This window comes from Variovorax sp. 01N425 (genome assembly GCF_056399465.1).
On the sequence record NZ_JBFTRJ010000019.1, the window covers coordinates 1 to 113,845 of the forward strand.

General features: G+C 68.3%; 100 protein-coding genes (1 of these 100 cut by a window edge). 42 read left to right on the forward strand and 58 right to left on the reverse strand.

Annotated features, from left to right (window positions below):
- The 6 genes from AC1DSC_RS27545 to fahA form a co-directional block, all read left to right on the forward strand.
- Positions 1-636, forward strand: a 636-nt coding sequence (locus AC1DSC_RS27545) for an MBL fold metallo-hydrolase (protein WP_478131984.1), incomplete at its 5' end; no start/stop codon positions are given.
- A 133-nt stretch (positions 637-769) separates the two neighbouring features.
- Positions 770-2,407: an FAD-dependent oxidoreductase gene (locus tag AC1DSC_RS27550; protein ID WP_436287152.1), complete on the forward strand. Its 1,638-nt coding sequence runs from the start codon at positions 770-772 to the stop codon at positions 2,405-2,407.
- 8 nt (positions 2,408-2,415) lie between these two features.
- Entirely contained in the window at positions 2,416-2,610 is a 195-nt protein-coding gene (locus AC1DSC_RS27555; RefSeq protein WP_012745453.1) for a DUF2783 domain-containing protein, read from the forward strand.
- A gap of 41 nt (positions 2,611-2,651) precedes the next feature.
- Positions 2,652-3,965 (forward strand): homogentisate 1,2-dioxygenase, encoded by a 1,314-nt coding sequence (gene hmgA / locus AC1DSC_RS27560; protein WP_436287151.1) that lies wholly within the window; start codon positions 2,652-2,654, stop codon positions 3,963-3,965.
- Entirely contained in the window at positions 3,962-4,939 is a 978-nt protein-coding gene (locus tag AC1DSC_RS27565; protein WP_436287150.1) for a Bug family tripartite tricarboxylate transporter substrate binding protein, read from the forward strand. Before hmgA ends, AC1DSC_RS27565 begins: the two co-directional genes overlap by 4 nt.
- A 25-nt stretch (positions 4,940-4,964) precedes the next feature.
- The gene (fahA, locus tag AC1DSC_RS27570) at positions 4,965-6,239 is read left to right on the forward strand and encodes a fumarylacetoacetase (RefSeq protein WP_436287149.1); all 1,275 of its coding nucleotides are present in this window, start codon (positions 4,965-4,967) and stop codon (positions 6,237-6,239) included.
- Positions 6,240-6,369: 130 nt separating this feature from the next.
- Here the strand turns inward: fahA and mrdA are convergent, their stop codons facing one another.
- The 4 genes from mrdA to AC1DSC_RS27590 all read right to left on the reverse strand — a co-directional run bounded on the left by mrdA (position 6,370) and on the right by AC1DSC_RS27590 (position 11,021).
- The gene (gene mrdA, locus AC1DSC_RS27575) at positions 6,370-8,337 is read right to left on the reverse strand and encodes a penicillin-binding protein 2 (protein ID WP_369664005.1); all 1,968 of its coding nucleotides are present in this window, start codon (positions 8,335-8,337) and stop codon (positions 6,370-6,372) included.
- A gap of 56 nt (positions 8,338-8,393) precedes the next feature.
- Complete coding sequence (gene mreD / locus AC1DSC_RS27580; RefSeq protein ID WP_012745448.1) at positions 8,394-8,915, reverse strand: rod shape-determining protein MreD; 522 nt, start codon at positions 8,913-8,915, stop codon at positions 8,394-8,396.
- Positions 8,912-9,892 (reverse strand): rod shape-determining protein MreC, encoded by a 981-nt coding sequence (gene mreC, locus AC1DSC_RS27585; RefSeq protein WP_278874873.1) that lies wholly within the window; start codon positions 9,890-9,892, stop codon positions 8,912-8,914. Before mreC ends, mreD begins: the two co-directional genes overlap by 4 nt.
- 85 nt (positions 9,893-9,977) lie before the next feature.
- Positions 9,978-11,021, reverse strand: coding sequence for a rod shape-determining protein (locus tag AC1DSC_RS27590; RefSeq protein ID WP_007833435.1), 1,044 nt, complete (start codon positions 11,019-11,021; stop codon positions 9,978-9,980).
- Between the two features lie 215 nt (positions 11,022-11,236).
- Here AC1DSC_RS27590 and gatC point away from each other — a divergent pair, with 215 nt between their 5' ends.
- The 3 genes from gatC to gatB are packed head-to-tail and all read left to right on the forward strand — an operon-like array spanning position 11,237 to position 14,512.
- A complete protein-coding gene (gatC, locus tag AC1DSC_RS27595) occupies positions 11,237-11,536 on the forward strand; it encodes an Asp-tRNA(Asn)/Glu-tRNA(Gln) amidotransferase subunit GatC (protein WP_012745446.1) in 300 nt (99 codons plus the stop codon).
- Positions 11,533-13,020 (forward strand): Asp-tRNA(Asn)/Glu-tRNA(Gln) amidotransferase subunit GatA, encoded by a 1,488-nt coding sequence (gene gatA / locus AC1DSC_RS27600; RefSeq protein WP_436287148.1) that lies wholly within the window; start codon positions 11,533-11,535, stop codon positions 13,018-13,020. Before gatC ends, gatA begins: the two co-directional genes overlap by 4 nt.
- Position 13,021: 1 nt before the next feature.
- A complete protein-coding gene (gene gatB / locus AC1DSC_RS27605; protein WP_307593039.1) occupies positions 13,022-14,512 on the forward strand; it encodes an Asp-tRNA(Asn)/Glu-tRNA(Gln) amidotransferase subunit GatB in 1,491 nt (496 codons plus the stop codon).
- 3 nt (positions 14,513-14,515) lie between these two features.
- Here the strand turns inward: gatB and AC1DSC_RS27610 are convergent, their stop codons facing one another.
- Positions 14,516-15,202: a DUF4124 domain-containing protein gene (locus AC1DSC_RS27610; protein WP_012745443.1), complete on the reverse strand. Its 687-nt coding sequence runs from the start codon at positions 15,200-15,202 to the stop codon at positions 14,516-14,518.
- A 10-nt stretch (positions 15,203-15,212) separates the two neighbouring features.
- Positions 15,213-15,896 (reverse strand): orotate phosphoribosyltransferase, encoded by a 684-nt coding sequence (gene pyrE / locus AC1DSC_RS27615; RefSeq protein ID WP_012745442.1) that lies wholly within the window; start codon positions 15,894-15,896, stop codon positions 15,213-15,215.
- A 12-nt stretch (positions 15,897-15,908) separates the two neighbouring features.
- Here pyrE and AC1DSC_RS27620 point away from each other — a divergent pair, with 12 nt between their 5' ends.
- The gene (locus tag AC1DSC_RS27620; RefSeq protein ID WP_436287147.1) at positions 15,909-16,712 is read left to right on the forward strand and encodes an exodeoxyribonuclease III; all 804 of its coding nucleotides are present in this window, start codon (positions 15,909-15,911) and stop codon (positions 16,710-16,712) included.
- Between the two features lie 14 nt (positions 16,713-16,726).
- Here AC1DSC_RS27620 and AC1DSC_RS27625 read toward each other — a convergent pair whose 3' ends face one another.
- From AC1DSC_RS27625 to AC1DSC_RS27685, 13 genes are all read right to left on the reverse strand, one after another.
- Positions 16,727-17,491, reverse strand: coding sequence for a GntR family transcriptional regulator (locus AC1DSC_RS27625; RefSeq protein ID WP_012745440.1), 765 nt, complete (start codon positions 17,489-17,491; stop codon positions 16,727-16,729).
- Positions 17,488-18,159 carry a cysteine hydrolase family protein gene (locus AC1DSC_RS27630; protein ID WP_436287146.1) on the reverse strand — a complete coding sequence of 224 codons (672 nt, stop codon included), beginning with the start codon at positions 18,157-18,159 and terminating at the stop codon, positions 17,488-17,490. The genes AC1DSC_RS27625 and AC1DSC_RS27630 overlap by 4 nt, the downstream gene beginning before the upstream one ends.
- Before the next feature lie 463 nt (positions 18,160-18,622).
- Positions 18,623-20,221, reverse strand: a complete 1,599-nt coding sequence (locus AC1DSC_RS27635; protein WP_436287145.1) for an ABC transporter ATP-binding protein — start codon at positions 20,219-20,221, stop codon at positions 18,623-18,625.
- 7 nt (positions 20,222-20,228) lie between these two features.
- Positions 20,229-20,933 (reverse strand): biuret amidohydrolase, encoded by a 705-nt coding sequence (gene biuH, locus AC1DSC_RS27640; RefSeq protein ID WP_436287144.1) that lies wholly within the window; start codon positions 20,931-20,933, stop codon positions 20,229-20,231.
- Between the two features lie 5 nt (positions 20,934-20,938).
- A complete protein-coding gene (locus AC1DSC_RS27645) occupies positions 20,939-21,862 on the reverse strand; it encodes an ABC transporter permease (RefSeq protein WP_436287143.1) in 924 nt (307 codons plus the stop codon).
- Positions 21,859-22,920: an ABC transporter permease gene (locus tag AC1DSC_RS27650; RefSeq protein ID WP_436287142.1), complete on the reverse strand. Its 1,062-nt coding sequence runs from the start codon at positions 22,918-22,920 to the stop codon at positions 21,859-21,861. The genes AC1DSC_RS27645 and AC1DSC_RS27650 overlap by 4 nt, the downstream gene beginning before the upstream one ends.
- A gap of 25 nt (positions 22,921-22,945) precedes the next feature.
- Positions 22,946-24,064, reverse strand: coding sequence for a BMP family ABC transporter substrate-binding protein (locus tag AC1DSC_RS27655; protein ID WP_436287141.1), 1,119 nt, complete (start codon positions 24,062-24,064; stop codon positions 22,946-22,948).
- Between the two features lie 48 nt (positions 24,065-24,112).
- The gene (hpxZ, locus tag AC1DSC_RS27660; RefSeq protein WP_018903884.1) at positions 24,113-24,493 is read right to left on the reverse strand and encodes an oxalurate catabolism protein HpxZ; all 381 of its coding nucleotides are present in this window, start codon (positions 24,491-24,493) and stop codon (positions 24,113-24,115) included.
- Complete coding sequence (locus AC1DSC_RS27665; RefSeq protein WP_012745432.1) at positions 24,490-25,323, reverse strand: ABC transporter ATP-binding protein; 834 nt, start codon at positions 25,321-25,323, stop codon at positions 24,490-24,492. Before AC1DSC_RS27665 ends, hpxZ begins: the two co-directional genes overlap by 4 nt.
- On the reverse strand, positions 25,320-26,150 hold the full coding sequence (locus AC1DSC_RS27670; protein ID WP_026283907.1) for an ABC transporter permease: 831 nt from the start codon (positions 26,148-26,150) through the stop codon (positions 25,320-25,322). Before AC1DSC_RS27670 ends, AC1DSC_RS27665 begins: the two co-directional genes overlap by 4 nt.
- A gap of 2 nt (positions 26,151-26,152) precedes the next feature.
- Positions 26,153-27,157 (reverse strand): ABC transporter substrate-binding protein, encoded by a 1,005-nt coding sequence (locus AC1DSC_RS27675; protein ID WP_018903882.1) that lies wholly within the window; start codon positions 27,155-27,157, stop codon positions 26,153-26,155.
- A gap of 17 nt (positions 27,158-27,174) precedes the next feature.
- Positions 27,175-28,884, reverse strand: coding sequence for an allophanate hydrolase (gene atzF, locus AC1DSC_RS27680; RefSeq protein ID WP_018903881.1), 1,710 nt, complete (start codon positions 28,882-28,884; stop codon positions 27,175-27,177).
- A gap of 244 nt (positions 28,885-29,128) precedes the next feature.
- Positions 29,129-29,998, reverse strand: coding sequence for a M48 family metallopeptidase (locus AC1DSC_RS27685; protein ID WP_436042146.1), 870 nt, complete (start codon positions 29,996-29,998; stop codon positions 29,129-29,131).
- Positions 29,999-30,056: 58 nt separating this feature from the next.
- On the opposite strand from AC1DSC_RS27685, the gene AC1DSC_RS27690 reads away from it, so the two are divergent.
- From AC1DSC_RS27690 to AC1DSC_RS27720, 7 genes are all read left to right on the forward strand, one after another.
- Positions 30,057-31,445, forward strand: a complete 1,389-nt coding sequence (locus AC1DSC_RS27690; RefSeq protein ID WP_412510139.1) for an AmpG family muropeptide MFS transporter — start codon at positions 30,057-30,059, stop codon at positions 31,443-31,445.
- Between the two features lie 131 nt (positions 31,446-31,576).
- The gene (locus AC1DSC_RS27695) at positions 31,577-32,779 is read left to right on the forward strand and encodes a beta-ketoacyl-[acyl-carrier-protein] synthase family protein (protein ID WP_436287140.1); all 1,203 of its coding nucleotides are present in this window, start codon (positions 31,577-31,579) and stop codon (positions 32,777-32,779) included.
- The gene (locus AC1DSC_RS27700) at positions 32,776-33,615 is read left to right on the forward strand and encodes a beta-ketoacyl synthase chain length factor (protein ID WP_436287139.1); all 840 of its coding nucleotides are present in this window, start codon (positions 32,776-32,778) and stop codon (positions 33,613-33,615) included. The genes AC1DSC_RS27695 and AC1DSC_RS27700 overlap by 4 nt, the downstream gene beginning before the upstream one ends.
- A gap of 6 nt (positions 33,616-33,621) precedes the next feature.
- Positions 33,622-35,328 carry an NAD(P)/FAD-dependent oxidoreductase gene (locus AC1DSC_RS27705; protein WP_436287138.1) on the forward strand — a complete coding sequence of 569 codons (1,707 nt, stop codon included), beginning with the start codon at positions 33,622-33,624 and terminating at the stop codon, positions 35,326-35,328.
- Entirely contained in the window at positions 35,325-36,047 is a 723-nt protein-coding gene (locus tag AC1DSC_RS27710) for a response regulator transcription factor (RefSeq protein WP_012745423.1), read from the forward strand. Before AC1DSC_RS27705 ends, AC1DSC_RS27710 begins: the two co-directional genes overlap by 4 nt.
- Positions 36,048-36,054: 7 nt before the next feature.
- Positions 36,055-37,251 carry an ATP-binding protein gene (locus AC1DSC_RS27715; protein ID WP_278879258.1) on the forward strand — a complete coding sequence of 399 codons (1,197 nt, stop codon included), beginning with the start codon at positions 36,055-36,057 and terminating at the stop codon, positions 37,249-37,251.
- A gap of 142 nt (positions 37,252-37,393) precedes the next feature.
- Entirely contained in the window at positions 37,394-38,653 is a 1,260-nt protein-coding gene (locus AC1DSC_RS27720; RefSeq protein ID WP_012745421.1) for an O-antigen ligase family protein, read from the forward strand.
- On the opposite strand, the gene AC1DSC_RS27725 is transcribed toward AC1DSC_RS27720, so the two are convergent.
- From AC1DSC_RS27725 to AC1DSC_RS27735, 3 genes are read right to left on the reverse strand one after another with little or no spacing between them, the layout of a single operon-like run.
- Positions 38,654-39,067: an ABZJ_00895 family protein gene (locus tag AC1DSC_RS27725; RefSeq protein ID WP_436287137.1), complete on the reverse strand. Its 414-nt coding sequence runs from the start codon at positions 39,065-39,067 to the stop codon at positions 38,654-38,656. It lies immediately after the preceding gene.
- Entirely contained in the window at positions 39,064-39,273 is a 210-nt protein-coding gene (locus AC1DSC_RS27730) for a zinc-finger domain-containing protein (RefSeq protein ID WP_012745419.1), read from the reverse strand. The genes AC1DSC_RS27725 and AC1DSC_RS27730 overlap by 4 nt, the downstream gene beginning before the upstream one ends.
- 8 nt (positions 39,274-39,281) lie before the next feature.
- Positions 39,282-40,235 (reverse strand): branched-chain amino acid transaminase, encoded by a 954-nt coding sequence (locus tag AC1DSC_RS27735; RefSeq protein WP_012745418.1) that lies wholly within the window; start codon positions 40,233-40,235, stop codon positions 39,282-39,284.
- 131 nt (positions 40,236-40,366) lie between these two features.
- On the opposite strand from AC1DSC_RS27735, the gene AC1DSC_RS27740 reads away from it, so the two are divergent.
- Positions 40,367-41,374 carry a recombination-associated protein RdgC gene (locus AC1DSC_RS27740; protein WP_012745417.1) on the forward strand — a complete coding sequence of 336 codons (1,008 nt, stop codon included), beginning with the start codon at positions 40,367-40,369 and terminating at the stop codon, positions 41,372-41,374.
- Between the two features lie 27 nt (positions 41,375-41,401).
- On the opposite strand, the gene AC1DSC_RS27745 is transcribed toward AC1DSC_RS27740, so the two are convergent.
- Both AC1DSC_RS27745 and radA read right to left on the reverse strand, forming a co-directional pair.
- The gene (locus tag AC1DSC_RS27745) at positions 41,402-41,845 is read right to left on the reverse strand and encodes a hypothetical protein (protein ID WP_012745416.1); all 444 of its coding nucleotides are present in this window, start codon (positions 41,843-41,845) and stop codon (positions 41,402-41,404) included.
- A 236-nt stretch (positions 41,846-42,081) separates the two neighbouring features.
- Positions 42,082-43,470 carry a DNA repair protein RadA gene (gene radA, locus AC1DSC_RS27750; protein ID WP_478131985.1) on the reverse strand — a complete coding sequence of 463 codons (1,389 nt, stop codon included), beginning with the start codon at positions 43,468-43,470 and terminating at the stop codon, positions 42,082-42,084.
- 80 nt (positions 43,471-43,550) lie between these two features.
- On the opposite strand from radA, the gene AC1DSC_RS27755 reads away from it, so the two are divergent.
- From AC1DSC_RS27755 to AC1DSC_RS27835, 17 genes are all read left to right on the forward strand, one after another.
- A complete protein-coding gene (locus AC1DSC_RS27755) occupies positions 43,551-45,935 on the forward strand; it encodes a type VI secretion system Vgr family protein (RefSeq protein WP_436287136.1) in 2,385 nt (794 codons plus the stop codon).
- A gap of 7 nt (positions 45,936-45,942) precedes the next feature.
- On the forward strand, positions 45,943-47,526 hold the full coding sequence (locus AC1DSC_RS27760; protein ID WP_436287135.1) for a hypothetical protein: 1,584 nt from the start codon (positions 45,943-45,945) through the stop codon (positions 47,524-47,526).
- 42 nt (positions 47,527-47,568) lie between these two features.
- Positions 47,569-51,900: an RHS repeat-associated core domain-containing protein gene (locus tag AC1DSC_RS27765; RefSeq protein ID WP_436287134.1), complete on the forward strand. Its 4,332-nt coding sequence runs from the start codon at positions 47,569-47,571 to the stop codon at positions 51,898-51,900.
- Positions 51,901-51,943: 43 nt separating this feature from the next.
- Positions 51,944-52,483, forward strand: a complete 540-nt coding sequence (locus AC1DSC_RS27770) for a hypothetical protein (protein ID WP_436287133.1) — start codon at positions 51,944-51,946, stop codon at positions 52,481-52,483.
- A gap of 85 nt (positions 52,484-52,568) precedes the next feature.
- On the forward strand, positions 52,569-53,003 hold the full coding sequence (hpaR, locus tag AC1DSC_RS27775; RefSeq protein ID WP_012745410.1) for a homoprotocatechuate degradation operon regulator HpaR: 435 nt from the start codon (positions 52,569-52,571) through the stop codon (positions 53,001-53,003).
- Positions 53,000-53,638 (forward strand): fumarylacetoacetate hydrolase family protein, encoded by a 639-nt coding sequence (locus AC1DSC_RS27780; protein ID WP_278879194.1) that lies wholly within the window; start codon positions 53,000-53,002, stop codon positions 53,636-53,638. The genes hpaR and AC1DSC_RS27780 overlap by 4 nt, the downstream gene beginning before the upstream one ends.
- Positions 53,635-54,408: a fumarylacetoacetate hydrolase family protein gene (locus AC1DSC_RS27785; protein WP_436287132.1), complete on the forward strand. Its 774-nt coding sequence runs from the start codon at positions 53,635-53,637 to the stop codon at positions 54,406-54,408. Before AC1DSC_RS27780 ends, AC1DSC_RS27785 begins: the two co-directional genes overlap by 4 nt.
- On the forward strand, positions 54,405-55,865 hold the full coding sequence (gene hpaE / locus AC1DSC_RS27790; RefSeq protein WP_436287131.1) for a 5-carboxymethyl-2-hydroxymuconate semialdehyde dehydrogenase: 1,461 nt from the start codon (positions 54,405-54,407) through the stop codon (positions 55,863-55,865). The genes AC1DSC_RS27785 and hpaE overlap by 4 nt, the downstream gene beginning before the upstream one ends.
- Before the next feature lie 2 nt (positions 55,866-55,867).
- Entirely contained in the window at positions 55,868-56,743 is an 876-nt protein-coding gene (gene hpaD, locus AC1DSC_RS27795) for a 3,4-dihydroxyphenylacetate 2,3-dioxygenase (RefSeq protein WP_012745406.1), read from the forward strand.
- 11 nt (positions 56,744-56,754) lie between these two features.
- A complete protein-coding gene (locus AC1DSC_RS27800; protein ID WP_418146476.1) occupies positions 56,755-57,159 on the forward strand; it encodes a 5-carboxymethyl-2-hydroxymuconate isomerase in 405 nt (134 codons plus the stop codon).
- Between the two features lie 4 nt (positions 57,160-57,163).
- Positions 57,164-57,967: a 2-oxo-hept-4-ene-1,7-dioate hydratase gene (hpaH, locus tag AC1DSC_RS27805; protein WP_369663979.1), complete on the forward strand. Its 804-nt coding sequence runs from the start codon at positions 57,164-57,166 to the stop codon at positions 57,965-57,967.
- Positions 57,968-57,977: 10 nt separating this feature from the next.
- A complete protein-coding gene (gene hpaI / locus AC1DSC_RS27810; RefSeq protein WP_018907536.1) occupies positions 57,978-58,799 on the forward strand; it encodes a 4-hydroxy-2-oxoheptanedioate aldolase in 822 nt (273 codons plus the stop codon).
- A gap of 38 nt (positions 58,800-58,837) precedes the next feature.
- Entirely contained in the window at positions 58,838-59,311 is a 474-nt protein-coding gene (locus AC1DSC_RS27815) for a nuclear transport factor 2 family protein (RefSeq protein ID WP_012745402.1), read from the forward strand.
- Positions 59,312-59,353: 42 nt separating this feature from the next.
- Positions 59,354-61,090 (forward strand): dihydroxy-acid dehydratase, encoded by a 1,737-nt coding sequence (gene ilvD / locus AC1DSC_RS27820; protein WP_436287130.1) that lies wholly within the window; start codon positions 59,354-59,356, stop codon positions 61,088-61,090.
- A 31-nt stretch (positions 61,091-61,121) separates the two neighbouring features.
- Complete coding sequence (locus tag AC1DSC_RS27825) at positions 61,122-62,111, forward strand: Bug family tripartite tricarboxylate transporter substrate binding protein (RefSeq protein ID WP_436287129.1); 990 nt, start codon at positions 61,122-61,124, stop codon at positions 62,109-62,111.
- Positions 62,112-62,131: 20 nt separating this feature from the next.
- A complete protein-coding gene (locus tag AC1DSC_RS27830; protein WP_012745399.1) occupies positions 62,132-62,929 on the forward strand; it encodes a class II aldolase/adducin family protein in 798 nt (265 codons plus the stop codon).
- Between the two features lies 1 nt (position 62,930).
- Positions 62,931-63,908: a 2-dehydropantoate 2-reductase gene (locus AC1DSC_RS27835; RefSeq protein WP_012745398.1), complete on the forward strand. Its 978-nt coding sequence runs from the start codon at positions 62,931-62,933 to the stop codon at positions 63,906-63,908.
- Positions 63,909-63,919: 11 nt separating this feature from the next.
- On the opposite strand, the gene AC1DSC_RS27840 is transcribed toward AC1DSC_RS27835, so the two are convergent.
- Positions 63,920-64,654, reverse strand: a complete 735-nt coding sequence (locus AC1DSC_RS27840; RefSeq protein ID WP_018907525.1) for a hypothetical protein — start codon at positions 64,652-64,654, stop codon at positions 63,920-63,922.
- The gene (gene alr / locus AC1DSC_RS27845) at positions 64,651-65,751 is read right to left on the reverse strand and encodes an alanine racemase (RefSeq protein WP_018907526.1); all 1,101 of its coding nucleotides are present in this window, start codon (positions 65,749-65,751) and stop codon (positions 64,651-64,653) included. Before alr ends, AC1DSC_RS27840 begins: the two co-directional genes overlap by 4 nt.
- Before the next feature lie 172 nt (positions 65,752-65,923).
- Here alr and lplT point away from each other — a divergent pair, with 172 nt between their 5' ends.
- The 3 genes from lplT to AC1DSC_RS27860 all read left to right on the forward strand — a co-directional run bounded on the left by lplT (position 65,924) and on the right by AC1DSC_RS27860 (position 68,738).
- On the forward strand, positions 65,924-67,228 hold the full coding sequence (lplT, locus tag AC1DSC_RS27850) for a lysophospholipid transporter LplT (protein WP_012745392.1): 1,305 nt from the start codon (positions 65,924-65,926) through the stop codon (positions 67,226-67,228).
- Positions 67,229-67,342: 114 nt separating this feature from the next.
- Positions 67,343-68,233, forward strand: coding sequence for a DMT family transporter (locus AC1DSC_RS27855; RefSeq protein ID WP_436287128.1), 891 nt, complete (start codon positions 67,343-67,345; stop codon positions 68,231-68,233).
- 13 nt (positions 68,234-68,246) lie between these two features.
- Complete coding sequence (locus AC1DSC_RS27860) at positions 68,247-68,738, forward strand: glutathione peroxidase (RefSeq protein WP_012745390.1); 492 nt, start codon at positions 68,247-68,249, stop codon at positions 68,736-68,738.
- A 12-nt stretch (positions 68,739-68,750) separates the two neighbouring features.
- Here AC1DSC_RS27860 and AC1DSC_RS27865 read toward each other — a convergent pair whose 3' ends face one another.
- The 10 genes from AC1DSC_RS27865 to AC1DSC_RS27910 all read right to left on the reverse strand — a co-directional run bounded on the left by AC1DSC_RS27865 (position 68,751) and on the right by AC1DSC_RS27910 (position 78,574).
- Positions 68,751-69,185 (reverse strand): hypothetical protein, encoded by a 435-nt coding sequence (locus AC1DSC_RS27865; protein ID WP_012745389.1) that lies wholly within the window; start codon positions 69,183-69,185, stop codon positions 68,751-68,753.
- A gap of 89 nt (positions 69,186-69,274) precedes the next feature.
- Positions 69,275-70,507, reverse strand: a complete 1,233-nt coding sequence (glcF, locus tag AC1DSC_RS27870) for a glycolate oxidase subunit GlcF (protein WP_018907529.1) — start codon at positions 70,505-70,507, stop codon at positions 69,275-69,277.
- A gap of 23 nt (positions 70,508-70,530) precedes the next feature.
- On the reverse strand, positions 70,531-71,637 hold the full coding sequence (gene glcE / locus AC1DSC_RS27875) for a glycolate oxidase subunit GlcE (protein ID WP_436287127.1): 1,107 nt from the start codon (positions 71,635-71,637) through the stop codon (positions 70,531-70,533).
- 28 nt (positions 71,638-71,665) lie between these two features.
- Positions 71,666-73,174 carry an FAD-linked oxidase C-terminal domain-containing protein gene (locus tag AC1DSC_RS27880; RefSeq protein WP_436287126.1) on the reverse strand — a complete coding sequence of 503 codons (1,509 nt, stop codon included), beginning with the start codon at positions 73,172-73,174 and terminating at the stop codon, positions 71,666-71,668.
- A gap of 133 nt (positions 73,175-73,307) precedes the next feature.
- Positions 73,308-74,189, reverse strand: coding sequence for a LysR substrate-binding domain-containing protein (locus AC1DSC_RS27885; RefSeq protein ID WP_018907532.1), 882 nt, complete (start codon positions 74,187-74,189; stop codon positions 73,308-73,310).
- A gap of 16 nt (positions 74,190-74,205) precedes the next feature.
- Positions 74,206-74,391, reverse strand: coding sequence for a hypothetical protein (locus tag AC1DSC_RS27890; RefSeq protein ID WP_436287125.1), 186 nt, complete (start codon positions 74,389-74,391; stop codon positions 74,206-74,208).
- Between the two features lie 186 nt (positions 74,392-74,577).
- Positions 74,578-75,513: an SMP-30/gluconolactonase/LRE family protein gene (locus tag AC1DSC_RS27895; protein ID WP_436287124.1), complete on the reverse strand. Its 936-nt coding sequence runs from the start codon at positions 75,511-75,513 to the stop codon at positions 74,578-74,580.
- Positions 75,514-75,785: 272 nt separating this feature from the next.
- Positions 75,786-77,318 carry an ammonium transporter gene (locus AC1DSC_RS27900; RefSeq protein WP_020610607.1) on the reverse strand — a complete coding sequence of 511 codons (1,533 nt, stop codon included), beginning with the start codon at positions 77,316-77,318 and terminating at the stop codon, positions 75,786-75,788.
- 22 nt (positions 77,319-77,340) lie between these two features.
- A complete protein-coding gene (gene glnK / locus AC1DSC_RS27905; protein WP_007833403.1) occupies positions 77,341-77,679 on the reverse strand; it encodes a P-II family nitrogen regulator in 339 nt (112 codons plus the stop codon).
- 70 nt (positions 77,680-77,749) lie between these two features.
- A complete protein-coding gene (locus tag AC1DSC_RS27910) occupies positions 77,750-78,574 on the reverse strand; it encodes a TorF family putative porin (RefSeq protein WP_012745382.1) in 825 nt (274 codons plus the stop codon).
- Between the two features lie 217 nt (positions 78,575-78,791).
- Between AC1DSC_RS27910 and AC1DSC_RS27915 the strand changes: the two genes are divergently transcribed.
- Positions 78,792-80,342, forward strand: coding sequence for a YifB family Mg chelatase-like AAA ATPase (locus AC1DSC_RS27915; protein ID WP_436287123.1), 1,551 nt, complete (start codon positions 78,792-78,794; stop codon positions 80,340-80,342).
- 28 nt (positions 80,343-80,370) lie between these two features.
- On the opposite strand, the gene AC1DSC_RS27920 is transcribed toward AC1DSC_RS27915, so the two are convergent.
- The 6 genes from AC1DSC_RS27920 to tssJ all read right to left on the reverse strand — a co-directional run bounded on the left by AC1DSC_RS27920 (position 80,371) and on the right by tssJ (position 90,408).
- On the reverse strand, positions 80,371-82,569 hold the full coding sequence (locus AC1DSC_RS27920; RefSeq protein WP_436287122.1) for a serine/threonine-protein kinase: 2,199 nt from the start codon (positions 82,567-82,569) through the stop codon (positions 80,371-80,373).
- Between the two features lie 31 nt (positions 82,570-82,600).
- On the reverse strand, positions 82,601-83,326 hold the full coding sequence (gene tagF / locus AC1DSC_RS27925) for a type VI secretion system-associated protein TagF (RefSeq protein ID WP_369663961.1): 726 nt from the start codon (positions 83,324-83,326) through the stop codon (positions 82,601-82,603).
- 1 nt (position 83,327) lies between these two features.
- Entirely contained in the window at positions 83,328-86,963 is a 3,636-nt protein-coding gene (tssM, locus tag AC1DSC_RS27930) for a type VI secretion system membrane subunit TssM (RefSeq protein WP_436287121.1), read from the reverse strand.
- Positions 86,963-88,345 carry a DotU family type VI secretion system protein gene (locus AC1DSC_RS27935; protein WP_436287120.1) on the reverse strand — a complete coding sequence of 461 codons (1,383 nt, stop codon included), beginning with the start codon at positions 88,343-88,345 and terminating at the stop codon, positions 86,963-86,965. The genes tssM and AC1DSC_RS27935 overlap by 1 nt, the downstream gene beginning before the upstream one ends.
- Positions 88,346-88,353: 8 nt before the next feature.
- Positions 88,354-89,649 carry a type VI secretion system baseplate subunit TssK gene (gene tssK / locus AC1DSC_RS27940; RefSeq protein ID WP_230537948.1) on the reverse strand — a complete coding sequence of 432 codons (1,296 nt, stop codon included), beginning with the start codon at positions 89,647-89,649 and terminating at the stop codon, positions 88,354-88,356.
- Positions 89,650-89,892: 243 nt separating this feature from the next.
- On the reverse strand, positions 89,893-90,408 hold the full coding sequence (gene tssJ / locus AC1DSC_RS27945) for a type VI secretion system lipoprotein TssJ (RefSeq protein ID WP_018906610.1): 516 nt from the start codon (positions 90,406-90,408) through the stop codon (positions 89,893-89,895).
- A 164-nt stretch (positions 90,409-90,572) separates the two neighbouring features.
- Here tssJ and AC1DSC_RS27950 point away from each other — a divergent pair, with 164 nt between their 5' ends.
- From AC1DSC_RS27950 to AC1DSC_RS27960, 3 genes are all read left to right on the forward strand, one after another.
- Positions 90,573-90,944: a TssQ family T6SS-associated lipoprotein gene (locus AC1DSC_RS27950; RefSeq protein ID WP_230537943.1), complete on the forward strand. Its 372-nt coding sequence runs from the start codon at positions 90,573-90,575 to the stop codon at positions 90,942-90,944.
- A 132-nt stretch (positions 90,945-91,076) separates the two neighbouring features.
- On the forward strand, positions 91,077-92,981 hold the full coding sequence (gene tagH, locus AC1DSC_RS27955; RefSeq protein WP_436287119.1) for a type VI secretion system-associated FHA domain protein TagH: 1,905 nt from the start codon (positions 91,077-91,079) through the stop codon (positions 92,979-92,981).
- Positions 92,974-93,783: a PP2C family protein-serine/threonine phosphatase gene (locus AC1DSC_RS27960; RefSeq protein WP_018906613.1), complete on the forward strand. Its 810-nt coding sequence runs from the start codon at positions 92,974-92,976 to the stop codon at positions 93,781-93,783. Before tagH ends, AC1DSC_RS27960 begins: the two co-directional genes overlap by 8 nt.
- A 19-nt stretch (positions 93,784-93,802) precedes the next feature.
- Here the strand turns inward: AC1DSC_RS27960 and AC1DSC_RS27965 are convergent, their stop codons facing one another.
- The 16 genes from AC1DSC_RS27965 to AC1DSC_RS28040 form a co-directional block, all read right to left on the reverse strand.
- Entirely contained in the window at positions 93,803-94,189 is a 387-nt protein-coding gene (locus tag AC1DSC_RS27965; RefSeq protein WP_012745371.1) for a DUF4150 domain-containing protein, read from the reverse strand.
- Between the two features lie 25 nt (positions 94,190-94,214).
- Entirely contained in the window at positions 94,215-94,916 is a 702-nt protein-coding gene (locus AC1DSC_RS27970) for a DUF3540 domain-containing protein (RefSeq protein WP_244883446.1), read from the reverse strand.
- Positions 94,917-94,932: 16 nt separating this feature from the next.
- A complete protein-coding gene (locus AC1DSC_RS27975) occupies positions 94,933-96,009 on the reverse strand; it encodes a pentapeptide repeat-containing protein (protein ID WP_436287118.1) in 1,077 nt (358 codons plus the stop codon).
- Positions 96,006-98,663, reverse strand: coding sequence for a DUF2169 family type VI secretion system accessory protein (locus AC1DSC_RS27980; protein ID WP_436287117.1), 2,658 nt, complete (start codon positions 98,661-98,663; stop codon positions 96,006-96,008). Before AC1DSC_RS27980 ends, AC1DSC_RS27975 begins: the two co-directional genes overlap by 4 nt.
- Positions 98,663-99,103, reverse strand: a complete 441-nt coding sequence (locus AC1DSC_RS27985) for a DUF3592 domain-containing protein (RefSeq protein WP_278877288.1) — start codon at positions 99,101-99,103, stop codon at positions 98,663-98,665. Before AC1DSC_RS27985 ends, AC1DSC_RS27980 begins: the two co-directional genes overlap by 1 nt.
- Before the next feature lie 28 nt (positions 99,104-99,131).
- Entirely contained in the window at positions 99,132-101,465 is a 2,334-nt protein-coding gene (locus AC1DSC_RS27990; RefSeq protein ID WP_062363806.1) for a type VI secretion system Vgr family protein, read from the reverse strand.
- 20 nt (positions 101,466-101,485) lie between these two features.
- A complete protein-coding gene (gene tssH, locus AC1DSC_RS27995) occupies positions 101,486-104,212 on the reverse strand; it encodes a type VI secretion system ATPase TssH (protein ID WP_018906618.1) in 2,727 nt (908 codons plus the stop codon).
- Positions 104,209-105,375, reverse strand: coding sequence for a type VI secretion system baseplate subunit TssG (gene tssG / locus AC1DSC_RS28000; protein ID WP_436287115.1), 1,167 nt, complete (start codon positions 105,373-105,375; stop codon positions 104,209-104,211). The genes tssH and tssG overlap by 4 nt, the downstream gene beginning before the upstream one ends.
- On the reverse strand, positions 105,372-107,243 hold the full coding sequence (gene tssF / locus AC1DSC_RS28005) for a type VI secretion system baseplate subunit TssF (RefSeq protein WP_436287114.1): 1,872 nt from the start codon (positions 107,241-107,243) through the stop codon (positions 105,372-105,374). Before tssF ends, tssG begins: the two co-directional genes overlap by 4 nt.
- Positions 107,244-107,771 carry a type VI secretion system baseplate subunit TssE gene (gene tssE / locus AC1DSC_RS28010; RefSeq protein ID WP_012745362.1) on the reverse strand — a complete coding sequence of 176 codons (528 nt, stop codon included), beginning with the start codon at positions 107,769-107,771 and terminating at the stop codon, positions 107,244-107,246.
- Between the two features lie 29 nt (positions 107,772-107,800).
- A complete protein-coding gene (locus AC1DSC_RS28015; protein ID WP_436287113.1) occupies positions 107,801-108,667 on the reverse strand; it encodes a type VI secretion system accessory protein TagJ in 867 nt (288 codons plus the stop codon).
- Between the two features lie 113 nt (positions 108,668-108,780).
- A complete protein-coding gene (locus AC1DSC_RS28020; RefSeq protein WP_012745360.1) occupies positions 108,781-109,263 on the reverse strand; it encodes an Hcp family type VI secretion system effector in 483 nt (160 codons plus the stop codon).
- A gap of 49 nt (positions 109,264-109,312) precedes the next feature.
- Positions 109,313-110,821: a type VI secretion system contractile sheath large subunit gene (gene tssC, locus AC1DSC_RS28025; protein ID WP_012745359.1), complete on the reverse strand. Its 1,509-nt coding sequence runs from the start codon at positions 110,819-110,821 to the stop codon at positions 109,313-109,315.
- Positions 110,822-110,839: 18 nt separating this feature from the next.
- Positions 110,840-111,409 carry a type VI secretion system contractile sheath small subunit gene (tssB, locus tag AC1DSC_RS28030; RefSeq protein WP_012745358.1) on the reverse strand — a complete coding sequence of 190 codons (570 nt, stop codon included), beginning with the start codon at positions 111,407-111,409 and terminating at the stop codon, positions 110,840-110,842.
- Between the two features lie 80 nt (positions 111,410-111,489).
- Complete coding sequence (gene tssA, locus AC1DSC_RS28035; RefSeq protein WP_436287112.1) at positions 111,490-112,581, reverse strand: type VI secretion system protein TssA; 1,092 nt, start codon at positions 112,579-112,581, stop codon at positions 111,490-111,492.
- Between the two features lie 132 nt (positions 112,582-112,713).
- A protein-coding gene (locus tag AC1DSC_RS28040; RefSeq protein ID WP_018906623.1) for a fumarylacetoacetate hydrolase family protein crosses the window boundary here: on the reverse strand, positions 112,714-113,845 show its 3' portion. It continues 56 nt past the right edge of the window; the window shows 1,132 of its 1,188 coding nt (coding positions 57-1,188); its start codon lies beyond the right edge, outside the window — the gene reads right to left on this strand; the stop codon is at positions 112,714-112,716.

Genomic DNA, 113,845 nt, shown 5'->3' on the forward strand with positions numbered 1-113,845 from the left:
GTGGAGCGCGGCGAACAGGACAAGGCCAGCGAGATCGGCCGCTTCCCGCGCCTGTTCCAGAACGTCGAGACGGTGCCGCCGGGCCTGACCTGGCCCACCATGACCTTCACCGGCAAGATGACGCTGTGGCTCGGCAAGCTCGAGGTGCAGCTGATCCAGCTGGGCCGCGGCCACACCAAGGGCGACACCGTCGTCTGGCTGCCCGGGGAGCGCACGCTGCTGTCGGGCGACCTGGTCGAGTTCGGCGCCACGCCGTATGCGGGCGACGCCTACTTCCAGGACTGGCCGCAGACGCTGGACAACATCGCCGCGCTCAAGCCGGCCGCGCTGGTGCCCGGCCGCGGCGCCGCGCTCACCACGCCGGCCGAAGTGGCCGAGGGCCTGGCCGGCACGCGCAACTTCATCTCCGACGTGTATGCCAGCGTGCAGGAAGGCGTGAAGGCCGGCCGCGACCTGAACACGGTCTACAAGGACACCTACGCCAAGCTCAAGCCCAAGTACAGCCAGTGGGTGATCTTCGACCACTGCATGCCCTTCGACGTGAGCCGCGCGTACGACGAGGCCTCGGGCCATGCCGATCCGCGCGTGTGGACGGCCGAGCGGGACATCGAGATGTGGAAGGCGCTCGAGGGCTGACCGGTTTTGCTCCCTCCCCTCCCGGGGGAGGGCTGGGGTGGGGGCACGCGGCGCCCGCAACGAGCGCAGTCAGCCCCCATCCCAGCCTTCCCCCGGAGGGGGAAGGAGCAATACAAAAGACACGGAGACAAACGTGATCGACTATCAAAGCCTGCGCTTCGACTACAGGCGCCATGCCGACCAGGATGCGTCCAAGCCCGCCCGCCACCCGGTGGTGATCGTCGGCGCCGGCCCGGTCGGCCTCACGCTCGCCATCGACCTGGCGCTGCGCCAGGTGCCGGTGGTGCTGCTCGACAACGACAACACCCTGTCCAGCGGCTCCCGCGCGATCTGCTTCGCCAAGCGCACGCTCGAGGTGTTCGACCGCCTTGGCTGCGGCGACCGCATGGTCGACAAGGGCGTGTCGTGGCACGTGGGCAAGGTGTTCTTCCACGGCGAGCAGGTCTACCGCTTCGACCTGCTGCCCGAACCCGGCCACGAGCGCCCGGCCTTCATCAACCTGCAGCAGTACTACGTCGAGGGCTACCTCGTCGAGCGCGCCGCCACCCTGCCGCTGATCGACCTGCGCTGGAACAACAAGGTCACGGGCATCGAGCCGCGCGATGACGGCGCGCTGCTGACCATCGAAACGCCCGAAGGCAGCTACCAGCTGGCCGCCGATTACGTCGGCGCCTGCGACGGTTCGCGCTCCAACCTGCGGCAGCTGATGGGCCTCGAAGCCAAGGGCCGCACTTTCCGCGACCGCTTCCTGATCGCCGACATCACGATGGACGCGGACTTGCCCACGGAGCGCCGCTTCTGGTTCGACCCGCCGTTCCACCCCGGCCAGAGCGTGCTGCTGCACAAGCAGGCCGACGGCATGTGGCGCGTCGACTTCCAGCTCGGCTGGGACGCCGACCCGGTGGAAGAGCGCAAGCCCGAGAACATCACGCCGCGGGTGCGCGCGCTGCTCGACAGCATCGGCTTCGAGGGCGTGCAGTTCCAGATCGGCTGGGCCAGCGTCTACACCTTTGCCTGCCAGCGCATGGAGCGCTTCCGCCATGGCCGCGTGCTGTTCGCGGGCGACTCGGCGCATGGCGTGTCGCCCTTTGGCGCGCGCGGCGCCAACTCGGGCGTGCAGGACGCCGACAACCTCGCCTGGAAGCTCGCGGCCGTGCTCCAGGGCGAGGCACCCGACGCGCTGCTCGACAGCTATGCGAGCGAGCGCGAATACGCGGCCGACGAGAACATCCGCCACTCCACGCGCGCCACCGACTTCATCACGCCCAAGAGCGAGGTGAGCCGGCTGTTCCGCGACGCGGTGCTGGAGCTCACCAAGCGCCACGCCTTCGCGCGCACGCTGGTCAACAGCGGGCGGCTCTCGTTGCCCGCGGTGCTGCGCGATTCGCCGCTCAACACGCCCGATGCCGATGTGTTTGCCGGTGCGATGGTGCCCGGCGCCGCGGCCGCCGATGCGCCCATCGTGCGCGCCGACGGCAGCAGCGGCTGGCTGCTGCGCGAATGCCATGTGGCGCAGTTCACGGCGCTGCTGTTCGGCACCGACGAAGCGGCCGAGCGCAGCCTGCAGGCGCTGAAGGCCTGCGACCTTCCGCTGCACGTGGTGCGCGTGGAAGGCGCGACGCCCGCAGGCGGGCTCGCCGTGCAGCGCTACGACGCGCAGCCCGGCACCGTCTACCTGCTGCGGCCCGACCAGCATGTGTGCGCGCGCTGGCGGCAACCCACGGCAGAAAACATCCGCGCAGCCATCGGCCGCGCACTGGCCAAGGCATGAGGACCACCATGCAACAACAACTGATCACCGCACCGAACCTCGAAGCGCCCGACGATTTCTACGAGGCGCTGATCGAGGCGCACCAGGGGCTTTCCACCGAGGAGAGCCACGCCTTCAATGCGCGGCTCGTGCTCGTGCTGGCCAACCACATCGGATCGCTGGCCGTGCTGCGCGAGGCCTTCGAGGCCGCGCGCGGCAGCTGAACACGGGCCGGCTCTCGCCCTGATTTTCGAAAGAGAACACCATGACCAACCCAACCGCCCATACCGAGCGGCGCTACCAGAGCGGCTTCGGCAACGAGTACGCCTCGGAAGCCGTTGCCGGCGCCCTGCCGCAGGGCCGCAACAACCCGCAGCGCGCGCCCTTCGACCTCTACACCGAGCTGCTCTCGGGCACCGCCTTCACCGCGCCGCGCCATGAGAACCGCCGCAGCTGGCTGTATCGCCGCCAGCCTTCGGTGGTGTCGGGCCGCTACCAGCCGTATGCGCAGGCGCACTGGACCACCGGCGCCGACCGCGAGATCGCGCTGCCGCCCGAGCCGCTGCGCTGGCATCCGCTGCCGCTCGAGGGCGGCGCGGCCGCAGCGGACTTCATCGACGGCATGCACACCATCGCGGCCAATGGCGATGCCGAATCGCAGGTGGGCATCGGCTCGCTGATGTACCTGGCGGGCCGCTCGATGGACAAGCGCGCCTTCGTCAACGCCGACGGCGAGATGCTGGTGGTGCCGCAGCAGGGCCGCCTCGTGATCACCACCGAGCTCGGCGTGCTCGACGTGAAGCCCGGCGAGATCGCGCTGCTGCCGCGCGGCATGGTCTTCAAGGTGGCCTTGCCCGACGGGCTCTCGCGCGGCTACGTCTGCGAGAACTACGGCGCGCACTTCCGCCTGCCCGAGCTCGGCCCGATCGGCTCCAACGGCCTGGCCAACGCGCGCGACTTCCAGGCGCCCGTGGCGGCCTTCGAGGACGGCGGCGGCGCCTACGAGCTGGTGAAGAAATTCGGCGGCCGCTTCTGGAAGGCGCCGGCCAGGCAGTCGCCCTTCAACGTGGTCGCCTGGCACGGCAACCTGGCGCCGGTGAAGTACGACACGGCCAATTTCATGGTGATCGGCTCCATCAGCTTCGACCATCCCGACCCGTCGATCTTCACCGTGCTGACTTCGCCGAGCGACACGCCCGGCACCGCGAACTGCGACTTCGTGATCTTTCCGCCGCGCTGGATGGTGATGGAAAACACCTTCCGCCCGCCGTGGTTCCACCGCAACCTCATGAGCGAGTTCATGGGCCTTGTGCTCGGCGAATACGACGCCAAGCCGGGCGGCTTCAAGCCCGGCGGCGCAAGCCTGCACAACTGCATGGTGCCGCACGGCCCCGACGAGGAAGCCTTCGACAAGGCCACGCATGCCGACCTGAAGCCGCACAAGCTGGACAACACGCTGGCCTTCATGTTCGAGAGCCGCTACCGGTTCATTCCGACGGACTTCGCGCTCAAGAGCCCCGCGCTCGACACCGATTACGCCGACTGCTGGGCGGGCCTGAAGGACCAGTTCAAGCCATGAAGAACGCATTCGGTACCACGCGCCGCGCGGCCGCCATCGCGCTGCTCGCCGCGCCCCTGCTCGCGGCGCATGCGGCGGAGTTTCCGTCGAAACCCATCCGCTTCATCGTGCCCTACACGCCCGGCGGCACCACCGACCTGGTGGCGCGCACCGTGGGCCAGCAGGTCTCGCAGAAGCTGGGCCAGCCGGTGCTGATCGACAACCGCGCCGGCGCGGGCGGCAACATCGGCATGGACGCCGTGGCCAAGGCCGCGCCCGATGGCTACACCATCGGCTTCGGCGCCATTTCGACCAATGCGCTCAACCCGCACATCTACAAGTCGATGGCCTTCGATCCGCGCCGCGACTTCACGGCCATCAGCCTGCTCGGCACCTCGACCATCGTGCTCGAAGTGCCCGCCAGCTCGCCGATCAGGTCGGTGTCCGACCTGGTCGCGGCCGCAAAAAAGAACCCCGGCCTGCCCTACGCCACGGCCGGCGCCGGCACCTCGATGAACCTGGCGGGCGTGATGTTCGCGCAGATGACCGGCACCGAGCTCGTGCACGTGGCCTACAAGGGCAGCGGCCCGGCCATCACCGACATGCTGGGCAACAACATCGGCCTGATGTTCGACAACCTGCCGGCGTCGCTGCCGCACATCCAGGCCGGCAAGCTGCGCGCACTGGCGGTGGCGGGGCCGGCGCGTTCGCCCTCGCTGCCCGATGTGCCGACGATGGCCGAGGCCGGGCTCAAGGGCTATGCGCTGGACCCGTGGTTCGGCGTGTACGGCCCGGCGAACCTGCCGGCGCCCATCGTGAAGGCGCTGAACGAAGCCTTCGTCGAGGCGCTCGCGATGCCCGAGGTGAAAGCCAAGCTGCAGCAGGCCGGCTTCTCGCCGCGCGGCTCGACCGCGCAGGAGCTGGCCACGCTCACGCAAACCGAATACCAGCGCCTGGGCGACGTCGCCAGGAAAGCCGGCATGACCGCCGACTGAACCGAATTTCAAGGAAAGACATGCCATGAGCACCACCGCACTGAACGCCACCCACGACCCGAAGCTGCGCAGCTGGGTCGCCTCCGCCAACCAAGCCGGCTGCGGCTTCCCGATCCAGAACCTGCCCTTCGGGCGCTTCCGCACGGCCGGCAGCAGCGAGGCTTTCCGCATCGGCGTGGCCATCGGCGACCAGGTGCTGGACCTGAAGGCGGCCGGCCTCGTCGACAGCGACGACATGAATGCGCTGATGAACGCGAGGGTGAAGGAGCGGCAGGCCCTGCGCGCGGCCATCTCCGCGGGCCTGGCCGAAGGCAGCAGCCAGCAGGCGGCCTGGGCCAAGGCACTGCTGCCGCAAGCCAAGGCCGAAATGGCCGTGCCCTGCCGCATCGGCGACTACACCGACTTCTACACCGGCATCCACCACGCGACCACCATCGGCAAGCTGTTCCGCCCCGACCAGCCGCTGATGCCCAACTACAAGTGGGTGCCGATCGGCTACCACGGCCGCGCCTCGTCGATCGGCGTGAGCGGGCAGGTCTTCAAGCGGCCGCAGGGCCAGACCAAGGCGCCCGACGCGGCCGAACCCGGCTTCGGCCCCTCGAAGCGGCTCGACTACGAACTGGAGCTGGGCTTCTTCGTCGGCCGCGGCAATGCGCTCGGCGAGCCGATTGCCATCGCCGAGGCCGAGGACCACCTGTTCGGCGTGGCGCTGCTCAACGACTGGTCGGCGCGCGACATCCAGGCCTGGGAGTACCAGCCGCTCGGCCCCTTCCTTTCGAAGAATTTCGCGAGCACGCTGTCGCCGTGGATCGTGACGATGGAGGCGCTGGCGCCGTTCCGCGCCCGCTTCGAGCGGCCCGCGGGAGATCCGCAGCCGCTCGCATACCTCGATGCGCCCTCGAACCGCGAAGCCGGCGCGCTCGACATCACGCTCGAAGTGCTGCTGCAGACCGCGAAAATGCGCGCCGAAGGCCTGGCGCCCGCGCGCCTCACGCGCGGCAACACCACCGAGGCCGCCTACTGGACCGCCGCGCAGCTGGTCGCGCACCACACGGTGAACGGCTGCAACCTGCAGCCGGGCGACCTGCTGGGCTCGGGCACGCTGTCGGGCCCGCAGCCCGACGAGGCCGGCTCGCTGATCGAGCTCACGCAGGGCGGCAAGCAGCCGATCACGCTGCCCAACGGCGAGAAGCGCACCTTCCTCGAGGACGGAGACACGCTGGTGATCCGCGGCTACTGCGAGCGCGCAGGCGCGGTGCGCATCGGACTGGGCGAGGTCAGCGGTACGGTGGTGGCCTGAGGTCTGCGTGTTGTCCCCTCTCCCTCCGGGAGAGGGCTAGGGTGAGGGCTACCGGCCTCACAACATTGCACGGGCTCCAAGGCTGCCGGCCCTCACCCCAACCCTCTCCCGGAGGGAGAGGGAGCAAGATTCAGGGTGCGGTCGCAGCGGCCGACGCTGCCGGCCACGCCACTTCGCTCGCCACGCGCGGCTTGCCGATCGGGGCGGTGGCCTTGCCGACCTTGATGGCGGCCATGTCGGCCTCGCTCGGATACTGGTCCATCAGCCAGTAGTCGAACACGCGGCGCGCAATGGGCGCCGCCGCGCCTGCGCCCCAGCCGGCGTTCTCGACGATCACCGCGAGCGCGATCTTCGGATCGTTGACCGGCGCAAAGGCCATGAACAGGGCGTGGTCGCGCTGGTGCTCCTCGAGCGCGCGCGCGTTGTACTTGGTGTTCTGCGCCTGCGTCACGGCCTGCGCGGTGCCGGTCTTGCCGGCCGCCTGGTAGCCTGCGCCGGCGAACACGCCGCGCGCGGTGCCGCTGGTGACCACGCTGGTCAGGCCCTCGCGGACCACCGCGACGTTGGCCGCGGTGTAGCCCAGGTTCTCGGCCGGCGGCTGCGGCAGCGGCACCACCTGCCCGCTCACGGTGTTGCGCGTGGCCAGCACGAGGTGCGGCTTGTGCTTGCGGCCGCCGTCGGCCACGATGGAGGTGGCCTGCGCGAGCTGCAGCATCGTGAAGGCGTTGTAGCCCTGCCCGATGCCCAGCGAGATGGTCTCGCCCGCATACCACTTCTTCTGCTCGGGCCGCTTGTAGGCGTTGCGCTTCCACTCTGTGCTCGGCAGCACGCCGCGCACCTCGCCGCCCAGGTCGATGCCGGTGATCTGGCCGAAGCCCAGCGGCTTCATGAAGTCGTGGATCAGGTCCACGCCCATTTCATTGGCCAGCGAGTAGTAGTAGATGTTGCTCGACAGCTGGATCGAGCGGCGCATGTCGACGCCGCCGATGTTGCCCTCGGGGCTGCCGAAGCGGTGGCCGCCGAAGTTGAAATAGCCGGGGTCGTTCACCACCACGTTGGGGCCGCGCTTGCCGGTCTGCAGCGCCGCCAGCGCCATGAAGGGCTTGTAGGTGGAGCCGGGCGGGTAGGTGCCGCGCAGCGCGCGGTTCAAAAGCGGCTTGTCGAGCGATTCGGTCAGCGCCTGCCAGCTCTCGGTGTCGATGCCTTCGACGAACAGGTTGGGGTCGAAGGTGGGCTTGCTCACGAAGGCCAGCACCTCGCCGGACTTGGGGTCGATGGCCACCAGCGCGCCGCGGCGGTCGCCGAACATGTCTTCCACCAGCTTCTGCAGCTTGATGTCCAGCGACAGCATCACGGTGTTGCCGGGCGTGGCGGGGTGGCTGGCGAGCCGGCGCACCGCGCGGCCGCCGGCCGAGGTTTCCATCTGCTCGACGCCGGTCTGGCCGTGCAGCGTCTTCTCGTAGCTCTGCTCGATGCCGAGCTTGCCGATGTAGTCGGTGCCCTTGTAGTTGGCCTGGTCTTCCTCGTCCCAGTCTTCCATCGCGGTCTTCTCGCGCTGGTTGATGCGGCCGATGTAGCCAAGCACGTGCGAGGCCAGCTCGGCATGCGGGTAGTTGCGGAACAGCCGGGCCTTGATCTCCACGCCCGGGAAGCGGTAGCGCTGCGCGGCGAAGCGCGCGACTTCCTCGTCGCTCAGGCGGGTGCGGATCGGAATGGAATCGAAGCTGCGCGAGTCCTCGCGCAGGCGCTTGAAGCGGCGGCGGTCGCGCGGCGAGATCTCGAGCACCTGGGTCAGGCTTTCGATGGTCTCCTCGACGTCGCCCACCTTCGAAGGCGTGATCTCCAGCGTGTAGGCCGAATAGTTGGAGGCCAGCACGATGCCGTTGCGGTCGAGGATCAGGCCGCGGTTGGGCACCACGGGCACGATGGCCGTGCGGTTGCTCTCGGCCTGCTCCGCCAGGTCTTCGTGGCGCACCACCTGCAGGTACACCAGGCGCGCGCACAGCAGGCTGAAGGCAAACAGCACCGCCAGGCCGATCACGACCACGCGGCGCTTGAAGCGCGCGAGGTCGGCAGCGACGTTGCGGATTTCGGTCATGGCGGGGAAAGTGCGAGCTTAGGCGCGGGCCGTGGCCATGGCAAATGCGGGCGAATTCACAGCGGCCGGTTCTCGTCGGGGTCGGGCGTGCGAAGCTGCGGCGCGAGCAGCAAGGCGGTGGCCAGCGGCCACAGCGCGGCCTCGATGGCCGGCGAGACCAGCACGCTCCAGCCCGGGAACACGCCGCCGCCGACCAGCCGCGTGATCACCTCGATGAGCTGCGACAGCGCAAAGAGCGGCAGCACCTGCAGCGCCTGCGAGGCCACCGGGTACCACAGCAGGCGCCGGTGGATGGTGATCGCGAAGAAGCCCAGCGTGGTGTAGGACAGCGCATGCTGGCCCAGCATGGACGACTGGTGCACGTCCATGCACAGCCCGAAGACGAAGGCCGCGCCGATGCCCACGCGCATCGGCTGGTGCACGCCCCAGAACACGATGGCCAGCGCGAGCAGGTCGGGCATCCATGCGGCGCGGCCGATCGGGATCATGTTGATGAGCAGCGCCACCACCAGGCTGGCCCACATGAACAGCGGGCTCACGGGCAGCAGGAGCTGCTGTTGTCCGGGACGCTTGATCATCGGGCGCGCTCCGCGGCTTTCTTGTCGGCCTTGTCGGTGGCCTTGTCCGCCTTGGCGGCCGGCTTGGCCTCGGGCTTCTTGCGCACCGCGGCGGCGGGCGCCGGGGCCGGCGGCGCCGAGGGAGCCCCGGTGGGCGCGAGCACCAGCACGTAGCGCGCAGCCGTCACGCGGGCCAGCGGCACGCAGTAGATGCGCGCAAAGGCCGAATCGGCGCGGCGCTCGATGCGTTCGATCTTCGCCACCGGCAGGCCGGGCGGATAGACGCCGTCGACGCCGCTGGTGGACAGCAGGTCGCCCTCCTGCAGGTCGGCATTGGCGGCCATGAAGCGCAGTTCCAGCCCGCCGCCATGCGCCGACGCGTCGCCGAAGGCCACGCTGCGCACGCCGGTGCGGGTGTTCTGCACGGGAATGGAAAGATCGCGGTCGATCACCAGCGTGACCTCGCTCGTGAAGGGCTGCACCTGCGTCACCTGTCCCAGCACGCCGTGCGCGTCGATCACGGGCGAGCCGGGCGCCACGCCCTGCGTGAGGCCCTGGTCGATGACGATCTTGCGCGTGTAGGGGTCGGCCGCGTCGTACAGCACCTCGGCCGCGCGGCCCGGCGCCTGGGTGGTCTGGCGCAGTTCGAGCAGCGCGCGCAGCCGCGCGTTGTCCTGCGCGAGCGTGTCGGCCTGGCTCGCGCGCTCGGCCTGCAGCATGAGCGCCTTGCGCGCCTCGTCCTCGTTGCGCTGGGCCGTCTGCAGGTCTTCGAAATAGCGGCCGCCGCCCATCACCATCTGCACCGGCTTGAGCGCCAGCCACTGCACCGGGTAGAGCACCGCGCCGACGGCCGCGCGCAGCGGCTGCACGAGGTGGAAGCGCGCATCGGCCACCATCAGGAACAGCGAGAGCGCGCCGAAGAAGATCAGCTTGCTGAGCGCCGACTGCCCCTGGTTGAACAGGGGTGGGGCTGTGCGATCGAGCGTGCCCAAGGGCATGGTTCGGACCTGGCTGTGTGCAACGTCAGATGGCAAAAAAGCCGGCCTGCGCAAGCAGAGGCCGGCCGATGATGGCTTACGCCTTTTACTCGCTCGTGAAGATGCTGCCCAGGCGGTCCATGCGTTCCAGCGCAATGCCGCAGCCGCGCACCACGCAGGTCAGCGGGTCTTCGGCCACCAGCACCGGCAGGCCGGTTTCCTCGGCCAGCAGGCGGTCCAGGTCGCGCAAGAGCGCGCCGCCGCCGGTCAGCATCATGCCGCGCTCGGCGATGTCGGCGCCCAGTTCAGGCGGCGTCTGCTCCAGCGCGTTCTTCACGGCCGAGACGATGTTGTTGAGCGGATCGGTCAGGGCTTCCAGCACTTCGTTGCTGCTGATGGTGAAGCTGCGCGGCACGCCTTCGGAGAGGTTGCGGCCCTTGACTTCCATCTCCTTGACCTCGGAGCCCGGGAAGGCCGAGCCGATGTTCTTCTTGATGACCTCGGCCGTCGGCTCGCCGATCAGCATGCCGTAGTTGCGGCGGATGTAGTTGATGATGGCTTCGTCGAAGCGGTCGCCGCCCACGCGCACCGAGCCCTTGTAGACCATGCCGCCCAGGCTGATGACGCCCACTTCGGTGGTGCCGCCGCCGATGTCCACCACCATCGAGCCCGAAGCCTCGCTGACTGGCAGGCCGGCGCCGATGGCCGCGGCCATGGGTTCCTCGATCAGGTAGACCGACGTGGCGCCTGCCGCCTCGGCCGCGTCCTTGATGGCGCGGCGCTCGACCTGGGTCGAGCCGCAGGGCACGCAGATGATGATGCGCGGGCTCGGCGTGAGCAGCGTGCGCGGGTGCACCATCTTGATGAACTGCTTGATCATCTGCTCGGTGATCACGAAGTCGGCAATCACGCCGTCCTTCATCGGGCGGATCGCCTCGATGTTGCCGGGCACCTTGCCCAGCATGGCCTTGGCCTCGCGGCCGACGGCCTGGATCACCTTCTTGCCGTGGGGACCGCCTTCGTGGCGGATGGCGACGACCGAGGGCTCGTCCAGCACGATGCCCTTGTTGCGGGCGAAGATCAGGGTGTTGGCGGTGCCGAGGTCAATCGCCAGGTCGGTGGAAAAGTACCGACGGAAAGCTCCAAACATGTGCGGAATCCTCTGGAGCACGCCTGCGCGTCGGCAGGTCGTCGCTCTGTTTTTTGGGTCGTATGACGGGGTGAATTGATCGTTTTTGGCGCAAAAGCCGGCGCGTTCGCGGGGGTTGCGGCAAAGGCGGGATAATACCCGAATCCCCTCTGAATCCCGTGTTAGCACCCTCTCCGGCGTGCGATTACTTCCGGTTTTTTCGACCGGTCCGACCCATGTCACTTTCCGCCTCAGATATTGCACGCATCGCCTCCCTGGCGCGGCTGCAGCTTGCTTCCGACGAAAGCGAGCGCATGCTCAGCCAGATCAACGGCTTCTTTGACCTGGTCGAACGCATGCGTTCGGTCGACACCGCCGGAGTCGAGCCGCTGGCCCATCCGGTGGCCGCCGTCGAGGACATCACGCTGCGCCTGCGCGACGACGTGGCAAGCGAACCCGACAACCGCGAAGCCAACCAGAAGAGCGCCCCGGCCGTCGAAGCCGGCCTGTTCCTCGTGCCGAAGGTGATCGAATGAGCGGCGAATTGCACCAGATGGGCGTGGCCGACCTGGCCAAGGCATTGGCCGAGCGCAAGGTTTCGGCCGTCGAGGCCTCGCAGGTCTTCCTGGGCCGCATGAGGGCCCATGAATCGCTCGGCACCTTCCTCGACGTGAACGAGGAAGTGACGCTGGCCCAGGCCCGCGCGGCCGACGCGCTCATTGCCAAGGGCAACGCGCCGGCGCTGGCCGGCGTGCCAATTGCGCACAAGGACATCTTCGTCACCACCGATTTCGCCACCACCGCCGGCTCCAAGATGCTCGCGGGCTACCGCTCGCCGTTCGACGCCACCGTGGTCAGGCGCCTGGCCGAGGCCGGCGCGGTCACGCTGGGCAAGCTGAGCTGCGACGAATTCGCGATGGGTTCGGCCAACGAGAACGTCGCCGTGCCCGCCGTGGGCCACGACAAGGCCGTGCCGGTGCAGAACCCGTGGAACCGCGAGCGCATTCCGGGCGGCTCCTCGGGCGCGAGCGCCGCGGCCGTGGCGGCGCGCCTGGCGCCCGCGGCCACCGGCACCGACACCGGCGGCTCGATCCGCCAGCCGGCCTCGTTCTGCGGCATCACCGGCATCAAGCCGACCTACGGCCGCGCCTCGCGCTACGGCATGGTGGCCTTCGCATCGAGCCTGGACCAGGCCGGCCCGATGGCCCGCTCGGCCGAAGACTGCGCGCTGCTGCTGTCGGCCTTCTGCGGCCCCGACCTGGACCGCGACTCGACCTCGCTCGACAAGCCCGCCGAAGACTTCGGCCGCTCGCTCGGCGATTCGCTCGAGGGCCTGCGCATCGGCGTGCCGAAGGAGTTCTTCGGCGAAGGCGTGGCACCCGGCGTGCGCGCGGCCATCGATGCGGCCCTTGTGCAGTACGAAAAGCTCGGCGCCAAGCGCGTCGAGGTGTCGCTGCCGCTCACCGAGCTGTCGATTCCCGTCTACTACATCCTGGCCGCGGCCGAAGCCTCGAGCAACCTGAGCCGCTTCGACGGCGTCAAGTTCGGCCACCGCGCCAAGCAGTACAAGGACCTGGCCGAGATGTACGAGCGCACGCGCGCCGAAGGCTTCGGCGACGAGGTCAAGCGCCGCATCATGATCGGCACCTACGTGCTTTCGCACGGCTACTACGACGCCTACTACCTGCAGGCGCAGAAGGTGCGCCGCATGATCGCCGACGACTTCCAGCAGGCCTTCGGGCAGTGCGACCTGATCGCCGGCCCGGCCGCGCCGACCACCGCCTGGAAGATCGGCGAGCACGGCGGCGATCCGGTGGCCGACTACCTGGCCGACATCTTCACGCTGCCGGCCTCGCTGGCCGGCCTGCCGGGCATGAGCGTGCCCGCGGGCTTCGACGCCGGCATGCCCGTCGGCCTGCAGCTGATCGGCAACTACTTCGGCGAAGCGAAGCTGCTGAACGCAGCCCACCGCTTCCAGCAAGCCACCGACTGGCACATGCGCACGCCGGAGGGCTTTTGAAATGAGCGAACCCGTGAACACTTTCGAAGCACAGCAAGAAGGCCGCCCGACCGGCCCGCTGGTGCGCGGCTATGAAGTCATCATCGGCTTCGAGACGCACGCGCAACTCTCGACCGCGAGCAAGATCTTCAGCCGCGCCTCCACCGCCTTCGGCGCCGAGCCCAACACGCAGGCCTGCGCGGTCGACCTCGCGCTGCCCGGCACGCTGCCCGTGATGAACAAGGGCGCGGTCGAACGCGCCATCAAGCTGGGCCTGGCGCTCGGCTCGCACATCGCGCCGCGCAGCGTGTTCGCGCGCAAGAACTATTTCTACCCCGACCTGCCCAAGGGCTACCAGATCAGCCAGTACGAGATCCCGGTCGTGCAGGGCGGCGCGGTTTCGTTCTTCCTCGGCGAAGAAAAGAAGACCGTGCGCCTGGTGCGCGCCCACCTCGAGGAAGACGCGGGCAAGTCGCTGCACGAGAACTTCATCGGCCAGAGCGGCATCGACCTGAACCGCGCCGGCACGCCGCTGCTGGAGATCGTGACCGAGCCCGACATGCGCTCCACCGCCGAGGCCGTGGCCTATGCGCGCGAGCTGCACAAGATCGTCACCTGGATCGGCATCTGCGACGGCAACATGCAGGAAGGAAGCTTCCGCTGCGACGCCAACGTGTCGGTGCGCAAGCCCGGCGAGAAGCTCGGCACGCGGCGCGAGATCAAGAACCTGAACAGCTTCAAGTTCATGCAGCAGGCGATCGACTACGAGATCAACTCGCAGATCAACGAGCTGGAAGACGGCCGCAAGATCGAGCAGGCCACCGTGCTGTTCGACCCCGACACCGGCGAGACGCGCACCATGCGCACCAAGGAAGACGCGGCCGACTACCGCTACTTTCCCGACCCGGACCTGCCGCCGCTGGCCATCGAGGCCGAGTGGATCGAGCGCGTGCGCGCCACCATGCCCGAGCTGCCGCGCGCCATGGCCGAGCGCTATGTGCGCGACCACGGCATGTCCGAATACGACGCGGCGCAGCTCACGCAGAGCCCGGCGCTCGCGCGCTATTTCGACGATGCGGTCAAGGCCGGCGCGACGCCCAAGCTCGCGAGCAACTGGATCACCGGCGAGATGGCGCGCCGCCTGAACGCGCAGGAGATCGGCATCGAGGCCGCGCCCGTCACGGCGCAGCAGCTGGCGCAGCTGGTCGGGCGCATTGCCGACGGCACGCTGCCCAACAACGCCGCGCGCCAGGTGTTCGACGCGCTCTGGACCGGCGAAGGCAGCGATGTCGACGCCATCATCGAGGCCAGGGACCTGAAGCCCATGAGCGACACCGGCGCGCTCGACAAGATCCTGGACGAGGTGATCGCCAAGAACGCGAAGAACGTCGAGGAATACCGCGGCGGCAAGGAAAAGGCGCTCAACGGCCTCGTGGGCCAGGTGATGAAGGCCAGCGGCGGCAAGGCGAACCCGGCGCAGGTGACCGAGCTGCTGAAAGCAAAATTGGGCTGAGCCTCAGCGCTTGATGCCGCCGTTCTGGGGGGACCAGAGCTGCTTCAAGCGCGTGCGCTCCTCGTCGAAGCGCGCATTGACGCGCTTCTTCTCGTCTTCCTGCTCGCCGATGAAGCGGTTCTGCACCGCCACGCTCTGCGCGTTGTCCTCGAGCTTGCGGCGCACGGCGCCGGGCGCCTTGCTCACGTCGTGCTTGTAGAACTCGAGCTCCTCGTCGATCTTGTGGCGGTCTTCGGCGAGTTCGGCCAGGCGCTTCTTCGCGGCCTGGATCACCGCGTCGATCTGCACCAGCGCCTCGGCGCGCTCGCGGTCATGCACTTCGGCGTTGGGATAGCGCACCAGCAGTGCGCGCTCGCGGCGGCGCTCGTCGGTCAGGCGCGCGGCCTGCAAGGCGGCCTCGCGGGCGCGGTCTTCGCGCTCGGCCAGTTCGCGGGCGGTGTACGTGGGTTCGATGCGGCGGCGCGTGGTGCCGCTCGGGCTCAGTTCGCGCTGTTCGCGGTCGACGCATTCGGCAATCGGGCGGTCGGCCGTGAGCGTGCGGCCGCGCGCATCGGTGCATGAATAAATGCCCGCGGCCGGCGCCGGTGCGGGCTGCGCCGGGACCGCACCAGCCCAGAGTGCCATCGGCAACAGCAGCACCCAGGGGGCTGCGAACGGTCGGGCCGCCAGGCCGGGCTTGTGAATGGGCACGGCGTCGGTCTCAGTTGGCGCCGTAGCGCGCGCGGTAGGCGAGCACCCGCTCGCGATGCACGCCCAGGTCGGCGGCGGCGCTGCCCGAGAGGTAGTTCAGCAGGTCGTCGAGCGTGGCAATCGCCACCACCTGCAGGCCCAGCTGGTTGCGCACGTACTGCACGGCGCTGTGGTCCACGTCGACGCCGTTCTCGGTGGCTTTTTCCTGCCGGTCGAGTGCAATGGCCACGGCGTGCGGCGTGGCGCCCGCGGCTTCGATGGCGGCAATGGATTCGCGCACCGCGGTGCCGGCCGACATCACGTCGTCGACGATCAGCACGCGGCCCTTGAGCGGCGCGCCCACCAGGTTGCCGCCCTCGCCATGCGCCTTGGCTTCCTTGCGGTTGTAGGCAAAGGGATGGTTGCGGCCGCGCCGGGCCAGTTCGGCCGCCACCGTGGCGCCCAGCGGAATGCCCTTGTAGGCGGGGCCGAAGATCATGTCGAACTCGACGCCGCTCTCGATCAGCCGGTCTGCATAGAATCCGGCGAGCCGCGCGATCTTGGCGCCGTCGTCGAAGAGCCCCGAATTGAAGAAATAAGGGCTCATTCGCCCGGCCTTGGTCTTGAACTCGCCAAAGCGCAGCACCCCTGCGTCGAGGGCGAACTGGACGAAATCCTGCGCCACCGCGCTGCCTTGCACACCATCTACAGCCATCGGAAATTCCTTGTGTTCAAACTGACCAGCCTCAATCTCAATGGCCTGCGTTCGGCCGCCACGAAAGGGGTGGCGGACTGGGTGGCCGAACTTGCGCCGGATTGTATTTGCATGCAGGAGATCCGGGTGCAGGCGAGCGACATCGAAGGCCGTTTCGAGGAAATGGCCGGCCTCAAGGGCCATTTCCATTTCGCCGAGAAAAAAGGCTACGCCGGCACCGCGATCTACACCCGCCACGCGCCGAGCGCCGTGGTGGTGGGCTGGGGCGACGCCGAATTCGACGCCGAGGGCCGGTATCTCGAACTGCGCTTCGACACGCCCCGGCGCAAGCTCTCGATCATCAGCTGCTACTTCCCGAGCGGCAGTTCGGGCGAGGAGCGGCAGGAAGCCAAGTTCCGCTTCCTGAAGGGCTTCTTTCCGCACCTCACCGCGCTCAAGAAGGAGCGCGAATTCATCCTTTGCGGCGACATCAACATCGCCCACAAGGAAATCGACCTCAAGAACTGGCGCGGCAACCAGAAGAACAGCGGCTTCCTGCCGGAAGAGCGCGCCTGGATGACCCGGCTGCTGGACGCCGGCACCGACGGCGCGGGGCTGGTCGACGTCTACCGCCTGCTCAAGCCCGACACCACGGGCGAGGCCTACACCTGGTGGAGCAACCGCGGCCAGGCCTATGCGAACAACGTGGGATGGCGGCTGGACTACCACCTGGCCACGCCAGCCCTGGGCGCCCTCGCGCGCAGCGAGCAGATCTACAAGACCATCAAGTTCAGCGACCACGCGCCGATCACGGTGGACTACGACTTCACGCTGTAGCCGAAAAGGCCGCTTCAGCGCGGCGCCGCCTTGCCCGCGTGCCGCGCGAGGTGCACCTGGTGCAGCGTGATCTTGCGCACCTCGGCCTGGCTGGTCTCGATGTGCGCGCGCAGCAGCATCGCGGCCTGCTCGCCTCGGTTGGCGCGCACGGCCTTCAAGATCTTGGCGTGCTCTTCATACGTGGCGTCGATGCGCGGCTGCTGGGTGAAGTCGAGCCGGCGGATGATGCGGATGCGGTCCGTCACGTCGCGGTGCACGCGCGCCATCTCGGCGTTGCCCGCCGCGGCCACCAGCGCGCAGTGGAAGGCCTCGTCCCACTGCGCCACCTGCGCGGTGTCGCTGCTGCGCTGGGCCGCGGGCACGAGCCAGATCTCGGCCAGCGCGTCGAGCAGGCTGCGGTCGACGCGGCGGTCGGCTTCGCAGAGGCGGTGCACCGCGGTGGTCTCGAGCACCATGCGCAGGTCGTAGAGCTGCTCGAACTGGTCGAAGTCGAAGGGCAGCACGCGCCAGCCGCTGCGGAACAGCACCTCGACGAAGCCTTCCTGCTGCAGGCGGAACAGCGCCTGCCGCACCGGCGTGCGCGAGACGCCGAGCCGGTCGCTGATCTCGTTCTCGGTGAAGCGGTCGCCGGGCACGAGGATGAAATCGGCCACGTCGCGCTTGAGCTGCGCGTAGACCTCGTCGGCCCGCGTGCGGAAAACGGTGGCGTCGGAAGCGGGGGCGGGCGAAGCGGAGCGGGGTCGGGCGGTAGGCACGTGGGGAATGGTAGTCGCAGTCATTGCCCTTGGCCGAGCACCGCCAGCAGCGCGCTGCTCGGCGCGGTCCAGCCCACGATCGCGCCCTGCGCACGGACCATGTCGAGCGTGGCCGCCTTGAAGGCCGGAAAGTAGCTCTCGGTGCAGTCTTCGAGCAGCAGGCTGTCGTAGCCGCGGTCGTTGGCCTCGCGCATGCTGGTCTGCACGCAGACCTCGGTGGTGACGCCGCCGAACAGCAGGTGCGTGATGCCGCGCACTTGCAGCAGCTCATGCAGGCCGGTGGCATGGAACGCGCCCTTGCCGGGCTTGTCGATGACGAGCTCGCCATCGACGGGCGCCAGCGCATCGATGATCTGGTTGCCCGGTTCGCCGGCGACGAGGATGCGGCCCATCGGCCCTTGGTCGCCGATGCGCAGGCTCGGGTTGCCGCGGTTGCGCTTGGCGGGCGGGCAGTCGGAAAGATCCGCCTTGTGCGCCTCGCGCGTGTGCACCACGAGGCCGCCGGCCTCCCGCCATGCCTGCAACGCCGATTTTGTGGCCGGAACGATCGCTTCGAGCAGCGACACATCGTTGCCCAGCGTTTCGCCGAAGCCGCCGGGCTCGATGAAGTCGCGCTGCATGTCGATGAGGACCAGCGCGGTGTTCTTCAGCTCGAAGTCGTAGGGAAAGGGGTTGGCAGTTTCTATGCGCATGCTGTGTCTCGGGTGTTTTGATGCTCTGGATTCGGCGATGGGCGGTGTGCCCCTGGCCGGCCGACGTCACCGGCCCTTCGGGCTGCCCTGCGCTGCTCACGACAGGCGGGGTCTCGCCCAAACTCGCTTCGCTCAAACAAGGGCGAGCCCTGATCCGCCTGTCGCTGCGCTGCTCGGCGGTGCCTCAACGGCCGGCCAGGGGCACACCGCCCATCGCCTCGGATGTACCGGGGGCAAACACTCCACCGCCGAGCCCGGTGTGTGGTGCGGGGTGGGCGGCCCCTCTGTGCCGCCGAGGAGCGCAGCGTTTCGCGGATCAGGGCTCGCAGCTGTTTGAGCGAAGCGAGTTCTGCGAGACCCCGCGAAACGCGAGCACCGCAGGGCAGCCGCGAAGCGGCCGGCACAGTGGGGCCGACCGCGCCGCACCGCACGCCGGGCGGCCTATCAACAGCAGCCAGAGAACTCATGCCGCAGCCTTCGAAGGCTCATGGTGCCCCCCACCCATGTGCGCCCCGATCACATGCCTCTCTGCCCCCGCAGCCGAAGTCTCGAACACGATCCGCCCTTCGCTCATCACGACGATGCGGTCGGCCAGCTCCAGCAGCTCGTCGAGGTCTTCGCTGATCAGCAGCACCGCGCCGCCCTTCTCGCGCACCTGCACGATGCGCTCGTGGATCTCGGCCACGGCGGCAAAGTCGAGGCCGAACACCGGGTTGGCCGCGATCAGCACATTGATGTCGCCGGCCAGTTCGCGCGCCAGCACCGCGCGCTGCACGTTGCCGCCCGACAGGCTGCGGATCGGCGCGCCCTCGCCCTGCGTCTTCACGCCGTATTCGGCAATCCACTCGCGCGCCCGGTGGCGCCAGAACGGAAAGTTCAGCACGCCGCCGCGCGACAAGGGCGGCCGGTCGAAATCGCGCAGCGCCATGTTCTCGGCCACGCTGAGGTCGCCCACGCAGGCATTGCGCAGCGGCTCCTCGGGCAGGCTGCGGACCTTGAGGCTGCGGTTCTCTGCGCGGCGCGCGCTGTAGGGCTGGCCCATCACGCTCACCTTGCCGGCCAGCCGCGCGCGCTGGCCGACCAGCGCCTCGACCAGTTCGCGCTGGCCGTTGCCCGAGACGCCCGCCACGCCGAGGATCTCGCCCGCGCGCACCGCAAGGCTGAGCCCGTGCAGCGCGAGCGTGCCGCGGTCGCCCTGCGCCTCGAGGCCCTCGACGCGCAAGGCGACGGGCGCCGCATCGGGCACCGGTTTTCTCGCGACGGGCGAAGAAGCCGGTACAGGCGCCGAAGCATCCTCGCCGCCCATCATCGCCTGCGCCAGCTGCGCCGGGTTCGTGTCCGCCACGCGGCAGTGGTGCACCGCCTTGCCGCGGCGCAGCACCGTCACGCTGTCGGCGTACGCCATCACCTCGCGGAACTTGTGCGTGATGATGAGCACCGTACACAGGCCGCTCTTCGCGAATTCGCGCACATGGCCCAGCACCTCGTCGGCCTCCTGCGGCGTGAGCACCGAGGTCGGTTCGTCGAGGATCAGCAGGCGCGGCTTCAGGTACAGCTGCTTGAGCAGTTCGAGCTTCTGCTTCTCGCCCGCCGCCAGCTCGGAGGGCCGCGCATCGAGGTCGAGGCTGAAGGGCGTGGCCGCAAGAAAATCCCCGAGCTCCGCGCGCTTGGCCTTCCAGTCGATCAGCGCCGGCGTCTTGCCGCCCGCGAGCAGCAGGTTCTCGGCCACCGTCATGCCCGGCGCCAGCGTGAAGTGCTGGTAGACCATGCCGATGCCGAGCGCGCGCGCCACGATCGGGTTGGCAATGTCCTGCTCGCGCCCGTCGATCAGGATGCTGCCCTCCTCCGCGCGCTGGAAGCCCGCCACGCATTTCACCAGCGTGCTCTTGCCCGCACCGTTCTCGCCGAGCAGCGCATGCACCGTGCCGGGCTCCACGTGCATCGTCACGCGGTCCATCGCGGTGAAGGCGCCGAAGCGCTTGGTCAGCTCGTAGGTGTCGAGCGCGAGCGCGCCGTGGCCCGCAGGCAGCGCGCCGATGGCGTGGGGCGTGGGGTCGGCCATGCCCTGATCAGTCCAGCGCGGCCAAGAGCGCCTGCGATGTGGCATGCGCGCCGAACACGCCGCCCTGCATCGTGATCATCTTCAGCGCCGCCAGGTGGTTGCCGTGGTCGGTGGCGGCGGTGCAGTCGGACAGCAGCAGGCATTCGAAGCCGCGGTCGTTGGCGTCGCGCATCGTGGTGTGCACGCACACGTCGGTGGTGATGCCCGCGAGGATCAGGTTCTCGATGCCGCGCGTGCGCAGGATCAATTCCAGGTCGGTGGCATAGAACGAGCCCTTGCCGGGCTTGTCGATCACCACCTCGCCGGGCAGCGGCGCGAGTTCGGGAATGATCTGCCAGCCCGGCTCGCCGCGCACCAGGATGCGCCCGCACGGCCCGTCGTCGCCAATGCCCACGCCGTTGGCGCCGATCTGGCGCGAACGCCAGCGCTTGTTGGCCGGCAGGTCGGCCAGGTCGGGCCGGTGGCCTTCGCGCGTGTGGATGATGTGGAAGCCCAGCGGCCGCAGCGCCGCGAGCGTGCGCGCGATTGGCTGGATCGGCGCCTGCACCAGCGAGAGGTCGTAGCCCATCACGTCGACATAGCCGCCCTTGCCGCAGAAGTCGGTCTGCATGTCGATCACGATGAGCGCGGTGTTGTCGGGCCGCAGCGCGCCGTTGTAGGGCCAGCCATAGGGCTCGGCGGCCACGCGGCGGGGAGATGGGGTGTTCGCCATGGGGTTCAGCTCCTTGTCGATGAAAGTTCGCCCGGCGCACCGGCGGCGGCAGTGCCGGGCCTGCAGGTGAACACCAGGATCACCAGCGTGAGCACATAGGGCACGGTGTTGAACAGGTGGTAGCCCCAGCCGATGCCGATGGATTGCAGCGCCGGCCCGATGGCACCGGCCCCGCCGAAGAGCAGCGCCGCGCCCACGCAGCGCAGCGGACTCCAGCGCGCGAAGATCACGAGCGCCACCGCGATCAGGCCCTGGCCGCTCGAGATGCCTTCGTTCCAGCTGCCCGGATAGAACAGCGTGAGCGACGCGCCGCCGAGCCCGGCGATGAAGCCGCCGGCCGTGGTCGCCGCAATGCGCAGGCCCGAGACCGAGTAGCCGAGCGCGCGCGTCGCCTGCGCCGAGTCGCCGGCCATGCGCACCAGGAGGCCGGCCCGCGTGCGCGCAAAGCCCCACCAGAGCAGCACCGCCAGCGCCACGCCAACGGGCACCAGCGCATTGAGCTGCAGCGCCGAGCGCACCACCGTGTTGTCGCTCCAGAAGCCCAGCGGTATGGCGGGAATCTGCGGCGCCTGCGGCTGGATCAGCGGCTTGCCCAGGTAGAACGCGAGCCCCGTGCCGAGCAGCATCAATGCAATGCCGGTCGCCACGTCGTTCACGCGGTCGAGCGAGCACAAGAGGCCATGCAGCAGCGCGAGCGCCGCCCCGGCCAGCGCGCCGATCAGCACCCCCAGCCAGGCGGAATCGGTGAGATAGGCGCCGCCGAAGGCCGCCATCGCCGAAAGCACCAGCACGCCTTCGAGCCCGAGGTTGATGCGGCCCGACTTCTCGGTGAGGCATTCGCCCAGGCTCACGAAAAGAAACGGCGCGCCCACGCGCAGCGCACCGCCGACGATGCCGGCCGCGAGCGCGATCCACTGGTCCGCGCTCATCGCACCACCCCCGCGCCGCGCGGCACGCGCGCACGCAGCGCGTTCCAGTCGACCATGCGCAAGCCCTCGCTCGCCAGGATCAGCACGAAGGCCATGCCCTGCAGCACCAGCACCGAGGCATCGGGCAGCCCGAGCCGCCGCTGCAGCAGGCTGCCGGCCGCGCCGAAGCCGCCGAACAGGATCGCCACCGGCACGATGGCCACCGGGTTGTGCCGCGCGATGAACGACACCAGGATGCCCGCATAGCCGTAGCCCGCGATCAGCGAGGCATTGGCATTGGTGTGCACCGCCGCCACCTCGACCGCGCCCGCGAGCCCCGCGCATGCGCCGCCGAGCCCGCAGGCCCCGAGGATGAGCCGCGTGGCCGGCAGGCCCACGAGCTGCGCGGTGCGCGGATTGCCGCCCACCACGCGCACCGAAAAGCCCGAGGCGGTGGCACGCAGCCACCACCCGAGCGCCAGGCAGGCGACCACGCCGATCACCAGCCCCCAGTGCACGTCCGAGCCGCCGATGCCGCCGATCAGCAGCCCGTCGGCCAGCGCATGGGTCGATGGCTTGTTGAGGCTCGCCGGATCGCGCAGCGGCCCTTCGACCAGGTGCTTGAAGATGCCGATGGCGATGTAGGCCAGCAGCAGGCTGCTGATGGTTTCGTTGATGCCGCGGTACTGGCGCAGCCAGCCTGCGAGCACGATCCACAGCGCACCGGCCAATGCACCCGCGATGCAGACGATCGCCGTGCCCAGGACATTGCCGGGCAGCGGCACCGCATGCGCGAGCGCCGCGCACGCCAGCCCGCCCAGCACCAGCGCACCTTCGCCGCCGATGACGATGAGGCCCGCGCGCGCCGGCAATGCCACGCACAGCGCGGTCAGCATCAGCGGCGCGGCGCGCTGCAATGTGTTCTGCCAGGAGAACCAGTCGCCGAACGCGCCCTTGAAGAGCGTCGCCCAGACCTCCAGCGGATCGACGCCCGCAAAGGCCGCGAGCACGCCGAACAGCAGCAGCGCCGCCGCAATGGCGAACACCGGCAGGGCGAATTCCTTGAGCGCTTGGCGCATGGCGTGCGGGCCGGTGCGGCTGCGATCAGGCCTGGCCGATCACGCCTTCGACCAGGTAGTTCATCTTCTCGAGCTCCAGGTCGGTCTGCTTGAGCACCTTGCCGGCCGGCACCACGACCACGCCCTTGTTGTCCTTGATGCCGTCCTTGAAGATGTCGAAGCTGCCCGCCACCATCTTGGCCTTGATCTCGTCGGCCTGCTTCTTTGCGGCGTCCGGCACCATCGGGCCGTACGCCGACATCTTCACGTAGCCTTCCTTCAGCCCGCCGCGCAGGAAGTTGGGATGCGGCTTGCCGGCCTGCGCGGCCTCGATGGCGGTCTTGTAGGCCGTGAGCCAGTTCCATTCGGCACCGGTGAGGTACGCATTGGGCGCGAGCTTGGCCTGGCTCGCGTGGTAGCCGCAGACCATCTTGCCGCGCTTGGCCGCCGTTTCCACCACCACCTTGGGGCCGTCCACGTGCATGGTGAAGACATCGCAGCCCTGGTCGGCCAGGCTGTTGGTGGCCTCGGCTTCCTTCACGGCCATCGACCAGTCGCCGGTGAAGATCACGCTGCAGGTGATGTTCGGCTTGACCGAGCGCGCACCCAGCGTGAAGGCGTTGATGTTGCGCAGCACCTGCGGAATCGGCTTGGCGGCAACGAAGGCGATCTTGTTGCTCTTGGTCATGTGCGCGGCGATCACGCCGTTCAGGAACTGGCACTCGTCGATGTAGCCGAAGAAGCTGCCCGCGTTCTTCGGGTGCTTGCCTTCGGTCCAGAGGCCGCCGCAATGCGAGAAGCGCACGTCGGGATTCTTGGGCGCCACGGCCAGAATGTGCGGATCGAAGTAGCCGAACGAAGTGGGGAACAGCAGCTTGGCGCCGTCCTGCGAGATCATGCCGGCCATGGTCTTCTGCACGGCCGCGGTCTCGGGCACGTTCTCTTCTTCCACCACCTTGATGCCGGGCAGCTTCTTGATTTCGGCGGCCGCCATGGCGTGCGCCTGGTTGTAGCCGTAGTCGTCGCGCGCGCCGACGTAGATCACGCCGACGGTCAGCGGCTTGGCCTGCGCGCCGGCGAGCGCACTCCAGCCTCCGAGGGTGCCGGCGGCGCCGAGCGCAGCCAGGGACTTGAGGGAATCGCGGCGATTGATTTGGCTTGTCATGGCGTTCTTTCCAGAGGTTGAAGGGAGTGCAAAAAATGTGCCCCGCGCTCAGCCCAGGAGGCTCACGTGGGCGGCGACCACGCGCCAGCCGTCGGCCGTGCGCAGCCAGGTCTGGCTCTGCCGGCCGACAGCGGTGGCGCCTTCGCGCCGGAACTCGCAGTTGGCCGTGGCGAAGTCGCGGCCGTAGGTGGTGATGACGGTGCGCAGCAGTTCGCGCGGCGGGCTCTGCACCGGCAGCGATGCGCGAAAGGCGCTGATGCCGGCATGGCCGTAGTGGTTCTCCGAGAAGCCGTAGCGCAGCGTGTGCGGGCTGTTCCAGAACAGCTCGTCGAGCACCGCGGGCTGGTTGGCCATGAGCGCTTGCTCGTAGCGCGCGAACACGTCCGTCACTTCGGCGAGCACCTCGGGGATGTTGATCTCGGGCGTCACCGGCGGACCTCGCGCTGGAAGATGTCGAGGCTGAGCTTCTTGGTTGCGACGAAGCTCTCGGTGCTCAGGGTCTCGACCGTGCGCGGCCGCGCATCGCCGTAGCGCAGAATCTCGGCCACCCGGGTGGGCCGCTTGGTCAGCAGCAGCACCTCGTCGGCCAGGTACACGGCCTCCTCGAGGTCGTGCGACACCAGGAGCATGGTGGTGCCGGTCTGCATGAACACCTCCTGCAGCTTCTCGCGGATGAAGAGCGTCATCTCGAAGTCGAGCGCCGAAAAAGGCTCGTCCAGAAACAGCACCTCGGGCTTGGGCGCGAGCGCGCGCATGATCGATGCGGTCTGCTGCTGCCCACCCGAGAGCTCGTACGGAAAGCGCTTCAGGTCGAACTTCACGTCGAAGGACGCCACCAGCTCCTCCATGCGGCGGTCGACCTCGGCCTTGCTGCGGCCTTCGAGCTTCAGCGGGTAGGCGATGTTGTCGATGGTGCGCATCCACGGGAACATCGCCTCGCGGTAGTTCTGGAACACGTAGCCGATCTTGGTGTCCTTGCGCTGCTTGCCGTCGAACAGGATCTCGCCCGCATCGATCGGAATCAGGCCCGCGATCATGTTGATGAGCGTGGACTTGCCGCAGCCGTTGGGCCCGAACACCGAGACGATCCGGTGCTTGGGAATGTCGAGGTCGAAGTTCTCGTACAGCGGCCAGCCGGCAAAGTACTTGGTCAGGCCGCGGATGGTGATGTGCGTGCCGGCCGGGCCGGGCTTGAAGACCGGCCTGGGCACGTCGGCGTACACCGGGCCGTTGACGACGATGTCGGGCGTGGCTTTCATCTTCCGCTCCAGTGCACGATGCGACGCTCGGCGATGAGGAAGAGGATGTTGAGCGCATAGCCCAGCGCACCCGCCGCCAGAATGGCCGCATACATGCTCTTCACGTTGAGCACCTGCTGCGCATCGATGATCCGGTGGCCGAGGCCCGTGTCGGAGCCGATGAACATCTCGGCCACGATGACGATCACCAGCGCCATCGACACCGCCGAGCGCAGGCCCACGAAGCTGGGCTGCAGGCTTTCCCACACCAGCACGTCCTTGAAGATCTGCCAGCGCGAAGCGCCCATGACGCGCGCCGCCATCACGCGCTGCTTGCGCGCGTTGATCACGCCGTAGGCGCTGTTGAACACCACGATCAGCAGCGCGCCGAAAGCCGCGATCGCCACCTTGTTGACGTCCGACACGCCGAAGATCAGGAGGAACAGCGGGATCAGCGCGGACGAAGGCGTGGAGCGGAAGAAGTCGATCAGGAACTCGACGCTGCGGTAGGCCTTTTCGTTGCTGCCGAGCAGCACGCCCAGCGGCACGCCGACCACCGCCGCAATCGCGAAGGCCTGCAGCGTGCGCCACACGGTCATCGCGAAGTCGGTGAGCAGCGGGCCGCCCGCGAGCCCCGTGATAAGCGCCGCAACGGTGTCGGCGGGCGTGGGCAGGAGGATCGGCTTGATGAAGCCCAGGCGCACCGCCAGGTCCCACACGATGAACAGCACCACGGGGCCGATGAATGGCAGCAGCCGGTCGCGCAGCGGCGGCTTCGGTGCCGAGGCGGCGGTGCCGTCGGCCGGCGGTGTCCACGGCGTGGCCGTGGTCGTGCTTGCGTCGGCCATGGTCAAGCCTTGTAGAGCAGGCCGTCCACCGGCACCTTCTTCTCGAAGATGCCTTTTTCGGTGAACAGGTCGTAGAACTTCTGGAAGTACGCGACGTCGCTCGGCTTGAACTCGTTGTAGAGCATGTACGAGGCGAGCGGCACTTCGGCCGTGAGGCTGCCTTCGATGGCGGTGTAGCCCTTCATGTGCTGGCGCGCCTCGTCGGGCTTGCTGCGCACCAGCTCCACGCCGCGCGCATAGGCGGCGATGTACTTCCTTGCCGCGTCGGGGTTCTTCTTGATGAATTCGCTGGTGAGGCTGGCCGCGCCGCCGTGCCAGGGCGCCATCGGATCGCCGAGGATGTATTTGGCGACCACGCCGGCCTCGATGACGCGCGTGGTGCCGTTCATGCGGCCCACGGTGCCGGTGGGCTCGAGCGTGTAGCAGGCGTCGACCTGGCCCGCCACGAGCGCCGCCACATGCTGGCCGATGGGCAGCTCGCTCACGCTGGCGCCCTTGGCGCCCGCGCGCTCGAGCATGGTCTTGCACAGCGTCACGTTCTGGATGCCGGGGCCGGATGCGATCCTCTTGCCGGCCAGCTCGGCCATGGCCTTGATCGGGCTGTCCTTGGCGACGATGAATTCGTCGAGCACGAACCTGGCGTTGCTCGGGTTGGTGCAGAAGATCTTGAACAGCCCCGGCTGCGCGATCTCGCCGATGGCGAGGTTGGCCGAGCCCGTGCCGTTGGAGCTGCCGTCGCAGCGGCCCGCGAGCATGCCTTCCATGACCTGCTGCGCGCCCGCGAACTTGAGCGGCTCCACGTCGAGCCCGGCTTCCTTGAAATAGCCGCGGTCGACCGCTGCAAAGAAGGGCAGGCCCGCGGCCACGGGCCAGAAGCCGATGCGGATCTTGGGCGCGGCCTGCGCACGCACGATGGCGGGCGCAGCCAGCACGGCCAGCCCCGCGGCGCCGGCCTGCAGCAGCTGGCGGCGCGACGCGGCGGCGGACGATTTCTCAGGAATGCACATGAAGACTCCTCGATCGGTCAGGTTGGAATGGCTTGGGAAGAGGCCGCGGCGCGGCTCGCGATGTAGGCACGCCAGCCGCCGTGGTGGCTCACGTCTTCGGCGCCTGCGAGCGCATGGCCTTCGCAGATGAAGCCGTGCACCCAGCTGCCGTCGGCGAGCTCGACGCTGCCCAGGCCCAGCGGGGGCGGGATCAGCGCGAGGAAGCTGCCGACCTCGGCCACGGGAACGGACCACACTTCGAGCGCGATGGCGGTTCCGCCCACGGCGCTGCGCTGCAGCCCCGGCTTGGGCGGCACGGTGCCCGGCAAGGCGTGCAGGCGGTAGCGCGGCGAGGTGGTGGTGGCGCGCAGCAGCGTGGCGCCGCGTTCGGTGAGCTGGCCATTGAGCGGCATGCCCGAGAGGTGCGCGCCGACGACGGCGATGGGCATGGCCTGCACCGGCGAAGCGGCGAGGCCCGGAATGGGGCGCGGCTCGGGCAGCGGCAGGCCCGTGGCGCCCTGCGGCAGGCCGGTGGCGTGGTGATAGCGCTGCCCCAGCTCGGCCAGCGCAAGATCGCTGCCGCACGGGCCGATCAGCGTGATGCCGAAGGGCAGGCCGTCGGCGCGCAGCGCGCTCGGCACCGAGATGGCGGCGTAGTCCAGCAGGTTGACGAAGTTGGTGTACGCGCCGAGATTGCGGTTGAGCACCACGGGATCGGCGCGCATCTGCTCGCGCGTGTAGTGCGTGGGCGCGGTCGGCACCAGCAGCAGGTCGATGCCGCGCCACATCGGCTCGACCTGCTGCGCGATGGCACGCAGCCGGGTCTGCGCCTCGAACACGTCGGCGGCGCTGTAGCCGCGGCCGCTTTCGAGGATGCCGCGCACCGGCTCGATCACCTGGGAGCCGCGCGCATCGAAGAACCCGCGCACCGCCGCATAGCGCTCGGCCACGAGCGCGCTTTCGTAGAGCAGCGCGGCGGCCTCGGCCAGCGGCGCATAGGGAATTTCCACGGCCGTGCCGCCGAGGGCGGCGAGCCGCAGCTGCGCATCGCGGAAGGCTTGCTCGGCCGCGGCATCGCCGAAGAAGCTCAGCGTGTCGGGCACGCCGAAACGGAAGGCCGGTGGAAACGGATGGCTGCGCAACGCAAGCGCCCGCGAGTAAGGGTCGCGCGCGTCAGGCCCGGCGGCCGCAAGAAGCACGTCGACGGCCAGGCCGACGCTGCGCGCAAAGATCGACACGCAGTCCGCGCTCTGGGCGGCGGGCACCACGCCGAAGGCGCTCAGCAGGCCGCGCGAGGGCTTGAGCCCGACGATGTTGTTGAGCCCGGCGGGCACGCGGCCCGAGCCGGCGGTGTCGGTGCCGAGCGCGAAATCGGCCTCGCCGGCGGCCACCACGTAGGCCGAGCCCGAACTGGAGCCGCCCGAGACATAGCGCGCGTCGAAGGCATTGGGCACTTCGCCATACGGCGAGCGCGTGCCGTTCAGGCCGCAGGCGAACTGGTCGAGGTTGGTCTTTCCGAGCAGCGATGCACCGGCATCGAGCAGCTTCCGCACCACGGCCGAGTGCTCGGCCGGCCGGCGGTCGAAGGCCGGGCAGGCGGCCGTGGTGGGCACGCCGGCCACGTCGATGTTGTCCTTGACGGCGAAGCGCAAGCCGGCGAGAGGGCCCGAGCCCGCGCCGGGCACGGGCCGGGGAAAGCGGGCAATCCACGCTGCGGCAGCCGATCCGTTTTCTTCATGCACCATCATCAGGCATCCAAACTTGTGTACAAGTCGAGATGCAAGCAATGTGCCAGGCAACCGAAGGCCGTCCTTCAAAAGATCCTGTTCAGGGTTTTGCTCCCTCTCCCTCCGGGAGAGGGTTGGGGTGAGGGCTCCGTGCCGCCGATGAAGCGCGGCTCACATATGAAGGCCGCCGCCCTCACCCCCGCCCTCTCCCGGAGGGAGAGGGAGTAAGACACAGCCCCCTTTCAGAGGGAGAGGGAGCAAGACCTCAGCTGCGCCTGGCTTCCTTGTAAAGCCCTTCAACCTTCGGCAGGTTCGCCTCGAGCTTCTGGATCCGGTCCGGCCCGCTCGGGTGGGTCGACAGAAAGCCGAGGCCGCCCTGGTTCTTCGATGCCGCGGCCATCTTCTTCCAGAGCGACACCGAAGCCTGCGGGTCATAGCCCGCACGTGCCGCGAGCTCGAGCCCGACGAGATCGGCCTCGGTCTCGTCGCTGCGGCTGAACTTGAGCGTCAGCAGCTGCGTGCCGGCGCGCGCCGCCAGGTCGCCCATCTGGCCCAGGCCCAGCAGCTGCGCGCCGATGGAAAGCGCCGCGCCGGTGCCCGCGCTCTTGGCCATGCGGGCACGCGCATGCTCGCGCAGCGCGTGGGCCATCTCATGGCCCATCACCATGGCGACCTCGTCGTCGCTGAGCTTGAGCTGTTCGAGGATGCCGGTGAAGAAGGCGATCTTGCCGCCGGGCATGCAGAAGGCGTTGATCTGCTTGCTGCCGATCAGGTTGACCTCCCACTTCCATTCACGCGCGCGCGCGTTCCACGGCGTCGCAAAAGGAATCAGCCGGTTCGCGATGGTGCGCAGCCGCTGCAGCTGCGCATTGCCGTCGCCCGCGAGCGCACGCTTGGCGCGCGCCTGCTCGAGCAGCTGGCCGTACTGCTGCACGCCCGCGGCCTCGATCCGGTCGGCCGGCACCAGGTTGCGCGCCACCGAGGCATTGCCCACGTTCACCTGCGCCAGGGCCGGCCCGGCCAGCGCGGCGCCGGCCGCCGCGAGCAGGAAGGCCCGCCGCGGCTGCCAGGCCGAGGCGCGCGACGCCGGGGAAGCCGCAGAAGAAAGAACGAGGAGCTCGCATCGTGTGCACATGCGCGGATCATAGGAACAATTGCCGACAAAAAGACGGCTCGGCAGGCGGCGCGCGCTCATGGACAATCCGGAGTTCATGTCTGCCCAGCCCGCCGAAACCTCCACCGCCCCTTCCCCGCCCTGGCGCGATGCGCTGAAGGTCTACCTCGAGCCCGCCACGCTGCGCATGCTGGCGCTGGGCTTTTCCGCCGGCCTGCCGCTGCTGCTGGTACTGGGCACGCTGAGCTTTCGGCTGCGCGAGGCGGGCATCGACCGCACCACCATCGGCTACCTGAGCTGGGTGGGCCTGGCCTACGGCTTCAAGTGGGTCTGGGCGCCGCTGGTCGACCGGCTGCCGCTGCCGCCGCTGACCACGCTGCTCGGGCGCCGGCGCGGCTGGCTGCTGCTGGCGCAGGGGATGGTGGTCGCGGGGCTGGTCGGCATGGCGCTCAACGATCCGCGCCAGGGCCTCGCGCCGCTGATCTGGTGCGCGCTGCTGGTGGCCTTCGGCTCGGCCACGCAGGACATCGCGCTGGACGCCTTCCGCATCGAGTCGGCCGAAACGCGCAAGCAGGCCGCGCTCGCCGCCGCCTATCAAACAGGCTACCGCCTGGCGATGATCTGGGCCGGCGCCGGCGTGCTGTGGGTGGCGGCCTGGGCCGAGGTGGCGCCGGCAGCAGCGGCCGCCACGGGCGCGGCGGCCTACCAGAACGGCGCGTGGAAGACGGCCTACCTGGTGATGGCGGCCTCGATGGCGGTGGGCGTGCTGACCGTGCTGCTCTCGCCCGAGCCGGTGCGCCGCGTGCTGCCCAAGCCGAAGAACGCGGCCGAATGGCTGCAAAGCGTGCTGATCGAGCCCTTTGCCGACTTCATCCGCCGCTACAAGTGGCAGGCCGCGCTGATCCTCTCGCTGATTGCCATCTACCGCATCAGCGACGTGGTGATGGGCATCATGGCCAACCCCTTCTACGTGGACATGGGCTTCACCAAGGACGAGGTGGCCACGGTCAGCAAGATCTACGGCGTGGTCATGACGCTGGCCGGCGCCTTCGTGGGCGGCGTGCTGTCGATGCGGCTGGGCGTGATGCGCGTGCTGATGCTGGGCGCGGTGCTCAGCGCGGCGAGCAACCTGCTCTTTGCCTGGCTGGCCTCGCGCGGGCACGACCTGACGGCGCTGATCGCGGTGGTATCGGCCGACAACCTGGCCGGCGGCATTGCCTCGGCGGCCTTCATCGCCTACCTGTCGAGCCTCACGAACATCAGCTATTCGGCCACCCAGTACGCGCTGTTCAGCTCGCTGATGCTGCTGCTGCCCAAGTTCATTGCCGGCTATTCGGGCGCTTTTGTCGACGCGCACGGCTACGCCCAGTTCTTCACCGGCACCGCGCTGCTGGGCCTGCCGGTGCTGCTGCTGGTGGCGCTGGCCGCCCGCATCACCACCACCAAGGCGCCGGCCGGGCGTCAATAGGGCGGGGTCCGCATGGGAAAACAGCTGACGCGCGGGGCCCCGCGCAACTGGTAGGCTGTCACTTTCCGCTTACCTGCCGCCTCGCTCCCAGAGCGATCATTCACCTTCCGTCCGCCAAACCCACAAGCAACGTGCCGCCCCGCATTTCTCCCCTTCAGATCAGCGCCTTCACGGCCACTTCGGCCGTCGGCGTCGGCAAGGAGCCGCTCGCCGAGGCGCTCGAGCATTCGCGCAGCGGCCTGCGCGCCAACGATTTCGGCGATGCGCCGCTGCCCACCTGGATCGGCCGGGTCGACGGGCTCGAGGACATCCGCCTGCCCGAGGCGCTGGCCTCGTGGGACTGCCGCAACAACCAGCTGGCGTGGCTCGGCCTGCATGCGGACGGCTTTCCCGAGGCCGTGGCGGCCGCGCGGGCCAGGTACGGCCCGTCCCGCATCGCGCTGATCCTCGGCACCTCGACCTCCAGCATCGGCGAGACCGAGCTGGCCTACACCCAGCTCGACGCCGACGGCCGCTTTCCCGTGGACCAGCGCCGTCCGGCCGTGCACACGCCGCACTCGCTGGCGATGTTCGTGCAGCAGGTGCTCGGGCTCAGCGGGCCGAGCGAGACGATTTCCACCGCCTGCTCGTCGAGCGCCAAGGTGTTTGCCTCGGCCGAGCGGCTGATCCGCCTGGGCCTGGCCGACGCCGCCGTGGTGGGCGGGGTCGACACGCTGTGCGGCAGCGTGCTGTTCGGCTTCAACTCGCTCGAACTGGTGTCGAGCGAGCCGTGCCGGCCGTTCGATGCGAGCCGCAAGGGCATCAGCCTGGGCGAAGCGGCCGGCTTCGCGCTGGTGGAGCGCGTGCAGGGCGACGCCGCCGCGCCGCTGCGGCTCCTGGGCTACGGCGAAGCCAGCGATGCGCACCACATGTCGACGCCGCACCCCGAGGGCCTGGGCGCCGAACGCGCGCTCGACGAGGCGCTGGCGCGCGCGGGCCTCGCGCCCGAGGCCATCGACTACATCAACATGCACGGCACCGCGAGCCAGAAGAACGACGAGGTCGAAGGCGCGCTGGTGGCGCGCCGCTTCCCCGCCACCACCCATGCCAGCTCGACCAAGGGCTTCATGGGCCACACGCTGGGCGCGGCGGGCATCGTCGAATCGGTGATCAGCCTGCTCGCGATCGAGCGCGGCCTGATGCCGGGCACGGTCAACACGAACCTGCTCGACGCCGGCTTCGGCCCGCAGATCCGGCTCGCGCCCGCGCATGGCGAGGTGCGCTTCGCGCTGACCAACTCCTTCGGCTTCGGCGGCAACAACTGCTCGCTCGTGTTCGGCAAGGCCACCGCATGAAGTCCACGCCCGTGCCACCCACCCTCTACATCGAAGGCCCGGCCTTCTGGACGCCCACCCTGCCGGGCTGGGACGCCGCGCGCGCCGCCTTCCGCGGCGAAGGCGGGCTGGCCGATCCGCCGGCCAAGCGGCCGTCGCCGCAGGTGCTGGCGCCGGCCGAGCGCCGGCGTGCGCCCGACACCGTGGCGCTGGCGCTCGAAGTGGCCGCCGCGTCGATGGCGGGCTCGGGCCGCAATGCGGCCGACGTGCCCTGCGTGTTCGTCTCGGCGCATGGCGACCTGTCGATCAACGACTACATGTGCAGCACGCTGGCCACCGACCCCACGGTGCTGTCGCCCACGCGCTTCCACAACTCGGTGCACAACGCGGCCGTGGGCTACTGGACCATCGGCACCGGCTGCATGGCGGCCAGCAACTCGGTCTCGGCCTACGAGAACAGCTTTGCCGCCGGCCTGCTCGAAGCGGCCGTGCAATGCGCGGCCGACCAGTCGCCGGTGCTGCTGGTGGGCTACGACACGCCCACGGTGGGCCCGCTGACCTCGGTGACCGACAGCCAGGGCCTCTTGGCCGTGGCACTGGTGATCGCGCCCGGGCGCACGGCGCGCAGCGTGGCCGCGCTCGACTGGTCGGTGGACGGCAGCGGCGGTGGCGGCAACCCGCCGGCGCCGCTTTCGGACGCCGCCAAGACCCTGGCGCACATCAACCCGATGGCCCATGCGCTCGGCCTGTTCGAAGCGCTGGCACGGCTGGATGAAGGCGGTCCGCCGCCGCCCATCGGGCTGCCGCTTTCCTCCACCCTGTCGCTGCAGCTGCAACTGCGGCCGATCCGGGACTGAAGCTCCATGACCGGCACTGCGCAACGATGTGACGCAGTGATCATGGGCGGCGGGCTCGCGGGCCTCACCCTCGCGCTGCAGCTGAAGCAGCGCTTCCAGGACATCGACGTGCTGGTGCTGGAGCGCCGCACGCATCCGGTGCCGCATGCGGCGCACAAGGTGGGCGAGTCGTCGGTCGAGATCGGCGCGCACTACTTCGACACGGTGCTCGGCCTCAAGCCCCACATGGACGGCGCGCAGCTGCGCAAGTTCGGCTTCCGCTTCTTCTTCAGCGAGGGCCGGCGCGACATCGACCAGGTCACCGAGATCGGCGCCAGCCGCTACCTGGCGGTGCCCAGCTACCAGATCGACCGCGGCATCTTCGAGAACTACCTGGCCGAGGAGGCCGTGCGGCGCGGCGTGCGCTTCGACGATGCCGCGCTGGTGCGCCGCGTCGAGCTGGCCCCGGACGCCGAGGCACCGCACCGCCTCGAATGGACGCGCGGCAGCGAAACCCACAGCGCCGAGGCGCGCTGGCTGGTCGATGCCTGCGGGCGCGCCGGCCTGCTCAAGCGCAAGCTCGGGCTCGCCGAGGCCAACGCGCACGACGTCAACGCCGTGTGGTTCCGCATCGGCGAGCGCATTGCCATCGACGAGTGGAGCGACGACGCCGCCTGGCGCGGGCGCTGCGATCCGCAGGCGCGCTGGCTCTCGACCAACCACCTGGTAGGCGAGGGCTACTGGGCCTGGCTGATTCCGCTGGCCTCGGGCTCGCATTCGGTGGGCATCGTGGCCGACCCGAAGCTGCATCCGCTGGACACCATCGACACCTTCGACAAGGCCATGCGGTGGTTCGCCACCTACCAGCCGCGGCTGTACGACGCGCTCGACGGCAAGCGGCACCTGCTGCAGGACTTCGCGTTCCTCAAGCACTTCTCGCACGGCTGCAGGCAGGTGTTCTCGGGCCAGAGATGGGCCCTGACGGGCGAGGCCGGGCTGTTCCTCGACCCCTTCTATTCGCCGGGCAGCGACTTCATCGCGATCAGCAACACCTACATCGCCGACCTGGTGGCGCACGACCGCGCGGGCCGCCCGGTGGAAGCGCGCGCGCAGCTCTACGACCAGATCTACCACTCGTTCTACGAAAGCACGCTGGCGCTCTACCAGGACCAGTACCCGCTGTTCGGCGATCCCGAGGTGCTGCCGGTGAAGGTGATCTGGGACTACGCCTACTACTGGGGCGTGCTCTCGCAGATCTTCTTCCAGCAGCGGCTCACCGACCTGATGCTGCTCGGCAGCCTGAAGGACGAGCTGCAGCATTGCCAGCGCCTGAACCTCGCGGTGCAGCAGCTGCTGCGCAGCTGGTCCGCGGCCAGCGCCAGGCGCAACGCCCCGGTGATGCTCGACCAGGCCGCCATGCCCTGGTTCGCCGAACTCAACCGCAGCCTGAAGGACCCGCGGCTGGGCGACGCCGCATTCAGGGCGCGCATCCGGGCGTCGGCCGCGCAGCTGCGCCAGCTGGCCGGCGAGATCCTCGCGCGCGCTCGGGCGGACAATGCGGACCTGGGCGATTGCGCCCTGCCCTCGCTGCTCGAGGAAAACATCGCCGCCCTGCCCGGCGGCGCGCAAGCCGGCGCTATGCTTTTCGCAGCACTTCCGGAGGACAGCCGGACGCGGCGTTTACCCAACTTTACGGAGCGTTCAAGCCCCGTTGCCCCCCGTGCACGACCATGAAGCGCATGAGTACCCCCCAGCTCCTGATGATCGAAGACGACGCCCGCCTGGCACAGATGGTGGGCGAATACCTGACGCAGTCGGGATTCCTCTTCACGCATGCCGGCGACGGCGCGAGCGGCCTCGAGCAGCTGCAGCAGCACGCGCCCGACCTGGTGATCCTCGACCTGATGCTGCCCGACACCGACGGCCTGGAGATCTGCCGCCGCATCCGCTCGCTGCCGCCTCCGGCTTCGAAGGTGTCGGTGCTGATGCTCACCGCCAAGGGCGATCCGATGGACCGCATCATCGGCCTGGAGATCGGCGCCGACGACTACCTGCCCAAGCCCTTCGAGCCGCGCGAGCTGCTCGCGCGCATCCGCGCGGTGCTGCGCCGGCGCAGCGAGAACAATGCCGACACCGAAGCCAGCACCGTGATGCGCTTCGGCACGCTCGAGATCGACCGCAACGCGCGCACCGTGTCGGTGGGCGGCGCGCTGGCCGACCTCACCTCCTACCAGTTCGACCTGCTGGTGGCCATGGCCGAGCGCGCCGGCCGCGTGCTCACGCGCGACCAGATCATGGAGGCCGTGCGCGGCCGCGAGCTCGAGGCCTTCGACCGCTCGATCGACGTGCACATGGGCCGCATCCGCGCCGCCATCGAGGTCGACGCCAAGAACCCCAAGCGCATCCTCACCGTGCGCGGCGTGGGCTACGTGTTCGCCAAGCAGCAGGACTGACCGGCCGATGCTGCGCAGCCTCTACTCCCGCCACCTCTACGTGCGCATCTGGCTCGCGGTGGTGGGCGGCGTCGTCATCCTCACGCTGATGGCCAACTGGATCGTGCGCGAGGCGGCCCAGGCCGAGCGCGAACGGCTGGCGCCGGTGCCGCGTAACGTGGTGGTGCTCGATGCGCAGGACACGCCGATCGGCACCGGCAAGGCGCTGCGCGTGCCGGGCCAGGGCCTGGAGTTCGACGTGACGCTCAGCGACGGCAAGGCACTCACGCTGCGCGTGGCGCCGCGCGACCGGCCGCCCGGCGGCGGATTCGCGCCCTGGCGCACGCCGTTCGGCCTGGGCTGGATGATCGCGCTCGTGGGCATTGCGGTGGCGCTGGGCGTGTACCCGATCGTACGGCGGCTGACCCAGCGGCTGGAGGCACTGCAGCGCGGCGTGCAGCGCTGGGGCGAAGGCGATCTCTCGGTGCGCGTGACCGAAGAAGGGCAAGACGAAGTGGCTGATCTCTCCAAACGTTTCAACGCGTCGGCCGAACGCATCGAACAGCTGGTGCGTTCGCACAAGTCGCTCCTGGCCAATGCATCGCACGAGCTGCGCTCGCCGCTCACCCGCATCCGCATGGGCCTGGAGCTGATGGGCGAACGCCCGAGCCCCAAGGCGCGAGAGGAAATCTCGCGCAACATCGGCGAGCTCGACCAGCTCATCGATGAGATCCTGCTGGCCAGCCGGCTCGACGCGAGCGAGGCCGACCTGGGCACCATCGAGGCCGTCGACCTCACGGGGCTCGCGGCCGAGGAGTGCTCGCAGGTGAATGCCGAGCTCGACCTGGTCGAAGGCACCGACAACGCCAGGCTCACCGTGCCCGGCGTCTCGCGCCTGCTGCGCCGCGCGATCCGCAACCTGCTCGAGAACGCGCGCCGCTACGGCGCCGGCGAGATCAGGGTGGAGCTCGGCAGCGCCAACGGCTTTGCCACCGTGCGCGTCACCGACCGCGGCCCGGGCGTGCCGCCGGCCCTGCGCGAACGCATCTTCGAGCCCTTCTACCGGCTGCCCGGCGCCAGCGAGCGCAACGGCGGCGTGGGCCTGGGGCTCGCGCTGGTGAAGTCGATCGCCGAGCGGCACGGCGGCAGCGTGCGCTGCGAAGACGGCCCGGGCGGCGGCGCGAGCTTCGTGATCCGCCTGCCGGCGGGCGCGCCCGCGAACTGAGCCCCCGGTCTCGTCCGCGGGACGCCGCGGAACCGGCTTCGCCGGGCCGCTGGCGTCGCCCCCGGCGAGGGGGAAGGAGAAGCGACACGAAGTGCGCGAAGCCTGGGGGAGTACCAAGCCTTCCACCTAAAATGCCGCCCCTATGCAGAGATCGCACATCGTCAGGCCCGCGGCCATGTTCTGGGGGTTGGTGGTGTTCATGCCCGTCGGCCTCACCTACCTTTCGGCCCTGCTGCTGCTCGCCACCATGCTCTTGGCCGGCGGGCTGCGCGAGCGCTCCGCGCGGCTGCGCGCCAACCCGCTGTGGTGGCCGCTGGTGGCGTACCTGGCCTGGACCTTCATCGTGCTGGCCATCGGGCCGCACTACCCCGAGACCGGCTCGAACCTGTTCCACGGCCTGCGCATCGGCCTCACCATCCTGATGGCGATGGCGCTCACGCGCGAGGAAGCGGTCTGGGCGCTGCGCGGCTTCCTGCTGATCGCGGCGCTGAACATCCTGCTGGTCGTGGCCTACTACGCCATCGGCTTTCCGATCTGGTCGCCGCTGCGCGCGGTGGTCATGGAAGTGGGCAACAAGTCGATCAGCAATGCGCTGCTGTTCAGCGTGGTGGCGTCCACGGCCGCCGTGTGGGGCATTGCGCAGATCGCCGCGCACCGGCCGCTGCGCGCCATTCCGGCTTTCGTGCTGATGCTGGGCCTGGGGCTGGTGGTGGCGCTGCCGCTGACCTCGCGCACCTCGGTGCTCGCTCTGCTGCTGGTGATCCCGGTGGTCTGCATCCACCAGTGGCGCAGCCACCTGAAGATGCTGGTGAGCGCGCTGGTGCTGGGCGCCGTGGTGCTGGCGGCCGCGCTCTACCAGCTGCCGCAGCTGCAGCACAAGGTCGAGACCGGCGTGGAGGAAATCGAGAAGGCGCAGGCCGGCGAAATCTTCAAGGGCAGCTGGGTCATCCGCTACTACATGTACCGCGACACCGGCCTCATGATCGCCGACCGGCCGCTCACGGGCTGGGGCATCGGGGGCTGGACCGACCAGTGGCACAAGCGCGGGCCGGCCCTCTTCGCCGACTCGAACATGCCGCACAACGACTTCCTCTGGGTCGGCGCGCAGGGCGGGCTGCCGGCCTTGCTGAGCCTGCTGGCCATCATGGCGGGCGCCGTCTGGCAGGCGTGGAAGCGGCCCGACATCGCGGGCCGCTATGCGCTGGCGGCCACGCTGATCGCGCTGATTGCGTCGAGCGTGAACTCGGCCGTGCGCGACGCGCAGATCGGCCTGGCGCTGCTGTGGATCGCGATGGTCTACCTGCGGCTCGCGCAGGAACCGCGGGAGACGCAGCCCTGGCAGGGCCTGTGGCCGACGCGCCGCATCGCGGCAGCGCTCGAAGTCCCGCCGCAATCCCGATAGCTATCTGCTGCTGCGCCTGGCTTCGGCGGCCGCGAGCTGCCGGCCGGCCATGCCGACGAAGAAATAGATCACCGCGGCGTGCAGCACGCCCACGAAGAGCAGCACCAGCAGCATCGGCCCCAGCTGCAGGACCGAGGCGCCGGCAATCATGGCCGCCGCCACCGAGACCGCGGCCTGGATCGCCAGGTCGATCGCGATCATGCCGAGCACGGCACGGGTCTTTTCACTGCGCGCGAGGTAGCGACCGTTCTTCTTGCCGAAGGCCAGGCACACCCACATCACGGCGCCCAGCAGCGCGGCGGTATTGACGCCCGCGTTGGCCTGGACGCCGAACATGTTCAGCGCCAGGCCCAGGATGAGCAGCAGGAGCAGGTAGGCGGCGCCGAAGCGCCCGAGCAGGCCGCGAACGGTCAATGCCGCGACGACACCGTCTCGCCCGCCTTCAGGCGGTAGACGGTGCCGCAGTACGGGCACTTGGCTTCACCGGTGCGCGCCACGTCCAGGTAGACCTTGGGGTGGGTGTCCCAGAGCTTCATGTCGGCCTTGGGGCTGGGGCAGAACACGCCGCCCTGATGGTTGAGCTCCCTGGCCAGGAGTTCGACGACTGCGTTGGTAGGCATGGTTTTTCTCATACTTTCGTGAGCCAGTGGGCGTATTTGGGGTTCTTGCCGTTCACGATGTCGAAGAAGGCAGCCTGGATCTTTTCGGTGATGGGGCCGCGCGAGCCGCCGTCGCCGCGGTTGCCGATCTCGATGCGGTCGAGCTCGCGGATGGGCGTCACTTCAGCGGCGGTGCCGGTGAAGAAGGCCTCGTCGGCAATGTAGACCTCGTCGCGCGTGATGCGCTTTTGCACCAGTTCGAGCCCCAGGTCCTTGCACACGTGCAGGATGGTGTTGCGCGTGATGCCGTTGAGCGCGCCGGCCGAGAGGTCGGGCGTGTAGACCACGCCGCCCTTGACCACGAAGATGTTCTCGCCCGCGCCTTCGGAGACGAAGCCGCTCGCATCGAGCAGCAGCGCCTCGTCGTAGCCGTCGTCCAGCGCTTCCATGTTGGCGAGGATCGAGTTGGTGTAGTTGCTCACCGTCTTGGCCTGCGTCATCGTGATGTTGACGTGGTGGCGGGTGAAGCTGGAGGTCTTCACGCGGATGCCGCGCTTCATGCCCTCTTCGCCCAGGTAGGCGCCCCAGGACCAGGCCGCGACCATGGCGTGGATCCGGTTGCCCTTGGGGCTCACGCCGAGCTTTTCGGAGCCGATCCAGATCAGCGGGCGCAGGTAGCAGCTTTCGAGCTTGTTCTCGCGCACGACCTGCTTCTGGGCTTCGTTGAGCTGCTCCTGCGTGAAGGGAATCTTCATGCGCAGGATCTTGGCGCTGTTGAACAGGCGCTCGGTGTGCTCGGCCAGGCGGAAGATCGCCGTGCTGCCGTCGGCCGTCTTGTAGGCGCGCACGCCCTCGAAGGCGCCGCAGCCGTAGTGCAGCGTGTGGCTCAGCACGTGGATCTTGGCGTCGCGCCAGTCCACGAGTTCGCCGTCCATCCAGATCTTGCCGTCACGGTCGTCCAGCGAGGGGGGGATCGAGCTCATTTCCTGATTCCTTTGGGAGCTGTGTGGGGAGCGACGGGGGAAGTCGCAAAAGCTTTCGATTTTACGGCCGAGCCCGCAACGCCGTGCCCGACAATGGCCGGTTGTCCAAACCAGTGGAAAAAAGGGTTTCCGTGTCCGTATTCAAGAACGTCATCGTCTATCGCATCGAACCTGCCTGGTCCCAAACACTGGCCGAGGCCGAAGAAGCGCTCGCCAAGGCGCGCTTCGAGCCCTGCGGCCCCTCGCAGGAAAAATCCGCCGGCTGGGTGGAGCCCCGCGGCGAAGCCAACGGCCCGCTGGTCGAATCCATCGACGGCCAGTGGCTGGTCGAATACATGATCGAGAGCAAGGCGGTGCCCGGCTCCGTGGTGCGCCGCAAGCTCGACGAGCGCTGCGCGCAGATCGAGGCCGCCACCGGCCGCAAGCCCGGCAAGAAGGAAAAGAAGGAGCTCAAGGAGGACATCACCCTGGAGCTGCTGCCGATGGCCTTCACGCGCAGCGCCCGCGTGGCCGTGTGGATCGACAAGGCCGAGCACCGGCTGGTGATCAACAGCGGCAACGCCTCGCGCGCCGACGAAGTGGTCACCAGCCTCGTGAAGTCGCTCGACGGCTTTGCGGTGGCCCTCATCAACACGCAGGTGGAGCCGGCCGCCGCCATGGCCAACTGGCTGCTGACGCAGGAGCCGCCGGCCGGCTTCACCATCGACCGCGAATGCGAGCTCAAGGCCTCGGACGACTCCAAGGCCGTGGTGCGCTACGCCAAGCACCCGCTCGACATCGAGGAAGTGCAAAAGCACATCACCGACGGCAAGCGGCCCACGCGCCTGGCGCTCACCTGGGACGACCGCGTGTCCTTCGAGCTGACGCACGGCATGCTGATCCGCAAGATCGTGTTCCTCGAAGGCACGGGCGACGGCGCGGCCGGCGGCAAGAAGGAAGACAACTTCGACGCCGACGTGGCCATTGCCACCGGCGAGCTCGGCCAGCTGGTGCCGGCGCTGCTCGACGCGCTGGGCGGCGAGGCGGCCTTCAGCGGCGCCCCCGCGGACGCAGCAGCAGCGCCGAAGGCTGCGGCGGCAGCACCCACGACCACCACGCCGGCCGATGCCGAAGCCGAGGAAGAAGACGCGCCGTTCTGACGCGCGGCGCTTCTTCCTGGCTGCTTCCTAGCCCGCCTTGTCTTCTTCGGAAGACGGCGCGTCGTCGGGCGCGGCTTCGGGCCGCGTCAGCGTCCAGCTCTGCAGCTTGCCGCCGTTGAACACGGCGTCGACGTACGAGCCGCCGGTGTCGGTCCAGCGGTAGAGCTCGGGCTGCTCGTCCTTGGGCGAGCGCAGTTCGCCCAGGGCACGCGTCATCGCGATCACGTGCATCAGCGTCACGCCCGGCTTGAGCTTGGCGTTGAGCATCACCGCGCTCGCCACATAGCCCACCGGCCGGTCGGCCGCGCGCTTGAGCACCTGCATCGCGCGGTTGAAGTGCAGCAGCAGGAACATCACGATGGCGCCGCCGGTCAGCGCCACGCCGGCCCAGCCGTAGCTGCGCCATGCGAGCCCGAGCAGGACGATGCCGCCCACGGGCACCCATATTTTCTGGAAATTCATGGGGCGCATTGTCGCCTTGCGCGGTAGCGGCCGTTGCTACTGCCAGGCGCGCAAGGCGGTACTCGCCCCGAAAAGCGCATCGAGTCGCGGTTCCAGCAGGCACATTTCACCGCACGGGCCGACGCAACCGGCTTCAGGGAGAGGCAACCGAGGTTGCCAGCACAACATGGCACACATCGTGGGAACAGGGAGGATCGCCCGGCGCGCCCCTGGCGCGCCGGGCATTTTTTCCCTGGCAACCGGTCTTAATCCAGGCGGCGGACCACGTCCATCGCCTCCTCGATACGTTCTACGGCATGGATCGTCAGACCTTCGATCTCCTTCGTGCCCTTGCGCGGCGCATTCGCCTTGGGCACCACGGCCACGCTGAAGCCCAGCTTGGCCGCTTCGCGCAGGCGCTCCTGGCCGCGCGGCGCGGGGCGCACTTCGCCCGCAAGGCCGACCTCGCCGAATGCGATGAATCCCCTGGGCAGCGGCTTGCCGCGCAGGCTCGAGGTGATGGCGAGCATCACGGCCAGGTCGGCCGCGGGCTCGCTGATGCGCACGCCGCCCACCGCGTTCACGAACACGTCCTGGTCCATGCAGGCCACGCCCGCGTGGCGGTGCAGCACGGCCAGCAGCATCGCGAGCCGGTCGCGGTCCAGGCCCACCGAGAGGCGGCGCGGGCTCGGCCCGCCGTTGTCGACCAGCGCCTGGATCTCCACCAGCATCGGCCGCGTGCCCTCGAGCGTGACCAGCACCACGCTGCCGGGCACCGGCTCGGCATGCTGGCTCAGGAAGATCGCGCTCGGGTTGGCGACGCCCTTCAGGCCGCGCTCGGTCATGGCGAACACGCCGATCTCGTTGACGGCGCCGAAGCGGTTCTTGATGGCGCGCACGAGGCGAAAGCTCGAATGCGTGTCGCCCTCGAAGTAGAGCACCGTGTCGACCATGTGCTCGAGCACGCGCGGTCCGGCAAGCGCGCCCTCCTTGGTGACGTGGCCCACCAGCACCACGGCCGTGCCGCTGGTCTTGGCAAAGCGCGTGAGGTGGGCCGCGCATTCGCGCACCTGGGCCACCGAACCCGGCGCAGAGGTGAGCTGGTCGGAGTACACGGTCTGGATCGAGTCGATCACCGCGATGGCCGGGCGCGTGGCGTCGAGCGTGGCGATGATCTTCTCGAGCTGGATCTCGGCCAGCACCTGCACCTGCGAGTGGTCCAGGCCGAGCCGCCTGGAACGCAGCGCCACCTGCGCGCCGCTTTCCTCGCCCGTGACGTAGAGCGCGTTCTGCCCCGCGCGCTGCAGCGCATCGACCGCCTGCAGCAGCAAGGTCGACTTGCCGATGCCCGGGTCGCCGCCGATCAGCGTGACGCCGCCCGAGATGATGCCGCCGCCCAGCACGCGGTCGAGCTCGTCGAGCCCGGTGGGCGTGCGCGCGACGTCGGTCGCTTCGATTTCGGAAAGGGTTGCGAGCTCCGACACGCCCGCCAGCGCGGCGTACTGCGTGCCGAAGCGGTTGTTGGCCGGGCCGCTGCCGCCCGCCACCTGTTCGATGAGTGTGTTCCAGGCGCCGCAGCTCGGGCATTTGCCGAGCCACTTGGGACTGGTGCCGCCGCATTCGCTGCAGACGAAGAGAGTTTTTTCCTTGGCCATGCCGAAGTGTAGGGAGACGCAAGAAGCGAAATGTGTTTTGGTCAAGGAAATATGGGCCCAACCTAGGGAGTCTCAACGCCATGTCCGCCTTCAACCGCGGCCGCAAGCTCGCCGCAACTTCCAGCGCCATGCCCACGCTCGCAGGCATGGACGCACTCGAACCGATGCGGGTGGAGGGGGAGGAATCCCTCAGCCGCCCCTACAGCTACACCATCACGCTGACCACGCCGGAGTCGCCGGACATCGATGCGCGCTCGGCGGCGAACGTCAAGCTCAAGCCCCTGATCGGCGAGGAGTTCAGCGTGCACATCCTGCTCGACGGGCGCCCCGGCGGCGCGGGGCAGGAGCGCCACATTTCCGGCCTGGTGACGCGCGCCCGCTTCCTGCGCCTGGAGAACAGGCGGGCGCTCTACGAAGTGGTCATCGAGCCTTGGCTGAGCCTGGCGCAGCGAACGCGCGACTACAGGATCTTCCAGAAAAACAGCGTGCTCGACACGGTGGGCGAGGTGCTCGGCGCGTACGGCTTTGCGCTTTCCGTCCGAGCCACGGGCAGCTATCCCGCGCGCGAGTTCGTGGTGCAGTATGGCGAGACGGACTACGACTTCGCGAGCCGCCTGCTGCACGAGTGGGGCCTGTACTACTACTTCGAGCACGGCGAGGCCGGCCACACGATGGTGATCGTCGACGACATGCAGTCGCACCGGCCCTTTCCGGCCGGCGGCTACGAGCAGGTTCCCTTCGGCGCCATGCAGGCATCGTCCAACGAGGAGCATTGCCACCGCTTCCGGCTGTCCGAAGGCCTGCAAAGCGGAAAGTGGATCACGGGCGACTTCGACTTCACGCGGCCGAAGGCAGACCTCACGCAGGCCCGCGCGATGCCGCGGCGCACGCAGCACAGCACGCGCGAGGTGTTCGCGTGGCCCGGCAACTACGCCGTGGAATCCGAGGGCGAGCAGCTCGCGCGTGCGCGCATGGAAGAAGCCGGTGCGCCGGGGCAGGTGGCCAGCGGCGCGGGCAACCTGCGCGGCGTGGCGGCCGGCCATCGCTTCACGCTGGTCGGCCATCCGCAGGACGGCGCGAACGCCGACTACCTCGTCACCGCGGCACGCCTGTTGCTGCAGGAAGCGGGCGACGCCACGGGGCAGGAAGAGTTCCAGTGCAACGTCGAGTTCGAGGTCATCCCGGCAAGCAACATCTTCCGCCCGACCCCGGACGCGGCCAAGCCGCGCACCGCCGGGCCGCAGACCGCGGTGGTCACCGGCCCCGCGGGCCGCGAGATCTGGACCGACCAGTACGGGCGCGTGAAGCTCAGCTTTCACTGGAACCGCTACTGCACCCGGGACGAAAGCAGCTCATGCTGGGTGCGGGTGTCCTCGCCGTGGGCCGGCACCAACTTCGGGGGCATGCAGATTCCGCGCATCGGGCAGGAGGTGGTGGTCGACTTCGAATACGGCGACCCCGACCGGCCGATCATCACCGGCCGCGTCTACAACGCGGACAACATGCCGCCGTGGGAGCTGCCGGCGAATGCCACGCAAAGCGGCCTGCTGTCGCGCAGTTCCGAAGGCGGCACCAGCGAGAACGCGAACGCCCTTCGCTTCGAGGACAAGAAAGGCGAAGAGCAGCTCTGGCTGCATGCGGAGAAGGACCAGCTGATCGAGGTCGAGAACGACGAGGTGCACACGGTGGGCCGCGACCGCACCAAGACCGTCGACCACGACGAGACCAGTCACATCAAGAACGACCGCACGGAAACGGTGGACCGCAACGAGACGATCACGGTCCATGGCCAGCGCGCCGAGACGGTGGACGGCGACGAGACGGTCACCGTCAAGTCCAACCGCAGCCACTCGGTCACCGGCACCGAGACCCTCACGGTCACGGGCGACCAGACCCACACCGCCAAGGCCAACCGCACCGCCAGCGTCACCGGCAACCAGAGCACCTCGGTCACGGGCACGGATTCGCTCGCGGTGACGCAGGCCCGCAGCGTCACGGTCCAGGACAGCGACACCTGGAACGTCGCCCTCGGCCAGACCACCACCATCGGGCAGGCCTACCAGGTTTCCGCCAGGTCGCACACCGGCACCTACAACGACGCGATGACGCTGAACGTGCCGGCCGGCCCGGCCTCGGCCACTTCGCAGGGCGACTTCTCCCTGACCAGTTCGGCCGCCAACATCTATGGAACGGCCGCCCTCAACGTGGGCCTGTTCGCGCAGGGCGGGGACTTTTCCGCCGTGGCCTCGACCAATGTCGGCGTGAGCGCCGAGGGCGGCACGCTGGACACCTACTCGTCCGGCGCCATGACGCATGCGAGCCCGACCAGCGTGGTGCTCAATGTCGAGGGCACGACGGTGGAGGTCACGCCGGGGCGCATCGTGCTGCGCGCCGGCAGCGCGAACCTGATGCTGGACGACGCCGGCGTCACGGTCAACGGCACCAAGATCTTCCTGAACTGCTGAGGCCGCCATGTCGACACGCAACCCCGTCGAGAAGCGCATGGCCCAGCTGCACGACCTGTGGTGGGAGCGCACCGATGACCCGGTCCTGCGCGCCATCGTGCTGCGCGCGCCGCCCGACTCGCAGCGCATGCTGGAGGCCTTCTTCACGCTCCAGATGGTCGACAGCGAATACAGCACGCCCGATCTCTTCCTGCGGCTGGACACGGCCTTCGAGACCGGCTTTCGCTACAGCCGCGAACTGCGGCAGCAGTTGATCGACACGTACAGGCACAACCGGCCGCAGCTCGTGAAGCAGGGAGTCGCAGCCCACTGGGACGAGGAAAGCCAGCCCGGCTGGGACAGCGCCGCCGGCTTCGTGGAGGCCGGCTGTTCGCTGGCGCGGCACCTGCGCTGCCAGCGCATGTCGGTCGTGCTGCAGCCCGCCAGCGTGAGCGACGCCGACTGCTTCGAGCGCTGGTTCGATGCGGCGATGCAGACGCCCATGCCGCCGCAGGAAGCCGGCCTGCTGCGGCTGGTGCTGGTGGACGACAGCGACTCGCGCGCCTGGCAGCCGCTGGTGGAGCGGCACGCGGGCGCGATGCGCGTGGTCGATGCGCCGCTGGACATCCTCGAGGCCGCGCGCGAGATCGCCGCCCAGAGCGGCGGCGGGGGCAGCGGCGCGGCTCTCTTCCGCCAGCTGTATGCCGACATGCTGTCGCTGCTGCGCCTGGGCGACGCGGCCGGGGTGGAGGCCGCGGGCGAACGCGCCTTGCGGCTGGCCACGCGCAACGGCTGGGCCGACCAGCGTGCCGTGCTCGACATGATGGTGGGCGGTGCCTGGCTGCAGGCGCGCGACTTCGGCGCGTCGATCACGCGCTACCGCCGGGCCCGCGATTCGGCGGCCGAGGCGGCACAGGCCGGCAACCCCATGGGTGCCACGCTGTTCATGCAGGGCTGGATGGCCGAAGGCGGGGCCTGGGCCGCGTCGGGCGACATGAAGCAGGCCGCCCACGCGTTCGAAGAGGCCGCCGAAGCGGCCCACCGCGTGCCCCACCCCATGTTCGCCATCGAAGGCCAGCGCGCCGCGGCCCAGGCCTGGCGCAGCGCCGGCGAGCGCGACCGGGCCTGGGCCTCGGCGCTGGCGGGCATCCGCGAGGCGCGCACCATGGCCGACGCCGACCGCCCCCAGAGCACCGTGCCGCAGCTGCTGCACGACATGCTCGTCATGCAGGACCCCAGGCGCTGCGAGCGCATCGCGCACTGCGCCACCCGCTACGAGCGCGACGCGCGCGCGGCCCTGGTCGACGCCGACCTGGCCGGCCATCGGCTGGGCGCGCGGCCGCCGCGGCCCGCGATCGACGCCATCGAGGCACAGCTCGCGCAGCGCTACGAACAGGCATTCCAGACCCTGCTGCGCGAGCGCGAGAAATGGGTCCAAGGCAGCGAGGACGTGTTCCGCACCGTCATCGCGCTGGGCCGGCAGTGGCTCGATCCGGCCTGGAGCGGGCTGCCGCATGTGAGCCATCCGCTGGACCAGGGCGTCGACGAATGGCGCGAGCCGCCGGCGTTCGCCCGCCTGCCCGATCCGCAGCCCTTCGTCGAGGCAGCCTGAACCGCGCCGCCTCGGCCCAACACACGCCGGAGAGAAAGCACCTTGTTCTTCGCGGCCAAGCACTTCGACCCCCAGCTGGGCATCGACGCCCACACCTACCTGGCGCCGCCCGGCGTGTGGCCCACGCTGCACGTCGGCATCGTGATGGACCCGTTCGACTACCTGCCGACCATCCAGGTCTCGCCCGACAACCCGATCGTGAAGGGCATGGCAGCCGTGGACGGTGCCATGCAGGCGGGCCTGGACACCATCGGCCAAGGCACCGCAGCGCCCGAGGTGCCGGCACCGCCGGGCGCGCCGGCCGGCGGCGGCGAGATGCCCGAGAGCATTCCCTTTCCGCTCGGTGCCACCGTCGAGGTGGCGGGGGTGCGCCGGGCCAATGCCGGCACGGGCGGCGTGGACTTCCACGTCCTCGTCGGCGCCCCCATACCGGTGATCAAGGCGCCCGGCGGCCCCCAGTTCGAGGACGAGCTTTTCATGGGCAGCCGCATCGTGCTGGCCGATGGCGAACCCTTCTCGCGCATCGGCGTGCCGGTGCTGGCCTGCAACATCGTGGGCCTGGTGCCGCCGTTCCGAAAGAAGAAGGCGGTCAAGCCCCTGCGGCTGAGCCTGATGCTGCCGACCACCTTCAACGTCGCCATCCCGCCGCAGGTGTTCGTGGGCGGGCCGCCGACCATCTCGTGGGGCGCGATGGTCCAGCGCGGGCTGTTCAAGGCGCTGGGCCGGGCCTACACCCGCATCGCGCGGCGCGTGTTCAAGAACATGCCGCCCGGCTTCCTCAAGTGCCAGGTGCTGCGCGCCGAACCGGTGGACATCCGCGATGGCAGCGTCTCGGTGACGCACGAGGACTTCAGCATTCCGGGCCGGCTGCCGCTGAGCTGGACGCGCGTCTATGCATCGCGCGACCACGCCCTGCCCGGCCATTGCGGCCACGGCTGGCAGACGCCGGCGGATGTGCGCCTGATGGTGGAAGCCGACGGCCTGCTCAGCCTGCAGGGGCCGGAGGAATTCGCGCTGTTCCCGGCCCTGCCGCAGGCCGAGGGACAGCAGGTGCTCGACGTGGTGGACGGTGCGCGGCTGATGCGCCAGGGCACGGCGCTCGTGGTGCGCTTCAAGAGCGGCCTGCGCTACCACTTCGAGGATGCGCTGTCGCCCGAGGGAAAGCTGCAGGCCGCGACCCTGCCCATCGCGCGCATCGAGGATGCGTGTGGCAACCACTGGCGCTTCGTGCGCCAGGGCCGCGACCTGGTGCGCATCGCCGAAAGCGGCGTGGACGGCCTGCCGGGCCGCAGCATCGAGGTGCAGTCGCGCGGCGGGTACATCGAGTCCATGGCGCTGCGCGACCCCGCCACCGGGCAGGACCATCCGCTGGTGCGCTACCGCCATGCCGACGGCGACCTGCTGGCGGCCATCGATGCGCTGGGCGCGGCGCGCGAGTTTGCGTACCTGCAGCACCGCATGGCGCGCCACACGGATCGCACGGGCCTGTCGTTTCACTACGCCTACGACGAACAATGGCGCGTGGTGCACGCCTGGGGCGACGGCGGGCTGCACGACTACCGCTTCGCCTACAACGCGGCGCTGCGGCAGACCGAGGTGACCAACTCGCTGGGGCACCTCACGGTGGTCAAGTTCGACGAGGCGGGGCTGCCGTTGGCGGAGATCGATCCGTTGGATGGCGTGACGACCTTTGAGTACGACGATGTGGGGCGGACCGTGGCGGTGACGGCGCCCGGGGGGCTGCGCACCGGGTTCACGTATGACGCACGGGGCAACCTGCTGGGGGTGCGGCGGCCGGACGGGAGCACCATCGGCAACGAGTTCGACGACGAGGACCGGGTGCTCGCCGTCATCGATCCACTCGGCCATCGCTGGACCCAGACCTATGACGCTCGCGGTCTTCTGGCCAGCCAACGCGACCCGCGGGGCGCCATCACGCGTTTCGCGCACGATGCTCGCGGGCAGCTGGTACAGCATGTCGATGCACGGGGTGCGCTCACCCAGTTGCGGCATGACCGGCACGGCCAGTTGCGCGCGCTGACCGATCCGCTGGGCCATGAAAGCCGCTTCGACCACGACGTACTGGGCCGGTTGACCGAGCAGACCGACGTGCTGGGCCGCGTGTACCGCTATCACCACGATGCCAAGGGACGGTTGTTGCGTATCGAGCACCCGGGCGGCGGGCAGATCAACTGCAGCTACGACGCAGAGGATCAGTTGGTCGTCCATATCGACGAAGGCGGCGCCCAGACACGGCTGCAGTATGTGGGCACCGGCCGCATCAGCCGGCGCATCCAACCCGATGGCCAGACGGTGCAATACCACTACGACACCGAGGAGTGGCTGGTCGGACTGACCAACCAGCGCGGGGAGCGCTACACGCTGCGGCGCGATGCGTTGGGCCGCATCGTCGAGGAGGTGGACTACTGGGGCCAGTCGCGCCACTATCAATACGACGCGGCGGGACGCCTGGCGGCCACCATCGACCCGCTGGGCCAGCGCATCGCATTCGCCAACGATCCGATGGGCCGCATCACGCGAAAGACCTTCGCCGACCCGTTGCGGCCGGATCGACAGGTGCAGGAACACTTTGCCTACGACCTGTGCGGGCAACTGGTGGAGATGCGCAACGACGCCATGCACGTCAAGCGCCGCTTCGATCCCGCAGGTCTTTTGCTGGAAGAGCGGCAAGGCGGTTTCCGGGTGACCTACCGGTACGACGAGGCCGGGAACCGCGTCCTGCGCGAGACCAGCGCGGGCCATCGCACGGCTTGTGCCTTCGATCCGGGCAACAGGCTGGAGAGCCTCACCATCGACGACCGGCCTCCCATCGTGATGACCCGCGACGCGCTCGGCCGCACCACCCACGAGCAACTGGGCCCAGGACTGGAACGTCGGTTCGACTACGACGCGCGCGACCAGTTGACGGCCCAGCGCCTGCTCAAGGATGTGGCACCGGTCTTCGACACCCGCTACGACTACGACCGCGCAGGCCAACTCGTGAGCCGAAGCGACAGCCAGCAGGGCGTCGACCAGTACCGCTACGACGTGCTCGGGCAGCTCCTGGAACACACGGCGCCCCAGGGCCGAATCCAGCGCTTCCTGCACGATCCGGCCGGCGACCGCCTGCAGACGCGCATCCGGCTGGCGCCGCTGAAGCAGGTGGCCGGTGGCGAAGCCGACCGCGAGGCTGTGCTCTGGACGCGCGAGGGCAGCCTCGAGGGCGTCCACTACGTCTTCGACCGCGCCGGGGGTCTGGTGCGGATGGGCAGCGCCGAATCGGCCGACGGCGGACTGGACCTGCTGTGGGATGCGAACCATCGATTGGCCGAAAGCCGCAGCGGCGCGGCCGCCACACGCTATGGCTACGATCCGGCGGGCCGACGGGTCTTCAAGCGCGGCCCGACACAGACCACCTGGTTCTTCTGGGATGGCAATGCGTTGCTTGGCGAGATGGTCGAGGACAACGATGCGCCACGGCCACCCCTGGCCTCGCCGTCAAGCCCCATGCTGCGCCTGGCGGGCGCCCGCCAGCCCCCTGGCAAGCAGGGTCGGCGGTACCAGCACGCACGGGAGTACGTGTACTACCCCTCCACCTTCGTGCCACTGGCGCTCATCACGCACGGCGGCGGCGTGACCCGCACGCTGCACTACCACGTCGACCCCAACGGTTGCCCGACGCGCATCACGGACGAGGACGGACGCGTGGTCTGGTCGGCAAGCTTCGACGCCTGGGGTGCAATCACGGCACTGCATCGAGAAGAGGTCTCGAACCCGCTGCGGTTCCAGGGGCAGTACTTCGACCCGGAAACACGGCTGCACTACAACAGGTACCGCTACTTCGATCCGAACAGCGGCCAATTCATCTCGCAGGACCCGCTGCGGCTGCGCGCGGGCGAGAACCTGACGCGCTATGCCGAGAACCCGATCCTTGGCATTGATCCACTAGGCCTGGAATACAAGAAGGTCAAGAAGGTCTGGGAACCTGGCGAGAGGGGGGGCAACGGGCACCCGATTCTCGGGCGCGTCGTGGGCAATGACAACAAGTTCGACCACTACGAGAATCCAGGTCACCATGACCCGATCCCCAACAACCCGGGGCGCGGAACAGCGGACTACGACACCGGCAAGAGCGTGCTGCCCGACAATCACCTGGCATTGTTCCTTAGCAGTCGCTCCTATCCCAACAAGCGCAAGGTGCGGTACGCCAGGGACAGTGAGGGCAATATCCATCAGTTCCAGGACTCCGGCTGGCGCACATACCACTGGGCGGGCTCGCAGGTCGGCGTGACGCGCGATGGCGAGAGGAAGGGCCTCAGCCTTGATCGCGATCAGCTGCGGTTTGCTCGAAGCATCCCCCTATGCCGCGAATAGCTGACACCGCGCAAGGACCATCTTCATGGGAAATCATTGACCGATGCAAAACCATCTCTTCGGCTGCAGGGAAGTCCTCCAATTCGAGATCGGCCCGAAAGATCCGGCAAGCGTCTGGATGCGCCGTGTTGACATCCACGCACTGAACCTCCACGTGACCGAGCGCGACAATCACGTTTACGTGCCGAATTTCATCTTCAATCTGGACGATACCTTGGCGAGCTTCAAGAAGAAAGCCCGGTTCGAACAGAGACCGGATGTCTTCGGCGAACTCGGGCCCAAGGACATACATCTCCTCTTCACGGATGACTCGGATGATTCCGGCGAGGATTCCATCCCTCCCGGTCTCTCGGCCTTGTACGCCTTCCTGGAGTTCGGTGACATCACGCTAGACGTTTCGAGCTACCTGATCCCTGTCCAAGGCCGCCTGTACCTGACCTGCGAAATCCGAGGACCCCATGGCCCTGTGGAAAGAGACATCCGGGTCGCCGAAGTTTCCATCGAGACATTGAGCCAGACCATGGCAGCCACGCTGGCCCTGGTCGCAGACGAATACGACGGCGACAAATCCTTTCTGAGCTGACATCCACACGGGTTTTCCCGATTGCCGGCTGGCTTCTCTATCGCGGATCATTTAATATATTAAATAATCTGCAAAACACTCTTCCGTGGCCAGCACCTTCACCCACCGCAACCTCCCGCGCCTGCTGCTGCAGGCGCGCGAAGCCGTCATGGCCCACACGCGGCCCAGCCTGCGCGAGCATGCGCTGTCCGACCAGCAGTGGCGCGTGCTGCGGGTGCTCGGCGAGCACGGCGCGGTGGAAACCGGCCGCGTGGCGCGCGAGGCCTTCATCCTCGGCCCCAGCCTCACCGGCGTGCTCGCGCGCATGGAGCGCGACGACCTCATCACCCGCAGCCGCGATCCCGAGGACCAGCGCCGCACCGTGGTCGAGGCCACGGCGCACGGGATGAAGCTGGTGAAGAAGCTGTCCTCGAGCATCGAGTCGCACTACCAATGGCTGGAGCAGTCGCTGGGCAAGACCAAGCTGACGCAGCTGTACGGACTGCTGGACGAACTAATCGCGCTGGAGCAACCCGAATGAGCCCCTCCTCCCCTTTCCTGCCCGCCGGCACGGTGTACGGCACGCTGCTGAACTTCCGCGCGGAAATGCAGGCGCTCGCGCCGCAGATGACCGAGCCGCCCTACAAGGCACCGCCGAAGGCGCCCGTGCTCTACGTGAAGACCGCCAACACCTGGAGCCCGCACGGCAGCGCCATCGCGGTGCCTGCATCGGTGCCCGAAGTGGAGATCGGCGCGAGCATCGGCATGGTGATCGGCGCCGAGGGCGACGTGGAAGGCTTCGTGCTGATGAACGATCTCTCGATTCCGCATGCGAGCTTCTTCCGCCCGCCCGTGAAGTTCAAGTGCGTCGACGGTTTCCTGGGCGTCGGACCGGCGCTGCGCGATGCGCAGGACGTGGCCGATCCCGCGGGCTTTCGCGCCGAGGTGCGTGTCAACGGCGCGCTGAAGCAGTCGATCGACTTCTCGCAGCTCGTGCGGCCCGCGCAGCAGCTGCTGGCCGACGTGGGCGAATTCATGACGCTCGCGCATGGCGACGTGCTGATGCTCGGCTGCGACGCCGGCCGGCCGCTGGCGCGTGCGGGCGACCGCATCGAGATTTCCGCGCCGGGGTTCGAGAGCCTCTGCAACACGCTGGTGCAGGAGGCCGCCGCATGAAGCACGCACGCGTCATCTTCGAAGGCCGCGAGCACACCGGCACAGCGCACGAATTCAACGGCCAGGCCGATGCCGCCGTGCGGCTGGACGACGGCCGCATCGTGCCGCAGGAACAGCTCACGTGGCTGCCGCCGCTCGCGCCCACGCCGCGGCCGCGCACCATCCTCGCGCTCGGCCTCAACTACGCCGACCACGCGAAGGAACTCGAGTTCAAGGCGCCCGAGGAACCGCTGGTGTTCGTCAAGGGCCAGAGCACGCTGATCGGCCACCGCCAGCACACGCACCGGCCGGCCGGCGTGCAGTTCATGCACTACGAGTGCGAGCTCGCCATCGTGGTCGGCAAGACCGCGAAGCACGTGAAGCGGGCCGACGCCTACGACTTCATCGGCGGCTACACCGTGGCCAACGACTACGCGATCCGCGACTACCTGGAGAACTGGTACCGCCCCAACCTGCGCGTGAAGAACCGCGACACCTGCACGCCGCTCGGCCCGTGGTTCGTCGATGCGGCCGACGTGCCGGACCCCATGGCGCTCGCATTGAAGACCACGGTGAACGGCACCGTCACGCAGCAGGGCAGCACGCGCGACATGATCTTCGACGCGCCCTTCCTCATCGAGTATTTCAGCCGCTTCATGACGCTCTCGCCCGGCGACCTGATCCTCACGGGCACGCCCGACGGCGTGGTCGATTGCAAGCCGGGCGACGTGGTCGTGACGGAGATCGAGCGCATCGGCACGCTGGTCAACACCATCCAAGGAAAAGCATGAGAGTCGATCACCTGATCGCCGGCAAGGCTGTTGCCGGCAGCGAATACTTCGAAACCGTCAACCCCGCCACGCAGGAGGTGCTGGCCGAAGTCGCCTCGGGCGGCGAAGCCGAAGTGAACGCGGCCGTGGCTGCGGCGAAGGAGGCGTTCCCCAAGTGGGCCGGCCTGCCCGCGCCCGAGCGCGCCAAGCTCGTCCGCAAGCTCGGCGACCTGATCGCGCAGCACGTGCCCGAGATCGCGCAGACCGAGACCAACGACTGCGGCCAGGTCATCGCGCAGACCGGCAAGCAGCTGATCCCGCGCGCGGCCGACAACTTCTACTACTTCGCCGAGATGTGCACGCGCGTCGACGGCCACACCTACCCCACGCCCACGCACCTGAACTACACGCTGTTCCACCCGGTGGGCGTGTGCGCGCTGATCAGCCCGTGGAACGTGCCCTTCATGACCGCCACCTGGAAGGTCGCGCCCTGCCTGGCTTTCGGCAACACCGCGGTGCTGAAGATGAGCGAGCTCTCGCCGCTCACGGCCGCGCGGCTGGGCGAGCTCGCGCTCGAAGCGGGCATTCCGCCCGGCGTGCTGAACCTGGTGCACGGCTACGGCAAGGAGGCCGGCGAGCCGCTGGTGGCGCACCCCGACGTGCGCGCGATTTCGTTCACCGGCTCCACCGCCACGGGCAACCGCATCGTGAAGAGCGCGGGCCTCAAGAAATTCAGCATGGAACTCGGCGGCAAGAGCCCGTTCGTGATCTTCGAGGACGCCGACCTCGACCGCGCGCTCGACGCGGCCGTGTTCATGATCTTCAGCAACAACGGCGAGCGCTGCACCGCCGGCTCGCGCATCCTGGTGCAGCAGTCGATCTACGCCGACTTTGCCGCCAGATTCGCCGAGCGCGCCAGGCGCATCACCGTGGGCGATCCGCTCGACGAGAAGACCATCGTGGGCCCGATGATCTCGCAGGCGCACCTGGCCAAGGTGCGCAGCTACATCGAACTGGGTCCGAAGGAAGGCGCGACGCTCTTGTGCGGCGGCCTCGATGCACCGGCCAACCTGCCCGAGCGCGTTCAGCGCGGCAACTACGTGATGCCCACCGTGTTCGCCGACGTCGACAACCGCATGAGGATCGCACAGGACGAGATCTTCGGCCCGGTCGCCTGCCTGATCCCGTTCAGGGACGAGTCGCACGCGATAGCACTTGCCAACGACATCGCGTACGGCCTGTCGAGCTACGTCTGGACCGAGAACATCGGCCGCGCCCACCGCGTGGCCGCGGCGGTGGAGGCCGGCATGTGCTTCGTCAACAGCCAGAACGTAAGAGACCTGCGCCAGCCCTTCGGCGGCACCAAGGCCTCGGGCACGGGGCGCGAAGGCGGCACCTGGAGCTACGAGGTGTTCTGCGAGCCGAAGAACGTGGCGGTGTCGATGGGTTCGCATCACATTCCGCATTGGGGAGCTTGACCATGGGCACCCTCGCACTCGCCGCCAAGATCACGCACGTGCCGTCGATGTACCTCTCGGAATTCCCGGGACCGAACTTCGGCTGCCGCGACGCGGCGATCAACGGCCACAAGGAAATCGACCGGCGCTGCCGCGCGCTGGGCGTGGACACCATCGTGGTGTTCGACGTGCACTGGCAGGTCAACAGCGAATACCACATCAACTGCGGCCCGAAGTTCGGCGGCACCTACACCAGCAACGAGCTGCCGCACTTCATCAAGAACATGCCGTACGCCTATCCGGGCAACCCGGCTCTGGGCCACCTGATTGCCGACGTGGCGAACGAAATGGGCGTGAAGAGCCGCGCGCACAGCGACACCACGCTCGAACTCGAGTACGGCACGCTGGTGCCCATGCGCTACATGAACGCCGACCAGCACTACAAGGTGATCAGCATCAGCGGCTGGTGCGACTGGCACGACCTCACGGAGTCGGGCCGCTTCGGCCTGGCGGTGCGGCGCGCGATCGAGGAGCGCTACGAGGGCACGGTGGCGGTGTTCGCGAGCGGTTCGCTCTCGCACCACTTCGCGGACAACGGCCGCGCCCCCGAATTCATGCACAAGGTCTACGATCCCTTCCTCGAGCAGGTGGACCGCCGCGTGGTCGAGCTCTGGGAGGCCGGCGACTGGAAGACCTTCGTCGGCATGCTGCCGATGTACGCCGACAAGTGCTGGGGCGAAGGCGACATGCACGACACCGCGATGCTGCTGGGCCTCCTGGGTTGGGACCGCTACGCCGCGCCGGTGGAAGTGGTCACGCCCTATTTCGGGAGCTCGGGCACGGGGCAGATCAATGCGATCTTTCCCGTGACGCCACTGCCTGCGGAAACCACCACCTGAGAAAGCACCGCATGCCCCACGTCGTCATCCAGTACACCGCCAATCTCGAAGCCGAAGCCGACATGGGCGGCCTGTGCCGCTCGCTCGCCGCCGTCCTGGTCGCGCAGAAGGATGGCGCGGGCCGCAAGCTCTTTCCCACCGGCGGCACACGGGTGCTGGCCTACCCGGCCGTGCACTACGCCGTGGCCGACGATGCGGACGACTACGCCTTCGTCTACATCAACGTGCGCATCGCGACGGGCCGGAGCGAGGAAGACAGGAAGAAGGCCGGCGACGCGCTGCTCGAAGGCGTGAAGAAGCACTTCGCGCCCATCTTCGACAAGCGCCACATCGGCATCACACTGCAGATCGACGAAAGCCCCGGCCAGGTGTACGACGGCAAGCACAGCAACCTGCATCCACTCTTCAACAAGTAGAACCATGCTCACTGCCGACACCATCGCCAGGCTGGCCGCCGAACTGCACGAAAGCGAAAAGTCGCGCGTGCAGGTCGAGCATTTCTCCAAGCGCTTTCCCGAAATGACCATCGAGGACGGCTACGCCATCTCGCGCGCATGGGTGAAGCAGAAGATCGCAGAAGGCCGGGTGCCGCGGGGCCACAAGATCGGCCTGACCTCGCGCGCCATGCAGCAGTCCAGCCAGATCGACGAGCCCGACTACGGCACCCTGCTCGACGACATGTTCTTCGAGCAGGGCGGCGACATTCCGTTCAAGCGCTTCATCGCGCCGCGCATCGAGGTGGAGCTGGCCTTCGTGCTCGGCAGGAAGCTGCAGGGGCCGAACGTGAGCATCTTCGACGTGCTGGCCGCCACCGACTACGTGGTGCCGGCCATCGAGATCATCGACGCGCGCATCGAGCAGTTCGACCGCCACACCAAGGCGCCGCGCAAGGTGTTCGACACCATTGCCGACAACGCGGCCAACGCCGGCATCGTGATGGGCGGACGGCCGGTCAAGCCCGATGCGGTCGACCTGCGCTGGGTGAGCGCGCTGCTCTACAAGAACGGCGTGATCGAAGAATCGGGCGTGGCCGCGGCCGTGCTCAACCACCCGGCCACGGGCGTGGCCTGGCTCGCGAACAAGCTCGCGCCGTGGGACGAATGCCTCGAGGCCGGCGAAGTGGTGCTGGGCGGCTCGTTCACGCGGCCGACCACCGCCCTGCCCGGCGACACCTTCCATGCCGACTACGGCCCTCTGGGCAGCATTGCCTTTCGTCTCATCTAAAAGACCCACCATGCAAACACCTTTGAACACCTTCAAGCAGGCCATGCAGGCCGGCGAACAGAAGATCGGCCTCTGGGTCGGCATGGCCGACGGCTACGCGGCCGAGATCCTGGCAGGCACCGGCTTCGACTGGCTGCTGGTCGACGGCGAGCACGCGCCCAACGACGTGCGCTCGGTGCTCGCGCAGCTGCAGGGCATCTCGAGCGCCTGGTCGGCACAGCCCGAGTCGGAGCGCTCGCACCCCGTGGTGCGGGTGCCGGTGGGCGACGTCACGCTGCTCAAGCAGTTCCTGGACATCGGCGCGCAGACCATCCTGGTGCCGATGGTCGACACCGCCGAGCAGGCAGCGCGCATGGTGCAGGGCATGCGCTATCCGCCCGAAGGCATCCGCGGCATGGGCAGCGCCCTGGCGCGCGCTTCGCGCTGGCAGGCCTATCCGCGCTACCTGCACGAGGCCAACGCCCAAACCTGCCTCTTGGTGCAGGCCGAAACGGTGGAGGCGATGAAGAACCTCGACGCCATCGCGGCCACGCCGGGCGTGGACGGCGTGTTCATCGGTCCGGCCGACCTGTCGGCCTCGATGGGCTTCGTCGGCCAGCCCAACCATCCCGAAGTGCAGGCCATGATCGCCGACGCCATTGCGCGCATCCGCAAGGCCGGCAAGGCGCCGGGAATTCTCTCGACCACCGAGGAGCAGGCGCGCAAGTGGCTGGCCGCCGGCGCGCAGTTCGTGGCGGTAGGCGTGGACACCATCCTGCTCACGGCGGCGGCAAGGCAGCTGTCGTCCCGCTACAAGAGCGCCGCGAGCGCGGTGACGCCCAGCGGCTACTGAACGATTCATTCCATCTCTTTCGCACCGGAGCACCTGTCATGCAACGCGCCACTCTTGCGGCCCTTTCGGCGGCCGCCACGCTGTTCCTCGCCGCCTGCGCCCCCATGGGCACCGGCAAGCCGCAAGCCGCCACCGCCCAGCAGGAGGCCAACCGCCAGGCGGTCCTGGCCTTCTACGAAAAAGGCCTGAACCAGAAGGACGCCGACGCGGCCCTGCAGTACGTGGGCAACCGCTACGTGCAGCACAACCCCACGGCGGCCGACGGGCCCGAGGGCTTCCGCAAGTTCATCGCGTTCCTGCGCGAGAAATTTCCGAAGTCGCACAGCGACATCAAGCGCAGTTTTGTCGATGGCGACTTTGTGATCCTGCACGTCAACGCGGTGCGCGAGCCGGGCACGCGCGGCAGCGCCATCGTCGACATCTTCAAGCTGGAGAACGGAAAGATCGTCGAGCATTGGGATGTGGTGCAGCCCGTGCCCGAGACCGCCGCGAACAGCAACGGCATGTTCTGATCCTTCTGCAATCCAGACAGCCAGCCAGCCGATGCCAGCCCGATGACCACTCCCACCGATCCGAACAGCAAGCGCTTTCGCTCCGCCACCATCCGCGAGGGCACGATCCGCGCCACCACGCGCAGCTTCCTGCATGCGCTCGGCCAGGACGACGAGGACATCGCGCGCCCGCACATTGGCGTGTTCCACACCGGCGGCGAGATGAGCCCGTGCAACCTCAACCTGCGCGAGCAGGCGCAGCACGCCAAGACCGGCATCTACGCGGGCGGCGGCACGCCGCACGAATGCCCCGTGGTGTCGGTCAGCGACGGGCTCACCATGGCGCATTCGGGCATGCGCTTCTCGCTGATTTCGCGCGAGCTGATTGCCGACAGCGTGGAGGCCTCGACGCGCGGCCACCAGTGGGACGGCATCTTCGCCATCGGCGCCTGCGACAAGAACCTGCCGGGCCTGATGATGGGCATGGTGCGCTGCAACGTGCCGAGCGTGTTCGTGCACGGCGGCTCGGCTTTGCCCGGGCAGATGCCCGGACCCGATGGCCGCGACCTCAACGTGGTCGACACCTACGAGACCATCGGCAAGGTGCTGGCCGGCACCGCCATGCACGACGAGCTCGACGCCATGAGCCGCGCCTGCCTGCCCACCGCGGGCGCCTGCGCGGGCCAGTTCACGGCCAACACCATGGGCATGGTGTCGGAGGCGCTGGGCCTGGCGCCCATCGGCTCCAGCATGGTGCCGGCGGTGTTCAGCGAACGCGCGCCGCTGATGCGCCGCGCCGCAAAGAACCTCATGAAGGCGGTGATGGGCGACAGCCCGCTGCCGCGCGACATCGTCACGCGCAAGGCGCTCGAGAACGCCTGCGCCGTGGTCTCGGCCACCGGCGGCTCGACCAACGCCGCGCTGCACCTGCCGGCCATCGCGCACGAGGCCGGCATCAGGTTCCACCTGGACGACGTGGCCGAGGTCTTTGCGCGCACGCCGCTCATCGCCGACCTGCGCCCGGGCGGGCAGTACCTGGCGCGCGACGTGTTCTACATCGGCGGCGCGGGCGTCATCCTGCGCACGCTGATGGAGCAGGGTTTCGTGCACGGCGATGCGCTCAGCTTCACCGGCCGCACGCTGGCCGAGGAACTGGCCGATGCCGCGGCGCCCGACGGCCGCGTGGTGCGCGCGCCCGGCAACCCGATCACGCGCGACGGCGGTCTGGCCGTGCTCAAGGGCAACCTCTGCCCTGACGGCGCGCTGCTCAAGACCGCGGGCCTCCAGACGCTGGTGCACCGCGGCCCGGCGCGCGTCTTCGATTCGGAGGAACAAGCGCAGGCCGCCGTGCAGAACCGCCGCTACGAAGCCGGCGACGTGATCGTGATCCGCAACGAGGGCCCCAAGGGCAGCCCCGGCATGCGCGAGATGCTGGGCATCACCGCCCTGCTCTACGGCCAGGGCATGGGCGACAAGGTGGCGCTGCTGACCGACGGGCGCTTCTCGGGCGCCACGCGCGGCCTGTGCATCGGCTATGCGGGGCCCGAAGCGGCCGACGGCGGGCCGATTGCGGCGCTGCAGGACGGCGACATGGTGGCCATTGACGCGCGGTCCGGGGCGCGCACCATTTCGGTGGAACTGGCAGCGGAAGAAATCGCGCTGCGGCTGTCCAGACGTCAGGTAAACGCGGGGGTGGCGCACCGCGGCTTGCTGGAAAAATACGCGCTCACCGTGCGCCCCGCCCACCAGGGCGCCGTGACCCATTCGGGCGCAGTCACCTGGCTGCGCGACGAATCGTGAAACGCAACCAACAACACCCCGGAGACAGACCATGACCTTCACCCGCCGCCAGCTGCTGCAGACCACCGGCGCCTCGGCGCTGCTTGCCAGCCTGGGCCAGCGCGCCTTCGCGCAGGCCTCGCTCGAAACCGCCACCATCGTCACCGGCTTTGCGGCCGGCGGCACCTCGGACACCACCTGCCGGCGCCTCGCGCAGAAGCTCAGCCCCGAGTACGCCAAGGCCGTCGTGGTCGAAAACCGCACCGGCGCGGGCGGCCAGATCGCCGTGAGCTACGTGAAGGGCCGGCCCGCCGACGGCGCCACCATCCTGCAGACGCCCACCTCCATCCTCACGATCTACCCGCACATCTACAAGAAGCTGCCGTACGACCCGATGGTGGACCTCACGCCCGTGAGCATCGCCTGCATCTTCGACTTCGGCTTTGCGGTCGGCCCCGCGGTGCCCGCCAGCGTGAAGACGGTGCCCGAGTTCCTGGCCTGGGCCAAGGCCAACCCGGCCGGTGCCAACTTCGGCTCGCCGGCCGCGGGTTCCACGCCGCACTTCATCGGCGCGCTCTTGGGCAAGAAGGGCGGCGTCGAGCTCAAGCATGCCGCCTACCGCGGCACGCAGCCGGCCATGCTGGACCTGCTGGGCAGCAACATCTCGGCCGTCTCGGGGCCGATCGGCGACATCACGCAGCACCTGGCCTCGGGCAAGGTGCGCATCCTGGGCGTCTCGGGTGCCAAGCGCAGCCGCTTCGCGCCCGAGGTGCCCACCTTCGGCGAGCAGGGCATCAAGGACATGGCGCACAGCGAATGGTTCGCCTTCTTCCTGCCGGCCAAGGCTTCGCCGGAACTGGTCGCGAAGCTGAACACTGCAATGAAGAACGCGCTGGCGCAAAAGGACGTGATCGACGGGCTCGGCACCTTCGGCCTGGAGGCGATGTCTTCCACGCCGGCCGAGCTGACGGAACTGCTGAAGAAAGACACCGCCAAGTGGGCGCCGATCGTCAAGGAAGTCGGCTTCACCGCGGAGGGGTAAACCTGCATGAAGGAACTGCAATGAACACAACACTCGCCACCCGCGTGCCGCCATCGGCTCCGGTCCATCCCTCGATCCATCCGGACGAGCGCGCCGCGCGCGAGCAGCTTGCGGCCTGCTACCGCGTGTTTGCGATGCTGGGCTGGACCGAGATGATCTACAACCACATCACGGTGCGGCTGCCCGACAGCGTGACGGGCGGAGAGAAGCAGTTCCTCATCAACCCCTTCGGCCTGCACTACAGCGAAGTGACGGCCAGCAACCTGGTGAAGATCGACCTGCAGGGCAAGGTGCTCGACGGCTCGGCCTGGCCGGTGAATCCGGCCGGCTTCACGGTGCACGCCGCCATCCACGACGGCCTGCCCGGCGCGCACTGCGTGATGCACACGCACACCACGGCCGGCGTGGCCGTGGCCTGCCTGCAGGGCGGCCTGCAGCAGACCAATTTCTATACCGCGCAGTTGCACGGCATGGTGGCCTACCACGACTTCGAGGGCATCACCATCCATGCCGACGAGGGCCCGCGCCTGCTCAGGAGCATCGGCGACCGCAACGCCGTGATCCTGCGCAACCACGGCCTGCTGGCCTGGGGGCAGACGCTGCCGCAGACCTTCGCCATCCTCTGGACGCTGCAGCGCGCCTGCGAGATCCAGATGGCCACCTTCTCGATGGGCGCGGCCATTCCCGTGAGCGAGGAGATCGCGCAGCGCTGCACGCGCGACGCGCTGCAGTTCAGCCCCGAGCATGGCGCGGGGCAGGACGTGTTCGATGCGCTGGTGCGCCAGGTCGACCGCATCGACGCCAGCTACAAGAACTGACATGAAGATCTGCATCTACGGCGCCGGCGCGATCGGCGGATGGATCGGCGCCAGCCTGGCGCAGGCCGGCGAGCGGCTCAACGTGGTGGCGCGCGGCACCACGCTCGAAGCGCTGCGGCAGGACGGCCTTTCGCTGATGCGCGGCGACGTGCGCACGCGCGTGCCCGTCAACGCGGTGGCCCACCCCGAAGCGCTCGGCACGCAGGACCTGGTGGTCATCGCCGTGAAGGCGCCCGCGCTGGCCGGCGTGGCCGAACGCATCGGGCCGCTGATCGGTCCCGACACGCTGGTGCTGGTGGCCATGAACGGCGTGCCGTGGTGGTTCCTCGAAGGCGGCTTCGGCGGCGCCATCACCGGCCATCGCCTGGCGGCCGTGGATCCCGACGGCGCGATTGCAAGGGCCATCCCCTCGCGCAACGTGATCGGCTGCGTTGTGCACGCGAGCTGCTCGCTCGATGCGCCGGGCGTGGTGCGGCACCACTTCGGCAACGGGCTGATCGTGGGCGAGCCTTCGGGCGAAGCCACGCCGCGCGCGCAGAAGCTGGTCGCGCTGCTGCAGCGCGCGGGCCTGGACGCCACGCTGTCGCCGCAGATCCAGAAGGACGTGTGGTTCAAGCTCTGGGGCAACATGACGGTGAACCCGATCAGCGCGCTCACGGGCGTCACCACCGACCTGATCATGGGCGACGACTACGTGCGCGGCTTCATCTCGGCCGTGATGCTCGAAGCCAAGGAGATCGGACACCGCATCGGCATCGAGATCACCCAGAGCCCCGAAGACCGGCATGCGGTGACGATGAAGCTCGGCGCGTTCAAGACCTCGATGCTGCAGGACGTGGAAGCCGGACGCTCCGTGGAGCTCGATGCGCTGGTGACCGTGGTGCGGGAGCTCGGCGAGCTGACGGCAGTGGCCACGCCGTTCACCGACGCGCTGCTGGGGCTGGCGCGGCTGAAGATGCGCAAGCTCGGGTTGTACTGAGCCCTGCCGGTTCAGTGCTTCTTCAGCAGGACCCGCACCGCCTCGGGCAGCGAATTGACCTGCGGCATGAAGTGGTCGAGCACGGCGCCCAGGGCCACGGCGCAGACGACCGCCCCCAGCAGCGGCTTCCACGTCAGCCGCACGGCCGCCATCAGCCAGCCTTCGCGCGCCACCCGCACCGCGGCGCGCGCGGACACGTACGAGAACGCCACCTCGACGGCGACGGCCAGCAGCGCGTCCCAGCTGAAGTAGAGCAGCACCAGCGAGCCGGCGCCCAGCACGATGGCCACGCAGATCAGGAAGACGGCGACCACCGGCACCACGATGACGGCGCCCTCGTCCGCGGCGCCCGCCACCTCGAGCGCGCCACTGGCCGCATCGGACAGCGCGCTGCCTCCGGTGCCGCCGGCCGGGCTGCCGGCCGCATCGAACGCCAGATCGCCCGCATCGACGACATCACCGGCATCGATGTTGAAGCCCGCCCGGTTCTCGACCAGCCGCCGGGCCCACCAGCGCAGCACCCCCAGGTAGCCCAGATACCCCACGCCCAGCGTGAGCAGGTAGCGCAGTGCCAGCGACTGCACGTCCAGCACATGCATCTGCAGCGCCGACACGCCCCACATCAGCAGCAGCGTGAAGCTGCCGATCAGGATGCCGTGCGTGCGCAGGCTGTAGTTGCGGTGCAGCTCGCGCTCGAGCTGCGTCTCCCACAGGCGCACCGAGCGCCAGTTGGAGAGAACCTTCATTCGCCGTCGGCCGGCGCGAAGGGCACGCGCGGCGCCACCGCGCACATGAGCTCGTAGCCGACGGTGCCGGCGGCCTGCGCGACCTCGTCGATGGGGAGCACCGCGCCGCTCACGGCCGAGCGGCCCCAGAGCGTGACCTCGGTGCCGAACTTGGCCTCGGGCACGGGCGTGAGGTCGACCGTGATCATGTCCATGCTCACGCGGCCCACCATGCGGGTGCGAACGCCGTTCACCAGCACCGGCGTGCCGGTGTTGCAGTGGCGCGGATAGCCGTCGGCATAGCCGACCGCGGCCACGCCGATGGTGAGCGGCCCCTCGGCCGTGAAGTTGGAGCCGTAGCCGATGGTGTCGCCCGCCTTCAGTGTCTGGATCCCGATCAGTTTGGTCGAGAGCGTCATGGTGGGCTGCAGCTGCCAGTGCGCCGCGTCGTGCTCGGGGAAGTCGGGCGCGCTGCCGTACAGCACGATGCCGGGGCGCACCCAGTCGCCGCGGGTCTGGCGGGCGTGGCGCAGGGTGGCGGCGCTGTTGGCAATGGAGCGTTCGCCCGGCAGGTCGTGGGTGGCGCGCTCGAACACTTCGAGCTGGTGCGCGATGCCGCGTGCGCCATCGGCGTCGCTGAAATGCGTCATCAGCGAGATCTCGTCGACCTGGGGCAGCGCGTTCAGCCGGGTCCAGGCCGAGCCGAAGCGCTCGGGGGCGAAGCCCAGGCGGTTCATGCCGGAATTCATCTTGAGGAACACGCGCTGCGGCTTGAGCGTCTTGTGGGCCGCGAGCATGTCGATCTGCTCGTCGCAATGCACCGTGTGCCACAGGTCGAGCCGCGAGCACAGCTCCAGGTCGCGCGCGTCGAACACGCCTTCGAGCAGCAGCACCGGGCCGCGCCAGCCGAGGGCGCGCACGCGCTCGGCCTCGGCCAGGTCGAGCAGCGCAAAGCCGTCGGCGCCGCGCAGGCCCTCATAGACCCGCTCGATGCCGTGGCCATAGGCATTGGCCTTGACCACGGCCCAGACGCGGGCATCGACCGCGGCACGCCGTGCCCGGTCGAGGTTGTGGCGAAGCGCGGCGGTGTGGACAGTGGCGAGAATGGGGCGCGGCATGATGGGCGTCGAATGGTGGACGGATGGGGTTTTAGCATCTTCCCGGACCAGGCTGTCCAGGATGTGAACGCTGATTTCGCCGTCGTACCCCCATGCTATAACCGCCCATTCGCCCAAAAGTCGCGACACTTTTTCACTACAGCCAGCACATTCCTGGCCAGCCAGCCCATCGATGAAGCGCGGTTTCTACACGATCATGTCGGCCCAGTTCTTTTCGTCGCTGGCCGACAACGCGATCTTTGTCGTGGCGGTCGAGCTCATGCGAAGCACGGGAGCGGCCGAATGGCAGCGCGCGGCGCTGGTGCCGATCTTTGCCGTCTTCTACGTGGTGCTGGCGCCCCTGGTGGGCGCCTTTGCCGACGCCTTGCCCAAGGGGCGGGTGATGTTCATCAGCAACGCGATCAAGGTGGTCGGCTGCCTGATGATGCTGTTCGGCTCGCATCCGCTGCTGTCGTATTCGATCGTGGGGCTGGGCGCCGCGGCCTATTCGCCGGCCAAGTACGGCATCCTGACCGAGCTCCTGCCCGCTTCGCAGTTGGTAAAAGCCAACGGCTGGATCGAAGGACTCACCATCGCCTCGATCCTGCTGGGCATCGTGCTCGGCGGCTCGCTGGTGGGGCATGCGGTCTCCAGCCGGCTGCTGTCCTTCGACATGCCGCTGATCGACACGGGGGTCGATTCGCCGGCCGAGGCGGCCATCTCGGTGCTGATCTTCGTCTACATGCTGGCGGCCTGGTTCAACACGCGCATTCCGCACACCGGCGTCGAGATGCGGCCGCTGCGCGCCAATCCGGCGCACGGCCTGGCGCGCAACATGTTCTCGCTGCTGCCCGACTTCTGGCACTGCAACGCACGCCTGTGGCGCGACAAGCTGGGCCAGATCTCGCTGGCCACCACCACGCTGTTCTGGGGCGCGGGCGCCAACCTCAAGTACATCGTGCTGGCCTGGGCCGCGCTCGCGCTCGACTACAACACCACGCAGGCCACGGCGCTCACCGGCGTGGTCACCATCGGCATGGCGGTGGGCGCCATCGTGGCGTCGATGCGCATGCGGCTGGACATGGCCACACGCGTGATTCCCATGGGCATTGCCATGGGGCTGCTGGTCATCAGCATGAACCTGATCGGCAACGTCTGGATCGCGGTGCCCTTTCTGATCCTGCTGGGCGGGCTGGGCGGCTTCCTGGTGGTGCCGATGAACGCGCTGCTGCAGCACCGCGGCCACAACCTCATGGGCGCGGGCCGCTCGATTGCCGTGCAGAACTTCAACGAGCAGGCCTGCATCCTGCTGCTCGGCGGCTTCTACAGCGCCTGCACCGGCCTGGGCCTGTCGGCCTTTGCGGCCATCGGCGCCTTCGGCGGCGTGGTGGCGGGCTGCATGTGGCTGATCCAGCGCTGGCATCATCACAACCTGCGCAAGTACCCCGAAGAAGTCGAGCACCTGCTCGCCATCGCCCGCAGCGACAAGCATCATTGACCTCCCCCAGGCTGCGCGCACTTCGTGTCGCTTCGCCCACCCCCTCACCGGGGGCAACACCGGTGGCCCGGCGAAGCCGGATCCACGGTGTTCCACGAAAAAAATCCCGCCCTCATGCCCGCTTTAGCACTGATCTTCAATGCCTTCGTCTGGGGCGTTTCGTGGTTTCCCTTTCGGCACATCGAAAGCCACGGGCTGCATCCCGTCTGGACCACCTGCGTCATCTACGTGGCGATCTCGCTGGCGATGGGCTTCTTTCGCCGGCACGCCTGGCGCGGCTTCGCGGCGTATCCGATGCTGGTGCTGCTGGGCCTGGCAGCGGGCTTCACCAACCTGGGCTTCAACTGGGCGGTGACGCAGGGCGACGTGGTGCGGGTGGTGCTGCTGTTCTACCTGATGCCGCTGTGGAGCGTGCTGCTGGGCTGGGCCGTGCTGGGCGAGCGGCCCACCGGCGGCGCGCTCGCGCGCGTGGCGCTGGCGCTGACCGGCGTGGCCGTGGTGCTCAAGACACCCGGCGTCGAGTGGCCCGTGCCGTCGAGCCTGCCCGACTGGCTGGGCCTGGCGGCCGGCTTCAGCTTTGCCGTGACCAACATCGTGCTGCGCCACCTGCGCGACGCGCCCGGCGAATCGCGCGCGCTGGCCATGTTCTGCGGATGCGCGAGCGTGGCCGGCATCGCGGCGGCGGCCGGCACCCTGCTGGGCGCCTTCGGCTCCCCGCTTGCCGCGGAGCCGGGCTGGATCGGATGGGCGGCCTTGCTGGGCACCGGCTTCGTGCTGGCCAACATCTGCCTGCAGTACGGCGCGGCCCGGCTGGCGGCCAGCGCCACGGCCGTGATCATGCTGTCGGAAGTGCTTTTTGCCAGCGTCTCCTCCGTGGCGCTGGGTGCGGCCCAGATGGACCCGCGCATCCTGGCGGGCGGCGCGCTGATCGTGCTGGCGGCCGTGTGGTCGGCGTTTGCGCGAACGCCGGTGCAGGGCGATGATCGGCTTTCATCCCCCACCTGACCGAGGCAGCGCCATGACCACCAGCATCTACGACTTCGAAGCCAACCGGATCGACGGCAAGAAGGTGAAGCTCTCGGACTTCCGCGGCAAGGTGCTGCTGATCGTCAACACGGCCAGCCAGTGCGGCTTCACGCCGCAGTTCGCCGGGCTCGAGCAGCTGCACGAGAAGTACGCGAGCCAGGGGCTGGTGGTGCTGGGCTTTCCGTCGAACCAGTTCGGCTCGCAGGACCCGGGCACCAACGAGGAAATCGGCGCCTTCTGCACCACCAACTACGGCGTGAGTTTTCCGATGATGGAAAAGATCGACGTCAACGGCGGCAACGCCGCGCCGCTCTACCAGTGGCTCACCAAGGAAAAGCCGGGCCTCCTGGGCAGCACGGCCATCAAGTGGAACTTCACCAAGTTCCTGGTCGGCCGCGACGGGCGGGTGCGCAAGCGCTACGCGCCGCTGGACACGCCCGCGTCAATCGCGCGCGAGATCGAGGCGGCGCTGGCGGCGGGCTGAATCGAGGCCCGCTCAGAACCTGAAATCGACAGTCTTCGAGCCGCTGCCCACCGTCACCGCCTGGCTCTTGGCACTGCCGGCCATGGCAGCGTCGATGGTGTAGCGGCCCGCGGGCAGATCGACCAGGCAGACCGGCCCGCTCGCGCGCAAGGCCAGCGAGGGCGCGCCGTCGGCGCCCCTGATGTCGACCTGCACATCCGCCAGGTAGGCGCCGTCGGAGCGCGCGAAAAGCAGGGCCAGCGGATGGTCCTTCATGGCGGCGCGCATGGCGGTCGATTCGTCCGAGCCGATGCCGCCGCAGACATAGCGCACCGCGCCCTCGCCCTTCCATTGCGGCATGGCCGACTGGGCCTGCGCGCCAACGGCGCCGGCCGCGCATGCCAGCGCCAGCAGGGCGCGCCGCAAGTGCTTCTTCGGAACGGTGGAAGCTGCTTGAACAGAAGACATGAGGCTTGCTCCTAGGAAAAACGGTGCCGCCATGATGCGGCGCAAAAGCTCTGAACGCGAGTCGGACCAGGGCGCTCTTCGGTGTGCGATCAGGCCGCTGCCAGCGCCGCGTCCAGCAGCTCCACCCAGTGCCGCACGGGCGTCTGCTGGCTGCCGCTTTGCAGGTGCGTGATGCAGCCGATGTTGGCCGAGGCGATGACGCTCGGCTGCAGCTGCGCCAGGTGCCCGAGCTTGCGGTCGCGCAGCGGGTAGGCCAGCTCCGGCTGCAGCACCGAGTAGGTGCCGGCCGAGCCGCAGCACAGGTGCGATTCGTTCATGGCCACGCGCACGTCGAAGCCGAGTGCGCGCAGATGCGTTTCGACGCCGCCGCGCAGCTTCTGGCCGTGCTGCAGCGTGCAGGGCGGGTGGTAGGCGACCACGCCCTGCGGCGCATGCACGCGGGCCTTCAGGGCCGGCACCAGGTCGGGCAGCAGCTCGCTCAAATCGCGCGTCAGCTCGCTGATGCGCGCGGCCTTGGCGGCGTAGGCCGGGTCGTGCTGCAGGATGTGGCCGTACTCGCGCACCGTGACGCCGCAGCCCGAGGCGTTCATGACGATGGCTTCGACCTCGTTGCGCTCGACCATCGGCCACCAGGCGTCGATGTTGGCGCGCATCTGGGCCTTGCCGCCTTCCTGGTCGTTGAGGTGGAACCTGACGGCGCCGCAGCAGCCGGCCTCGGGCGCGACCACGGCCTGGATGCCGGCCGCATCGAGCACGCGCGCGGTGGCGCTGTTGATGTTGGGCATCATCGACGGCTGCACGCAGCCCGCGAGCATCATCACCTTGCGCGCATGCGTGGCGGTGGGCCAGGCGCCGGCCTCCTGCCTGGCCGGCACCTTGGCCTTGAGCGCATCGGGCAGCAGGCCGCGCACCGACTGGCCGAGCTTCATCGCCGGGCCGAACAGCGGCGACGGCAACCCTTCCTTCAGCAGCCAGCGCGTGGCCGCTTCCAGGGCGGGGCGCGGCACCTTCTCGTCGACGATCTTGCGGCCGATATCGACCAGGTGGCCGTACTGCACGCCGCTCGGGCAGGTGCTCTCGCAGTTGCGGCAGGTCAGGCAGCGGTCCAGGTGCAGCTGCGTGCTGCGCGTGGGGGCCTTGCCTTCGAGCACCTGCTTGATCAGGTAGATGCGTCCGCGCGGGCCGTCGAGCTCGTCGCCGAGCAGCTGGTAGGTGGGGCAGGTGGCGGTGCAGAAGCCGCAGTGCACGCACTTGCGCAGGATGGCTTCGGCCTCGCGGCCTTCGTCGGTGCCGCGGAATTCGGGGGCGAGTTCGGTTTGCATCGCTGGTGTTCTTGGTTTTTTATCTATGCGCCGGCCAACAGCCGTGCGCGATCGAAGATGCGGTGTGGATCGAACTCGTGCATCAGCGCCTGGTGGATGCGGGCCACGGGCGCGCTCAGTGCGTCGAAGCGCGGCACCCCGCTGTCCGCGGCCTGACCCGCGGGCATGCGGAACAGCGTGGCGTGCCCGCCGGCCGCGCGCGCGGCTTCGCGGATGCGCGCGGCCTGCGCGGGCGGCGCCTGGTACCAGCGCTGCCCGCCATGCCATTCGACCAGCGGCGCGTCGCCATCGCCATCCCATGCAATCGCCGATGCGGTCTGCGGCACCGACAGGCGCCACAGTGCGTTCGGGCCCGTGCCGAACCACGGCAGCTGCTGGTCGCGCAGCGCCTGCCAGTGCGCCGCGGCCTGCGCGTTGTCCTTGCGCTCGCCGCCGAGATGCGCGCAGGCGGCTTCCACCGCCGCGACCGCGCCGCGCAGGCGCAGTTGCAGGACGCCGGCGCCCGCCTGTTCGAACCAGCAGCTCGCATTGAGCGGCAGCGGCCGGCCGCCCCACTCGTTGAGCAGGCGCAGCGCATCCGCCTGGCTGCATTCGAAGGCCAGCGTGGCCTCGGCGGGCGCGACCGGCAGCACCTTGAGGCTGACCTCGGCAATCACGCCCAGCGTGCCGAGCGAGCCCGCGAGTACGCGCGAGACGTCGTAGCCTGCGACGTTCTTCATCACCTGCCCGCCGAAGCTCAGGATGTCGCCACGGCCGTTGACCAACGTGGCACCGAGCACGTAGTCGCGCACCGCGCCCACGCTGGCGCGCGCGGGGCCGCTCAAGCCGGCGGCGACCATGCCACCCACCGTGCTGTTGCTGGCGAAGTGTGGCGGCTCGAAGGGCAGGCACTGCCCCTTCTCGGCCAATGCGGCTTCGAGTTCGGCGAGCGGTGTGCCGGCGCGCACGGTGACGACGAGTTCACTCGGCTCGTAGCTCGTGATGCCTGCGAGCGCCGTGGTGTCGAGAACGTCGCCTTGCAACGCCTCGCCGTAGAAATCCTTGGTGCCGCCGCCGCGAATGCAAAGCGGCGTGGCGTCGGTGGCTGCGGCGCGGATGCGCTCGACGATCTGGCGGAGGGCGGATTCCATGGTCTGTGTTGTGTTCTTGTCGTCGTTCTCAGAAGCGCGGCAGGTCGGGATGCGGCAGCCGGCCGCCGCGCACCACCTGCTTGCCGTATTCGGCGCAGCGCTGCAGCGTGGGAATCACCTTGCCGGGGTTCAGCAGGCCGGCCGGATCGAAGGCGCGCTTGACGCCGAACATCTGCTCGTTCTCGGCCGCGGTGAACTGCACGCACATGCTGTTGAGCTTTTCCACGCCCACGCCATGCTCCCCCGACACGGTGCCGCCCATGGCCACGCTGGTCTCGAGGATGTCGGCACCGAAGAGCTCGCAGCGGTGCAGCTCGTCGGGGTCGTTGGCATCGAACAGCACCAGCGGATGCAGGTTGCCGTCGCCCGCGTGGAACACGTTGCAGCAGCGCAGGTTGTACTTCTTCTCCATCTGCTGGATGGCCAGCAGGATGTCGGCCAGGCGCTTGCGCGGAATGGTGGAGTCGAGGCACATGTAGTCGGGGCTGATGCGGCCCGACGCGGGGAACGCGTTCTTGCGGCCGCTCCAGAACTTCATGCGCTCTTCCTCGCTGCTGCTCACCGCAATGGCGGTGGCGCCGCAGGCGCGCAGCACGGCCGTCATGCGGCCGATTTCTTCTTCCACTTCCTCGGCGGTGCCGTCGGATTCGCACAGCAAAATCGCGGCGGCGTCGAGGTCGTAGCCCGCGTGCACGAAGTCCTCGACGGCGGCGGTCATGGGCTTGTCCATCATCTCGAGCCCCGCGGGAATGATGCCGGCCGCAATCACCGCGGCCACCGCATCGCCGGCCTTGCGAACGTCGTCGAAGCTGGCCATGATGCAGCGCGCGACCTGCGGCTTGGGCACCAGCTTGACCGTGACCTCGGTGGTCACGGCCAGCATGCCTTCGCTGCCGATGACCAGCGCGAGCAGGTCCAGGCCCGGCGCGTCGAGCGCCTCGCCGCCAAACTCGATGGGCTCACCTTCGGCCGTGAAGCCGCGCACGCGCAGCACGTTGTGCAGCGTGAGGCCGTACTTGAGGCAATGCACGCCGCCCGAGTTCTCGGCCACGTTGCCGCCGATGGTGCAGGCGATCTGGCTCGACGGATCGGGCGCGTAGTAGAGGTTGAAGGGCGCGGCGGCTTCGCTGATGGCAAGGTTGCGCACGCCGCACTGCACCACGGCCGTTCGGCTCACCGGGTCGATCTTCAGGATGCGGTTGAACTTGGCGAGCGACAGCGTCACGCCCAGCGCATGCGGCATGGCGCCGCCCGAGAGCCCGGTGCCCGCGCCGCGCGCCACCACGGGCACACCGAGCTGGTGGCAGGTCTTGAGCACGGCCGCCACCTGTTCCTCGGTCTCGGGCAGGGCCACCACCAGCGGGCGCTGGCGGTAGGCGGTGAGGCCGTCGCATTCGTAGGGCGTGGTGTCCTCGGCGTGCCAGATCAGCGCGTGGGCCGGCAGGTGGGCCTGCAGGGCGCGCACGATCTGCGACTGGCGGTCGGTTTTTTTTTGCAGCAGCGAATCGTGCTGGGCGGCGGTGAGCGGCGCGTTCATGGATGTCTCTCTTGGTGCCCTGCACTCTACGCAAAATGCGGCGCGGCCGGGTTGATGCTTTTTTGCGCGGCGCTTGAGAGAACTTTGCCGATAGAACTCTGCCGGCCGGCCGGCCGGCCGGCCGGCCGCCGGTTCAGCGCAGGCTCTGCGCGAGCCAGTCTGCAAACGCCGCGCATTCCCAGCGATCGAGCATGCCGGGCTGCCAGCAGATGGTGTGGCGGTGCGGCGAGGGCACGGGCCGGTCGGACAGCGGCACCAGCCGGCCCGATTCGAACCAGGCGGCGCCCATCTTCTGGCGCACCAGCGCCACGCCGAAGCCGCTCGCGGCCGCGTCGTAGACCAGGCCCAGGTCGTTGAACTGCGAGCCGACGTGCGGTTCGGGCTGGTCGAGGCCGCAGCTTGCGAACCAGGTGCCCCAGGGCTCGAGCGGGCTGCGGATCAGCCGCGCGCTGGCAATCTCCGCCGCGGTGCAAAAGCCGTCGAACGGGCCGAATTCGTTGAGGTAGCTCGGGCTGCAGGCGGGCACCACCTCTTCCTCGAGCAGCAGGCGGTGTTCGCAGTCGGCATACGCACCGTTGCCGTAGCGCACTTCGAGATCGGCCTGCTCGGCCGTGACATCGAGCAGCGGAATGGACACCTGCAGCACCAGCTCGATGTCGGGGTAGATGTTGCGGAACAGCTCGAGCCGCGGCATCAGGAACACGCGGCTGAAGGTGGGCGTGACGGCGATGCGCAGGCGCGTGGCGCGCGTCGCCGCGTTGCCGAGCGGCGTGGCCTGCAGCGCCGCAAGGCCGGTGCGCACGTTGGCAAGGTAGGCGGCGCCGTCGGCCGTGAGGCTGAAGTCGCCGCGGCCGAAGAGCTTGAAGCCCACGTGCGCCTCGAGCTGGCGGATGCGGTGGCTCACGGCGCTGGCGGTGACGCACAGCTCGTCGGCCGCGCGGCCCGCATGCCGCAGCCGCGCCACGGCCTCGAAGGTCAGCAGGCACTGGATGGGCGGGATGTGCTGCAGGGCCATTGTCTTTACCCTCCGGTCACTTGTCCGGCGTGTTCTTGGTTTCGGCGCTGTTGGTTTTGGCGCTGTTGGTTTTGGCGCTGTTGGTTTTGGCGCTGTTGTTCAGGGCGCGTGCACAGGCCACCGGGTACTCCCCTCCGCGAATGTCCCCCGGCTTCGCCTCCTCCTTGATTTCGCTGCGGGGAGCACCCGATGCCCTGTGCACCAGGGCACGCTGCTGGTGTATCGCCGATCAACGACTGCTCTGTCCAACGCTCCCGCTGATGGGGTGCCTTGCGCAGCGAAATCAAGGAGGAGGCCGCAGGCCGGGGGACATTCGCGGAGCAAGGTACCCCGTCGGCGGGAGCGCGCCCCGAACACGGCACGTCATGCACGACGCGTCGGGTCATACCTAGTCCTCGAAGAAGCTGACGGGCAACCCCGGCGTATCGACCTGCATCGAGATCACCGTGCCCGAGGCCGGCAGCCGCTCGATCTCGGCGGCGGGGCGGCCCTTGCGGGCGGTGGTGACGAAGAGCGTCTTCAGGTCGTCGCCGCCGAAGCAGGGCATGGTGGGGCACTGGGCCGGCACGGGAACGGCGGCCACGATCTCGCCCGAAGGCGCAAGGCGCAGCAGCTGCGCGCCTTCGAACATCGCGACCCAGTAGTGGCCCTGTGCATCGACCGTGGCGCCATCGGGGCGGCCTTCGTAGCGCAGCGTCGGCGAATCGGGGGTCCAGCCTTCGGGCTTGGCGTCGAACTGGTGGAACACGCGGGGCTGCGAAAGCGTATTGGCCGCCGCGTCCCAGTTCCAGGCGCGCACCTGGTGCGCGGGCGTATCGGCCCAGTACAAGGTGCGCGCATCGGGCGAGAACGCGAGCCCGTTGGCCGTGGTCACCTGGTTGGCCATCTGCGTGAGGGCCGGCGCCACGCCGCTGCCGGGCCGCGCATCGAGGCAGTAGAGCGCGGCGTTGGCGCGGTCCTTGGCCTCGTTGATCGAACCGCTCCAGAAGCGGCCGAGCGCGTCGCACTTGCCGTCGTTGAAGCGCATGGTGCGCACGTCGTGATCCACGCGCGCGATGGCGACAAGTTCACCACCCCACTCGCGCGCCCGGTAGATGCCGTCGCGCAGCGCGATCACGAGGCCGCCGCTGCGTGCCGGCGCCATGCAGCCGGGCTCGGTGGACAGGGCCCAGCGCTCCACCTTGGCCGAGTCCGTGCCGATGTCGCCGCGCGTGCGCAGCACCGCACGGCCCGGGATGTCGAGCCAGTACAAGGCGCGTTCCCGCGGATGCCAGAACGGCGATTCGCCGAGCTCGCAGAGGCTGTTGTCGATGGAGGTCCACATGCCCGGAATTGTGCATGCGCGGACATCGCCGCTCCAGAGGAAAAACGCAGGCAAAAAAAAGCCCGCTGACGCCGAAGCGCTCGCGGGCTGAACATCCAAAGGAGACCTCGCTGAAAAATCGTCCTGTTCTTTCTTTTTCTTCTTCTCACCACCAGCCCCCGCACCGCATGCCTCGTTCCAGAAACACCGAGGAACCGGCTTTGCCGGGCCTCTGGTGTTGCCCCCAGCAGGGGGGTTGGCGTAGCGACACGAAGTGCGCGAAGACTGGGGGGTTACCTGTTGTATGCGGTCTCGCCGTGCGAGGAGATGTCGAGGCCTTCGCGCTCTTCTTCTTCCGACACACGCAGGCCGATGGTGAGGTCGGCGATCTTGTAGGCAATGAACGAGACCACGCCCGACCAGACGATGGTCAGCAGCACGCCCTTGAGCTGGATCCACACTTGGGCGCCGATGCCGTTGGACACCACGCTGGCCGTGACCCAGTCGCCCACGAGGCCGGGGCCGCCCAGGGCCTGGGTGTTGAACACGCCGGTGAGCAGCGCGCCGACGATACCGCCGACACCGTGCACGCCGAACACGTCGAGCGAGTCGTCCGCGCCGAGCAGCTTCTTGAGGCCGTTGACGCCCCAGAGGCAGGCGAAGCCGGCGATGAAGCCGATGATGATCGCGCCCATCAGGCCGACGTTGCCGGCGGCCGGGGTGATGGCCACCAGGCCTGCCACGGCGCCCGAAGCGGCGCCCAGCATCGAGGCCTTGCCGCGCATCAGCGCTTCACCGATGCACCATGCGAGCACGGCAGCGGCCGTGGCGGTGAAGGTGTTCATGAAGGCGAGCACGGCGCTGGTGCCGGCTTCCAGGGCCGAACCGGCGTTGAAGCCGAACCAGCCGACCCACAGCAGCGAAGCGCCGACCATGGTGAGCGTGAGCGAGTGCGGCGTGAAGGCTTCCTTGCCGTAGCCCACGCGCTTGCCGATCACGAAGGCGCCGACCAGGCCCGCCACGGCGGCGTTGATGTGCACCACGGTGCCGCCCGCGAAGTCGAGCGCGCCCCACTGCCAGATCAGGCCGGCCTTGGCGTTCTGTGCGTCCACCACGTTGGCGGCGGTGTAGGCGTCCGGGCCCATCCAGAACCAGACCATGTGCGCGAGCGGCGCATAGCTGAAGGTGAACCAGATCACCATGAACAGCAGCACGGCCGAGAACTTGGCGCGTTCCGCGAAGGCACCCACGATCAGGCAGCAGGTGATGCCGGCGAAGGTGGCCTGGAAGGCGGCGAACAGCAGCTCGGGGATGTAGACGCCCTTGCTGAAGGTGGCGCCGGGTGCGAACACGCCGGTGGCCGGATCGAAGATCCCCTTCATGAAGAGCCGGTCGAATCCGCCGAAGAAGGCGTTCCCCTCGGTGAACGCGAGGCTGTAGCCATAGATGAGCCACAGCACCACGATCATCGAGAAGGTGACCATCACCTGCATCAGCACCGACAGCATGTTCTTGCTGCGTACCAGGCCGCCGTAGAACAGCGCCAGGCCGGGGACGGTCATCATGATGACGAGCAGCGTGGACAGCATCATCCAGCTGGTGTCACCCTTGTTGAAGGAAGGAGCGGCAGGCGCCGCGGCGGGCGCTGCTTCGGCAGCCGCAGCGGGTGCGGCGGCAGCCGGAGCGGCCGCAGGTGCCGGAGCAGCGGCTGCGGGCGCGGACGCCGCCGGCGCCTCGGGCGTGGCAGCAGGCGCCTGGGCGAAGCTCGCCGTGCCTGCAGCGAGCAGGCTCAGGCCGAGCGCGAGAGAAACAAGCAGTTTTTTCATGGTTGTTGTTTTCCGGGCTGGATCAGAGGGCTTCGCGGCCGGTTTCACCGGTGCGGATGCGAACGACCTGCTCGAGGTTGTAGACAAAAATCTTTCCGTCGCCGATCTTGCCGGTGCGCGCCGCACCCTCCACGGCTTCGATCACGCGGTCCACGAGGTCGTCGGACACCGCCGCCTCGATCTTGACCTTGGGCAGGAAGTCGACCACGTACTCCGCGCCGCGGTACAGCTCGGTGTGGCCCTTCTGGCGGCCGAAGCCCTTGACCTCCGTGACCGTGATGCCCTGCACGCCGATGGCCGAGAGGGCTTCGCGCACCTCGTCGAGCTTGAACGGTTTGATGATGGCTGTGACCAGCTTCATGATGACTTTCTCCTTCTTGGATGGAATGGATGGTGCGGCAGCTTGGGCCGCACCTTGTTCTTGTGCCTGCTTACAGGGTCTTGCTGAGCGTAACGATGAAGCGCGCCTTGTTGGGCGAATAGGTGGTCTGGCCGAAGGTGCCGAAGCCGAGGTCGACGCCCGGGTTGGACACGGCCAGGTACGAGCTCTTCTTGTTGGCGCCCTGGATCGAGCCGGCCAGTGCGAGGCCGCTGCCGAAGTCGTACGACACGCCCACGTTGTAGTCGACGTAGCTCTTGTAGCCCAGGCTGCGGATGTCGCTGGACATGTGGGTGTAGCCCACGGCGGCCTTCAGCGTGAGCTTGGGCACGATCTCCTTGCTGTAGGCCAGGTTCAGGTAGCCGGTGTTGGTGCCCTTCAGGCCCGAGCCGGCCTTGTTGCCCGCGTAGCCGAAGTAGTCCTTCGACACCGTGTGCGAGTATTTCAGCGTGAACGAGCCGATGGCCTCGTCGGCCCAGGTGCCGGCGCCGTACAGCTCGGTGGTGTTGCCGGCGGAGTTGCCCGGGTAGATGTAGGTCAGCGCGCCCACGTCCATGTCGAAGGGGCCGGCCTTGAACTTGTAGCCGCCGTAGATGTCGCTCTCGATGCTGTTGCCCTTGAGCCAGTTGACGCTGGAGTTCCAGTTGCCCACGTAGAAGCCGGTCTCGCCGAAGGCGTAGTCGAAGCCGCCCTGGATCGCGGGCTTGAAGCCCTTGGTCTTGGCGTAGTCGTTCTTCCCGATCATGTCCTGGTCCTGGCCGCGGAACTTGTAGTTGCTGGTCAGTGCCACATTCCCCGTGAGCTGTGCGCTCGCAAGCATCGGCAGGGCAGCAAGGGCGGCCACGGCCATTGCCTGGGCGAATTTACGGTGCATCATCGAGACTCCTCGGAGTTGGTTGGATTGTTGGGGGACACCGTCTCATAGCAGGGAGCGTGCCAAAGTGCACGTTTTGCCCTGCGGCACCGCGGCCGCCCCCGCACCTGCAACCCAGGCGAAATAGTTACAAGCGTGTTCAGTTGCGGTACCCCATGGGGCACCGCGGTGCATGAGCCCGGCCAAAAACGGGCGCACCACAATGGTGAGAGGGAGTGGAATGAGCCTGTCTTTGGTGCAAAGCCGTGCTTTGCTTGGGCTGGAAGCGGCCAGTGTCACGGTCGAGGTGCATCTGGCGAACGGCCTGCCGAGCTTCACGCTCGTCGGGCTGGCGGAAACCGAGGTCAAGGAGGCGCGCGAGCGGGTGCGCTCGGCCATCCAGAACGCCGGCCTGGAGTTTCCGAACAACAAGAAGATCGTCGTCAACCTGGCGCCGGCCGACCTGCCCAAGGATTCCGGCCGCTTCGACCTGCCGATCGCGCTCGGCATCCTCGCGGCCAGCGGGCAGATCCAGCCTGCGCTGCTGGCGGGCCATGAATTTGCCGGCGAGCTCTCCCTTTCAGGCGAGCTGCGGCCGGTGCGCGGCGCGCTCGCCATGGCGCTGGCCCTGCACACGCGCGGCATCGCGACGCGGCTGGTGCTGCCCGCCGCAAGCGCCCAGGAAGCGGCGCTGGTGCCCGGCAGCGAGGTGTACGGCGCCAGGCACCTGCTGGACGTGGTGCAGCGCTTCATGCCCGAGGGCGCCGCGCTGCCGCAGGGCGAGGAACAGCAGCAGCAGCCCGCCGCCGACGGCTGGGCCCGGGTGCATGCCGCAGCCGCGGCGGCCGCGCCGCTCTATGCCGACCTGGCCGACGTGAAAGGCCATGCAGGCGCCAAGCGCGCCCTCGAGATCGCCGCCGCCGGCGGCCATAGTCTGCTGATGGTCGGCGAGCCCGGTTCGGGCAAGTCGATGCTGGCGCAGCGCTTTGCCGGCCTGCTGCCGCCCATGAGCGTCGACGAGGCGCTGGAGAGCGCGGCCGTGGCCAGCCTGGCCGGCAGTTTTTCGGCCGCGCGCTGGATGAACCGGCCGACCTCGGCGCCCCATCACACATCGAGCGCCGTGGCGCTCGTGGGCGGCGGCTCGCCCCCGCGGCCCGGCGAGATCTCGCAGGCGCACCATGGCGTGCTCTTCCTGGACGAATTTCCGGAGTTCGCCCGCTCGGCCCTCGAGGCGCTGCGCGAGCCGCTGGAGACGGGCACCATCACCATCGCGCGCGCCGCCCGGCGCGCCGAGTTTCCGGCGCGCTTCCAGCTGGTCGCGGCCATGAACCCCTGCCCTTGCGGCTACCTGGGCTCGACGCTGAAGGCCTGCCGCTGCACGCCGGACCAGATCTCGCGCTACCAGGCCAAGCTCAGCGGCCCGCTGCTGGACCGCATCGACCTGCACATCGAGGTGCCCGCGGTATCGGCGCAGCAGCTCATCGACGCGCCGCCCGGCGAATCGACGGCCAGCATCCGCACCCGCGTGGTGGCCGCGCGCGAGTTCGCGCTGCAGCGCCAGGGCAGCCCCAACCAGGCGCTGCAGGCCGGCGCCATCGACAAGCATGCCGCACTCGACGATGCGGCGCGCAAGTTCGTCTACAACGCCGCCGCCAAGCTCGGCTGGTCGGCGCGCAGCACGCACCGCGCGCTCAAGGTGGCGCGCACCGTGGCCGACCTGGCGGGCGCCGAATCGGTGGGGGTGGTGCATGTGGCGGAAGCGGTGCAGTACCGCAGGGCGCTGCGGAACTGAGCGCCCCCGCCAAGGCGCAGAGCAGCGCCTACTTGAACTCGTGGCTCACCACAGGCGCCGACCTGCTGTCCTGCACCGTCACGCGCTGGCGGTAGACATCGAGGTCGCCGTTGCGCACTTCGATGTTGTAGATGCCCGGGCGCAGCGAGAGCGACTTGAGCGGCGGGCTCACGCCGCGCTCGGCGCCGTCGACGAAGACCTGGCCCCAGGGCCGGATGTTGAGCACCACGCGCCCCATGCCGGGCGGAGCGGCCGGCGGCGCGGGCGGCGGGGTCGGGCCGCCGGCAATCACGGTGGGTACCGAGTTTGTCGGCGCCGTGCCCGGTGCCGCGGGCACGGCCTGGGCGAGCCGGTTCAGCTCGGCAATGGCGTTGCGGGCATCGCGCGCATGCGGGCCGCGCCGGTAGCGGCGCAGGTAGGCCTCGTAGCCTTCGCGCGTGTTCTCGGCCTGGGCCAGGTTCCAGTCCTCGGCTTCGGCGGTGGCCATGGCGGCCTCCGGCGGCGGCACGGGCGTCGGCGTCGCGCCCGGGGGCGTGGCGGCGGGGTCCGGCGTGGCCGGTGCGGGTGCGGGTGCAGCTGCCGGCGCCGCGCCGACCGGCACGTTGGTCAGCGGCGTCAACGGGCCGGCCGGTGCGCTGGCCGCTGCCGCGGGAGGCGGCGTGCCGGGCGCTGCCGCCACATTCTCGCCCGCGGGCGCCGATGACGATGATGAGCCGCCGGCGGCGCTTTCGCCCGGCGGCATGGCGGCGGGCGGCGGCGAGGTGGCGGACATCGGCCCCGACGGCGGGGGCACCGGCACCATGGCGGTCGATGTTTCCTGCCGGCCTGAAGTCAAGTGAAGGCCGATCCAGCTGCCCACGGCCACCAGCGCAATCAGCAGCACGCCGACCAGGCCCCACGGCGGCCGCGACGATTTCTTGCCGGTCGGCGCTGGCTGAGGCTGCGGCTTGCCGGGAGCCGATGGAGGACGTGCCGGCGCTGCCGCAGCCTCGCGCGGCGCGGCGGGCTTGGGCGAGGCTGACGGTACCGGCTCGGCTTTGGACGCGGGCTGAGGCTTGGGCTTGGGCTTGGGCTCGACGGGCTCGGAGGCAGCGGCTTCAGGCCGCACAGCACTGGCCGATGCAGTGGCTTGCGCTGCTGCGGCCGCCGCTGGCGCCGATGCCTGGGGTGCCGCCGAGGCAGCCGGCGCTTGCTGCGGCACCGGTGCCACCGCGGGCGCGGCCTTCGAAGGCGGCGGTGGCGCGATGACGGCCATGGGCGCCGCCAGTCCGCTCACGTAGGTATCGCCCAGCTTGGCAAGCCCCAGTTCGGCCGCGAATGCGGCCACGGTCTGCGTGCGGTCCTTGCTGTGCACGGCCAGCGTGTGGTCGACGGCCGCGCAGAAGGCCGGGCTCAGGTCGCTGCGGCCCAGCGACGACAGCGGCACGTAGGCGTCCTGCACGCTGCGCACCACGGCCGATGGCGGCGGGTGGCCGGTGACCGCGCGGTACAGCACGGCGCCCAGCGCGTAGAGATCCGTCCACGCGCCCTGCAGCAGCGTGTTGTCGTCGGCGTACTGCTCGATCGGCGAATAGCCGGACTTCACCATCACCGCCACTTCGTCGACCAGGTCGGCGATCGACTTGCGCGCCGCGCCAAAGTCCAGCAGCACCGGCAGGTCGTCCTGCTGGATGAAGATGTTGTCGGGCGCGATGTCGCGGTGGAAGCACTGGCTGCGGTGCAGCGTCTCGAGCGCGCCGAGCAGCGGGCCGAGCATGCTCAGAAGCCAGGCCTCGGAGATCTTCTTCGGCTCTTCCTCGGCCAGCCGGCGCAGCGTGCGGCCGCGGTAGAGCTGGATCGCCATGTAGGCGGTGCTGTTGGCCTCCCAGAAGCGGTGCACCCGCACAAGCGCCGGATGGCTGAACTGCGCGAGCGTGCGCGCCTCGTTGATGAAGCTGCGCAGGCCCGCCTGGAAGGTGGCCGTGAGGCGGTCGGAACGCACGTGCACGCTGTCGTCGCCCACGCGGCGCGCGAGCATCGAGGGCATGTATTCCTTGATGGCCACCTCGCGCTGCAGCGAATGGTCGTAGGCGCGGTAGACGATGCCGAAGCCGCCTTCGCCAATGACCTCGAGCAGCTCGAATTCGTCCAGCCGGTGGCCCGCGTCCAGCGGATGGGGGCGCTCCTGCGGATCGGCCTGCATGCTGGCGCTGCCGTTGCTGTTGTCATTGCTGGCGTTGGTCGTCATGCATCTCCTCCCGCGGCGGGGGTCTGGTCGTTCATGCCCATGGCACATGCCCCTGTGAAAACAACTTCGAGAACAACGGCGTGTTGAGGCCTCCGCCGTGGGCGGCGGTGCGCAGCGGCGAGCCGTCCGCCTGGTTGGTCCACCAGTAGCTGGTGCTTCCGAAGGCATCGAAGCACAGCGGCAGCTCGGGCCAGCCGAGGCGCTGCTGCGCACCGGTGGCGCCGGCGCCGCCAGCCGCGGGCCCGAGGATCGAAAGGATGTCGTCCGAGCCGCCGCTCGCGGTCTGGAAGCCGCCGTGGGCCGCGGCCAGCACCTGGCGGTCGAACTGGTCGGGCGCCACGCTGTGGCGGATCGCCTGCAGCAGCGCGCTGCCGCATTGCCAGTACCACGCGGCCGAGCCCTCGAGCATGGAGGGCCGGTAGCTCGAGGCGGCCACCTGCAGCGTCACGCACACGGGGTAGTAGCGCCCCACGCGGTCGCAGCTGGGCGCCAGGCAGCCGAACTGCACCGCGTCCACGCCCTGCGTGGCCGGAATCGCGAAGTTCCAGACCGGCGCCACCACGTAGTGCCGCGTCATGGCGTCGGGCCAGCGCTTGAAGGTGCCCAGGCCGTTCTGCATCCAGCGGTCCCACCAGGCCTGCAGCTCGCGCGGCACGCGGCGGTAGAGAAAGTCGCCGGCCGCTGGCAGCTTGCCGTACCAGCCGATCTGCTCGTCGTCGGGCACCCATACCCGCGGCGAAGGAATGCCGCTGTTCATGTCAGGATTTCCCCGGGCATGAAAAGCCGTTCATCTGGTGCAGGCGCAGCGGGTTGTAGACGCTGTTCGCCGTCACCGCGAGCACCACCTTCCTGCCCTGCAGGTCGAAGGTCGCGTTGAACGATTCGGGTGCGCTGCCCGACGAAATGGAGGCCTTGTCGAACAGCCGGTGCAGCGCCCACGGCCCTTCGGTGACGATGCCGCCGGCCGGCGTGCCGCTGGCGGTCGTCACCTGCAGCCGCACCTGGTTGCTGTTGCGCGGGCCGGGCCACTTGACGGTGCTGGGGGCCTGCGGCCCGTGCGCATAGCGCACCGTCTGCCCGTCGATGTCGAGCGTGAACTGGCTGATGGCGGCGTCCATGTCCTCGGGCCGGATGTCGATGGTGAACGAGGGCGTGCGCCCGCCCGCCATGCCCGAGAAGAACACGTCGCGGATCGCCTGCGCCTTCTGGAACGAATCGAGATACGCCGAGCGCCCCGGCGAGCTGCCGTCCACGCCCTTCTTGAAGGCCCAGGGGTTGACGGAGGTGTCGACCTGCGAGGCCAGGTTCTTCTGGAAGAAGTCGTCCATCATGCCGCCCGGCGCGAACAGCTGCGCGAAGTCGCCGGCGGCCACGTCGCGGTTCGAGCCGCGCGAGAACGGATAGCGCCCCGCAATGGCCTGGCTGCAGAACTGGCCGATGGTGGCGGCCGCGTTCTGCCCGATGTTCTGCCGCGTCACCGCCGCCGCCTTGGACGATGCGGTGGCCGAGAGGTCGTTCAGCATGCCCTGGAACGGCACCGGCAGGCGGCCCGCCTCGGCCTGCACCTTGGTGACCGCGTCGCTCGATGGCGGGATGTTGCCGCTGCGCAAGGCCGTGTCGGTGGCGGTGAGGAAGGTGTAGAGCTCGTTGATGAGCGCGGCCGTCGCGTCGATCGGCGCCTGGCCGCCGGCCTTGGGCGCGGTGACCATGCGGCGAAGCGGCGCGAAGTGGTTGTCCACCAGCGATTCGGGGCGGTCCGGCACCGTGTTGCGGCGCTGGCTGCCGTCGGGCTGCCCGATGAGCTGCTCGATGCGCTCGCGCGTGCTGGCCACGCGGTTCTGCGCCTGGTCGAGCAGGCTGCGCGTGGCCTCGTCGTGGTTGCGCAGCAGGTCGGTCTCGCGCGCCGCGCCGCGGATGAGGCGCGACATCGGCGACTCGCTGGTCGAGAGCACGCGCGTCATCTGGATGCTCTGCAGCAGCGAGCGGCTGTCGGCCAGCCGGACGTCGAGCAGGTAGTCGTCCCAGACGCGGATGTAGTCGGTGAGGTAGAGCCGGCGCACCTCGCGCAGCAGCAGCTCGCGCGAGGTGATGTCGGCCATGCCCGGCGCGCGGATCTGCAGCACCCAGCGGTCTTCCTGTTCGAGCGCGAGCGTGGTCTCGGCCATGCGCTTGTCGAAGATGTCCCAGTAGCCGCGGTAGGTGAACAGCGTGGGGATGCCGTCGGTGAGCGGCTTGCCACTCGCGCGCTTGATCACCAGCGCGGACTCGGCACCCGCCGCCTCCGCAATGCTGAAGGCATTGGGCGGGCTGGTCTGCAGCAGGATGCGCCGCAGCCGCGCATAGGCGCGCTGCGCCAGCGGCACGCCGGCCAGGCGGTTGCGCGTCTCGGTGACGAGCCGGTCGTCCTTGGCGAAGGGCGAGGTCACCACGCGTTCGGCGAACAGCGCCTTCAGGTGCGACTCGAGGTTGGTGCGCTGCTCGCGCGTGAGGCCGGCGCCGATCTTGCGGTCCACGTCGGTGAGCAGCCAGGCCTGGAGAAAGTCGGCGTCGTAGCGCTCCGCGTCGTACAGCATGAGGTAGGCCTTGAGCGCCTCGTAGCTGTATTCGGCATCGGTCTTGGAGGCCTCGCGCAGCGCCTGCTCCACGCGCTGCGCGGCCTGCGGCAGCAGCACCCCTTCGAGCGCGCGCTGGTAGACGCCGTCGGTCGCGGCCTGCAGCTTCTCGCCCTGGTAGAGGCCGAAGCGATAGCCCATGGGCGGATCGCCGATGTCGAAATGGCTCGACTTGGGCAGGTCGCGCAGGCGGTCGAGCACCGGCAGCGAGCTGGCGATGTCGCTGTTGGAATCGACCACCGTCGGCAGTTCGCCGCGCGCCGCGGCCTTGTTGAAGGCCTTGGCATTGGTGTCGACCTCGGCCACGTAGTCGCGGTTGTTGCGCCAGCTGTTCACGCAGGCGCCCAGCACCACCACCAGCAGCACACCGATGAGGCCGTAGCCCGCGAGGTCGATGGCGCGCTTGCGCCGGTACCAGCGCAGGTTGGTGCCGGCCACGCCCGCGTCGCGGAAGATCACCTGCTGCAGCAGCTCCTTGAGGAAGTAGCTCTTGCCCGGGCCCGGCGGCGGCGCGGGCGGCGCATTGACCTGCAGGTAGCGCTTGATCGCGCCCATCACGCGGTCGAAGGCCGTGCCCTCCTGCGTGCCGCTGGTGAAGTACACGCCGCGCAGCATCGGCGCGACTTCGAACTTCGAGGGGTTGAACACGTCGGCCAGGAAGGTGCCCAGGATGTCCTCGAAGCTCGCGAACTGCTGCGGCAGCAGGTAGGCCTGCGCGCGGCGCAGCTGGTCGGGCTCGGCCGCCAGCAGTTCCGGCAGGCGCTCGTCCAGGCGCTGGTGCAGCAGCTTGTATTCCTGGTGGAAGCGCTCGCGCAGGTCGGCCTTGGCCGGGTCTGCGGGGTTGGCATCGATCGGAAAGGTGAAGCCCCAGACCTGTGCGCGCTCCGCCCGGCCGAGCGCGCCGAAGTACTCGTTGAAGCCGGCCAAGAGGTCGGTCTTGGTGACCAGCACGTACACCGGAAAATTGATGCCCAGGCCGTTGCGCAGTTCGAGCAGCCGCTTGCGCAGCGCCATCGCGTGGCGCGCGCGCTGCGCGTCGTCGGCCAGCGGCAGGTCGGCAATGCTGATGGTGAGGATGGCACCGTTGATCGGCTGGCGCGGCCTGAACTTCTTGAGCAGGTCGAGGAAGCCCTTCCACTCGCCCTCGTCGGTCTCGCGGTTGCTCTCGTGCGTGGTGTAGCGCCCGGCGGTGTCGATCAGCACCGCCTCGTTGGTGAACCACCAGTCGCAGTTGCGCGTGCCGCCGATGCCGCGCACCGCGGCCTTGCCGAGCTGGTCGGCCAGTGGAAAGTCGAGGTCGGAGTTGACCAGCGCGGTGGTCTTGCCCGAGCCCGGCGCGCCGATGAAGATGTACCAGGGCAGCTGGTACAGGTACTGGCGGTCGAACAGCGCGAAGCGCCCCGCGGGCTTGCCGCCGGCATCGGCGCCGAAGCGCATGTTCTTCAGGATGGACGTGGCGTCGGTGAAGCCGCTTTGCAGCTCCTTGATCTCGGGCGCATCTTCCGGCTTGGCGGCCTTCTCCTTGGGCGACGGCGTGCGCAGCTGGTTGAGCAGCTGCGCATTGAGGCGCCGCTCGCGCCACTTGCGGTAGAGCACGCGCGCGATCCAGATCGCGAACATCAGCGCGATCACCACGATGCGCACGAACTCGCTTTCGAACGGCCGGTAGCGGCCCACCGCAATGACGGGGCCGATGATCCAGATCAGGAACGCAACGGCGAGCAGCCCGAGAAAGACCCACAGGTCGCGGCTCACGAGAAAACGGAAAATCGCGCGCAGCATCAGCGGGTTCCTCCCTGCGGTGCAGGAGCGGCGCCTGCGGCCACGGGTGCCACCAGCAGCGTCACTTCGACCCGACGGTTGCGCGCACGGTTGGCCGGCGAATCGTTGGGCACCAGCGGGTCGGCATCGCCGCGGCCTTCGGCGCGCAGGCGCTCGGGCCGCGTGACGCGCGTGGCGATCATCTTCTTGACCGCATCGGCACGCGCCTGCGAGAGCTGCCAGTTGGACGGAAAGCGCACGCTGCGGATCGGCTGGTCGTCGCTGAAGCCGCTGATGAGCACGTTGCCCTCCACCGAGTTGAGCGCATCGGCCACGCGCGCGAGCACCGGCGCATAGCGGTCGAGCACGCGGTCGGAGCCCGAGGCGAACAGCCCGTCGCCGCGCAGCACCACCACGCTGCGGTCGGCCTCGTCGCGCACTGTCAGCAGGCCGTCGCGAATCTCGGGTTCGAGAAAGCGCTGCAGCCGCGGCTGCGGTGCCGGCGCAACGGCCACGGCACGCTGCGTCTGCGGCAGGCGCACCGCATTGACCGCGGCGAATGCGCCGTCGGAGCGGCCGGCCAGGCTGAAGGTGAGCACGCCGAACACCAGCACCAGCAGCACCGCCGCCACCGCGCCCACGGCCCACAGCGGCACCCAGTTGCGCGTGCGGCGCACCGGCGCGCTCGCGTCCTGCCAGTGCGGCGACAGCGGCACGGCAATTTCGCCGCGCGCCTGGCGAATGATCTGCAGCAGCCGCTGCTTGAGCGTTTCGAGCTGCGTGCGGCCGTTGTCGATGACTCGGAAGCGCCCTTCGAAGCCCATCGCCAGGCAGAAGTAGATGAGCTCGATCAGCTGCAGGTGCTGCTGCGGGTTCTGCACCAGCCGCGACAGCAGCTGGAAGAATTTCTCGCCGCCCCAGGTCTCGTTGTGGAACATCACGAGCAGGCTCTGCGACGACCAGATGCTGCCGCCCCACGGCGTGAGCGCGGCCGCTTCGTCGACCGCGGTGCACAGGCAGTAGCGCGCGCCGATGATCACTTCGGGCGCGATGCCGCTTTGCTGCGCGCGCGTCTCGAAGCGCCTGACCTCGTCGACCAGGTGCTCGCGCAACTGTGCGGGCGCATCGTGGTGGCCGGTGGCGCGGATCTGCGGGATCAGGTCGAGCAGCGGGTTGGCCGCCGCGACCAGCGGGTTGTTGCCGGCCAGCGCCGTGTCGCCCGCATGCGGGCGGCGTGCGTCATGCCACGCGGTGAATGACTGGGGCTGCTGCGGCCCCGCGCCGCGCGACGCGGGTGGCATGCCTTGCGCATCGCCATTGCCGCCGTTGTTGTTGGCGCCGCCGCCCGGGTTGGGCGGCACGAAGCCTCCCGGACCGACCGCCATGTCGTTGACACCGTTCATAGGGTCCCTCACGGACGAATTGCCCAGAACTCCATGGCCAGCCCCGGAAAGTCGCCGGCCAGGTGCATTGCAACGCCGCCCGATTTTTCGAGCTGGCGCCACATGTCGCCGCTCTTGTCGAGTTCGAAATAGTGGTAGCCCGCGTTGTATGGAATCTGGCGCGGCGCCACCGGCAGCGGCCGCACCGTGACGCCCGGCAGCTGCAGCTGCACGAGGTCGCGGATGCGCTCCACCGAACCGATCTTGACCTGCGTCGGAAAGCGCTGCTGGATCGCATCGGCGGGCAGGTTGGCATGCACCGCGAGCACGAAGCCCGCGTTGCGCACCAGCACCGGATCGGGCATGCGGCCCACGCGCACGCCGTGGCTGCGCTCCTCCAGCTCGATGGCGATGGCGCTCTGCTCGAGCACCGCCGAGAGCGAGCGCCGCAGCTCTTCCATCAGCGGCCGGATGGTCTCGTTGAGATTGTCGTGGTCGTACTTGGGCCATACCACGGGGCGCCGCGTGGGCGAGGTGTGCGTGGCGAGATGGCAGGCCAGCTTGAACCAGTCGATGAACAGTTCCTCGGGGTGCACCTGCACCGCATGCTGCGCATGCCAGGTCGTTGCGAGATAGCGGTTGACGAGTTCGAGCAAAAGAAAGTCGGAGACCTCGCTCACGCCGCCGCGGCCCGGCTGCGAGAGCCGCGAGGCCAGCGCCTCGGAGCGCTGCGTGAGCAGGCCGTGCAGTTCGGCAACCATGCTGCGCAGCATGGGGTGCGCCGATGCATCGAGCACCGGCGGAATGTAGTTGGCGTCGATCACCAGCTTGTGGTCGGTGCGCCGCTCGATCACGCGCACCGCGCCGATGGCCTGCCACTCCGCGGTGAGCGACGACGCGCGCGCAAGCCGCAGGCGCGGCTTCGCAAGCTGCAGCACCGCCGGGCCGAGCGCCACCGAATTGCCGTCGGCCACCTCGCGCTCGATCACGCCGAAGCGCGCGGCCGAGCCCTCGTCGTCGGCAAAGATGACCTCTTCGCTGCCGGTGCGGCGCAGCGGCAGCGCAAGCACGATGAGTTCATCGGTCAGGTCGCTCGGCACCTCGTAGGGCAGCGGTGCATCTTCGGCGCCGAACGAGAACGGCGTGCCATCGGGCAGCACGCCCGCGCCGCCGAGCAGCGACACGCGGCCGAGTGCGTGGGCATCGCGATCGATGTCCAGGCTGAGCCATCCCCAATAGGCACCTTGCAGGCCTGCGGTGCGGCGCGTGACGTACTGCTCGACATAGCGCTCCAGTTGCTGGAAGTGCTGCGGCCGCAGGTACATGCCTTCGGACCACACCACGCGATTCGCCAACGCCTGCGGAAGAGCGCCCTGCTTGCCGGCGCCCGGATTGCGAACTGTCACCAAAGAACCTCCTGGGGAGTGCCCACACTGAAGCGGGAGGTGCCCGTTAACGGCCTCCCGATTGAATCGGTTTTTTTCTCTGATGCTACACGGCGCTTCTTACGTTTTGCACCGCATTTAGCGTGCGAATTTCTCGCACTTTCTAACTACAAGGCCGCGAAATTAACGACTTGGTAGTAACTCGATGCCGCTCTTGCGGATCGCGATGCGCACGTTTTGCTCGCTCGGAGAAAACTGCCACACCTTGTAGAGATTGGTTTGCTTCGGCTCCTTGAGCGGCAGCACGATGCGCCAGCGTGCGGCCTCGAGCTTGCGGTAGCCGGCGATGATGCCGATGGCACGCGAGTCGAGCCCTGCCTCGCGCTTGAACACACGCTCTTCACCGCTGCGCATGATGGCCTGGTCGGCGTTCACGAGTTCCGCTGCAAGCGTTTCGCGGTCGCGGTCCTGTAGTGCAAAGTAGTCTGCCGTCTCGAAGTTACCGGAAGATTTCAATTCGAAGACCTTGACGAGAATCGGTGCCGGCTGGCCGCGTCCGTCGGGGTTGACGCCGTCGTCGATCCTGATCGTCACGGCATAGGGCGTGGGCAATGACTTCGCAGTCGATGCGCATCCACTGAGGCCACCCAGCAACGGTGCAGTTGCAAGTGCGCCTTGAAGCAGGGTTCGTCGATGCATTGAGATCTTCCCTAGTGGTTCGCGGCCTATATTATCGAAGTCGTGCGCACGAATCGCGTCGCATCGCGTGCCTGTCGCATGACAGCGGCACACTATCTCAAGCATTGCCTTTTGCAAGGTAGGAGAGAAGATTGAAGTCATGTCTGCCTGCTTTGGCGTTCACCTTGGTTCTGGTTGCTGGTTGCACGACCACGCCGCCGCCCGAGCCGCCGCAACCCGAACGCCTGAGCCAGCAAGTCGCGCGCAGCACGCTCGAGCGCGCGCAACAGGCCTATGACGAAGGCGACTACGCCAAGGCCATCACCACGCTCAAGAGCGGCGGCGTCTCGGTGTTCGACGCCGCAGAGCCGGCCACGCGGCTCGAGGCCATGAAGCTCGAGGCCTTCAGCTATTGCGTGGCCAACCAGGTGCCCGAATGCCGCGCGCAGTTCCGCAAGCTCATCGATGCGTTCCCCAACTTCGACCTTACGGTTGCCGAACGCAAGCACCCGGTGTGGGGCCCCGCCTTCGAGGCCGCCAAGCGAATGAAGCGTTGAACGCCGCAAGGGATGAGCCGCGGCTCGACATGAACATGGAGACAATGAGCCCCCACGCTCATCACTGTGTGTATTCGCTGCCCCCCGAGGGGGCGCAGCCCGCCCTTGGGGCGGCCCAGCGGGAGGTCTGATATGCGTTGGACGGTGATCGAACATGCCGGCAAGCCGGTGGCTGCAGGCCCTTCGGCCTTGCTCGCGGCGCCCGGCGGAACCATCGGGCGCAGCCCCGACAACCACCTGGTGCTGCCCGACGAGCAGCGCCAGATCTCGCGCCTGCAGGCCACGGTGCGTTTCGACGACAGCGGCGCGGCGGTGCTGCGCAACATGAGCGCGGTGCTGCCCATCGGCGTCAACGAGCGCACGCTGCAGCACGAGCAGGAGGCGCCGATCGCCGAAGGCGACCGCGTGACCATCGGAAGCTATGTGCTGGTGGCGGGGAGCGGGCAACGCGCAGCAATCGCGGAGCCTGCTGCGCCGCTGATGGCGGCTGCACGGCCGCCGGCCGCGCCTGTGCACAGCGCATTGCCCGCCAACACCATGGCGCCCGCGCCGATGGACTCGCTGCTGCCGGCCGCCCCCGTCTCCGATGTGTTCTCGGACCTCTTCGGCGCCGGCGCGCTGCCGATCGGCGAGACGCAGCCCGTGACCGTGGCGATGCCGCCGCCGGCCGCGGCGGCGCCACCGCCTGCACAGGTACTGGCCGCTGCGCCGGTGCCTGCAGCATCGCCATCGCCAGCCCCCTCGCCGGCAAGCGCGCAGGCGAGCGCCTCGCAGATTCCCTCCGCCGCCGATTGGGATGCCATCCTCGCGAATGCGCCGCGCCGCGAGGCGAGCGCCTCCGAGCCCATGCCCGACCCGATGGCGCACGAGCCCTTCGAGCTGCCCTCGCAGGCACGCAGGAACCCGGTCGATCCGCTGGCCGAGCTGAATCCGCGTGCGGAAGACAGCATGTCCGACGTGGCGCTCAAGCGCGGCATGGACCCGCTGTCCTTCTTTGCCGCCGACAACGACGCACCCTCGCCGCTCTCCGATCCGCGCCCCACCGCGCTGACCCACGAAGATCCGCTCAGCGATGTGCATCCGGCCATCGATCTGCTGGCCAGGCCGGCGGCGGCCCCGCAGGGCTACAGCCATTCGAACCATGCGCGGGAACTGGCGGCGCAGTTCAGGCCGCCGAACCCGGTGCCCTTCGATCCGCCGGCCGCGAAGCCGTCCGAGCCGCAGGTGTCTGCGCAGGTTGAGCCGCCACCTTCGGCGCCACCACCACCACCGCTACCGCCACCACCACCGCCGCCAGCACCGGTGCCCGTCGCGGCCCCGCGCGTGGAGGATGTTGCGCCGCCCGCAGCGCAGCAACCGAAGCCTGTTGCCGCGCCCTCGCCCGTGGCCGCGACGCCAGTTCCTGTCGCGGCGCCGCCATCGGCCCCCGCCTCTTCAGACGAGCTCTTCAGGGCCTTCCTCGAAGGCGCCGGCGTGCCCGACGTGGCCGGCCAGCAGCCGCTGGATGCCGAAGCCATGCGGCGCCTCGGCCGGCTCATGCGCGCGTTCACCGACGGCACCATCGAGCTGCTCTCGTCGCGCGCCATGCTCAAGCGCGAGGTGCGGGCCGAGATCACGATGATCGTCGACGAGGAGAACAACCCCTTCAAGATCCTTCCCAACGGCCGCGCCGTGCTGATGCAGATGTTCGGCGCGCGCATGCCCGGCTTCCTGTCGCCCGAGGCCGCCGTGCACGACGCGCTCGGCGACCTGCAGTCGCATCAGCTCGGCATGGTGGCCGGCATGCGCGCCGCGCTGCTCACGGTGCTCAAGCGCTTCGATCCCGCGGCGCTCAACACCGCCACGCCGCACGACGGCGGGCTCGGCGAAAAACTGCTGCCCGGCGGCCGCGAGGCGCGCCTGTGGCGCCAGCTGCAGAAGCTGCATGCAGAAACCACCGCGGCCGTCGAGGACGACTTCCAGGCCGTCTTCGGCCGGGCCTTCCAGCAGGCCTACGACAAGGAGATGGAACGCTTGAAGGAGGCGCGCCGTGCTTGAGACCACCCCCCGCGCGTTCGCGGTGCCCATCTCGACCTCGCAGTTCTCCTGCGTCGGCGAGCGCAGCGGCAACCAGGACGCCATCGGCTACCACCTCGATGAATACAACGCCTGCTTCGTCGTGAGCGACGGCGTGGGCGGCAACGCGGGCGGCGAGCTGGCCGCGCGCATTGCGGTCGATACTGCGCTCAACACCTTCGTCGACAACCCTTCGGTGGCGCAGCACGACATCCTGCAGGCCGTGAAGGCCGCCAACGACGCCATCCTCGCCAAGCAGCGGGAGCTGGCCGACCAGAGCCGCATGAGCGCGACCATCGTCTCGCTGTTCGTGGACCGCACCAGCGGCCAGGCCTGCTGGGCCCACGTGGGCGACAGCCGCCTCTACTGGTTCCGCCGCGGCGCGCTGATGCAGCGCACCGAGGACCACAGCCTTTCGGAGCGCTCGGGCGAAGCCGCCCTTGGCAACGGTGCCAACGGCGGCGAGCGCCTGGTGAAGACCAACCTGCTGTACCGCGCGCTCGGCGCCCGGGCCACGGCGGAAACCACCGTGTCGACGCCGCAGCGCCTGGCCGATGGCGACGCGTTCCTGCTGTGCACCGACGGCCTGTGGCAGCTCATTTCGCAGCAGGTGATGGAACGCTCGCTGCAGCTGGCCGACAGTGCCGAGGAATGGCTCGCGCTGCTGCGCCGCGCGGCCGAAGCCAAGGCGGACGAGTCGCGCGACAACTACTCGGCGCTGGCGGTGTGGGTGGGGTTTCCGCAGCAGGTGACGCTGGCGGGGACGGCGCGGCCGGCGGCATGACACGCTCCGCTCGCCACCCTCAGGCGGCGAGCATCAGCACCTTGAACTGGCTCGGCACGATGCGCATGCCGACCATGTTGGTGGAATTCTGCAGCGTCAGGCTCGTCATCCGGGTGGCAGGAGTTCCCTTGAGAAGAACGGTAAAGGCGCCCGTCAGATGGCGGGACTGGCCCATGACCGTTTGCGACACCACACCCATGGCGACGCCCGCGTTGTCGCCGTTGGTCAGCGGCGTGACGGTGGCCATGTTGTGCGCCGGCGTGCACATGTAGAGGATGTTGTACGCGTTCGGTATGGCCGTCGGACCCAGCGCGAAGTCCGGATAGGGGATCGGAATGGCCGGCGGCGTCTTGCACACATCGGGGAATGCGAGATCCATTCCCATCATCTGGCAGTTGGCGAACATGCGTTTCTCCTTGGATCCATGAATATCAGCCCATATGAATCTGCTTGGCATCGACCTTGACGATTTCTTTCGCCGTCACGACGGTGTTCTTGCCATGCAAACGCGCCGTCTCCGCGGCTTCGTAGTCGATGCGTCCCGCACGCAAATGCTCCACGTCCTCGGTCATGCGAAATGCCGTCTTGCTCAGATGCACGAGACGGTCCATCACGGCTTCGTAGACCCTGCCGATCACACGGATCGAAAGCACGGTGGTCACCGCCTCCTGTCCCTGATATTGAAGCCGGTCCACCCGACAATCGGCATCTTCAGCGTTGATTCTGAGGTGCGGCGCATCCAGGCTCAGGCCCTGTTCGCCACGCATCGCGATGTGCGTCGAACTCTCGACGGTGACCGCTCCGCGCTCCGAAGCGAGCGTCATGTCTCCCGCCACATCGATGCGCGACGCGCTTGCGTCGGCCTGCTCCGCCACTGCCGTCAGGTAAAGGCGGGTTGCGTCGGGCCCCGTCACCAGCACGGTGTCACCGACGGCCGGGCGCAGCAGGCAGCTCGCTGCCCGTGCGCATCGCAGCAGTTGCCGGCGTTCGGTCTGCACGCTGTAGATTCCCCCGGGCAAGACGCCCGTGACAATGCCGATGGTGTTCACCATTCCGCCCTGCTCCGACGCATGCGCGGCTTCGCGTGGTGAATCGTCACGAATGGCCGTCACGGAGGAAACACGTGTGGTCATGATGAAGTTTCCAGTTTCAAGAGGGATATGCGCCCGGACGCGCGAGGCGGCGTGCCGAGAACTCCTCGGCGGCAAACAGGTCGGGGTCGTTCAACAGCAAGCCACCACGGTCGCCATATCTCGTTCCCTCCTGTTGCGCGCGGTGAACCTTGGTGCGCAGGAAGCGAGCGCCCCGCAGATCGGCACCACGCAGATCGGCGTGAGAAAAATCGGCGTATGTAAGGTCCGCCCTTGCGAAGACGGCATGGCTGCAGCTGGCACGCTGGAAGATGCACTGCTCCAGTTTCGCGTCGGAGAAATCGGCTCCGCGCGCCTGCACCTCGACCCAGATGCTTTGATTGAAATGGGCGCCGCGGCAACCGACGCCATCGAGCTTGGCCGACAGAAAGAGGCACTGGGGCGCATGGACCCGGTTCAGGCTCGCACCTTCGAGCGTGGCGCCCTTGAAGTTGCATTGCACAAGCATGGACTCGTCAAAGTCGCATCCGTCGAGTTCTGCGTCGATGAACTGGCAAAGCAGGAACTTCTGCGCATTGAATCTCTGTCCCGAGAGCTTGGCCTCGGAGAAGACAGCCTTGTCGAACCGGCTGCCACGGAAGATTGCCGATCGAAGATCTGCCCGGTAGAACACTGTCTTGTGCAGGAGCGTCATGGAAAAGTCGGTGGCATCGAGCGAGGTCTCGGAGAACACCAGGGCTTCCGACAGCACATTGACGAACGAGGCGCGGTCGAGCGTGCAGTTGGAAAAAGAGGCAACGCCGGCATTTGCGTCATCGAGCTTTGCGCCAGCCAGTCCACATTGGTAGAAGGCGGCACCGTCGAGCGTGGCGCCGACCATCCGGATCCCAGTTGCATCGCAATGCTCGAATGCACAACGGTCCACATGCGCGGCATCAAGCCGGGCCCCGGCAAGCTTGCACTGCTTGAAGATGCTCGCATCGAGCTTGGCACCGGACAGATCGGCACCACTCAGATCGGTCTCCAGGAAAATGGCACCCGTGAGGTCCATGCCCCGAAAGTCGAGCGCTTGAAGTTGCTTCCGAGCGATCGTTTCTCCGCCATGGATCATCGCCTGCACACTGGCCGGGGTCATTCCACCTTCTCTTTCTTGCGCAAGGGAACCGTCTTGACCTGCTCGACATAGGCCCCGTCGAAAAGCGTTCTGTCATCGATGAGACATTGCGACAGGTCCGCCCTGAACAGGTTGGCACGACGCAGGTCCGTGGACACGAGCACCGCCTTCTGCAGGATGGCGCCGCTGAGATCGGCATCCAGCAGCGACGCCTGGGTCAGGTCCGAACGCACGAACATCGCGCCCTTGGCGTCGGCACCCTCCAGGTTCGTGCGATGCATCGATGCCCCGGAGAAGTCGCTGTTCTCGATCCGCGCATTCGCAAAGTCCGCTTCGTCCAACGCAATACCACGCAGGCTGCAGTCGCGCAGCATGGCGCCTCGAAAGCAGACCTTCCTCAAGCTGCTCTCTCCCACGAAGCAGGTGGTCGTCAAGTGTGCGGCCGAGAAATCGAGACGGCCTGCGCCATCGGTGTTGACCCATCCGCATGAATCGAGCTCGGCGTGCGCAAAGCTCAGTTCGTTGACATCGCAATCGATCCACGACATCTTGTGAATCCGTGCGTGGTCGAAGCGCACGCCATGCATCACGGACTTCTCCAGCACATGGGCATAGGAGATGCCGGCACGTTCGAAGCTGCACCTCTCCAGGTGCACGGTCATGAAATTCAGCTCCTCCATGGTCGCATCGGAAAAATTGCATCCCTTGGCAACCATCTTGTCGAGCACCATCTTCATGAAGCGCGCACCCGAGAAATCCGCCTCCTCGCATCGTGCCAATGCCATGTTGGCACGATCGAAAATCGCACGGCGCATCGACGTGCGATGCAGGCGCGCTCTCGCCAACACCGCTTCGCTGAAGTCGGCATCGTCGAGCCTGCTATTGCTGAAGTCCACGCCCTCGAGGAGTGCTCGATGCCATCGGGTGCCGTGAAGGTCCATGTTCGACAGGTCGGCACCGGTCAGATCCATGTCCGAGAAATCGCGCGAACCCGCGAGCACGCGCTCGATTTCGGCCCGTGCCCTGTCGGACTCGTCGGGCGGCATGGCGTCGGCCGCGTCCTGGTACTGCGCCATGCTGCGATAGCTCGCGAGCAATCCTCTTTTTGCGTCGGCCGTCACCCTCCTGAGTTCCGCGAGGCTCTCCGGGGGCGCGGGCGGCGCGCCTACCGCCGCAGAAACACCCGAGATTCCGTCTACGAAAGGCCGGGGGTCGAACCGCGGAGGCCCCTTGCCCTTGGCCGCTTCTGCTTTCGCGAGAAAGGTCGAGGTATCGAAGCCAAGCTTTCTCGATTGGACCGCATTGGCATCGGCGGCCTTGCCGATGGCCTCCCGCCCCTTCGCCAGCTTCTCCCGCTGCTCCTGCACCATGACTTTCATCTTCTGCACATAGGCCGGGATCTCATGCAGCTTGGGCGGGGTGGTGATCGGCGGGGGCGGCAGGGCGAACTTGGCCGGATCTCCGCCGCTCGCCTTGAATGCTTCGGCCAGTTTGGCTTGGGCACGTTCGGCGCGAACTTTCATGTTGCGGGTGAGCGGGTCGGCGTCCCTGTCTTCTTCCTGGCTGTTCTCGAGCCACTGCCCAATCGAGTTCGGCGGCAGCAGTTGATCGTCGCGCAATGCGTAGAGTGCGCCGTTCTCGGGATCGCAGCGCTGAATCAATACATCGCGGTACGAAGCCAAAGGCCGTTCCGACCCACCTTCCTCCATGGCAGCCATGACGTGGCTGATGTCGGATGCGTCGTCTTCCTCGATGCCGATGCTGCCGTGGTACACCAGCGCGACCTGCTCTCGATGGGGAAAAAACCAGGCCGTCGTGAGGCGCAGCAAGACTTCGTCAAAAATGCCCGACGCCAGTTGCCGGTTCTTTGCTTCACGGACGATGAACCCTCGCGCCTGCCAGCCGGGCAGGCGGCCGCGTTGCACCGGATCCTCCGGATGCATGTTCAGGATCTCGTAGCTGGCACCGGCCAGGCCGCGCTCGCCCAGCGCCAGCCACTGGTCTTCGGAGGCTGCATTGAAGTAGCCCCAGTCCATGTCCCGCGCGAAACCGGGATAGAGGTTCTGCTTCCAATGCTCGTCGTAGTCGCGCCCCATCTTGCGCATCCGCGAAGGCCTTGCCACATCGATCGGGCCGAAGCCTGCGGGTGCAGGCACCTGGCCCGGCCGCCACAGCAGTCCGTTCGCGTGTTCGATGTTGGGCACGCGCCGCACTTTCAACCCCTCGACGATGTCATCGTCATGTCCGATGCCCAGGGGGTTTTCTGCGAACCCCGGGCCCCCGAAGGCCTTGCGCCAGTCAAGGCGGATCGCATCGAATGGCTGGGGCGCGGTCGCCCGGCCGTCGATCCAGAATCGGTCGCCGAACACCAGGAGCGTTTTCTTGCGCGCCCCGACTTGCACGCTCACTGCACAGCGAGACTTGTCCGGCTGGTGCGCCGTGTGCGCAAAGCCCGATACGATGAATTCGGCATTGTCCTTGGGCATGCCGAGATCAAACACCGTGTCGCCGCCCAGTTCATCGGTCAGGGTCTTCCAGATCTCGGGTTCCGGCACAAGCTGCTGCTGGCCCTTCAGGTTTGTCATTGCGATGACGGTCATCGCCAGATACTGGGCGCCGTTCCTCAGGTAGGGGCGCGTCAGGATGCTCAGGCGCAGGGGCTTGATGGTTTTCATCAGTAGGCGCTTGACGGTATTTCCAGCGGCGTGCGCTCCCGATCGATCGCCACCCGATCGGGCGCATCTCGCGCATAGATCACATCGATCTTCTTGCCGACCGAGAAATTGGCCAGCAGTCCGAGTTCGATGAAAGTCGCAACCGGCACTTCGTGACGGTTTCCCGCCGCGTCTTCATATGCGAGCAACAGATCGGTGGCGGCGACTTCGTTGTTGCCATAGTTGCCGTTCTTGGTCAATCGATTCGCCTGCCTCGAGATGCCGACCACCACACCTTGCGCGCGCACGCCTTGGCCGCGCAGTGCTTGCCAGGTTTTTTCTTCGGCCATGTAGCGGGCGTTTGCAGCGTATGAGGAAACGATAACGTGTACCCCAAACACCCCCGCAATACCGCACAGGCCGAGGCACAGGGTTGCCGCCAGGATGTTCCACCAGCTCACTTGCGTTCTTTCGAAGGAATGCCGCGCATCAGGCCTTCATGAAAAGGCTCTTGAATGCCACTGCGATGTAGCCGGTCTTGAGACTGAGTCCGACTGTCGAGATGCCAACGGGATTGAGCTTGTATTTGAACTTCGCATCGATGATGCTGGTCACGGACAGGTTGATGAACACGCCGTTGAACTGGCCGTTCACCCCCGAGAATTGCAGCTTCACGCCATTGACATCGACCGCCGCCACATTGACGCCCGTATGTTCGAGCGTTCCGTGGTTGTCCGTGTTGCGCCACCAGCCTTCCTTGGCTGCGTTGACGGTGTTGTCGCCCGCATTGATCGTCCGCCTGTCCGAGTTGTCAACAATGTCCGGCGCGTTATTGATCGTGGGTCCGGTCGTGGTGGTCGTGCTGCCCCCCGTGACGACATGCGTGTGGTTGCCCAGGACGTTGCTGGTGACCCCGCCATTCACCATGAAGGTAAGGCCGCCGCTGATGGTCTCGTTCACGCCGCCCGTGATCGTCTGGGTCACGCCGCCGGTGATCGTCGAGTTCACACCTCCACTGATCGTCTCGGTCGCACCACCGCTGATGGTTTCCGTGAACCCTCCGCTGACAGTGCGCGTTTCGCCGCCGCTGATCGTCTCGGTCGCGCCGTCCGAAATCGTCCGCGTCTCGCCGCCGGAAACTGTCTCGGTCGCTCCGCCGGTCACCGTGCGAGTCTCTCCGCCGTCGATCGTCTCCACCGCGCCCTCGGTGATATGACGTTCTTCGCCGGCTTTGTAGGTGGCCGATTCATGCCCCACGATGACGGTCGTGCGCGTGCCACCGGTGTCGTGGGTCTCGTTCTTCTCCACCGAGACATTCAGGTCGCGCTCTGCATGAAGCGCTACGTATTCAGCGCCCATCTTGTCTTCGAAGACGAGCGAGTTGGCGGTTTCCGGCGAGCCGCCCGGCGTAGAACGCGTGACGAACCCGCTCTTGGTCTGCTCGCCCGGCAGATTGAAGGGTGGCATCTGGCGCGGGTTGTAGACCCGCCCCACGACGAGCGGCCGGTCGGCCCGCCCGTCGACGAAATCGATCACCACTTCCTGGCCGATGCGCGGCGTGAAAACAGCACCGAAGCCGTCTCCTGCGATGACATGGGACACGCGCACGAAGCACGAGCAGTTCTCGTTGCGGCGCCCGCTGCGGTCCCACCGGAACTGCACCTTGACGCGGCCGTACTGGTCGGTCCAGATCTCCTCGCCTTCGGGGCCGACCACCACCGCGGTCTGCGGACCGGTGGTCCTGGGGATTTGCGTGATCCGGGGTGCCCTGAAGGGCAGGGACGTCGGCTGGACGACAAAGTTGAAGCTGTATTCGCCCGGTGCGGCTCCGGTGGCGTAGCCGCCTTCGCGCAGCATGTAGTTCACCGAAACGATCAGGTACTCGCGGTTGTCGTCCGACCTCGGCGAGTTCTGCATCGAGAAGGTGTAGCCGGGCGCCATGCCCCGGACCGTGGCATGGCCCACGCTGCGCTCGGCCATCGACTGCGCTTCTTCCAGCCGCACGCGCGCATAGTGCTCGCCTTCGCCGGGGTTCGTGTACTCGCCGAGCCACTCGTACATCTCATAGCCCGAGTGGTCGTACGGCTGCGGCATGGAGCGGGCACCGCTCAGATCGGCGCCCGGCGTGGTGAAGTTGTAGTCATCCACCGCATAGCTGCCCGAGCGGATCTCGGCCGTCACTTGCCAGTTGTCGATGACCTCCATGTCCTCGGTCACGTCGCGATCGGCCGCGAAGTAATTGATGGTTTCGTAGCCGGACATCGGCTCGTGCATCGTGACGTCGTCGGTCAGCACCAGCGTATGCTGGTTCTTGTCGTGCTTGAAGTAGTAGTAGATGCCTTCGAGTTCCATGAGCCGGCTCACGAAGGCAAAGTCCGTCTCGTTGTACTGCACGCAGTGCTCCCACTGGCGATAGGTGCCGGTGAGCTTCTTCTCGAAGGCGAAGTTGTAGTCGCCGAATACGTCCTCGAGAACTTCGACGACCGTCTTGTTCTGGAAGATCTTGTTGTCGCTGGAGCGCGTGAGATACCAGAGCCATGGGCGCACCGAAGCACGATAGACGGTGTGGCGCGAGGTACCGCCTTCGCGTCCGATCATGGAGAAGCGGACCACCTGGCCGTTCAGGAAACGGGGCGCGCCGGCCGTCTGGATCTCCAGGGCCATGGGTTTTCCGAGCACCGCCTTCATGTCGATCGACGCGCTCGGGCTCAGCAGGTCGACCTCGAATTCGAACAACTGCGACAGTCCCTCGGTGCCATGCATCGAGCGGAACTGGAGCTGGTCTTCCCCAAGCGGGGTGTGCGCTCGTACGACTCTGGCCATGAGTTTGTCTCCTTGTCTTCTTAGGCTTCGGAAAATTCGTACCGGAAGTCGTCGCCCGCTGCGGACAGCCGCACGCCGGCGAGCTTGCGCGCACTGACGGTGGCGCCGATGACTTCTTCGCTCAATCGCGGCAGGATGGTGTGCGTGAGGATCGCATCGATCATCCGCCCACCCGACTCGATGGCGGTGCAACGGCGCGCCACCAGTTCGACGGCGCTGTTGTCGTAGTCCAGCGCAATGCCATGGTTCGCATCGAGGCGGGTGGCAATGCGGTCGAGCTGGAGGCGAATGATGCGATGCAATGCGTCGGCTTGCAACGGGTAATAAGGCACTACAACCAGCCGGCCCAGCAGCGCCGGCGCGAACACCTTGAGCAGCGGTTCGCGCAGCGCGGCTGCGAGCGGCTCGGGGTCGGGGCGCAGGGTCGGGTCTTCGCACAGCTGCATGACCAGGTCGGTGCCGACGTTCGACGTCATGATGATCACGGTGTTGCGGAAGTCGATGTGGCGGCCCTCGCCGTCTTCCATCCAGCCCTTGTCGAACACCTGGAAGAAGATCTCGTGCACGTCGGGGTGGGCCTTCTCGATCTCGTCGAGCAGCACCACGCTGTAGGGCCGGCGGCGCACGGCCTCGGTGAGCACGCCGCCTTCGCCGTAGCCCACGTAGCCGGGCGGCGCGCCCTTGAGCGTGGAGACGGTGTGCGACTCCTGGAACTCGCTCATGTTGATGGTGACGAGGTTCTGCTCGCCGCCGTAGAGCGCCTCCGACAGCGCGAGCGCGGTCTCGGTCTTGCCCACGCCCGAGGGGCCGCACAGCAGGAACACGCCCACCGGCTTGTTCGGGTTGTCGAGCCGCGCGCGCGCCGTGCGGATGCGCCGCGAGATGGTCTCCAGCGCGTCGGGCTGGGCCACCACGCGGGCCGAGAGGATCTCGCCGAGGCGCAGCACCGACTGCGCATCGTCGCGCACCATGCGGCCGATCGGAATGCCGGTCCAGTCGGCCACCACGGTGGCAACGGCCTGCGCGTCGACGGCCGCCAGGATGAGCGGCGATTCGCCCTGCAGCTGCACGAGCTTGTCCTGCGCCTGGTCGAGTTCGGCGCGGATCTCTTCGGGCGTTCTTTCGGGTTCCGACGGAGCGGGCTCGGCTTCAACTGGAGCTTCGGCCTCGTCGCCCTCTTCCTCTTTGGCCTCGGCCCGCACCGGCACTGCATCGGGCGAGAGCAGCTTGCGCAGCGCCACGATGCGCTCCACGAGCACGCTTTCTTCCGCACGCCGCTGCTCCAGCAGGCCGAGTTCGGCCTGCGCCGCCGCCACCTGGGCCGCGATGTCTTCCACCCGCTGGTGCTCGCCGACGCCGATCGCCGCCTCGCGCCCCGCAATGCCCGACTCGATGCCCAGCACCTCGATGCGGCGCTGCAGGTCTTCGATCGCCGCGGGCAGCGCATGCTGGCTCAGGGCCACGCGCGCGCAGGCCGTGTCGAGCAGGCTCACGGCCTTGTCGGGCAGCTGGCGCGCGGGGATGTAGCGGTGCGACAGGCTCACGGCCGCTTCGAGCGCGGCGTCCAGGATGAGCACGCCATGATGCTTCTCGAGCTCGGCCGAGATGCCGCGCAGCATGACCACGGCCTTGGACTCGGTGGGCTCGTGCACCTGGATGGTCTGGAAGCGCCGCGTGAGCGCCGGGTCCTTCTCGATGTACTTCTTGTACTCGGACCAGGTGGTCGCGCCGATGGTGCGCAGCCGCCCGCGCGCCAATGCGGGCTTGAGCAGGTTGGCCGCATCGCCGGTGCCGGCGGTGCCGCCCGCGCCGACCAGCGTGTGCACCTCGTCGACGAACAGCACGATGGGCTTGGGGCTCTTCTCGACCTCGTCGATCACCTGGCGCAGCCGCTGCTCGAACTCGCCCTTCACGCCCGCGCCGGCCTGCAGCAGCGTGGGGTCGAGCACCCACAGCGACACGTCCTTGAGCGAGGGCGGCACGTCGCCCGCCGCAAGGCGCGAGGCCAGGCCCTCGACCACTGCCGTCTTGCCCACGCCCGCCTCGCCCGTGAGCAGCGGATTGTTCTGCCGCCGGCGCATCAGGATGTCGATGATCTGGCGGATCTCGTCGTCGCGGCCGTAGACCGGGTCGAGTTCGCCCGCGCGCGCCTTCGCCGTGAGGTCGCTCGCGTACTTGGCCAGCGCCGAGCCGCCCGCGGCAGCGCCGTCGCCCTGGTGGGACACCGCCGGGGCGGCTTGCCCCGGCGCGGCCGCGGCGTCGAAGTCGTCCTCGGGCGAGCCCTCGGTCCATGCGGGAAGCTGCGCGACGAGCACGTCGGGCACGATCTTGTCGAACTCGCGCGAGATGCCCGAGAGCACCTGGCGCAGCCCCGGCGTCTTGACGATGCCCGCGAGCAGGTAGGCACCGCGGATCGACGTGGCCTCGAAGCGCAGGCTCGCATAGACCCAGGCGCGCTCGACGGCGTTGTCGACGTGCTCCGAGATGTCGCTGATCGAGGTGGCGCCGTGCGGCAGGCGGTCGAGCGCACGCACCAGGTCCTGCTCGACCGCATCGAGGTTGAGGCCGGCGCGCTTGACGATGCGCAGCAGGTCGCTGTCCTGCAGCTGCAGGATCTGGTGCAGCCAGTGCACCAGCTCCACGTAGGCATTGCCGCGCAGCTTGGCGAAGGCGGTGGCGGTCTCCAATGCCTTGTAGAGCATCGGATTGAGTTTCGAGAAAAGGGAGACGCGGCGGATATCGGTCATAAGGCCATGGAAGAGGCTTCGGCCGCCGCGGAAGCAGCCGATGCGGAACGGGAATACAGGGCTTCGGGCTGGAACAGCATGTCGCCGGCGTCTGTGGGGGAGAGGCGCGTGCCGAGCCAGCTGCCCCAGCCCAGGCGCTGGTCGCTGCCCAGTTGCATGCCGAGGGCTTCCTGCTTCTTGAGCACGAGGCGCAGCTCCCACGCGAACTCGATGCCCACGTACTGGCGCACCCAGTCGACCACCTGCTGCAGGCGCTTGCTGCCCGGCAGGAAGTCGCGGAACTCGCGCTGCGAGAGCGGGCCGAGTTCGAGCCTGAACTTGCCCTGCGCATCGCGCACCGCCAGCCCGACGGTGGCGCCGGCGCCCAGCTTCTGGTTGCGCCCGGAAGTGCCGATGCGGCTGATCTCGCGCTCGTCGAGCATCACCCAGTCGCTCACGAACTCCTCGACGCGCACAGGCACGTCGAAATACAGCCGCAGGATCTGGATCAGCCCCTCGGGGTTGCGCGTCTGGCGCACGAGGTGCCCGGCCATGAAGGTGCGCGCATGGTCGGCGATGCGGTCGCGTTCCTTCAGGCCCGGCTGCCCCATGTTCATGAGGCTGGCCACGTAGTCGACGAAGCGGTGGCCGTCGGGGCGGTCCAGGCTGTTGACCGACTGGGCATCGGCCCAGGCCCGGTAGAACAGCAGGATGAGCCGGTGATGGAACAGGTCGGCGAAGGCGCTGAGCGTGTTGTCGCTGTGGTGGCGCTTGCGCTCGCGCGCGTACTCGGTCAGGTGCAGCGGCAGCGGCCCGTTGGGGCCGAACAGGCCGAAGCCGTAGATCGAGATGCGCGGCGGGCCGTCGCCGTCGACATCGACGCCCGAGACGTTCGAGGGCGCAAAGGCCATCGACGGTTCCTGGCCCAGCCGCAAAGGCTCGTCGAGCGGGCGCGGCGCGCGGCCCAGCAGCGGATGGCTGCCGTGCGCATCGAGGCGGCGCAGCAGCATGAACAGGTCGTGCTCGAAAGGCTGGTCGACCAGGCCGGCCCACAGGACCGGATCGGCCTCGGGCACACCGCGCCGCGCGGGTGCCGCGGCATGCTCGGGCGCGGCATGCTCGACCGCAGCCGGCGGCGCCTGCTGCGAATCGTCGGCAAGCTCGGCTGTGGTGCGCATGCTCATACGGCGGGGCGGCGTCCGATGCGCGGCGTCCAGCGCGCGATCTCGCCGCGCTGCAGGCTGGAGAGCGCGAACTCGGTGAACGCGTTGAGCGACACGTGCCGGCTGAAGAATTGCTCCAGCACGGCGCCGAAGAGATAGGGGCTCGCGCCCGAGAAGGCCACTTCGTCGATCTTCAGCGCGATTTCCACCCCACGCCCGAAGACGATCGGCCCCGGCTCGGGCAGGCGGCGGAACACCGGCGCCAGCGCCATCGAGCGCACGCCCTGGATCTGGCGGCGCACCGCGGGGTCGGCCAGGTTGCCGTAGAGGTCGAGCATCTCGCGCAATGCGGCCGCGCCCTGCGTGGCGTCGATGTCGGTCAGGCTCAGGTAGTTGAGGCCCAGGTGGCTGATCAGGCGCCAGGTGAGCGCCCCCTCTGCCAGCGCCGGATAGGGCCGCGACGGCCCGCGCAGGATGCGGATGCCGCGCACCGGCGCCGACACGCGCAGCGAGAAGTCCGACTCCAGCCCGGTGGGCAGCAGCAGCGGCAGGTCGCGGTTGGTGCACAGCGCGTCGATGGTGATGTGGCGCAGGCTGTGCGGAAAGGGCGCGTCGTGCTGGTCGACCAGCGACACGTACACCTCGCTGCCGGTGTAGCTGGTGCGCGTGCCTTGTGCGCGTGCGCGGTCGGACACCAGGCGCGGCTCGCGGCGCAGCGAGAAGTACGCGCCGAAGTCGCCGTCGTCGGCAGCGAACGAGCCCAGGAAGGGCCTGAACTCGCGCTCTTCCGAGCCGCTCGCCATGTGGCCGGTGACGCGCTCGACCGTGAAGATCTCGAAGTCGCGCGGGCGCGTGCGGTCGATCACCGCATGGTGCTCGTGCTGCCCGGGGCCCACCGGAATGCGGTCGCTGCGGCGCGGCACCAGGTTGATGATGGGCGTGCAGAACAGCGAGAAGTGCTTGGCATCGACCAGCCGCTCCAGGTCGGCGTCGGCGCGGTCGAGCAGGATCACGATTTCCATCGTGGTGCCGCCCATGGCCGAGGCCGCCGCGCGCAGGTTCTTCACGCTGAAGAACAGGTAGCGGTCGGGAAAGGCGAAGTATTCGTGCAGCAGCCGGTAGCCCTGGAACGAGCGCGCGTCATAGGGCAGCAGCGCCTGCTCGGGATCGAAGCCCTCGTGGCGAATGGCTTCGTCGCCGAGCGGAACGATGCGCGCCTTGCTGCCCGGGCCGCTGCGGCACACGGTGCCGATGCTGTGGTGCACCGCAAGCTCGAGCACGCGCAGTGCATGCAGCTCCGCGCCCGAAAGAAAGAACTCGAGCCGCTCGATCGGCATCTCGGCAAACGTGGTGCCGCCCACCGCTTCGAGCTTGATGGTGATCGCGCTCCTGGCGCGCTGGGCCACCGCGGGCATCGCATGCGCGACTTCCGCGGGCACGGGGCCGATGCTTGCATCCGCGATCCTGATGGGCCACAGCGTGACCTCATGGCCGGTGCGGAATTCGCAGGCCGTCTGCTCGCCCTTGATCATGCGTCCGCGCATGATCGTGTGGCGCGGCAGCTCGTAGCCGGCCTTCAGCGAGCCCTCGTTGAGGTTGCCGTCGATCTGCACCACCGCCATGGCCGGCAGCGGCGCGAGGAAGTTGGGGTACACCACCTCGAGCAGCCGCTGCGAGAAGCGCGGAAACTCCGCATCCATCTTGAGCTGGATGCGCGCCGTGAGAAAGCTGAAGCCCTCGAGCAGGCGCTCCACGTAGGGGTCGCTGACCTCGATGCCGCGCATGCCCAGCCGCCCGGCGATCTTCGGGTAGCGCTGCGCGAACTCGGCACCGAGCTCGTGCATGTAGGTGAGCTCGCGGTTGTAGTAGTCGAGCAGCCTGGCGTCCATTCAGAGCCCTCCCGTCGGGCGCAGGACCATGTGGCCGCTCTCGAGGTCGAGCTCGGAGCGCAGGATGAATTCGATCGGGTAGGGCACCGACCACAAGGTGCCGCGGATCTCGAGCGCGAGCAGGTTGTGGTGCTCCAGGTCGGTGGCGTCGGTGACGCAGCGCACGTCGATGCTGTCCTTCATGATGCGCGGCTCGAAGTCGATGATCGCGGCGCGGATGGCGGCCTCGACGTCCGCGAAGTCGACCTCCGACATGCGTCCGCCGGCCCAGCCGCGCACGCCGTAGTTCACCACCGAGCGCCGCGCGCGCGGCATGGCGTTGATGGTGTGGTCCGCGCCGAAGTTGGTGGTGTTGAGCAGCCACTGCAGGTCGCGCAGCACCGAGTCGCGCAGCAGCTTGCCGCTCATCAGGAACGCGCCCGCGCGCTCCTGGCGGCTTTGCGGCTGCTTGTCGGTCAGGCGGTCGAGCAGCACCGGCTGCAGGCGGTCGCGTGCAACGCTTTCTTGCTGGTCGCCATCGGCCTCCATGGCCGGGCGGCTGGCTGGCAGGACGGAACTCACTGCGCGGCACTCTCGGCAGGCGCGAACTCGACCAGCCGGATGTCGAGCAGCGAATGGTCGCCGGCTTCGCTGATCAGCGTGCGCTGGCCGATGCCGGCGTACTGGTCCTCGCCGGCCAGCGGCAGCCAGTCGGTGCGGCGGCCCAGGGTTGTTTCGTCGTCCAGCGCATCGAGCGCGCCGGGATAGCGCACCGGCACCAGGCCGTTGAGCCCGCGGCCGTCATGCAGCACGATCTCGGCCGGTGCCCAGAGCAGGTCGACCAGGTGCTGCGGACGGGAGAACTTGAGGCGGCGCACCGCCGGCAGCGGCAGCCACGCATAGCCCGAAGGCGTGAGGAGCTCGAGCGCGGCGCCCATGCGCGCGTCGCCGTCGCAAAGCCAGGCGAACTCAATGCTTTGCACCGGCTCGCCGTCGATGGCCTGCACGGCGCGGGAGTCCGACCGGTCGACGCAGCTCAGCGTGCCCTGCAATGCGGGCGCATCCTGCCGCGCGGCTTCGCGCAGCTCGGCCGCTTCGGCGGCGCGTTCGGGCGGCAGGGCGGCGGCAGCAATCAGCGCCGCGACCCAGTCGGCCTCGCCGGCCACGACGGCCAGCGCACGGCCGCCGTTCCAGAATTCGGTTCGATGCCGCTCGGCGGCCAGCGCCATTGCACAGGTGGCACTGGCGGGAGCGAAGGAAGGATCGATCTTCGCGGCCAGCTTGAGCTGGTCTTCAGCCCGCTGCCAGTCGCCCCGCAGCGCAAGAAAGTGGCCGAGGGCAAGCCGCAGGCCGGCATTCTGTGGACTCGCGCGAATCTGCCGCTGTACCCATTCGGTGTGTTCGGCCACGGAGCGCTCGCCCAGCACTGCAAACCCATCGCCCATGAAACTTCCTCATTGACTCGCGCACGGCCCCGGAAGGCCGTCGACAACTATCTGCAGGCGACCGGCCCGCGGCATGCGCGGGCCGGTCGGGAACAAGCACGAAAAAAGGGAAATCAGGCTTCCCGGTTTTCCTTGATGTTCCAGGCCAGCACGGTCTCGGCGCCCTTGCCGCCCTTGTCGGTCTGCTCCCAGTACTGCTGCTTGACCTTGGCCGCCTGGAAGGCGAACTGCACCAGCACCGCATCGCCGCCCTGCTCGGCCGAGTACTGCACCGAGGTGACCAGCACTTCTTCCAGCGTCACGCGCGTGTATTCGATCTGCGAGCCCCCGGCCTTGCACACCGACACTTCCACCTTGCTCAGGTGCTTGCCGCTCGCGCAGTTCTTCATCACCGACGGCGCCGCCTTGTCGATGCGCGCGAGCACCTGCAGGTCGTTGAAGCTCGCCTTGCCCACACCGCCACCGCCGCCGCTGACCATGTTGCCAGGCTGCGTTGCTCCCCATGCGAACGACTTGATATCCGTCCAGTCCTTGTGGTTCGAGTCCTTGGATTCGCCGTTCGCGCCCTCGACGCGCATGAACATGTCTACTGCCATGATTAACCCCCAGAGTTATATATATGCCCGATTGCGGGACACCGTTGAACTAGCTGCTGTCCTTCTTGTTGGATGGCAGCTTCGAAACCAGCCGCAATGACACCGTCAGCCCTTCGAGCTGATAGTGCGGCCGGAGAAAAAACTTGGCGGCGTAGTAGCCGGGGTTGTCCTCGATGGCTTCCACCTGGACTTCGGCCGCCGCCAGCGGCTTCATTGCCTTCGTATCCTGGGACGACGTGCCGGGGCTGCCGTCCACGTAGTTCATGATCCAGTCGTTGAGCCAGCGCTCCATGTCCTCGCGCTCGCGGAACGAACCGATCTTGTCGCGCACGATGCACTTCAGGTAGTGCGCGAAGCGGCAGCATGCGAACAGGTAGGGCAGGCGCGCTGCCAGGTTGGCATTGGCCGTGGCATCCGCGTCGTAGTACTCGGCCGGCTGCTGCAGCGACTGCGCGCCGATGAAGGCCGCGAAGTCGGAGTTCTTGCGGTGCACCAGCGGCATGAAGCCGTTCTTGGCGAGCTCGGCCTCGCGCCGGTCGCTGATGGCGATCTCGGTGGGGCACTTCATGTCCACGCCGCCATCGTCGGTCGGGAAGGTGTGGGTGGGCAGGTTCTCGACCGCGCCGCCCGACTCCACGCCGCGGATCGACGTGCACCAGCCGAACTGCTTGAACGAGCGGTTGATGTTCACGCCCATCGCGTAGGCCGAATTGGCCCAGGTGTAGCGGTTGTGCAGGGCCGAGTCGGTTTCTTCCTCGAACTCGAACTCGTCGACTGGATTGGTGCGCGCGCCGTACGGCAGGCGCGCCAGGAAGCGCGGCATGGCCAGGCCGATGTAGCGCGCGTCTTCCGACTCGCGCAGCGACCGCCAGGCCGTGTGCTCGGTGTTCTGGAAGATCTTGGTGAGGTCGCGCGGGTTCGACAGCTCCTGCCACGAATCCATCTGCATCACCGTGGGCGATGCGCCGGCGATGAAGGGGCAGTGCGCGGCCGCGGCGATCTTGGCCATTTCGCCGAGCATCTCGACATCGGGCGGGCTGTGGTCGAAGTGGAAGTCGCCGATCAGCGCGCCGAAGGGCTCGCCGCCGAACTGGCCGTACTCGGCCTCGTAGATCTTCTTGAACAGCGGGCTCTGGTCCCAGCCGATGCCCTTGTGGCGCTTGAGCGAGCGCGCCACTTCGCGCTTGGAGGCGCACATCACGCGGATCTTGAGCTGCTCGTCGGTCTCGGTGTTGTTGACCAGGTAGTGCAGGCCGCGCCATGCGCCTTCGAGCTGCTGGAAGTCTTCGTGGTGCAGGATCTGGTTGATCTGCTCGGAGAGCTTGCGGTCGATCTCGGTGATGATCGCCTGCACGGTGCGGTAGGCATCGTTCGAGATGGTGACGGTGCTTTCAAGCGCCTGCACCGCCAGCGTCTTGACGGCGCTTTGCACCGCCTCGCGCGCCTGGTCGGTCTTGGGCTTGAACTCGCGCTGCAGGAGGTCGGAGAACTCGTTGGGCTCGAGCGCTTCGATGGTGGCGGCCTGTCCGCGCGCTGTCTGTTTGGGTGCAGTGCTCATGATGGAGATCCTGTCGGCTTACTCGGAAGGGGTGCCGGGGTTGCCCGACTTTTCGTTCGCGGCCTCGATCGCCTTGGCAACGGCGGGATTGGGTGCGGATGCGAGCGACTTGAGCAGCTCCGGGTTCTGCAGCGCCTGGGCGATCAGCTGCTCGGCGCCGTTCTTGCCGTCCATGTAGGACAGCAGGTTGGAAAGCTCGGTGCGCGCTTCGAGCAGATGCTGCAGCGCGCCGACCTGGCGGGCGATGCGCGCGGGCGAGAAGTCGTCCATGCTGTCGAAGGTGATGTCGACGTTCATCTGTCCTTCGCCCGTGAGGGTGTTGGGCACCTGGAAGGCCACGCGCGGCTTGATGGCCTTCATGCGGTCGTCGAAGTTGTCGATGTCCACCGCCATGAAGTCGCGCTCGGCAAGGTCAGGCATCGGGTCGACCTGCTTGCCCGCGAGATCGGCGATCACGCCCATCACGAAGGGCAGCTGGATCTTGCGCTCGCTGCCGTAGATCTCGACGTCGTACTCGATCTGCACGCGGGGTGCCCGGTTGCGCGCGATGAACTTCTGACCACTGTTTCTGACACGGTTGTCTGCCATAAAGCTTCCTCTTGAATCTCAATGCCTATTCGTATGGGTCGAGTCCCGGCGGCCTGCCCCCGGGTTCCTGCGCCGGCCGTTCACTCCGCTGCCGACCCGCCGCTCAGCGAGCGGCCGGCCAAGCTTTCGATCTTCTGCAGGCCCTCGGGAACGAGTTCTTCGATGATCTGGAAAAAGTTGAGGTCCAGCAGCCTTTGCGCTCTGCGGATGAGCATGGGGGCCGGGTGGCTGGGCTCGGTGCGTTCCATGTACTGGCACGCCTTTTCCAACAAGACCTGCACATCATCACGAGTCGATATTTCAATATCTTTAATGCTTGCCGCACGCGCACCGGAGGCGCCATGGCCCAAGGCCGCAGCGCCCTGCGCCAAAGGAGCGGCCGGCGCCGACCCATCGCCTTGCGCTGCCGCCTGCGATGCTTCGGCCGGCTCCGGCTGGGCCTGCTCGGGCAGCAGCTGGACCACGGTGCGAAGCGAGCGTTCGAGCCGGGAGAAATCGGGGGCCCAGCTCTGTCCCAGGGCCCGCTCCGAGGTCTCCCGGATGCGCCGCAGCAGCTCCAGCGCCGCATGCAATGCCACCACCGCGGGCGCCGCCTTCTCCTGCGCGCGGCGCGCCACTTCCCGCAGCCGGCCGATGCCGCCCGGGTAATCGATCTGGTCGGCCTTGCTCGAGTCGAGCAGGGCCTCGACCTGCCGCAGGCTCATCGACGCGCCGGCATCCTCGAGCAGGCGCGCATCGCGCACGCTGCGCCCGAGCCCCTCGGCTTCGGCCAATGCAGCCAGCGCATTCATGCGCGGCAGCGGGTCTTCGAAATCGCCATCGACAACGCGCGGATGCACGTCGTTCCAGAACTTTTGCAGGATGCCGTCCACCACGCGCAAGCCATCGACGTAGCCCGGCAATCCCCGGCTCTCGGTCCATGCCAGCGTCAGCAGAACCAGCACGCGCACGTCGAGCGTGCGCCGGCACAGCTGCTTGGCAATGCGCTCGACGCGGGCCCAGTCGGGCGGCTCGGCCGGAATGATGGTCGAGCCGAACTGCTGCTCCCGCTTTCCCGTTGCCGCTTGCTGCAACGCCATGAAATCGGGGTCGTATTCGAGGTCTTCACCGCACGGAAGCGGGCCTTCAACAGGCGACTGCAGTAGTTCGATCTCGCTCGGCGGCAACCCCATCTCCCGTGTTAACCATTTTCAAGACCGGTTATCTTGAGGGGAACGCGAGACGCGGTCAACAGCAACAGTTTGCTACGTGCCGGCTATGAATCACAAAGGAGTACAACTCCTTCTAAAGCGTAGAAAGAACGTTTACAGCAATCCGCGCGCAGCCAAATTCCGCATCAGCGCACTTAACCCGAAAGTCCACCGCGGCGCCTGGTCCGAATGGACCACGCGGTTCACGAGGGCGCCGAGTTCCGGCGCGGCGATGCTCACGCGATCGCCGACGACATGGGTGAATCCTTGCCCAGGACCATGACGGTCCTGTGTCGGCGCGAACATGGTGCCCAGGAACAGCATGAAGCCGTCGGGATAGTCGTGGTGCGCGCCGACGGCCTGCGAGACGAGGTCCAGCGGATCGCGGCTGATCTTGGCGAGCGAGCTCGAGCCTTCGAGCGTGAAGCCTTCGGGGCCCTTCACTTCGAGCGCCACCGTGATGCGGCGCACGTCGTCGATGCCGAAGTGCGCATCGAACAGCCGGATGAACGGGCCGATGGCGCAGGAGGCGTTGTTGTCCTTGGCCTTGCCGAGCAGCAGCGCGCTGCGGCCCTCGAAGTCGCGCAGGTTGACGTCGTTGCCGAGCGCGGCGCCCAGCGTTTCGCCGCGGCTGTTGACCGCGAGCACGACCTCGGGCTCGGGGTTGTTCCACACCGATGCGGCATGGATGCCCACGTCGGCGCCCATCCCCACGGCCGAGAGGACCGGTGCCTTGGTGAAGATCTCGGCATCGGGCCCGATGCCGACCTCGAGGTACTGCGACCACGCGCCCTGCGAGATCAGCACCTCCTTGACCTTCGCGGCCTCGGCCGAGCCCGGCACGATGCCCGCGAGGTTGTCGCCGAGCACGCCGCTGAGCGCCGCGCGCGTGGCCTCGGCGCGCGAGGCATCGCCGCGCGCCTGCTCCTCGATCACGCGCTCGAGCAGGCTTTCGACGAAGGTCACGCCGCTGGCCTTGATGGCCTGCAGGTCGCAGGGTGCGAGCAGCCAGGGCTTGGCTTCGTCGCGCGCGGTGGCGTCGCTGTTGGCGATGGCCTCGTCGAGCGCGGCGACACGCGGAGCCTGGCCGCTGCGCAATGCGCGCCGCACCGCATCGGCGGGCGGCTCCTTCGCCTCGAGCAGGTCGCTCATCGTGGGCGCGAGGCGCGAGAGATCGTGCAGCCCGCCCTCGTGCACCGCCACGAGTACGGGGCCCACGCCGGGCTGCCAGATGCGCCCGACGAGC

Excerpts from the sequence above, each read along its gene's own strand:
- tssK (WP_230537948.1), bottom strand. The coding sequence starts at position 89,649 with ATGTACCTGCGGCCGCAGCACTTCCAGCAACTGGAGCGCTATGTCGAG.
- AC1DSC_RS27555 (WP_012745453.1), top strand. The coding sequence starts at position 2,416 with ATGCAACAACAACTGATCACCGCACCGAACCTCGAAGCGCCCGACGAT.
- glcE (WP_436287127.1), bottom strand. The coding sequence starts at position 71,637 with ATGGAATCCGCCCTCCGCCAGATCGTCGAGCGCATCCGCGCCGCAGCC.
- AC1DSC_RS28015 (WP_436287113.1), bottom strand. The coding sequence starts at position 108,667 with ATGGGCGATGGGTTTGCAGTGCTGGGCGAGCGCTCCGTGGCCGAACAC.
- tagH (WP_436287119.1), top strand. The coding sequence starts at position 91,077 with ATGCGTTGGACGGTGATCGAACATGCCGGCAAGCCGGTGGCTGCAGGC.
- AC1DSC_RS27730 (WP_012745419.1), bottom strand. The coding sequence starts at position 39,273 with ATGCCTACCAACGCAGTCGTCGAACTCCTGGCCAGGGAGCTCAACCAT.
- AC1DSC_RS27880 (WP_436287126.1), bottom strand. The coding sequence starts at position 73,174 with ATGAACGCGCCGCTCACCGCCGCCCAGCACGATTCGCTGCTGCAAAAA.
- AC1DSC_RS27835 (WP_012745398.1), top strand. The coding sequence starts at position 62,931 with ATGAAGATCTGCATCTACGGCGCCGGCGCGATCGGCGGATGGATCGGC.
- AC1DSC_RS27770 (WP_436287133.1), top strand. The coding sequence starts at position 51,944 with ATGCAAAACCATCTCTTCGGCTGCAGGGAAGTCCTCCAATTCGAGATC.
- tssA (WP_436287112.1), bottom strand. The coding sequence starts at position 112,581 with ATGGGGTTGCCGCCGAGCGAGATCGAACTACTGCAGTCGCCTGTTGAA.
- tssH (WP_018906618.1), bottom strand. The coding sequence starts at position 104,212 with ATGACCGATATCCGCCGCGTCTCCCTTTTCTCGAAACTCAATCCGATG.
- AC1DSC_RS27900 (WP_020610607.1), bottom strand. The coding sequence starts at position 77,318 with ATGAAAAAACTGCTTGTTTCTCTCGCGCTCGGCCTGAGCCTGCTCGCT.
- gatB (WP_307593039.1), top strand. The coding sequence starts at position 13,022 with ATGAGCGAACCCGTGAACACTTTCGAAGCACAGCAAGAAGGCCGCCCG.
- AC1DSC_RS27975 (WP_436287118.1), bottom strand. The coding sequence starts at position 96,009 with ATGACCCCGGCCAGTGTGCAGGCGATGATCCATGGCGGAGAAACGATC.
- AC1DSC_RS27705 (WP_436287138.1), top strand. The coding sequence starts at position 33,622 with ATGACCGGCACTGCGCAACGATGTGACGCAGTGATCATGGGCGGCGGG.
- AC1DSC_RS27675 (WP_018903882.1), bottom strand. The coding sequence starts at position 27,157 with ATGTGCATTCCTGAGAAATCGTCCGCCGCCGCGTCGCGCCGCCAGCTG.
- AC1DSC_RS28020 (WP_012745360.1), bottom strand. The coding sequence starts at position 109,263 with ATGGCAGTAGACATGTTCATGCGCGTCGAGGGCGCGAACGGCGAATCC.
- hmgA (WP_436287151.1), top strand. The coding sequence starts at position 2,652 with ATGACCAACCCAACCGCCCATACCGAGCGGCGCTACCAGAGCGGCTTC.
- glnK (WP_007833403.1), bottom strand. The coding sequence starts at position 77,679 with ATGAAGCTGGTCACAGCCATCATCAAACCGTTCAAGCTCGACGAGGTG.
- AC1DSC_RS27830 (WP_012745399.1), top strand. The coding sequence starts at position 62,132 with ATGAACACAACACTCGCCACCCGCGTGCCGCCATCGGCTCCGGTCCAT.
- AC1DSC_RS27990 (WP_062363806.1), bottom strand. The coding sequence starts at position 101,465 with ATGGCCAGAGTCGTACGAGCGCACACCCCGCTTGGGGAAGACCAGCTC.
- AC1DSC_RS27915 (WP_436287123.1), top strand. The coding sequence starts at position 78,792 with ATGAGCCTGTCTTTGGTGCAAAGCCGTGCTTTGCTTGGGCTGGAAGCG.
- AC1DSC_RS27855 (WP_436287128.1), top strand. The coding sequence starts at position 67,343 with ATGCCCGCTTTAGCACTGATCTTCAATGCCTTCGTCTGGGGCGTTTCG.
- AC1DSC_RS27760 (WP_436287135.1), top strand. The coding sequence starts at position 45,943 with ATGTCGACACGCAACCCCGTCGAGAAGCGCATGGCCCAGCTGCACGAC.
- AC1DSC_RS27965 (WP_012745371.1), bottom strand. The coding sequence starts at position 94,189 with ATGTTCGCCAACTGCCAGATGATGGGAATGGATCTCGCATTCCCCGAT.
- AC1DSC_RS27755 (WP_436287136.1), top strand. The coding sequence starts at position 43,551 with ATGTCCGCCTTCAACCGCGGCCGCAAGCTCGCCGCAACTTCCAGCGCC.
- hpaI (WP_018907536.1), top strand. The coding sequence starts at position 57,978 with ATGCAAACACCTTTGAACACCTTCAAGCAGGCCATGCAGGCCGGCGAA.
- AC1DSC_RS27920 (WP_436287122.1), bottom strand. The coding sequence starts at position 82,569 with ATGACGACCAACGCCAGCAATGACAACAGCAACGGCAGCGCCAGCATG.
- fahA (WP_436287149.1), top strand. The coding sequence starts at position 4,965 with ATGAGCACCACCGCACTGAACGCCACCCACGACCCGAAGCTGCGCAGC.
- AC1DSC_RS27665 (WP_012745432.1), bottom strand. The coding sequence starts at position 25,323 with ATGAAAGCCACGCCCGACATCGTCGTCAACGGCCCGGTGTACGCCGAC.
- AC1DSC_RS27650 (WP_436287142.1), bottom strand. The coding sequence starts at position 22,920 with ATGCGCCAAGCGCTCAAGGAATTCGCCCTGCCGGTGTTCGCCATTGCG.
- AC1DSC_RS27895 (WP_436287124.1), bottom strand. The coding sequence starts at position 75,513 with ATGTGGACCTCCATCGACAACAGCCTCTGCGAGCTCGGCGAATCGCCG.
- biuH (WP_436287144.1), bottom strand. The coding sequence starts at position 20,933 with ATGGCGAACACCCCATCTCCCCGCCGCGTGGCCGCCGAGCCCTATGGC.
- AC1DSC_RS27590 (WP_007833435.1), bottom strand. The coding sequence starts at position 11,021 with ATGTTTGGAGCTTTCCGTCGGTACTTTTCCACCGACCTGGCGATTGAC.
- AC1DSC_RS27980 (WP_436287117.1), bottom strand. The coding sequence starts at position 98,663 with ATGAAAACCATCAAGCCCCTGCGCCTGAGCATCCTGACGCGCCCCTAC.
- gatA (WP_436287148.1), top strand. The coding sequence starts at position 11,533 with ATGAGCGGCGAATTGCACCAGATGGGCGTGGCCGACCTGGCCAAGGCA.
- mrdA (WP_369664005.1), bottom strand. The coding sequence starts at position 8,337 with ATGACCGAAATCCGCAACGTCGCTGCCGACCTCGCGCGCTTCAAGCGC.
- tssF (WP_436287114.1), bottom strand. The coding sequence starts at position 107,243 with ATGGACGCCAGGCTGCTCGACTACTACAACCGCGAGCTCACCTACATG.
- atzF (WP_018903881.1), bottom strand. The coding sequence starts at position 28,884 with ATGATGGTGCATGAAGAAAACGGATCGGCTGCCGCAGCGTGGATTGCC.
- AC1DSC_RS27910 (WP_012745382.1), bottom strand. The coding sequence starts at position 78,574 with ATGATGCACCGTAAATTCGCCCAGGCAATGGCCGTGGCCGCCCTTGCT.
- AC1DSC_RS27860 (WP_012745390.1), top strand. The coding sequence starts at position 68,247 with ATGACCACCAGCATCTACGACTTCGAAGCCAACCGGATCGACGGCAAG.
- hpaD (WP_012745406.1), top strand. The coding sequence starts at position 55,868 with ATGGGCACCCTCGCACTCGCCGCCAAGATCACGCACGTGCCGTCGATG.
- AC1DSC_RS27685 (WP_436042146.1), bottom strand. The coding sequence starts at position 29,998 with ATGTGCACACGATGCGAGCTCCTCGTTCTTTCTTCTGCGGCTTCCCCG.
- AC1DSC_RS27710 (WP_012745423.1), top strand. The coding sequence starts at position 35,325 with ATGAAGCGCATGAGTACCCCCCAGCTCCTGATGATCGAAGACGACGCC.
- AC1DSC_RS27670 (WP_026283907.1), bottom strand. The coding sequence starts at position 26,150 with ATGGCCGACGCAAGCACGACCACGGCCACGCCGTGGACACCGCCGGCC.
- pyrE (WP_012745442.1), bottom strand. The coding sequence starts at position 15,896 with ATGGCTGTAGATGGTGTGCAAGGCAGCGCGGTGGCGCAGGATTTCGTC.
- AC1DSC_RS27800 (WP_418146476.1), top strand. The coding sequence starts at position 56,755 with ATGCCCCACGTCGTCATCCAGTACACCGCCAATCTCGAAGCCGAAGCC.
- AC1DSC_RS27690 (WP_412510139.1), top strand. The coding sequence starts at position 30,057 with ATGGACAATCCGGAGTTCATGTCTGCCCAGCCCGCCGAAACCTCCACC.
- AC1DSC_RS27815 (WP_012745402.1), top strand. The coding sequence starts at position 58,838 with ATGCAACGCGCCACTCTTGCGGCCCTTTCGGCGGCCGCCACGCTGTTC.
- AC1DSC_RS27785 (WP_436287132.1), top strand. The coding sequence starts at position 53,635 with ATGAAGCACGCACGCGTCATCTTCGAAGGCCGCGAGCACACCGGCACA.
- mreC (WP_278874873.1), bottom strand. The coding sequence starts at position 9,892 with ATGCCCTTGGGCACGCTCGATCGCACAGCCCCACCCCTGTTCAACCAG.
- tssJ (WP_018906610.1), bottom strand. The coding sequence starts at position 90,408 with ATGCATCGACGAACCCTGCTTCAAGGCGCACTTGCAACTGCACCGTTG.
- AC1DSC_RS27630 (WP_436287146.1), bottom strand. The coding sequence starts at position 18,159 with ATGCGCATAGAAACTGCCAACCCCTTTCCCTACGACTTCGAGCTGAAG.
- tssM (WP_436287121.1), bottom strand. The coding sequence starts at position 86,963 with ATGCTGCGCGCGATTTTCCGTTTTCTCGTGAGCCGCGACCTGTGGGTC.
- AC1DSC_RS27745 (WP_012745416.1), bottom strand. The coding sequence starts at position 41,845 with ATGCGCCCCATGAATTTCCAGAAAATATGGGTGCCCGTGGGCGGCATC.
- AC1DSC_RS27840 (WP_018907525.1), bottom strand. The coding sequence starts at position 64,654 with ATGAAGGTTCTCTCCAACTGGCGCTCGGTGCGCCTGTGGGAGACGCAG.
- hpaE (WP_436287131.1), top strand. The coding sequence starts at position 54,405 with ATGAGAGTCGATCACCTGATCGCCGGCAAGGCTGTTGCCGGCAGCGAA.
- AC1DSC_RS27635 (WP_436287145.1), bottom strand. The coding sequence starts at position 20,221 with ATGGCCGACCCCACGCCCCACGCCATCGGCGCGCTGCCTGCGGGCCAC.
- alr (WP_018907526.1), bottom strand. The coding sequence starts at position 65,751 with ATGCCGCGCCCCATTCTCGCCACTGTCCACACCGCCGCGCTTCGCCAC.
- AC1DSC_RS27885 (WP_018907532.1), bottom strand. The coding sequence starts at position 74,189 with ATGGCCCTGCAGCACATCCCGCCCATCCAGTGCCTGCTGACCTTCGAG.
- AC1DSC_RS27625 (WP_012745440.1), bottom strand. The coding sequence starts at position 17,491 with ATGACTGCGACTACCATTCCCCACGTGCCTACCGCCCGACCCCGCTCC.
- AC1DSC_RS27655 (WP_436287141.1), bottom strand. The coding sequence starts at position 24,064 with ATGACAAGCCAAATCAATCGCCGCGATTCCCTCAAGTCCCTGGCTGCG.
- AC1DSC_RS27780 (WP_278879194.1), top strand. The coding sequence starts at position 53,000 with ATGAGCCCCTCCTCCCCTTTCCTGCCCGCCGGCACGGTGTACGGCACG.
- AC1DSC_RS27715 (WP_278879258.1), top strand. The coding sequence starts at position 36,055 with ATGCTGCGCAGCCTCTACTCCCGCCACCTCTACGTGCGCATCTGGCTC.
- AC1DSC_RS27865 (WP_012745389.1), bottom strand. The coding sequence starts at position 69,185 with ATGTCTTCTGTTCAAGCAGCTTCCACCGTTCCGAAGAAGCACTTGCGG.
- tssE (WP_012745362.1), bottom strand. The coding sequence starts at position 107,771 with ATGGAGGCCGATGGCGACCAGCAAGAAAGCGTTGCACGCGACCGCCTG.
- radA (WP_478131985.1), bottom strand. The coding sequence starts at position 43,470 with ATGGCCAAGGAAAAAACTCTCTTCGTCTGCAGCGAATGCGGCGGCACC.
- tssC (WP_012745359.1), bottom strand. The coding sequence starts at position 110,821 with ATGAGCACTGCACCCAAACAGACAGCGCGCGGACAGGCCGCCACCATC.
- ilvD (WP_436287130.1), top strand. The coding sequence starts at position 59,354 with ATGACCACTCCCACCGATCCGAACAGCAAGCGCTTTCGCTCCGCCACC.
- gatC (WP_012745446.1), top strand. The coding sequence starts at position 11,237 with ATGTCACTTTCCGCCTCAGATATTGCACGCATCGCCTCCCTGGCGCGG.
- AC1DSC_RS27935 (WP_436287120.1), bottom strand. The coding sequence starts at position 88,345 with ATGAACGGTGTCAACGACATGGCGGTCGGTCCGGGAGGCTTCGTGCCG.
- AC1DSC_RS27645 (WP_436287143.1), bottom strand. The coding sequence starts at position 21,862 with ATGAGCGCGGACCAGTGGATCGCGCTCGCGGCCGGCATCGTCGGCGGT.
- AC1DSC_RS27700 (WP_436287139.1), top strand. The coding sequence starts at position 32,776 with ATGAAGTCCACGCCCGTGCCACCCACCCTCTACATCGAAGGCCCGGCC.
- hpaH (WP_369663979.1), top strand. The coding sequence starts at position 57,164 with ATGCTCACTGCCGACACCATCGCCAGGCTGGCCGCCGAACTGCACGAA.
- lplT (WP_012745392.1), top strand. The coding sequence starts at position 65,924 with ATGAAGCGCGGTTTCTACACGATCATGTCGGCCCAGTTCTTTTCGTCG.
- AC1DSC_RS27565 (WP_436287150.1), top strand. The coding sequence starts at position 3,962 with ATGAAGAACGCATTCGGTACCACGCGCCGCGCGGCCGCCATCGCGCTG.
- glcF (WP_018907529.1), bottom strand. The coding sequence starts at position 70,507 with ATGCAAACCGAACTCGCCCCCGAATTCCGCGGCACCGACGAAGGCCGC.
- tssB (WP_012745358.1), bottom strand. The coding sequence starts at position 111,409 with ATGGCAGACAACCGTGTCAGAAACAGTGGTCAGAAGTTCATCGCGCGC.
- mreD (WP_012745448.1), bottom strand. The coding sequence starts at position 8,915 with ATGATCAAGCGTCCCGGACAACAGCAGCTCCTGCTGCCCGTGAGCCCG.
- AC1DSC_RS27970 (WP_244883446.1), bottom strand. The coding sequence starts at position 94,916 with ATGACCACACGTGTTTCCTCCGTGACGGCCATTCGTGACGATTCACCA.
- tagF (WP_369663961.1), bottom strand. The coding sequence starts at position 83,326 with ATGAACAGCGGCATTCCTTCGCCGCGGGTATGGGTGCCCGACGACGAG.
- AC1DSC_RS27720 (WP_012745421.1), top strand. The coding sequence starts at position 37,394 with ATGCAGAGATCGCACATCGTCAGGCCCGCGGCCATGTTCTGGGGGTTG.
- tssG (WP_436287115.1), bottom strand. The coding sequence starts at position 105,375 with ATGAGCATGCGCACCACAGCCGAGCTTGCCGACGATTCGCAGCAGGCG.
- AC1DSC_RS27825 (WP_436287129.1), top strand. The coding sequence starts at position 61,122 with ATGACCTTCACCCGCCGCCAGCTGCTGCAGACCACCGGCGCCTCGGCG.
- AC1DSC_RS27735 (WP_012745418.1), bottom strand. The coding sequence starts at position 40,235 with ATGAGCTCGATCCCCCCCTCGCTGGACGACCGTGACGGCAAGATCTGG.